Genomic DNA, 115,343 nt, shown 5'->3' on the forward strand with positions numbered 1-115,343 from the left:
AGCCCATAACGAGCAATCGTTATGGGCTTTTGCCTTGAGCGTCGAGGCGGCGTAGGGCACGCCGCGCGACCGGCCAAGCTTAATTGCGGTTGCCGCCGAAAATGCCGAGCAGCGCAAGCAGGTTGACGAACACGTTATACAGATCCAGGTAGATCGCTAGCGTCGCGGTGATGTAGTTCGTCTCACCGCCGTTCACGACGCGCTGCACGTCGAACATGATGTAGGCGGAAAAGATCACGATTGCCATGACCGAGACCGTCAGCATCAGTGCCGGCAGTTGCAGGAACACGTTCGCGACCGAAGCCAGCAGGATCACGATCACGCCCATGAAGAGCCACTTGCCGAGGCCCGAGAAGTCGCGTTTGCTGACCGTGGCAATGGTCGCCATGGCCGCGAAGATCACACCAGTGCCACCAAACGCGAGCATGATCAGCGACGGGCCGTTCGAGAAGCCGAGCACGAAAGCGAGGATGCGCGACAGCATCAGCCCCATGAAGAACGTGAAGCCAAGCAGTACGAATACGCCGACGGCACTATCTTTGGTGCGCTGGATCGCGAACATGAAGCCGAACGCGATCGCGAAGAACGCCAGCATGCTCATGGCGGGGCTGGTGGCGGCGAACAGCGAGAATCCGGTGGCAAGGCCGACCCACGCGCCGAGTACGGTCGGAATCATGGACAGCGCGAGCAGCCAGTAGGTATTCCGTAGAACGCGGTTGCGTGTTTCGACCGTGCTGACCGCGCCGTTGCGGCCAAACATATACGGATGTTCGTTCATGGTCTCTCCTTACCTCGGAAGCGTGTTTCGTGATGGTGATACGGAATTTGCGAAGCGCCGGCGGGCGCAACGTTCATCCGTAAGATTAGCGCGGCGGCACGGAGTTTCAATACCCTCCAGTCGCCTCCATGGCCTACGCTACCAGTATTTTGCACCCCTTGCCTTAATCCTTTCAATGCTGTAAGGGTTCAATCGCAATGATACACGAGAACATGCTACAATAGCGGATTCATTTAAATCTGCAACCTCTTAATTTTTTGGAGTTTTTATGGCGATCGAGCGCACCCTGTCGATTATCAAGCCGGACGCAGTGGCCAAGAACGTGATCGGCCAGATCTACACCCGTTTCGAAAACGCTGGTCTGAAGATCGTGGCATCGCGCATGGTTCATCTGTCGCGTGCTGACGCCGAGAAGTTCTACGCTGTGCACGCAGCACGTCCGTTCTTCAAGGACCTCGTCGAATTCATGATCTCGGGTCCGGTGGTTGTGCAGGCGCTGGAAGGCGAAAACGCGATCTTGAAGCACCGTGACCTGATGGGTGCGACGGACCCGAAGAAGGCGGAAAAGGGCACGATCCGTGCTGACTTCGCCGACAGCATCGACGCCAACGCCGTGCACGGTTCGGACGGTCCGGAAACGGCTGCGGTTGAAATCGCATTCTTCTTCCCCCAAGTCAACGTCTACTCGCGTTGAGCGCCTCGCGCTGAGGTCGGGCAGTGACCTCAGCCGCGTATCGCGAGCCGTCTCTCGCGTGGCGCGTTTCGTGCGGTCGAATCGTTTTATCGCATGAATCGCGCGCGGTGCACGGCAAAAGTAGTAAGGTAAAAGCAGCAGGAATGGGCGCGAGCGGCATGGCGTTCATGCAGCTTGTTGCATGAACGTAGTCTCGCACTGAAATGGCAGGATTCGATATGACGAGCAGTCCCTCCGTCAACCTTCTCGACCTCGACGCCCAAGGGCTCGTCGCCTATTGCGATAGCCTGGGCGAGAAACCGTTTCGCGCCAAGCAATTGCAGCGCTGGATTCACCAATACAACGCTGCCGACTTCGACGGCATGACCGATCTCGCGAAGTCTTTGCGCGAAAAGCTCAAAGGGCGCGCCACGATCACAATGCCGGGCGTTGTCAGCGATCATATTTCGTCGGACGGCACGCGCAAGTGGCTGATCGACGTCGGTAATGGCAACGCCGTTGAAACCGTGTACATCCCTGAAGAAACGCGCGGCACGCTATGTGTGTCGTCGCAGGCGGGGTGCGCGGTCAACTGCCGATTCTGCTCGACCGGCAAGCAGGGGTTCTCCCGCAATCTCACCACCGGCGAAATCATCGGCCAGTTGCGCATGGCCGAGTTTGCGCTGCGCGCGTCGCGTGGCGATGCCGGCGGCCGCGCGATGGGCGGCGACGGCAAGGGCGAGCGCGTCGTTACGAACGTCGTGATGATGGGGATGGGCGAGCCGCTGCTCAATTACGACGCGGTCGTGCCGGCCATGCGTCTGATGCTCGACGACAATGCGTACGGTCTGTCGCGCCGGCGAGTCACGTTGTCCACTTCGGGCGTCGTGCCGATGATGGACCGGCTCGGCGCGGACTTGCCCGTGGCGCTCGCGGTGTCGCTGCATGCGTCGAACGACGCGCTGCGCGACGTGCTGGTGCCGCTCAACAAAAAGTATCCGCTGCGCGAGCTGATGGCGGCGTGCGAGCGCTACCTGAAAGTGGCGCCGCGCGATTTCATTACGTTCGAATATTGCATGCTCGATGGCGTGAACGACAGCGAGGCGCACGCACGCGAGCTGCTCGCCGTTACGCGCAACGTGCCGTGCAAGTTCAATCTGATTCCGTTCAATCCGTTCCCCGAATCGGGCCTCGTCCGCTCGAAGACGGAACAGATCAAGCGGTTTGCACAGGTGTTGATGGACGCTGGCGTCGTCACCACCGTGCGCAAAACCCGCGGCGACGATATCGATGCTGCCTGCGGTCAGCTGGCCGGCGCGGTGAAAGACCGCACGCGACTTGCTGAGCGCACCGGGAAGGCGGCGAAGGTGATCGAGGTTCGCGCCGTGTAATCGCCAGGTGCAGCAGGGCGTCGGCGTTCGGCGGAAAGCAGTGCGAGCGCAAAAATGCTCCGATACCACCTGGCGGTTGAAAAGAAAGTTTGCAGAATCGATCGGGAGCGGCACACAAAGCCGCGCATTTTGTTATAAACGGTCTGCGATTTGGACGTGAGGCTCGAGCCCGTCCGGTCGCACGATTAAAAGAATCGACGCGAAAGGATTTGGGATGAGTGAGCCGCAGCACCCGCAGCCGCACGAGACAGACACGAACGATGGCCATCCGGCACCCGTTGCAAGGGCGGTGGTACAGCCGGTCGTGCAGCCGGCCCTCGATTCGTTGGCAGCGGTTGGCGCGCGCTTGAGCCAGTTGCGCGAGTCGAAGGGCTGGGCGATCGAGGACGTGTCGGCGCGGCTGAAGGTATCGGTCGTCAAGCTGAGCGCGCTCGAGGCGGGCGACATCAGCCATCTGCCGGACACGACGTTCGCACTCGGCGTCGTGCGCAGCTACGCGAAAATGCTCGGCGCCGATCCGGCGCCTTTTACGGCGGCGCTGCGTCGCGAGAGAGGAGTGCCGGCGCCGAATCTGTCGATGCCCGCGTCATCCGGTAAGGACCTGCCGCGCGGCAAGGTTTCGCTGTCGCTCGGTGACAGCGGACACAAGAGTCGTTCGTGGCTATGGGGTATTGCGGCGATCGTCGTCGCGGTCATCGCGCTCGGCATGTGGCGCACCAACGGCGGCGATTCATCCGCGTGGCTCGCGCGCCTGAAGGCCAGCGCGAATAGTTCGACGAGCAGCGACACGGCGGCGTCGGGAGCGGTCGCGCAGGGTCCGGCGACGGCGGAGGGCGCATCGGCGCCGGATGCGGCGGTCACGGCGGACAACGCCGGGAGCGCGGATAATGCGGCGTCTGCGTCTGCGTCGGCAACGCCGATGCCCGCACCGCTTGCCACCGGCACCGCGCCGGGCTCGGCCCCGACCGCGAATACCGCGGCAACGGCGGCGAAAGCCGGCTCGCAGGCTCAGGCACAGGCCGCCATGGAGAGCGCAAGTGCACCGGTGGTCGTGGCGAACGCGTCGGCACCGGCGGTTACGCCAGCGCCCGGTAAGTCGGTCGTCGCGCTGCGCGTGACGCAGGACAGCTGGTTCAGCGTGCGTGACAAGAACGGCAAGGAACTGTTCTCCGGCCTCGTGCATGCTGGCGATCCGAAGGAAGTGACGGGCGCCGGTCCGTTCAAGGTGACGGTCGGCAACAAGGCGGGTCTCGAGTCGGTGACGCTCGACGGCCAGCCGGTCGATCCGTCGAAATATGCGGCAGCCAAGGGCAATGTGGCGCGCTTTGCGCTGCCTTGACAGATACGGTACGCGCCGCGGCCAACCGGCCCGCGGCGCTTTTTCAATTGAGGCGCTGCGTTTTTGCATAGCGCGTGCGGCGTAAATGGGTTTTTCGATGCAAACCGAAGCTCAATCCCAATCCTGTAGCAAGATCGTTTCAGAAGAGCCGGTGTTCGGCGGCCCCGCGATGCGGCGCAAATCGCATGCGGTCAACGTCCGTTGGGGCGGCCAGCTCGTGACCATCGGCGGCGATGCGCCGGTGCGCGTGCAGTCGATGACCAACACCGACACTGCCGACGCGATCGGCACTGCTATCCAGATCAAGGAACTGGCGCAAGCCGGTTCCGAACTGGTGCGTATCACCGTGAATACGCCGGAAGCGGCGGCTGCCGTGCCGGCGATCCGCGAGCAACTCGACCGCATGGGCGTGATGGTGCCGCTCGTCGGCGATTTCCATTACAACGGCCATCTGCTGCTGCGCGACTATCCGGGCTGTGCGGAATCGTTGTCGAAGTACCGGATCAATCCTGGCAACGTCGGGCACGGCGCGAAGCGCGACACACAGTTCGCGCAGATGATCGAGGCAGCGGTCAAATACGACAAGCCGGTGCGCATCGGCGTGAACTGGGGCAGTCTCGACCAGGACCTGCTCGCCAAAATGATGGATGAAAACGGCTCGCGCGCTACTCCGTGGGAAGCGCAAAGCGTGATGTACGAAGCGCTGATCCAGTCGGCGATCGGCTCGGCGGAACGCGCGGTCGAACTTGGCCTCGGGCGCGACCAGATCATTCTGTCGTGCAAGGTCAGCGGCGTGCAGGATCTGATCGCGGTGTACCGCGAACTCGCGCGCCGTTGCGATTTCGCGCTGCATCTCGGCCTGACTGAAGCAGGCATGGGCTCGAAGGGCATCGTCGCGTCGACCGCGGCGCTGTCGGTTCTGCTGCAGCAGGGCATCGGCGACACGATCCGTATCTCCCTGACGCCGGAACCGGGCGCGTCGCGCACCGGCGAAGTGATCGTCGGCCAGGAAATCCTGCAAACCATGGGCCTGCGCTCGTTCACGCCGATGGTGATCGCGTGCCCGGGCTGCGGCCGCACCACGAGCACGCTGTTCCAGGAGCTCGCGTCGCAGATCCAGACCTATCTGCGTCAGCAGATGCCGGTGTGGCGTGACCAGTACCCCGGTGTCGAGCAGATGCACGTCGCGGTGATGGGCTGCATCGTCAATGGTCCGGGCGAGTCGAAGCAGGCGAATATCGGCATCAGCCTCCCGGGCTCGGGCGAGAACCCGGCCGCGCCGGTGTTCATCGACGGCGAGAAGGTGAAGACGCTGCGCGGCGAGAACATCGCGCAAGAATTCCAGCAAATCGTGAGCGACTACGTCGAGCGCCGTTATGGCCGCGCCGAAGCGCTCAACTAAATACCGGCAATCGAAACACAGATGACTGAACAGAAGAAAAAGCTCGAGAAGCTTTCCGGCGTGAAGGGCATGAACGACATCCTTCCGCAGGAAGCCGGGCTCTGGGAATTTTTCGAAACCACCGTCAGGTCGATGCTGCGTTCATACGGATACCAGAATATCCGCACGCCGATCGTCGAGCATACGCAGCTGTTCACGCGCGGTATCGGCGAAGTGACCGACATCGTCGAAAAAGAGATGTACAGCTTCACCGATGCATTGAACGGCGAAAACCTGACGATGCGCCCGGAAAACACGGCGGCGGTGGTGCGCGCGTCGATCGAGCACAACATGCTGTACGACGGCCCGAAGCGCCTGTGGTACATCGGGCCGATGTTCCGTCACGAGCGTCCGCAGCGCGGCCGTTATCGCCAGTTCCACCAGGTCGGTGTCGAGGCGCTCGGTTTCGCGGGGCCGGATGCGGATGCGGAAATCATCATGATGTGCCAGCGTCTGTGGGACGACCTCGGCCTGACCGGCATCAAGCTCGAAATCAATTCGTTGGGCCTCGCTGAAGAGCGAGCCGCGCATCGCGTCGAGTTGATCGCGTACCTCGAAAAGCACATGGACGTGCTCGACGAAGACGCGAGGCGCCGTCTCTATACGAACCCGCTGCGCGTGCTCGATACGAAGAATCCCGCGCTGCAGGAAGTCGCGCAAAACGCGCCCAAGCTGATCGACTTTCTCGGCGAAGAATCGCGCGCGCACTTCGAAGGTCTGCAACGTCTTCTGAAGGCAAACAACCTTCCGTTTACGATCAATCCGCGTCTCGTGCGCGGTCTCGATTACTACAATCTGACCGTGTTCGAGTGGGTGACCGACAAGCTCGGCGCGCAAGGCACGGTCGCGGCGGGCGGCCGCTACGATCCCCTGATCGAGCAGCTCGGTGGCAAGCCCACCGCTGCGTGCGGCTGGGCGATGGGCATCGAGCGGATTCTCGAGTTGCTGAAGGAAGAGCAGCTCGTGCCGGAAGACGAAGGTTGCGACGTGTACGTGGTCCATCAGGGCGACGCCGCGCGGGAGCAGGCGTTCATCATCGCCGAGCGTCTGCGCGATACCGGTCTCGACGTGATCCTGCATTGCAGCGCGGACGGTCAGTCGGCAAGCTTCAAGTCGCAGATGAAGCGTGCCGATGCGAGCGGCGCCGCGTTTGCGGTCGTGCTCGGCGAGGACGAAATCGCCAATGGCACGGTCGGCGTGAAACCGCTGCGCGATACCCAAGCTTATGGCGGTAAGAACGAGCAACAGAACGTGCCCGCCGAAGACTTGACCGAATATCTAATCAATGCGATGGTTGCATCCGCCGAAGACGGCGACGACTGATCGCGATGTCGTCGAGCCGGCTGGCTCGACACGCACACATAGCAAGAATGAGGAAATCGCCGGGCAATGAGTTACCACGACGAACAAGAATCGATCGAAAGTCTGAAGGCATGGTGGAAGCAGTGGGGCAATGCGACCACGTGGATCGTGCTGGTGGTGTTGCTGGCAGGCGCGAGCTGGAATGGCTGGAATTTCTGGCAGCGTCGCCAGGCCGCGGAAGCGGCGGTGCTGTATGACCAGGTTCAACAAGCCACGGCATCGGGCGACAAGGCGCAGATCGCGCGCGTCGCCGCCGACATGGAAGACAAATTCGGCCACACCGCTTACGCTCAGATGACCGCGCTCGGCGCCGCCAAGGCGCTTTACACCGCTGGCGACGAAGCCGGCGCTAAGGCGCAGCTGCAATGGGCGATCGATCAAGCTAAGGACGACGAGTTCAAGCAGATCGCGAAGCTGCGCATGGCATCGCTGCTGCTCGACGACAAGGCTTACGACCAGGGCCTCGCGCTCCTGGCCGAGCCGCAATCCGATGCTTTCAAGGGCGTCGTGGCTGACCGCCGCGGCGACCTCCTCGCCGCCCAAGGCAAGCGCGACGACGCGCGCGCGGCCTACAAGCTCGCGCTCGACTCGCTGTCGAAGAGCGACAGTTCGGCGCGCCAGCTGATCCAGTTCAAGCTGGATGCGCTTGGCGGCTGAGCGTCCCGCGCGGCGCGCCGCGAGCCACGACCGCAAGACGGTCTCCTTTAATCCATTTCCTGAATGCTTCGTCCACCGATGAATCTGCTGAAACGTTACGCCGTGCCCGTTATCTGTGCGATGACCGTTCTCACGCTGGCGGCTTGCTCATCCACGAAAGACGAGCGCCGTGTGCCGACGCCGCTCACCGAGTTCAAACCCGTGCTCGACGTGCAGCAGTCCTGGTCGGCGAGCGTCGGCAAGGCGGGCCGCTACATGTTCTCGCCGGTTGCAGTCGGCAATGCCGTGTACGCTGCCGGCACGAACGGCACGGTTGCCAAGATTGACGCGCAAACCGGCAAGGACGTGTGGCGCGTCAAGCTGCACGACGATCTGTCGGCGGGCGTCGGCAGCGATGGCACGCTCACCGCGGTCGGCGGCCTGAAGGGCGACGTATACGTGCTCGGCGCGGACGGCAAGGAACTGTGGACTGCTAAGGCGCCGGGCGAGATCATTTCCCCGCCGCTCGTTGGCAATGGTCTCGTGGTCGTGCGCACGATCGACGGCCAGATCGTCGCGTTCAACGCGCAAACCGGCGAGCAGAAGTGGAACTTCCGCAACCGCGCGGTGCCGTTGAACCTGCGCGTGTCGTCGGGCATGACGTTCGCGGGCGACGCGGCCGTGCTGGCCGGCTTCCCGGGCGGTTCGTTCGCCGCTATCAATCTGCAGACTGGCGACGCCTACTGGCAGACGCCGGTGTCGTATCCGAAAGGCGTGACCGAGGTCGAGCGTATCAACGACGTGACCGGGCCGCCCACGCTGGTGGGCTCGGAGACCTGCGCGGTGACGTTTCAAGGCCAGATTGGCTGTTTCGACGCGAACTCGGGCCGCGCGCTGTGGGGCAAGCCGTTCTCGAGCACGAGCGGCCTCGCGCAGGATGAGCGCAGCGTGGTCGCCGCCGACGACTGGTCGGTCGTGTCCGCGTTCGACGTGAACAACGGTTCGGTGCTGTGGAAGAACGAGGCGCTGAAGAACCGCGAACTGAGCGTGCCGATGCTGCTCGGCCGCGCGGCCGTGTTCGGCGACTACCAGGGCTTCGTGCATTTCCTGTCGACTGCCGACGGCACGCTCGTCGCGCGGGTCAAGACCGACGGCAGCGCGATTACCGCAGCGCCGGTGCTGGCCGGCGACACGCTGGTGATCCAGACGCGCGATGGCGGCCTGTTCGGCTATCGTCCGCGCTGATCGCTATAGGTGATGTCAGGCGCGCAGGCCGGCTTTGCCGGCCGCGCGCTTTTTAATTGAAGTCTGCGTGGGTCTTGGCGCACGGCTCCTGCGTCGGGTTGCCACGCCGTCCGTGGCGTGATCGGGCAGGCTCAATAGAAAAAATCGCCGGACGGGCTGGTCCGGCAAGTCGGATCGAAGCTGCGCCCGCCGGTATCAGAGGCGGTGCGTGCGCTTGGTCGGCGGTCTTGCGAACCGCAGGAACGCTTGCGCACGCGAGCGTCAGCCGCCGACCAGCACGGTCTGAAGCAGGCGACCCCCGGTGGCGTCTGTGCAGCTACTCCCGTCCGCCTGGATGCGCGTATCGATCGTGCATCCGGAGCAGGCTGAATTCGTGATAATTTCGTCAAAGCGCCGCCGCGTGGCGGCTGCCTGGCGTCGCTAAGCGCGCGATCGATCGCGATCCCGCGTTTCACCGTGAACAACATCAGATGAAACCCGTTATTGCCCTCGTTGGGCGCCCCAATGTGGGGAAATCCACGCTCTTCAACCGCCTTACGCGTTCGCGTGACGCGCTGGTTGCAGACCTGCCCGGTCTCACGCGCGATCGCCACTACGGTGAAGGACGCACCGGCGAGCGGCCATATCTGGTCGTCGATACCGGCGGCTTCGAGCCCGTCGCGAAAGACGGCATCCTGCACGAGATGGCGCGCCAGACCCGCCAGGCGGTCGAGGAGTCGGACGTCGTCGTGTTCATCGTCGATGGCCGCAACGGGCTTGCGCCGCAGGACAAGTCGATCGCCGACTATCTGCGCAAGGTCGGCCGGCCGATCTTCCTCGTCGTCAACAAGGCCGAGGGGATGAAGTACACCAACGTCGCAGCCGACTTTTACGAACTCGGCCTCGGCGACCCGCGCGCGATCTCCGCCGCGCACGGCGACGGCGTCACCGACATGATCAACGAGGCGCTCGAAGTCGCGTATGCCGGTCAGCCGGAAGAGAGCGAGGAAGACAAGGAAGCGCGCGGCGTGAAGATCGCGATCGTCGGGCGGCCGAACGTCGGCAAGTCGACGCTGATCAATGCGCTGGTCGGCGAAGAGCGCGTGATCGCGTTCGACATGCCCGGCACTACGCGCGACTCGATCTACGTCGATTTCGAGCGTAACGGCAAGCCGTATACGCTGATCGACACGGCCGGCCTGCGCCGCCGCGGCAAGGTGTTCGAGGCGATCGAAAAGTTCTCGGTCGTGAAGACGCTGCAGTCGATTTCCGATGCGAATGTCGTGATTCTGCTGCTCGACGCGCGTCAGGACATCTCGGATCAGGATGCGCACATCGCCGGCTTCGTCGTCGAGCAGGGGCGCGCGCTGGTGGTTGGCGTGAACAAATGGGACGGTCTCGATCCGCATGTGCGCGAGCGCACCAAAGCCGACCTCGAACGCAAACTAAAATTTCTGGACTTCGCCAAATTCCATTTCATTTCCGCCGCGGAAAAAACCGGAATTGGGCCGCTGATGCGTTCGGTCGACGACGCGTACACGGCCGCGATGTCGAAGCTGCCGACGCCGAAGCTGACGCGCGCGCTGATCGAGGCGGTCGAATTCCAGCAGCCGCGGCGCCGCGGTCCGGTGCGTCCGAAGCTGCGTTACGCACACCAGGGCGGGCAGAATCCGCCGATTATCGTGATTCACGGCAATGCGCTCGACGCGATCACCGACACGTATAAGCGGTACCTCGAAAATCGCTTCCGGGAAACTTTCAAGCTGACGGGGACTCCATTGCGAATAGAGTTCAGATCGTCGACGAACCCTTACGCGGACAAAGGCTGAAGCAGGCTGAAGCTGGTCTTAAACCTGGGCTGAAACCCGCATGTATGCTGGGTTTGGCCGCGGGTCCCGGGCCCGCGCGTCGAAATGAAAATCAGCTATAGTGTAGCGGTTGGCGGCGGATCTCTTTTTCTTCGCCGTCAATTCAGTCAACCTGCAAAAAAATACGGAGTTTGCTATGAGCAACAAAGGGCAATTGTTACAAGACCCGTTTTTGAACGCACTGCGTAAAGAGCATGTGCCGGTGTCGATCTACCTGGTCAACGGCATCAAGCTTCAAGGGAACATCGAATCGTTCGACCAGTACGTCGTGTTGCTCCGGAATACGGTCACCCAGATGGTCTACAAGCACGCGATTTCCACGGTCGTGCCGGCCCGTCCGGTGAATTTCCACCCGGATTCCGAACAGTCCTAACCCTCGCCGCGGCCGGCACAGCGTCGCCCGTTGGCGATCACTCCCGGCCGCGTCATTTTGATACCCTCCAATTTGATCAATGCAGCGCTCGTTGGCATCGACTTCGGCAAGATCGATTTCGAAGCCAGTCTCGAAGAACTCAGCCTGCTCGCGCAAAGCGCGGGCGCGAATCCCGTAGTCACCCTCACCGGACGCCGTTCCAGTCCCGACGCGAAGATGTTCGTCGGCAGCGGCAAGGCCGAAGAATTGCGCCTTGCCTGTGAAGCGAACGACATCGAACTCGTGATCTTCAACCATGCTCTGGCGCCTGCGCAGCAGCGCAATCTGGAGCGGGCGCTTAATCGGCGCGTGGTCGATCGCACCAGTTTGATCCTCGACATTTTTGCGCAGCGCGCACGCAGCCACGAAGGCAAGCTGCAGGTCGAGCTCGCCCAGCTGCAATATCTGTCGACCCGGCTGATTCGCGCGTGGACTCACCTCGAACGTCAGAAGGGCGGTATCGGTTTGCGCGGTCCGGGCGAAACGCAGCTCGAAACCGACCGCCGGCTGATCGGCGAGCGCATCAAGGCGCTGAAGATCCGCCTCGACAAGCTGCGCCGCCAGCACGGCACCCAGCGTCGCGCGCGTAATCGCAACCAGACGATGTCGGTGTCGCTCGTCGGCTATACGAACGCGGGGAAATCGACACTCTTCAACGCGCTGACCAAGGCGCAGGCGTACGCCGCCGACCAGTTGTTCGCGACGCTCGATACCACCTCGCGGCGCGTGTACTTGGGCGACGAAGCGGGGCAGGTAGTGGTGTCCGATACCGTCGGTTTCATCCGCGAACTGCCGCATCAGCTCGTCGCGGCGTTTCGCGCAACGCTCGAGGAAACGATTCACGCGGATCTGCTGCTGCATGTCGTCGACGCATCGAGCGCGGTGCGGCTCGATCAGATCGATCAGGTGAACGAGGTGTTGCACGCAATCGGCGCGGACACGATCCGTCAGGTGCTCGTGTTCAACAAAATAGATGCGGTGCCAGAACTGGCAGCCCGTGGGGACGCGGTCGAGCGGGACGAGTATGGTAATATTTCGCGCGTCTTTTTGAGCGCGCGCACCGGGCAGGGGCTGGATGCGTTGCGCGCTGCCATCGCTGAAATCGCTACAGCCGAACCGCTTGCCGACATGCCGCTCGATGCGTCGCAAGACGACCGCTCGGCGCAACTGCGCGAAGACCACAAGATTCCAGAACTCGGGCACTGACCCGTTCCAATTGCACTGACCCGCTGTCTACTCTGGTGAACGAACACAGGTGAACGATTACAACGAGCGGAGTATCTGGCTGCGTATGCGCGCCTTGCTTTCACTGAACGATCCGCGTTGGGGCCGGGGCGACGGCAACGGCGACCGGCAACGGCCGAACGATCCGAAGCGGCCGGGGCGCGACGGTGAAGGTCCGCCCGATCTCGACGAAATGTGGCGCGATTTCAATCGCCGTCTGTCCCGGATTTTCGGGCGCAAGGGCGGCGGCGGTGTCGGCGGGGGCGGCCGTCCGGACAATGGCCGCGGCGCGCGCATCGGCGTCGGCATCGTAATCGGCGTGCTGATCGCAATCTATCTCGGCAGCGGTGTGTTCGTCGTACAGGATGGCCAGGCGGCCGTCGTGCTGCAGTTCGGCAAGTATCGCTATACCGCGGCGCAGGGTGTGCATTGGCGTCTGCCGTATCCGTTCGAGTCCCACGAGTTCGTCAACGTCGGCCAGATCCGCCAGGTCGAGATCGGCCGTAGCAATGTGGTGCGTCTCGCGAACGTGAAGGACGCATCGATGCTCACGCACGACGGCGACATCGTCGACGTGCGCTTCGCCGTGCAGTACCAGGTGCGCAAAGCCAACGACTTTCTGTTTCGCAGCGTCGATCCCGATCAGAGCGTGATGCATGCCGCACAGGCGGCGGTGCGCGGCATCGTCGGAGCGCACAGCACCAGCGATATTCTCGATCAGGATCACGAAACACTGCGCCAGCAGCTGATCGCGTCGATCCAGCAATCGCTCGATCAGTATCAGTCCGGTCTCGGGGTCACGGGTGTGACGATTCAGAGCGTGCAAGTGCCCGAGCAGGTGCAACCCGCGTTCGCCGATGCTGCGAAGGTGCACGACGAAAATGAACGCGCGAAACGCGATGCGCAGGCTTATGCCGCCGAACTCGTGCCGCGCGCGCAGGCCGACGTCGATCGTCAGGTGCAGGAAGCCAAAACCTACAGCCAGAACACGGTCGCGCAGGCGCAGGCCGAGGCCGAGCGCTTCAAGCAGGTCTACGCGCAATACGCGAAGGCGCCGGCCCTCGTGCGCTTCCGCCTGTACATGGAAACCATGCAACAGATTTACGCGAACGCGACCAAGGTGTTCGTAGACGCGAAGAACGGCAACAACGTGCTGTATCTGCCGCTCGACAGGCTCGTCGAACAGAACCGCGAACGTCAGGCCGCGGCGGCGGGCGCCGCTGCTTCCGGTCCGGCTGTCGCGGGCGCGCCGCAAGCGGCGAGCGCGGCTGCGCCGTCGGCTGCGTCGGCCGCTGAGACCGGTGCCGCGGCGGGTTCCGCCCCCGAGGGTGCATCTGGCCCCGCCGCTTCCGCGCCTGCGGCGGCGAGCCGGCCGAGCGCCGCGTCGCTGCGTTCGCGCGAAGCGTTCCGCAATCGCATGCGCGAAGAAGACGTTCAATAAGGAGCGCACGAGAATATGAACCGAATCATTGCGCTCGTCGTCGCCGTCGTCATCGTGCTGTTCGCGGCATCGTCGATGGTGTTCGTCGTCGATCAACGGCATATGGCCGTGCTGTCCGCGCGCGGCGACGCGGCGCCCACGCTGCTCGGCCCGGGGCTGCACGTGAAGCTGCCGCCGCCGTTGCAAACGGTGACGTTCGTCGACAATCGCATTCAGTCGCTCGACGCACCCGACGAAGATCATTACGTCACGTCCGACAAAACCGATCTGCTGGTCAACCCGGTCGTCAAGTTCCGTGTGACCGATCCGCTGAAGCTGATCGCCGAAACGAAGGGTGATCCGCAGAGCCTGCCCGACCGGCTCGCCTTGCTGTCGCGCGGCGCGCTCGGCGACGCGTTCGGCAAGTTCACACTGTCCGACGCGCTCGCGAAACAGCAGGCGGTTGCCGAAGAGGCGCGTGGTGCGATGGACAAGAGCGCGGCATCGCTCGGCGTGTCGGTCGTGGATGTGCAACTCACGCGCGTCGATTTCCCGGCGGCAGTGGCCGACTCGGTGTTCAAGCGCATGATCGCCGCGCGCCAGCAGGTCGCAGCGGACGAGCGCGCGAAGGGCGCCGCCGAAGCGAATCAGATCCGCGCGGACGCGCTCGCGAAGCAGCAGGCGGTGCTCGCCGACGGCCTCGCGCAGGCGCAGGGCATTCGTGGCGAAGGCGATGCGAAGGCCGCGGAGATCGCCGCCGAAGCGTTCGGCAAGGACCCGCAGTTCTATCAGTTTTATCTAAGCATGCAGGCGTACCGGAAGACCTTCAAACCGGGCGATCTGATCGTGGTCGACTCCAGTAGCGAGTTCTTCCGCTTCATGCGTAGCCCGACCGGCGGCGTCGCCCCGGACGCTTCCGCGCCTGCTGCGCACAAACGCTGATTACCGAAGGCCGCGGCATCCGCATCGCGGCCGCTTCACTCGCATGGACATAGCTGGCTCGTTATTGCTCGCGATCGCGCTGATGCTGATTATCGAGGGGATGTTTCCGTTCGTTTTTCCGAGCGCCTGGCGCGACACGTTCCGTAAAATAGCGGAACGACCGCCGCATCACATTCGCGTCGGTGGGCTCATCGTGATGTTGCTCGGGCTGGTTTTACTGTTCATCGCGACCTGAAGCCGGCTTGCTTGTCTGACGAACGCCGCGTGCTGTGGCGTGTTTCACCCGGTCGAGCGAAACACCGACTATCCGGTCAGGCCGCCGCGCGGCGCGCGCGAGCGCCGCTTAACGCCGCTTAACGCCGCCCGCGCGTCGGTGTCAGCCGCCAGAATCAAGCCGCTATACGCCATTCACATTCATCATCGGCGCTTCAAGACGCCGTGTTCAACGCCGTAGGACTGTATCGATGTCGACCTGGTTGCTTCCTGAGAATATCGCCGACGTGCTGCCGTCGGAGGCCCGCAAGATCGAAGAATTGCGGCGTCACTTGCTGGACCGTTTCCGCTCGTACGGCTACGAGATGGTGATGCCGCCGCTGCTCGAATACCTCGAGTCGTTGCTGACGGGCGGCGGGCACGATCTGAATCTGCGCACCTTCAAGCTCGTCGATCAGTTGTCGGGCCGCACGCTCGGTCTGCGCGCCGACATCACGCCGCAGGTCGCGCGCATCGACGCGCATCTGCTGAACCGCCAGGGTGTCACGCGTCTTTGCTACGCGGGCAACGTCGCGCATACGCGGCCGCGCGGCCTGCATGCGACGCGTGAGCAGATCCAGATCGGTGCGGAAATCTACGGCCACGCGGGCCTCGAAGCGGACCTCGAAATCCAGCAGCTGATGCTCGACGCACTGCGTCTGGCCGGCCTCGCGAAGGTGCGTCTGGACCTGTGTCACGCGGGCGTGCTGGCGGCGCTGATCGAAGCCGAGCCGGCCGCCGAGGAACTCGGCCAGGCGCTCTACGACGCACTGGCCGGCAAGGACGTGCCGCGCCTCGTCGAGATGACCGCGCAATTCTCGCCGGTGATTCGCGACGCGCTACGCGCTCTGCCCACTTTGTACGGCGACGCATCGGTGCTCGAAGAGGCCCGCGCGCGTCTGCCGAATTCGCCGGCGATCGCCCGCGCGCTCGACGACCTCGCGTTCCTCGCGAGCCAGGTCGACGGCGCCGAAGTGATGATCGACCTCGCCGATCTGCGCGGCTACGCTTACCACAGTGGCGTGATGTTCTCCGCATACGTGGACGGTGTGCCGAACGCGGTGGCGCGCGGCGGCCGTTACGACCACGTCGGCCAGGCCTATGGCCGAGCCCGCGCGGCAACCGGCTTTTCGCTGGATCTGCGTGAAGTCGCGCGGATCTCGCCGATCGAAGCGCGCAGCAGCGCGATCCTCGCGCCGTGGCGGCACGACGAAGCGTTGCGCGTGGCGGTCGCGGCATTGCGCGATGGCGGTGAAGTGGTGATCCAGGCGCTGCCCGGCCACAAGCACGATCTCGATGAATTCGCGTTCGACCGCGTGCTGGTCGAGCGCAATGGCGCATGGGTGGTCGAACCGCGCGCTTGAGCCGCGCGTTCCGGTCAACTCCGCCGGGAACACGTTTGCGGCGCTCGCTACAGGGCGGTGCGAGCATCGCCCGAACCGGGCGCGGTCGAGCGACTTTTCGCGGCCGCGCATCCCTCGCAATACTCAACATAACGTGCATACCGTTGAGCGGAAACGGAAAAATTCCGGAAGCTTCCGCGAACCTAGGTAAAATACGTTTTTAACCAGCTTACGAAACAACATGTCTGCCAGCGCAGTGAATGTGAACCCCGGGCGTAACGTCGTCGTCGTGGGTACCCAATGGGGTGATGAGGGCAAGGGCAAGATCGTCGACTGGCTGACGGACCACGCTCAGGGCGTCGTTCGCTTCCAGGGCGGTCACAATGCCGGTCACACGCTTATCATCGGCGGCAAGAAAACCATCTTGCGTCTGATTCCGTCGGGCATCATGCATCCCGGCGTCGCGTGCTATATCGGCAATGGCGTCGTGTTGTCGCCGGAAGCGCTGTTCAAGGAAATCGGCGAACTCGAAGCCGCCGGCATCGACGTCCAGAAGCGCCTGTTCATTTCCGAAGCTACCACGCTGATCCTGCCGTATCACATCGCGATCGACCAGGGCCGCGAAGCGCGCCGCGGCGCGAGCAAGATCGGCACGACCGGCCGCGGCATCGGCCCGGCTTATGAAGACAAGGTCGCGCGCCGCGGCCTGCGCGTGCAGGACCTGTTCGACGCGCCGGCCTTCGCCGAGCGGCTGCGCGAAAATCTCGACTATCACAACTTCGTGCTCACGCAGTACCTCGGTGCCGCCGCGGTCGACTTCCAGCAAACGCTCGACACGATGCTGAGCTACGCCGACCGTCTGAAGCCGATGGTCACCGACGTGTCGCGCCGCCTGTACGACGTCAACGCGAACGGCGGCAATCTACTGTTCGAAGGCGCGCAGGGCACGCTGCTCGACATCGACCACGGCACCTATCCGTTCGTCACGTCGAGCAACTGCGTCGCGGGTGCCGCGACGGCGGGCGCGGGCGTCGGTCCGCAGAAGCTCAACTACATCCTCGGTATCACCAAGGCGTACTGCACGCGTGTCGGTTCGGGCCCGTTCCCGAGCGAACTGTACGATGCGGACAATACCTCGCGCCAGGACCCGATCGGTCTCGAACTCGCCACCGTCGGCAAGGAATTCGGCTCGGTCACCGGCCGTCCGCGCCGCACCGGCTGGCTCGACGTCTCCGCGCTGCGCCGCTCGATCCAGATCAACGGCGTGACGGGTCTGTGCATGACCAAGCTCGACGTGCTCGACGGTCTCGACGAAGTGAAGCTGTGCGTCGGCTACACGGTCGACGGCCAGAACGTCGATCTGCTGCCGCGCGGCGCGACCGAAGTCGCACGCTGCGTACCGGTCTACGAAACTTTCGCGGGCTGGAAGGAAAGCACGGTCGGCATCAAGGAGTGGGACAAGCTGCCCGCCAACGCGCGTGCGTACCTGACGCGCGTGCAGGAAGTCGCGGGCATCCCGATCGACATGGTGTCCACCGGTCCGGATCGCGACGAAACGATTCTGCTGCGTCATCCGTTCAAGGTTTAAGTGATGCAAGGTGTACCGATGATCGCGATGAAAGATCCGCGTAACGACGACAAGAACCTGTGGGTCGGCTGGGACGAATATCACCGGCTGATCGAGGTGCTCGCACTTGCCGTGCACGAATCGGGCTGGAAGTTCGACAAGATCCTGTGCCTCGCGCGCGGCGGTCTGCGCGTCGGCGACCAGCTGTCGCGCATCTACGATCTGCCGCTGGCCATTCTCGCAACGAGCTCGTATCGCGAGGCGGCCGGCACGCAGCAGGGCGAACTCGACATCGCGCAATACATCACGATGACGCGCGGCGAACTGCACGGCAACGTGCTGCTCGTCGACGACCTCGTCGATTCGGGCGTCACGCTCGCGCGCGTGCAGCAGCATCTGAAGGAACGCTATCCGGCTATCACCGCGGTACGCTCGGCGGTGCTGTGGTACAAGGGCTGCTCGAAGGTGAAGCCCGATTATCACGTGCAGTACCTGCCGACCAACCCGTGGATTCATCAGCCGTTCGAGGAGTGGGACACCGTGCGTCCGCATAACCTCGGCGCCTGGATCAAGCGCGGCATTGCCCAGGCCGAGGAGGCGTCGGGCAATTAACGCGAGGCCGCGCGCGTCATCGCGGTGTCACAAACGGAGCCCAGTCAGGCTCCGTTTTTTTATGCGTCATGCGCCGCGGCGGAACGCTCGCCCTGCGGCAGACGGGTCCATATCGCAGTGCTACACTGCGCGGACATCCACGTGGCGTATCCACAACAAGCCGGGCGGTACCGGATGAGCAGTTTAAAATAGCGGTCGTTTTTTCCGCCCGGGAACGGATTTCCTCGCGTCCATGACAGATAACAACCACGAACACAAACAGCCGCTTCCTTCCCTTGCGATTGCCGCGATCGGAGTGGTGTTCGGCGACATCGGTACGAGTCCGTTGTACTCGCTGAAGGAAGCCTTCAGCCCGTCGCACGGTATCCCGTTGACCGATCAGTCGATCCTGGGCGTGATCTCGCTGCTGTTCTGGGCAATCATGATCGTGGTCGGCGTGAAGTACGTGCTGTTCGTGATGCGCGCCGACAACAACGGCGAGGGCGGCGTCCTCGCGCTGATGGCGCTGGCGTTGCGCTCGGTCGATCAGAAATCGAAAATGGCCGGCCTTCTGATGATGCTCGGCATCTTCGGCGCCTGCATGTTTTACGGCGACGCGGTGATCACGCCTGCGATCTCGGTGATTTCGGCGGTCGAAGGTCTGGAAATCGCCGCGCCGCATCTGTCGCATCTGGTGATTCCGCTGACCATCGTGATCCTGATCGTGCTGTTCTGGATCCAGCGGCACGGCACGGCCACGGTCGGCCGTCTGTTCGGCCCGATCATGATGCTGTGGTTCCTCGTGCTTGCCTTGCTCGGCCTGTGGCACATCATGCAGTCGCCGAACGTGATCCGCGCACTCAATCCGTACTACGCGTACACCTTCATGGCCGCGCACGTGCTGCAGGCCTACGTGGTGCTCGGCTCGGTCGTGCTGGTGCTGACCGGGGCCGAAGCGCTGTATGCGGACATGGGCCACTTCGGCGCGAAGCCGATCCGCATGGCGTGGTACGTGCTCGTGATGCCGTCGCTGGTGCTGAACTACTTCGGCCAGGGCGCGCTGCTGATGCACGACTCGAAGGCGATCGAAAATCCGTTCTTCCTGCTCGCGCCGGACTGGGCGCTGTTGCCGCTCGTCGTGCTGTCGACGGTCGCGACGGTGATCGCGTCACAGGCGGTGATTTCGGGCGCGTACTCGCTGACGAGCCAGGCGATCCAGCTCGGCTACGTGCCGCGCATGAAGGTCCTGCACACGTCCGAACTCGCGATCGGGCAGATCTATGTGCCGGTCGTGAACTGGATGCTGCTGTTCATCATCCTGTGCATCGTGATCGCGTTCAAGAGCTCCGACAATCTGGCGGCCGCGTACGGTATCGCGGTGACGGCAACGATGGTGATCACGACGATCCTCGCCTGCGTCGTGATGGTGAAGGTGTGGAACTGGAACAAGCTGCTCGTCGGGCTCATCATCGGCGTGTTTTTGGTAGTCGACCTGGGCTTTTTCGGCGCGAACCTGCTGAAGGTCGAAGAGGGCGGCTGGTTGCCGCTGTGCATCGGCGGCATGCTGTTCTTCCTGTTGATGACGTGGTTCAAGGGCAGGATGATCGTGAAGGAGCGCACGGCCGCCGACGGTATTCCGCTGATGCCGTTCCTGCAAGGACTGCTCGCGCATCCGCCGCATCGCGTGTCGGGCACTGCGATCTATCTGACCGGCAGCGATTCGCTGGTGCCAGTGAGCCTGCTGCACAACCTGAAGCACAACAAGGTGCTGCACGAGCGCACGATCTTCCTGACCTTCGTCACGCGCGACATTCCGTACGTGAAAGACTCCGATCGCGTGACCGTGAAGGACATGAACGGTGGCCTGTGGCTGGTGAAGGCAGCCTACGGCTTCAACGAAACGCCCGACGTGAAGGCGGTGCTGCTCGACGTCGGTCGCACGCACGACATGACCTTCGAATTGATGGACACGTCGTTCTTCCTCGCGCGCGAAACGGTGGTGCCGACGCAACTGCCGGGGATGTCGGTGTGGCGTGAGCGTGTGTTCGCGTGGATGCATCAGAACGCCGCGAAGCCGACCGACTTCTTCAGCATCCCGGCTAACCGGGTCGTGGAGTTGGGGACCAAGATCGAGATTTGACGGCCCGCGTGTGACGTGCGGGAGCGCAAACAAAAAGCCCACGCAATGCGTGGGCTTTCTGTTTATGCGCGCGTGCGTGTAAGCGGTTGTGCGCGCGACGCAGTCATGCAATGGACCGGAGCACGTCCAACGACGTACACCGGTCCAATACGCTCACTTCTGCTTGAGCTTGGCAAACGCGGCCGCCATCGCGCCGCCCGGCTCCGGTTCGCGCGAGCGCTGCGGCGCGCCCCGTCCCGCTCCGCCGCGGTTGAAGCCGCCCGAGCCGGCGCGATCCTGCTGCGCACCCCCGCCGCTGCGCGCGGTCGCCGCGCCGGGTTCGTCATCGAGACGCATCGTCAGCGCGATACGCTGGCGTTTCACGTCGACCTCCAGCACCTTGACCTTGACGATCTGTCCGGCTTTCACGACTTCATGCGGGTCCTTCACGAACTTCGTCGACATCGCCGACACGTGCACGAGACCGTCCTGATGCACGCCGACGTCGATGAATGCGCCGAACGCCGCGACGTTCGTCACGACGCCTTCGAGCACCATGCCCGGGACCAGATCGCTGACCTTCTCGACGCCTTCGCGGAACGTCGCCGTCTTGAATTCGGGACGCGGATCGCGGCCCGGCTTTTCGAGTTCGACCAGGATGTCGCGCACGGTTGGCAGACCGAAGCGTTCATCGACGAATTCAGTGGGTGACAGTCCGCGCAACGCGTCGCGATTGCCGAGCACTTCGCCGACCTGCTTGCTGATCTTCGCGAGAATGCGCTGGACGACCGGATACGCCTCCGGGTGCACCGACGAGCGGTCGAGCGGATTCTCGCCGTTGTTGATGCGCAGGAAGCCGGCAGCCTGCTCGAAGGTCTTGTCGCCGAGACGCGGCACCTTACGCAGATGCTCGCGCGACGGGAACGGCCCGTTCGCATCGCGATAGTCGACGATGTTGCGCGCGAGCGTCGCGTTCAAGCCCGAGACCCGCGCGAGCAGCGCGACCGACGCGGTATTCGCATCGACGCCGACCGCGTTCACGCAGTCTTCGACGACCGCGTCGAGCGAGCGCGCGAGTTCGCGCTGGTTCACGTCGTGCTGATACTGGCCGACGCCGATCGCCTTCGGTTCGATCTTCACGAGCTCGGCGAGCGGGTCCTGCAGACGCCGCGCGATCGACACAGCGCCGCGCAGCGACACGTCCATGTCGGGGAATTCCTTCGCGGCGAGTTCGGACGCCGAGTACACCGATGCGCCCGCTTCCGACACGACGATCTTCTGCAGCTTCAGCTCCGGGTGACGCGCGATCAGCTCGCTCGCGAGCTTGTCGGTCTCACGCGACGCGGTGCCGTTGCCGATGCTGATCAGCTCCGCCTGCGTTTGCGCGGCAAGGCGCGCGAGCTTCGCGAGCGAGCCGTCCCAGTCGCGGCGCGGCTCGTGCGGGTAGATCGTGTCGGTCGCGAGCACCTTGCCGGTGCGGTCGACCACCGCCACTTTCACGCCGGTGCGCAGGCCCGGATCGAGACCGATCACGGCCTTCGGACCAGCGGGCGCCGCGAGCAGCAGGTCTTTCAGGTTGCGTGCGAACACGCGGATCGCTTCGTGTTCGGCTTCGTCGCGCAGATTGGTCAGCAGCTCGTTTTCGAGGTGCGGCTGCACCTTCACGCGCCAGCACCAGCGGCAGACGTCGGAGAGCCACTTGTCGGCGGGGCGGTTCTGGTTGGCGATGCCGAAGTGCCGCGCGATCAGCGCTTCGCCCGGATGCGGCACCTGCGCGTCGAGCTCTTCGCCGAGACCGAGCTTGATCATCAGCACGCCGGCATTGCGGCCGCGGAAGAGGGCAAGCGCGCGATGCGACGGCACAGTGCGGATCGTTTCCGCGTAGTCGTAATAGTCGCGGAATTTCTCTTCTTCGGCAGTTTCCTTGCCTTCGACGACCTTCGACGACACCACGCCCTGGTTGAACAGATAGTCGCGCAGCTTGCCGAGCAGCTCGGCCGTTTCGCCGAACTGTTCGGAGAGGATGTCGCGCGCGCCGTCGAGCGCGGCCTTCACGTCGGCGACGCCTTTGTCCGCGTCCACGTAGGCGGCGGCTTCGGTTTGCGGATCGAGCAGCGGATTGCCGAGCAGCGCGTCGGCGAGTGGCTGCAAACCGGCTTCGCGTGCTATCTGCGCGCGCGTGCGGCGCTTCGGCTTGTACGGCAGATAGAGGTCTTCCAGCACCTGTTTGCTATCGGCGCCTTCGATCGCGCTGCGCAACTCGTCGGTGAGCTTGCCCTGTTCGTCGATGCTCGCGATGATCGCCGCGCGCCGGTCTTCCAGCTCGCGCAGATAGAGCAGGCGTTCCTCGAGATTGCGCAGTTGCGTATCGTCGAGATTGCCGGTCACTTCCTTGCGGTAACGGGCGATGAACGGAACGGTCGCGCCTTCGTCGAGTAGTTCCACCGCGGCCGCGACCTGGCGCGGCTGGACGGACAGTTCGGTGGCGATGCGCTGGACGATCTTGAGTGCTACGGTTTCCGTCATAAGGTCTTGGTGTTCCTGCGGACTCAGTGATGGGCCGCGCGCGGGCGGCAATTCGGGACAGGCCGGGCGGGCGCCGCGACCAGGTTGCTAGAGCGGGGCATTTTGCCATAAATGCCAAAGGGCTCAACCGCGGGGTGTTAGAATTTCGGGCATGTTCCGTTGACCCTCTACGACGTTGCCAATCTCCTTGTCCCTCAACCGCCTGGTCTCTTCGCTGGCGTCAGGTTCGCTGCCGGGTTCGTCTCGGGGTTCGTCTCAATTGCCGCTGGTTTCGTTGCGCTGGTTCGGTCCGTCGGTCGTGACGGCGGCGTCGTCGTGCGTGATCGCCGCAGCGCTTGCCGTGCCGGTGCCCGCCGCGGCACAGAGCGCGACGCCCGCGCAAGATACGGCGCTGGTCGCGGCCTCGGGCCTGCAAGCCGCCGCAACGGGCGGCAGCCCTCAAAGCGCGAGTGATGCAGCCGCGCTGGACAAGTCGTTCGACGAGCGGCAACAGGTGCTCAATCAGCGCACCGACGACAACAACTATCAATTCGCTGTCGCGCAACACAACTGCTACAGCCGCTTCTTCGTCAATCACTGTTTGAATCGTGCGCGCGACGCGATGCGCAGCGTGCAGGCGGACATCCGCAAGGAGCAGCTCGCGCTCGACGCCGAGCAGCGTGCGCAGCGCGCCCGCGAGCGCGACGAGCGCACCGCGCTACGGCGCGCGCAAAACGAGGCGGAAGCGCCGCAACGCGCCGCCGAAGACGCGCGCAACGAGCAGGCGTATCAGGAAAAGCAGCGTCAGCACGCGCTCGATCAGGCGCAGCGCAACGCCGAGGCGCCGCAGCGCGAAGCCAATGCACAGGCCTACGAGGAGAAGCAGCGTCAGCACGCGCTCGAGCAGGCGCAGCGCAACGCCGCGGCACCGCAGCACCAGGCCAATGCGCAGGCCTACGAGGAGAAGCAGCGCCAGCATGCGCTCGACCAGGCGCAGCGTGGTGTCACGCCGGCGCAGTCGGCGGCCAATCAGAAGGCCTACGACCAGAAGCAGAGCGACTACCAGCGCAAGCTCGAGGAGGCGCGTAGGCAGGGCGCGCAACAGGCTGCGGAGCGCCAGCAAAAACAGGAGAATTTCGAGCGGAAGCAGGCCGAGGCCGCGCAGCACAAGCTCGATGTCGAAGCGCGTCAAAAGCAGGCCGCCGAAAAGGCCGAGCAGAAGCGTCAGGACCAGTTGAAGCAGCAACAGCTCGAAGACCAGCAAAAGCAGCAGCAACAGCAACAGTAAGCGTGCTGTAGTGGCAGTGTCGTAGAGTGAGCCGTGGCGGTCGTGGCCACGGCCGCCGTAGTCGCCGTAATGCGTTTTGAGCCGGACAGCAACCTCAGGCATCGGACCGCGCGCACGCGGTCGGTGCCGCCGACCCGAGGAGGCGAGCATGCGCGATCGTCATCACGTCATCGACGCAAACACACTTCGCGACCGCATTCTGCAACTGGAATCGGAGCATAGTGGACTCGACCGGTTGATCGACCGGATGTCGGATGAACCCGGCATCGACGACTTCAAGTTGCAGCGCCTGAAAAAGCGCAAACTCAAAGTCAAGGACACCATCATCTTGCTGCAATTGCAGCTCGAACCGGACGCGCGCGCCTGAGTTCGCGGCCTGGCAGGCGCCGGGCGCGCAGCGCGCGAGCCCGACTTAGCAGGAACGCTTGCCTTGAATTCATCGCATGACACTTCATCCCGGGCCGCGCCGGACAACGCATCTGCTTCGGGCACGCCCGCGCCGCGTGCGGCAGCGCCGGTGCCGGGCGTGTCGCTGAGTCGGCGCCGCGCGAGCGAGCTCGACGACATCTTCGCCGACAACGGTCTGCTCGCGCGGCAGATCGACGGTTATCGGCCGCGTGCGTCGCAGATCGAGATGGCGCGCGCGGTTGCCGCGGCGATGGAGGCGTCGGGCCGTGCAATGCCCGAGCCCGTGATGTTCGAGGCGCAGAAGCGCCCGGCGCGACGCCTGCAGCAGACTGGCGCTGACGCCGCCACTGAGGCGACCGACAGCAACGCCGAAGCCGAAGGCGTCGAAGCAGGTGAGAACACGCTGATCGTCGAAGCGGGGACCGGCACCGGCAAGACCTATGCGTACCTCGTGCCGGCCATGCTGTGGGGCGGCAAGGTGATCGTCTCGACCGGCACCAAGCATCTGCAGGACCAGCTGTTCCAGCGCGACATTCCGACCGTGCGCGACGCGCTCGCGGTGCCGGTGTCGGTCGCGATGCTGAAGGGCCGCGCGAACTATCTGTGCCATTACTACCTGCAACGCACTGCGGACAACGGCCGTTTGCCGTCGCGCCAGGAGACCTCGTATCTGCAGGACATCGTGCGCTTCGCGAAGATCACGCGCACCGGCGACAAGGCTGAACTCGCGAGTGTGCCGGAGACCGCGCAGGTGTGGTCGATGGTCACCTCGACGCGCGACAACTGTCTCGGCCAGGAGTGTCCACACTACAAGGACTGCTTCGTGATGCAGGCGCGCCGCGAAGCGCAGCAGGCCGATATCGTGGTAGTCAACCACCATCTGTTTTTCGCCGACATCATGCTGCGCGATACCGGCATGGCGGAGTTGCTGCCGACTGCGAACACCGTCATCTTCGACGAAGCGCATCAGCTGCCCGAAACCGCCACGCTGTTTTTCGGCGAGACGCTATCGACCGCGCAGTTTCTCGAGCTCGCGCGCGATTCGGTGGCCGAGGGTCTCGGTCACGCACGCGATGCGGTCGATTGGGTCAAGCTCGGCGCGACGCTCGAGCGCGCCGCGCGCGACGTGCGGCTTGCGTTCAAGGAAGATACGGTGCGTCTGTCGATCGGCCAGTTGCCCGACGATCATCCGCTATTCCCCGCGCTCGACACGCTCGAAGCCGAGCTCGACGCTTTAGCTTCGGCGTTGGCGGGGCAGGCCGAGCGAGCCGAATCGCTGGGCGCGTGTCTGCGTCGCGCGCGCGAGCTCCAGGACGTGCTGAGCGGCTGGACCACGCCGCCAACGAGCGCGGAACGCGACGCGGGTGCGACACGCGAAGGCGACGCAGGTGCCGAGCGCACCAATCCGAACGAAAAGGTCCGCTGGATCGAGGTGTTCTCGCACACGGTGCAGTTGCACGAAACGCCGTTGTCGGTCGCGCCGATCTTCGCGAAGCAGCGCGCCGGCGTGCCGCGCGCGTGGATCTTCACATCGGCGACGCTGTCGGTGCGGGGCGACTTTACGCACTACGCGGCGCAGATGGGCTTGAACTCGAAGCGCTCGATGACCTTGCCGAGCCCGTTCGACTATCCGTCGCAAGGGCTTCTATACGTGCCGCGCAATCTGCCGCAGCCGTCATCGCCGATGTTCACCGACGCTGTGTTCGATGCGGCATTGCCCGCGATCGAAGCATCGGGTGGCGGCGTCTTCATGCTGTGCACGACGCTACGCGCGGTGGACCGTATCTCGGCGAAGCTGCGCGACGCGATCGAGTCGCGCGGCTGGGACTATCCGCTGCTGGTGCAGGGCGATGCGAGCCGCACCGAACTGCTCGATCGCTTTCGCACGTACGGCAATGCGATTCTGGTCGGCAGTCAGAGCTTCTGGGAAGGTGTGGACGTGCGCGGCGACGCGCTGTCGCTGGTGGTGATCGACAAGCTGCCGTTTGCGCCGCCAGACGATCCCGTGCTGGCCGCGCGGCTCGACGCACTGACGAAGAAGGGCTTGAGCCCGTTCGCCGTGCATCAGTTGCCGCAAGCCGTGATCACATTGAAGCAGGGCGCGGGCCGGCTGATTCGCGCGGAGACCGATCGTGGCGTGCTGATGATCTGCGATACGCGGCTCGTCGATAAGCCTTATGGCCGCCGTATCTGGCAGAGTCTGCCGCCGTTCAAACGCACCCGCGAGATAGAGGTGGTCCGCGAGTTCTTCGAGGAACCGGTCGAACGCGGTTGAATGTCTTGATCGGTTGCTGCGTTCAGGTGACGCAGCAACCCAACGACGTGTGCTGCATGCGCGGTGCATCGCAAACAAAAAAGCCACGAATTTGCATTCGTGGCTTTTTAATGCTGCTTGCCAGGGGCTGCTGGTTTGAGCAGCCTCCCTCATCGACGTTGGCTGCGACGAGAGCCGTCGCAACGTCGAGCGAGCGCAGCTTACTGGCTTGCGCCTGCAGCCGGCGATGCTGCTTGAGCCGGCGATGCTGCTTCAGCCGGGGATGCTGCTTCTGCGGGCGATGCTGCTTCTGCCGGGGATGCAGCGACTGCCGGCGATGCTGCTTCAGCCGGGGACGCGGCAGCAGGTGCGGACGCAGCATCTGACGGAGCAGCGGCTTGTTCGCTCTTATTGCATGCAGCGAGTGCCACAGCTGCCAACAGGGATGCTACGAGGAGGGATTTCTTCATGATCACGTCCTTTTATGGTTTAAAGGTAAGCAACAGCGCAAAATAAAACCGGTAATGTGCTCCAACACCGACCTGGGCCGCTGGTGGAGATGCTCTTTCGAGAGCTGGAATCTTCCCTACGGCTTGGGCGGAAATTATATGCACTTTCGTACTGACAGTCGATAAATCCGGGGTCAATACGTTGTCTTTCTCATACAAAATTTCACTGTACGGTATAGCACGTGGGCAGAGTTACGCAAGCTCGCCCACCTGTATCCAGCCCGCACGATACCACTCGTGTAGCAGTGATGTCACAGATGAATCGTGCGATAGTGTTACAAAGCGTTTCGCACTCATCGACCTCCGATTCGCGAGATCAAACAGCCATTTTTTCGCGCCGTCCCACGTCATTTCTTCTCCATTTACGAAGAAAAAACGACGTTCATACAACAGGTTAGTCTTGCGATCGAGCCGTAGACCGGATTTCGATGCGACGCCGATGAAACGGGCTTCGTTGAGTGGCCGTTGCGGCGGATCGAAGACGACACTCGGCTTCGGTTCGCTGAGGTATGTGCCGAGGAACGACGCAATGTCCTGCTCGTTCCATCGCACTTTAGCAAGCATCGCGCCCACCCGGTCGACGAGCGCCGCGGGCAGTTCGGCCGGCCGCTCGACGGCGGCCTGCCGCGGATCGCGGTAAAGGGCGCCGGCCTTGCCTGTCCCGTCTCCGCGCTCGGCCAGGTGGTACAGAAACTGCGCGGTCAGTTCGCTCTCGGACGGTGCGCGAAAACCGATCGAACAGGTCATGCATTCGCCCTCGGCGATGCCGTCGTGCGCGATGTGCGGCGGCAGATACAACATGTCGCCGGGCTCGAGCACCCACTCCTGATCGTGCTCGAAGTGCTGTAAAACTTTCAACGGCAAGCCGGGCTGCAGCGTCAGGTCTTTTTGCGCGCTGATCCGCCAGCGGCGCTTGCCTTTTACTTGCAAAAGAAACACATCGTAGGAATCGAAGTGCGGGCCGACGCCGCCGCCATCGGTCGCATACGAAATCATCAGGTCGTCGAGACGCGCGTCCGGCACGAAGCGGAAACGGTCGAGCAACGCACGGGCGCGATCGTCATGCAGGTCCACGCCCTGCACGAGCAGGGTCCACGCGCGCTGTTTGACGGACGGCAGTTCGTCGGGCGCAAACGGGCCGTGCTCGAGTTGCCATTTGTTGCGGAAGTGCGTGATCAGGCGTGCTTCGACGTCGTCCTGATCGGCCAGCTCGAACAACTCGTCGCGCGACAGCGGCGCTTCGATGTCCGGAATCGCCTGGCGGATCAGCAGCGGCTTTTTCTGCCAGTAGCGGCGCATGAATTGCGACGGGCTAAGCTGGCCGAGCAGTGCGGTCGGAATGTCGGGCGAGGGCGGAAGAATGGGCTGCGTGGCCGGCTTTGCAGCAGACGGCGAATTGCTTGCCGAACGTGCATCGGCCGGGAGGTGAGTGGGCCGCCTGGGCATCGTATAATGTGAGTTGTATTCTGGAGAATCGAATGAAAATCGCAAAGAACACCGTCGTGTCGGTCGCGTACAAGCTGTCGGATGCGCAAGGCAATCTGATCGAGGAAAGCGAAGAGCCGATGGTCTATCTTCACGGCGGCTATGATGGCACGTTCCCCAAGATCGAGGAAGAGCTCGACGGCCACGAGGCTGGCTTCGAAACCCAGATCCAGCTCGAGCCGCAAGACGCGTTCGGCGAATACGATCCCGAGCTTGTGAAGATCGAGCCGCGCGATCGCTTCCCGGAACCGCTCGAAGTCGGCATGCAGTTCGAAGGCACCCCGGAGGATGGCGACGAGGAAATCGACGCGCTGGTCTACGTGGTGACCGACGTCGCCGAAGACAAGGTCGTGCTCGACGGCAACCATCCGCTCGCCGGTATGGCGCTGCGTTTCGCGTTGACCGTCAAAGACGTGCGTCCGGCAACTGAAGACGAAATCCAGCACGAGCACGCGCATGGCGCGGACGGCCTCGAAGTCCTCGACGACGACGAAGACGAGGACGAAGACGACAACTCAAAACCGACCCTGCACTGAGCTTGCGGGTGTGCGCGGTGTCGTCGCGGGGGCAGGCGGCACCGGTGCGGGCAATGCTGGCGAAGCTGGCAGTATCGACCCCGGCGGCATTGAGATCGCGGGCCCGTAGTCGCCGCCGCCCTGGTCGGACGGGATGCGCGGCTGCTGGTCCTGCGACTCTCCAGGCGTCTGCAATACGGGCGGCAATTCCGACCCCGGCCCGAACCCTTCCACATTCGGCATCTCCGGCGCAGCCGGCATCGACGCGCCGGATTCGTCACGCGGCGATACGGGTGGCAAGACAGGCGGCGTGGTGGGCAGCGGCATCTGCTTCGGCACGTCGCGCACGCTGACTCTGAACGGCGGCTTCCTGCCGAAATCCGCTTCTACTTGAATCCATTGGTTGAGACGATCACGCGGCGCGAGCGCAATGCGCGTGAAGTTCGTCACGACCATCCCCTTGTCGTTGCGTAGCGGCTGATCGATGACGAAACCTCCGGCCTGCCGTTCATCGTCTGCATGAACGACGACCACGGGTCCGGAGAAAATCTGCGCGAGCTTGACCAGACTGCGCTTGAATTCGAGAAAGCCGTCGCGGCGCGGACTGTGCGCAAAGTGCAGCCAGGCGAACCGTTCGGGTCGCTCATAGCGCTCCGGGGCGAAGTCACCCTGAATGAACACGACGATCGCGCGCGCGTCCCGGCGCTTCGCGTATTCGGCGGCGTGCTCGAGCCAGAATGCATTGGCGATCACGCGATCTTCGAACTCACCGTTTCTGCCGGCCGCGCTCAGGTAGTGATTGTTCGGACCCGGCGCGTTCAAACCGATGAAGACGATGTCGCCGCCTTTTGTATTCGCTTTTTCGTTGACCACCCAGCGCACGTTTTCGCGAAATGGACGGAAGCGCGACACCTCGCTCTCGCGCGTCAAGGCGACCGGGTTCTGTCCCATCGAGGTCGGCTCGGCGAACAGCGTCTGGCGCAACTGGTCGAGCCGTTCGACCGGATCGAAGCCGCCGGCTTCCGCCGTGCCGCAATCGACCCAGTCATGCTGGCCGGGGATAAAAAAGAGGGCAGTGCGCGAGCTATCGAGCAACGTCTGACGGCGCTCGAGCAACGCGTCGCGACAAACTTCCTTCGGCCCTTTCAGATTGCCGTCGTAGACGATGAAGCGCACATCGCGCTCGCGGCCAATCGCATCGAGCAACCGTTGCGTGGCGGCTTCGTCCGCGGGGCTGTGCATCGTGTCGGAGACCACTGCGAACCCGAAGCGCGAGGCTTCTGCGTGCGCCGGCGCGCTCCATGCGCACACGGCCGCGAGCACGACGATGCCGCCTGCCGGTGCGAGCACGTGGCGCAGCGCTGCGCGAAGCCCGCACGGATGCGGCGGGCGTCTCCGCGTGTCAGTGGTTCGCATCCGGAGCGACGGCCAGTTCATGCAGTTCGTACAGCAGATCGAGCGCTTCGCGCGGCCGCAGATCGTTCGGATCGATGCCGCGCAGGCGCTCGACGAGTGTCTGCATTGCGGGCGACGCAGGCGTTGCGTCGCTCGCCGCCTCGAGGTCGTCGTCCGCATCTTCGGCGAGCATGGCAGGCTGCGTCGCAAACAGATCGAGTTGCGGCGCGGGCTGCGCGGCCGATTGCTGTTCCAGATGCGCGAGATGTTTGCGCGCCGCGCGGATCACCGCGTTGGGGACACCGGCGAGTTGCGCGACCTGCAGACCGTAGCTCTGATTGGCCGGTCCTTCGTTGACAGCATGCAGGAACACGATGCCATGCCCATGCTCGACCGCCGACAGATGCACGTTTGCTGCGTGCGGAAATTCCGCGGGCAGTTGCGTCAGCTCGAAATAGTGCGTCGCAAACAGCGTGTAGCAGCCATTGTGGGATAGCAGGTGACGCGCGATCGCCCACGCGAGCGCGAGACCGTCAAAGGTCGATGTGCCGCGGCCGATCTCGTCCATCAGCACGAGGCTTTGCGGCGTCGCGTCGTTGAGGATCGCGGCGGCTTCGGTCATCTCGACCATGAAGGTCGAGCGGCCGCCGGCGAGGTCGTCGGCGGCGCCGATGCGCGTGAAGATACGGTCGATCGGTCCGAAGGCCGCGCGCCGCGCCGGCACGTAGCTGCCAACGTATGCGAGCAGCGCGATCAACGCGGTCTGGCGCATGAAAGTCGACTTACCGCCCATGTTCGGACCGGTGATCAACAGCAGCTTGCGCTCGGTCGCGAGTGAGCAATCGTTGGCGATGAACTGCTCGACCTGCGCCTCCACCACCGGATGACGACCCTGCTCGATGTCGATGCCGGCGTTCGCCGAGAACGTCGGCGCAACCCAGTCGAGCGCGCGAGCGCGTTCGCCGAACGCGGCCAGCAGATCGAGTTCGGCAAGCGCGAGTGCGACGCGCTGACAGTCGGGAATGAACGGCAGCAACGCTTGCAGCAATGCGTCGTACAGTGCGCGTTCGCGCGCGAGCGCGCGTTCCTGAGCGGACAGCGCTTTGTCCTCGAAGGTCTTCAGCTCGGGCGTGATGTAGCGCTCGGCGTTCTTCAGCGTCTGCCGGCGGCGATAGTCGTCGGGCACCTTGTCGGTCTGGCCGCGCGTGACTTCGATATAGAAGCCGTGCACCTTGTTGTACTCGACGCGCAGATTGTTGATGCCGGTGCGCGCGCGTTCGCGTGTTTCGAGATCGATCAGGAACTGTCCGCAGTTCTCCGAAATATCGCGCAGTTCGTCGAGTTCCGCGTCATAGCCGCGTGCGATGACGCCGCCGTCGCGTACCATCGCGGCCGGCTCCTGCGCGACCGCGAGCTTGAGCAAATCGACGCACGCATGCGGCGGCTCGAGCGCCGCGTCGATGCGCGCAAGCGAATCCGCGTTCGCTGCCACTACCGCGAGCTGCGCGCGCAAAGCAGGCAGCGCGATGAAGGTATCGCGCAGGCTCGACAGATCGCGCGGCCGCGCCGACAGCAGCGCGAGACGCCCGGTGATCCGTTCGATGTCTGAAATCTGCCGCAATGCGCTGCGCAATGTATCGAGATCGGTGCCCGGCGGCGCGTCGAGCAACGCGCCGATCGCCTGCTGCCGCGCCTGTGCCACCGCCGAATCGCGCGGCGGATGATGCAGCCAGTGACGCAGCAGGCGGCTGCCCATCGTCGTGCAGCAGGTGTCGAGCAGCGAGCACAGCGTCGGCGATTCGGTGCCGCGCAGCGTCTCCGTGAGTTCGAGATTGCGGCGCGTGGCCGGATCGAGGCCGATGTATTCGGATTCGGATTCGACCTTCAGGCTGCGCACGTGACGCAGTTGCTGGCCTTGCGTAGACGCCGCATACAGCAGCAATGCGCCCGCCGCGCCGCATGCGCAGCCGAGCGAATGCGCGCCGAAGCCGTCGAGGCTCGCGACTTCGAGCTGATCGCACAGGCGCTTCGTACCCGACGTGACATCGAAGTGCCAGGCCGGCACGCGCTTGAGCGCGCTGGCGTTGACAGGCGGTGTCCAGCTGGTGGAGTCGGCGGCGGCATCGGCGACCAGAATTTCCGCGGGACGAATACGCTCCAGCGCGGCGGCGACCTGATCGGGCGCGACTTCGGCGAGGCGCAGCGCGCCGCTCGCGAGATTGAGCCACGCAAGACCGACGCTCGTCGCGACGCCGCGGCGATTGTGCGCGACGCACAGCGCGAGCAGATAGACATCGCTCTTGTCGGACAGCAGCGCGGCGTCGGTCAGCGTGCCAGGGGTGACCACCCGCATCACCTTGCGCTCGACCGGGCCTTTCGAGGTGGCCGGGTCGCCGATCTGTTCGCAGATCGCGACCGATTCGCCGAGCTTCACGAGCTTGGCCAGATACTGCTCGACCGAGTGATGCGGTACGCCGGCCATCTTGATCGGATTGCCGGCCGATGCGCCGCGCTGCGTGAGCGTCAGGTCGAGCAGGCGCGCGGCTTTTTCCGCGTCGTCGAAAAAGAGTTCGTAGAAGTCGCCCATCCGGTAGAACACCAGCGTGCCCGGATGCTCCGCCTTGATACGCAGGTACTGCTGCATCATCGGCGTGTGTTGTGCGACGTCGTTGGCCGCTGCGGTTTGAATGCCCATCCTTCGTGTCTTCTTGCGGTAGATGCTCAGGGCGTGAGTTTAACCCGCCGGCGGGGCGAGCGGACCCTGGCCGAACGGACGATGCCCAACCCGGGAGCATGATGGCAGCATGAGCGATCCGATATAAGCGTGCGATTTACGCGATCGCGGCGGGCTGCGCCGTCGAGCCGCGCCACGCGCGGTCATTGCCGGAGCACCCCGATGCATTCATTCCTCGATCATCGCCCGCATGTCCACTCTGCGTTCGTTCTCGGCGCTGCGGCGTTTCGCGAGCCACATCAGCACTGTGATGAAGCTGCCGAACACGACGATGATCCACTGCGCGGGCATCTTTGCCGTGAGCAGCAGCGCGTACACGCCGAGCATCAGCAGCACCGCGAGGTTCTGGTTGAAATTCTGCACGGCGATCGAGTGACCGGCCGACAGCAGCGTCGCGCCGCGATGCTGCAGGACCGCGTTCATCGGCACGATGAAAAAGCCCGACAGTCCGCCGAGCACGATCATCAGCGGGTAGGCCAGCAGAATGTAGTAGGGCGCGACGTGCGTGCCGAAGCGCAGCCCCGCGCCCGGCGGGAACAGGTCCTTGTTGTAGAAGGCCATCAAGATCGCCACCGCACCTGTGAGCACGCCGACCGGCAAAACCTTCAGCGAGTGTCGCAACGGAATCAGCGCGGCCGCACTCGCCGCGCCGATCGCGATGCCGACGCCGGTCACGCCCTGCATCACCGCGGCTTTCGACAACGACAGCCCGAGGTTCACGTTCGCCCATTTGAGCACCAGCAGCTGCATCGTCACCGCGGCGCCCCACATCAGCGTGGTCACCCACAGCGCGATCTGCGCGAGCTTGTCGGCCCACAGCACGCGGAAGCAGTGATGGAAATCGCCGAGCAGCTTGCTCGGCTCGGTCAACCGGTTCGGATAGCGCGCGCCGGTATCCGGAATGAAGATGTTGATCGCGGCGGCGATCGCGTAGGTGAGCATCACCGCGGCCATCGCGAGATCGGCGGCGGGGTGCATCAGCGGCAAATGCACGCGCGTGACGAAATGCTCGACGACGGTGCTGATCAGCGCACCGCCGAGCATCGTGCCGACGATCGTCGACAGCACCGTCGCCGATTCGAGCCACGCGTTCGCGCGCACCAGCTTTTCGGCGGGCAGCAGCTCGATGAGGATGCCGTACTTGGCGGGCGAATACGCGGCCGCGCCGAAGCCGACCACGCCGTAGGCGATCATCGGATGAACGCCGATGATCATCATCAGGCAGCCGCTCGCCTTCAGCGCGTTGGAGATGAACATCACGTGGCGCTTTTGCATCGAATCGGCGAACGCGCCGACAAAGGGCGCGAGCAGCACGTACGAGATCGTGAAGAAGACCTGCAGCAGCGGCGTAACCCACGCGGCCGAGCGCATTACGGAAAGCAGCGCGATGGCTGCGATCAACAGCGCATTGTCGGCGAGCGACGAAATGAACTGTGCCGCGATGATCGTATGGAAGCCTTTTTTCATGGGGACGGTTAGAGTCTGCGCCCGGGGTGAACGTCGGACAGGGTCAAAGCGGGATGGAGCACAGAACGGTCCCGGCCGAGTCCCGTCCCGAGTCACCGCGGCTTTTCGGCACGCCGCCCCGTAAGCCGCAGCGCCGCCAACAAAAAAGCGGCCGAAGCCGCTTTTCTGCACAACTCTTATACGTGGCCGCGGTTCCGCCGCGGCGGTGCACCTTACGCCGACTGCTGACGTGTGCGGCTATAGCGCGACAGGATCGGAATCATCTGCGCGTAGACCTTCGGGTTGCCCGCGACGACTTCGCCGACGTGCAGGAAATCCGAATCACCAGTGTAGTTGCCGACCAGACCGCCGGCTTCGGTGATCAGCAGGCTGGCCGCCGCGACGTCCCATGCGTTCAGGCCCTGCTCGAAAAAGCCGTCCATGCGGCCGGCCGCGACGTTGGCCAGATCGAGCGCGGCGGCGCCCGGACGGCGCAAGCCCGCGCAGGCTTCGGTCATCTCGGCGAACTGACGGCCGTACGATTCGATGCTGTCCTGCGCGCGAAACGGGAAGCCGGTGCCGATCAGGCAGTCGGCGAGGCGGTCACGCCTGGCGACGCGGATGCGGCGATCGTTGAGGAACGCGCCACGGCCGCGCGATGCGGTAAACAGATCGTTGCGGTTCGGGTCGTAGACGACGGCCTGCGTGACGATGCCCTTGTGCGCGAGCGCGATCGACACGCAGTAGTAGGGGAAGCCGTGGATAAAGTTGGTGGTGCCGTCGAGCGGATCGATGATCCACTGGTATTCGGAATTGTCGTTCGACTTGCCCGATTCTTCGGCGAGGATGGCGTGATCGGGATAAGCGGTCTTCAGCGTTTCGATGATCGCTGCTTCGGACGCTTTGTCGACCTCCGTGACGAAATCGTTGTGCTGCTTTTTGCTGACCTGAATCAGGTCGAGATCGAGCGATGCGCGGTTGATGATCTGAGCTGCGCGGCGCGCGGCCTTCACAGCGATATTGAGCATGGGATGCATAAACTGATCCTTGTGCCGGGGCAGCACGGCTGCCGGCCGGTAAATAAGCGCGAAACCTGCGCTAACGGGCGCCGCAACGACGCAAAAAACAGTACGGAACGGCCGCCCGGCTATCCAACCGGAGCGCATTCCGTCGACGGAGACGAATTGAATAAGAACGGTGCGGCCGGTTCGACGAAGGCTTTAGCAAACGTCGGCGCCGGACGCGAAAAGCGGTATTTTACCTGAGTCCGGCCGCCCTCGCGCAGGTGCTCGCTAACGTAGAGCCGATGTGCCGCACGGACGCCCGTTGGCGCTACCATACGCGTCTTGAGTTCTAGCCAGCCGAGTTTCATCGTGGATCACACCCACCATTCCTCCGACCCCGCCGTGGCCGATTTGCGCGGCGGCTTCACGTCGACGCGTTTCGTGCTGGTCGAGCCCAGCCATCCGGGCAATGTCGGCGCCGCGGCGCGCGCGCTGAAAACCATGGGCTTTTCGCGGCTCGTGCTCGTATCGCCGCGCGTGCCGAACGTGCAGAACGATCCCGAAGCGATCGCGATGGCGAGCGGCGCCGACGACGTGCTCGCCTCCGTGCACGTGGTGCCGTCGCTGGCCGATGCGCTGACCGGCGTGCACTGGTCGATCGCGCTGACCGCGCGGCTGCGCGAATACGGTCCGCCGCAATGGACACCGCGTGCGGCTGCCGCCGCCGCGCACGCCGAGGCGATGCACGGCGAGATCGCGCTGGTGTTCGGCAATGAGCGCACGGGCTTGTCGAACGAGGACGTCGAGCGATGCAGCGCGCTCGCGCATATTCCGGCCAATCCGGCCTACAGCTCGCTCAATCTCGCGCAGGCGGTGCAGGTGCTCGCCTACGAGCTGCGCACCGCGTATCTCGGCGCCGATGAAGCGACCGACGATGCGCCCGCCGCAGGGGCACGCATGGCGCCGGCCGAATCCGCCGGTACGCGCGCGCAGATGGCAGCCAGCGACGAGATCGAGAGCATGTTCGCGCATCTGGAAAGCGCACTGGTCGCGCTCGAGTTTCTCGATCCGGCCAATCCGAAGAAGCTGATGTCACGGCTGCGGCGGCTCTTCGCGCGCTCGGGCCTTGAGCGCGAAGAGGTCAACATCGTGCGCGGCATCGCCAAGCACATCCTGCTCAAGACCGGGCGGACCGGCTGACGGCCCGTTGACGATCCCGTCGCGGCGCACCTGTTGCGCCGCGTTCATCTGACGACAACCTTGCCGGTAACGAGGACTTCCGGCAGGTTTCGCGCAATCGCCCTACAATCCACGAAACGTTAGAAACAAAGCTGCCGCCGTGCTAAGCGGCAGCCATGCCGTCACGTGTGGCGCGAAATGCAGAGGCCTGCGCAAGCGCAAAGCGCGCGGACCCGCTCACACAGACGGTTTTTCCCCCAAAACAACACAGTCCCTGCCATGTTCACGAGACTTCGCGAAGATATCGCCACGATCCGCGAGCGCGATCCCGCCGCCCGCAGCGCATGGGAAGTGCTCACGTGTTATCCGGGACTGCACGCGCTCATGCTGCATCGGATCGCGCACGCGTGTTGGCGCGCGAAGCGCCGTTGGCTCGCGCGTTTCGTGTCGCAGATGGCGCGCTTCATGACCGGTATCGAGATCCATCCGGGCGCGACCGTCGGGCGGCGCGTGTTCATCGATCACGGCATGGGCGTCGTAATCGGCGAGACCGCGCAGATCGGCGACGACTGCACGATCTACCAGGGTGTGACACTCGGTGGTACGTCGCTCACTCGCGGCGCGAAGCGGCATCCGACGCTCGAGCGTGGCGTAATCGTCGGTGCGGGCGCGAAAGTGCTCGGCAGTTTCACGATCGGCGCGGACGCGAAGATCGGATCGAACGCCGTGGTGACAAAGCCGGTGCCCGCGCGTGGCACGGCGGTCGGCAATCCGGCGCGCATCATCGTGCCGGCGTCGGTCGCCGCGGACGCGAACGGCGCCAACGGTGCGAACGCGAATGCAAACAACGCCGCGCGCGACGCGAAGCGTGGCGGCGAAATCAGCGCGTTCTGCGCATACGGCATTACGCCCAACGCGGACGATCCTGTTTCGCTCGCGATTCACGGTCTGATCGATCATGCGGCTACCCAGGCGCGGCGTATCGATGAAATCGTCGATGCGCTCGAGCGGCTCGGCACCAGCCTCGAAGGGCTGCAAGGCGCGGATGCGGCGTTGCTCGACTTGCGGCGTCTATCGGCGGCGATCGCGGGGAAGGTGGAAGGGGCGGCGGCGGAGCGCTAGATATCGGCGCTTCGACAGCGCGAAGCGCACGCCGTACTTACCGGTTCAATCCAGCGGCAACGCCCGAATCCCGTCGGCATCGATCTTCAGATAGCCGCCACGGCGCTCGCCGTGATCGAGATCCCAGTCCGGCAGAACCCAACGCGTGCCGCCCGGCTCGCGATGCCGCGCGGGCAGATGGGTATGCCCGTGAATGATCGTCGCGGTCTTCGATTTCCTGAACAGCGCGGCGACGCCGCGCGGGGTCACGTCATACTTGATCGACATCGGCCGCGTGCGGCCGTGCTCGCTCTTCGAGCGCATGTTCTCGGCGAGCTTGCGACGCCAGCGAAACGGCCACGCGAGAAACAGTGTCTGCGCGAGTCGATTGCGCGCGAAACACCTGAACAACTGATAGCCGCGATCCGCGGTGCACAGCCCATCGCCATGGGCGAGCGCAATGCGCGTGCCGAACGCGGTGATCACGAATGGATCGGGCAGCCAGATCGCGCCGGCAGCTTTCATGAAGCGCTTGCCCAGCAGAAAGTCGCGATTACCGTGCATGATGTAGAGCGCGATACCGCGCTCGGACAGCGTGTGCAGCAGCGCCGCAATACGGGCGACGAACGGCTCGCCCAGCATGTCGTCTCCGACCCAGTATTCGAACAGGTCGCCGAGGATGAAGACCGAGTCGGCCGCTTCAGCGTTCACGCGGATGAAGTGCTCGAACGCGGCGACTGTGCGCGGAATCGCCCCGCTCAGATGCAGATCGGAGAGGAAGAAAAAAGGGCGCGCGGCGTGCGGGCGTGGGCCCTCGCCTGGCACGCCCGCGGCGACGCTTCGCAGCGGCGTCTCTTGCAGCATTGAAGGTGCCTGATGTCAGTTCAAACGAGTCGACGCCCGCATGGGGCGCGACTCACTCACGGCTTAGCCGACGACGACAGCCTTTTCGATCACGACGTCATCGACCGGCACGTCCTGATGGAAGCCCTTCGAGCCGGTCTTGACCTTCTTGATCTTCTCGACCACGTCCATGCCTTCGACGACCTTGCCGAACACCGCGTAGCCCCAGCCTTGCGGCGTCGGCGACGAGTGGTTCAGGAAGTCGTTGTCGTTCACGTTGATGAAGAATTGCGCGGTCGCCGAATGCGGGTCGTTGGTACGTGCCATCGCGATCGAGCCGTTCTCGTTCTTCAGACCGTTGTTCGCCTCGTTGTTGATCGGCTCGGCCGTCGGCTTCTGCTTCATGCCGGGTTCGAAGCCGCCGCCCTGGATCATGAAGCCGTCGATCACGCGGTGAAACACCGTGTTGTCGTAGTGGCCGGCCTTCACGTAGTTCAGGAAGTTCTCGACCGACTTCGGCGCCTTTTCGGCGTTCAGCTCGAGTTTGATGACGCCGTGGTTCGTATGCAGTTCAACCATGATGGAATCCTTTGATGAACAGGTGGATAAAAGGCGCGTCGCGTCGTCATGCGTTGACGACAGGCCGCGCCGGGGCGTTGGTTGGGGCCGGGCTTCGGCCGCGCGGATTCGCTTGCTCGTGCGCCCGCTGGTTCGTTGTTATTTGCTCACCACCGTCGCCGACTGGATCACGACCGGTTTCTGCGGTACATCGCTCATCGGGCCGCGCGTGGTGGTGGGCGTGGCTTCGATGCGCTTCACGACGTCCATGCCGCTCGTGACCTTGCCGAACACCGCGTAGCCGTTGCCGTCCGGATTCGGGTAGTCGAGATTGGCATTGTCCACCGTGTTGATGAAGAACTGCGCGGTGGCGGAGTTCGGGTCGCTGGTGCGTGCCATCGCGATCGTGCCGGCGGTGTTCTTCAGACCGTTGCGGCTTTCGAGCGGGATCGGCGCGCGCGTCGGCTTCTCGGCGAAGCTCTGCGTATAGCCGCCGCCCTGGATCATGAAGCCCGGAATCACGCGATGAAAGATCGTGCCGCTATATTGGCCGGCTTTCACGTAGTCGAGAAAGTTCGCGACCGTCTTTGGCGCCTTTTCGGGATACAGCTCGACGCGGATGTCACCCTCCGACGTCTTCAACAGCACGGAAGGATGAGCGGCCTGCGAACCGGACTGCGCAAAGGCGGGTGCGTTTGCGATCAGGGCGGCGCTGCCGAGCGCCAACATCAACCATTTCATGAAAATCCTCGGGGTTGGAGAAAACGTGCGGCAGGCAAAGAGCCCGGCGCTCAGCGCGACGGCGCCATGTACGGCGGCATGGCGAGCGAGCCGTTCGGGCCGCCGAACTGGAAGCTCGGGCTGTCGGTAATGTTCGACGTGGGGTGCGCGGCGGGCCCGGTCGTCTGCTCGGCAGCGGGCTGCGACGCCGCGGCAGCGGGCACAGCGGGCGACACGACCTTCTGGATGTCCGCGAGACGCTGCGCGGTCCTCGGGCTAGCCTTGCCGAGGCTTTCCGCGCGACGGTACGCGGCATCGGCAAGGCGCAGATAGAGGTCGCCGAGGTTCTCGAACGCGAGACCGTAGTTCGGATTGACCTGGGTGGCCATCTCGAGCGCGGCGCGCGCTTCGGTCAGGCGGCCTTGTCTCGCGAACAGCGTGGCGAGATTGTTGTACGGTTCGGGCAACTCGGGATACAACTGCGTGAGTTCGGTGAACGCGGTGATCGCTTCGTCGTCGCGATGCAGATGCACGAGCACGTTTGCGCGTTTGAATTTTGCTTGTGCGTCGCGCGGGTTCGCGGCGACGCGCACATCGAGTTGGGTCAGCGCGGCTTGCCAGTTTTTCTGCGCGATCGACGCGTCGATTTCGGGCGTGTTGTCACGCACGGCGGGGCCTTGCGGCATCACCGCCGCCTTCTGCGCATAAGCGCTCGCAAGCGGCACCGCGGCAAGCGCGGCAACGACGGTGATTCGCCACGCGAGGGCGCGCGCCGCTTCGAAAGTAACGCCGCCAACAACGCCGCCGACAACGTCGCCAAACGCAATCGCGGCGAGGGTCGCAGCGCTGCGCGCGCGGCCGCTGGAGTGTTTCATAGGCTCAGGTCTGGATGTTATACTCCGAGCCATTCTAACAAAAGGTCTGCGCGTTCCGTCGAACCGCCGACTGTCTTTTCGCCACTCGTGGCCGTCTCCGCCCGGTTCGCAGTATCGTCTGCAGCCTGATCGCCGCACGAGGTGCGCCGGTTTAAGCTGTATGCGACGCACCCGTTGTCCTGTTGGTTTCGCGGGTCGCGACGCGCATGAAGCACAATGCGGACTTCTTTCGGCCCACGCACCGCTCTCTATGGAATCTCTGCGCATCTACAACACGCTCGCGCGTGACAAACAGACTTTCGTGCCGCTGCGCGAAGGTGTCGTGCGGATGTACGTCTGCGGGATGACCGTGTACGACTATTGTCACGTCGGTCATGCGCGGGTGATGGTCGTGTTCGACATCGTGCAGCGCTGGTTGCGCGCGCTCGGGTACAACGTGACCTACGTGCGCAACATTACCGATATCGACGACAAGATCATCAAGCGTGCAGTCGAGAACGGTGAAACTATCAAATCGCTGACTGATCGCTTCATCGCCGCGCTGCATGAAGACGCGGACGCGCTCGGCATCGAGCGTCCGGACATCGAGCCGCGCGCGACCGACTTCATTCCGCAGATGCTCGGCATGATCGAGGCACTCGAGAAAAACGGCTACGCGTACCAGGCGAGCGACGGCGACGTCAACTACGCGGTACGCAAATTCGCAGGCTACGGCAAGCTGTCGGGCAAGTCGCTCGAAGACCTGCGCGCGGGCGAACGTGTCGCGGCCAACGACGCGAAACAGGACCCGCTCGACTTCGTGCTGTGGAAGCAGGCGAAGCCCGATGAACCGGCCGACACCGGCTGGGATTCGAAGTACGGGCGCGGTCGTCCCGGCTGGCACATCGAGTGCTCGGCGATGGGCTGCACGCTGCTCGGCGAACAGTTCGACATTCACGGTGGTGGTCAGGATCTGCAGTTTCCGCACCACGAAAACGAGATTGCGCAAAGCGAGGCCGCGACCGGACAAACATTCGTCAATTATTGGATGCACAACGGCTACGTACAGATCGACAATGAGAAGATGTCGAAGTCGTTGAACAATTTTTTTACGATTCGCGAAGTGCTCGCGCAGTACGATGCAGAGGTGGTGCGTTTCTTCATCGCTCGCGCACATTACCGCTCGCCGCTGAACTACAGCGACGTGCATATCGACGACGCGCGCAATGCGCTCGCGCGTTTATACACGGCGTTGAAAGACGTGACACCCGATAATGCCGCGCTCGACTGGAACGAAGCGTACGCGCAGCGTTTCCAGGCAGCGATGAACGACGACTTCAACACGCCGGTGGCGGTATCGGTAATGTTCGAACTGGCCACTGAAGTGAATCGCACGCGCGACCCAGCGCTGGCCCGTCAATTGCGCGCGCTTGGCGCGGTGCTCGGGCTGCTTGGACGCGAACCGCGTGCATACCTGCAGCAGGCAGCGGGTGCTGCAGCCGAAGGCGCGCTCGAGCCCGCCGCGATCGAAGCGAAGATCGCCGCGCGCATCGCCGCCAAGCAGGCAAAGGACTATGCGGCAGCAGACCGGATCCGGGCTGAATTGCTCGAGGCCGGCGTTGCCCTTGAAGACAAACCCGGCGGGTTGACCGAGTGGCGGCGCGTGTGAGCGCACCTCGTACTTCCCTCTGAACGACTCGCCAGGCAGGAGGCAGGATGGCAACGGCCACGAAGACGCCGGCTAAACGCGCGGCGTCTCAAACCAGTGCGGCTGCCGCAGCATCGGCAGCCGCAGCCAAGTCGACGCGTGCGTCGACTCGCGCGGGAGATGGCGCGATAGACAGAGCGTCATCGAAAGCGGGCGGGGCGGCGAAAGCCGGCTCGGCCGCGGCAAAGAAGAGCGCGGTCAAACGCTCGGTTAATGGTGCGGGCGGCGCGGGCACTGAAGCCGCGCACGCGCCGGCCGCGAAGCGCGCGAAAACGGCCTCGCCGACGAAGGGCAATGGCGCAGTGCCGGCCGAACTGGCCGGAGACGTGCAGGAACTCGCACGCGATACCAACGCAGGCGAAGTCGTGCGCAAGACGCGTGTGTCGGCCACCTCGGCGAGCACGGTCAGCGCCGGCGGCGAAGCGGCCGGTGTCGCATCGCTCGCGAACGAAGTCGCGGTGCCGGTGCAGATCGGCGGCCTCGCGCCTGAAGTCACGCGTCCCGCGTATTGGGATAAGGCGTGTGCGGACCTCGTCAAGCGCGATCGCATTCTGAAAAAGCTGATTCCGAAGTTCGGCCCCGTGCATCTGCTGAGTCGTGGCGATCCGTTCGTCACGCTTGCGCGCTCGGTGGTCGGTCAGCAGATTTCGGTCGCGTCGGCGCAGGCGGTGTGGGCGAAGGTCGAAGCCGCGTGTCCGAAGCTCGTGCCGCAGCAGTTCATCAGGCTTGGTCTCGAGAAGCTGACCGCGTGCGGTCTGTCGAAACGCAAGGCCGAGTACGTGCTCGATCTCGCGCGGCATTTCGTGTCGGGCGCATTGCATGTTGGCAAATGGACGTCGATGGACGACGAGGCGGTGATCGCCGAACTCACGCAGATTCGCGGCATCGGCCGCTGGACCGCGGAGATGTTCCTGATCTTCAACCTGTCGCGTCCCGACGTCCTGCCGCTCGACGACCTCGGCCTGATCCGCGCGATCAGCGTCAACTATTTCAGCGGCGAACCCGTCACGCGCAGCGAAGCGCGCGAGGTTGCCGCGAACTGGGAGCCGTGGCGCACCGTGGCGACCTGGTACATGTGGCGTAGTCTCGATCCGTTGCCGGTCGACTACTGAAGAAGAACAGGAAGCGAAGCCGTTTCAAAGGCTATCGTGTATATCATGTCGATAGTTGAGAAATGGTTTTGACATCGGCTCGCGCGGTTAGAATACGCGCTGCCCGGTAAGTCCAAGGATTACAACCAATGAAGACCACGTTTCTGGATTTCGAACAGCCGATCGCTGAACTCGAAGCGAAGATCGAAGAATTGCGCTTCGTGCAGGACGACTCGGCCGTCGATATTTCGGAAGAGATCGAGCGGCTGTCCAAGAAGAGCCAGCAGCTCACCAAAGATCTGTATGCGAACCTCACACCTTGGCAGGTTTCGCAAATCGCCCGTCATCCGCAGCGTCCGTACACGTTCGACTACGTGAGCGAGCTGTTCACCGACTTCCATGAACTGCATGGCGACCGCAGCTTCGCGGACGATCTGTCGATCGTCGGCGGTCTCGCGCGGTTCAACGGTCAGGCGTGCATGGTGATCGGTCATCAGAAGGGCCGCGACACCAAGGAGCGCGCGCTGCGCAACTTCGGCATGCCGCGTCCGGAAGGCTATCGTAAGGCCGAGCGTCTGATGCGTCTCGCCGAGAAGTTTGGCCTGCCGATCTTCACGTTCATCGACACGCCGGGCGCGTACCCCGGCATCGGCGCGGAAGAGCGCGGCCAGTCCGAAGCGATCGGCCGCAATCTATACGTGATGGCCGAGCTGAAGACGCCGGTGATTGCGACGATCATCGGCGAGGGCGGCTCGGGCGGCGCGCTCGCGATCGCAGTGGCCGACAGCGTGCTGATGCTGCAGTTCTCGACCTACTCGGTGATTTCGCCGGAGGGTTGCGCGTCGATTCTGTGGAAAAGTGCCGCAAAGGCGCCGGAAGCAGCGGAAGCGCTCGGCTTGACCGCGCATCGCCTGAAGGCGCTCGGTCTGATCGACAAGATCGTCAACGAGCCGCTCGGCGGCGCGCATCGCGATCCGAAGGGCATGGCCGCGATGCTGCGCCGTGCGCTCGCCGATTCGCTGCGACAGTTCCAGGGTATGAGCACCAACGACCTGCGCGAACGCCGTTTCGAACGGCTGATGGCGTACGGCAAATTCAAGGAAACGACGCCGGGCGCATAAGCCCGCGCGTTGACCTGTCTCTATCGTCCACCGGCGCTTTCCGCGCTAACGACGTGACCACCACCGCCGACTCATCCGCCGAGCGCCTCGTGATCGAGGCGCTCGGCGCGGCGCTGTCCGGGCTCGATCCGAACGCGCGGATTGCGCTCGCATTCAGCGGCGGGGTTGATTCCAGCGTGCTGCTCGATGGGGCGGTGCGCGTCGCGGGTGCGTCGCGTTGTGTCGCGCTGCATGTGCACCATGGTTTGAGTCCAAATGCCGATGCGTGGCTCGCGCATTGCGAGGCATTCGCGCGCGAACGTGGCGTGGAATTCGACGCGCGACGCGTGGACGTTTCGCGCGGGCCGGGCGTGAGCATCGAGGCCGCGGCACGCGACGCGCGTTATCGCGCGCTCGACGCGATGTGCGCAGCGCACGACATCAGCACGCTATGGCTCGCGCAGCATGCGGACGATCAGGCCGAGACCGTGCTGCTGCAACTGCTGCGCGGCGCGGGTCTCGCGGGGCTCGCGGCGATGGCGCCCGGCTCGCTGCCGACGGGTGCGTCGACGACACGTATGCGGCCGCTTTTGCATTTGCTGCGCGCGCAACTCGAACGCTATGCGAGCGCGCGAAAGCTGCGCTGGATCGACGACGAATCGAATGCGGACATGCGGTACGCGCGCAATGCATTGCGTCATCAGGTGATGCCGGTCCTCGCGGTGCACTTTCCGGGCTTTCGCGATGCGCTCGCGCGCACGGCCGCGCATGCGGCATCCGCGCAGCGCTTGCTCGATACGCTCGCGCGCGCGGACATGGAGAGCGCGTTGCGCGATGACGGACGCGCGCTCGCGCACGACGCGCTGCTCGCCCTCGACGACGATCGCGCGCTGAATCTGCTGCGCTACTGGATGCGTACGCTCGGCTTCATCGCCGCATCGAGCGCACGTGTCGCGGATGCGCTGCGGCAGTTGCGCGAAGTCGGTGCGGGGCAGGACGGACATCGTCTGCGTATCGATCATGCGGGGCATGCGTTGCGCAGCTATCGCGGCCTCGTCTACTGGGAGGCCGGCGACAGCAGCGAGCCCGCCGACGAAACCGCGCTCGTGGAGCGCGAGATCAGCGAACTCGCGTGGCAGGGGCAAGAGGTCTGGCATCTGCCGCAATGGCGCGGCACGTTCGTGTTCGCGCTGGTGGATGCAGCCGCTGGCTCCGACGTCGCAGACGCATCGCCCGAAGCGCCACATGACGAAGCATCGGATACCGTTCCCGTCGGCGTCCTGCAACGCGCTTCGCTAAGCGTGCGGGCGCGCCGCGGCGGCGAACGCATGCGCGTCGGTGCGTCGAATGCGCCGAGCCGCACGCTGAAGAACCTGTTTCAGGAGCGCGGCATTCCCGCATGGAAGCGCGACGTGCCATTGCTTTACGTCGGCGATGAACTGCTGTTCGTGCCGCTGATCGGCGTGAATCGTGGGACGGTGCGCGACGCATCCGAGCACGAACCGCGCGTGAAAATCGCATGGCGCGAAGATCTGCTGATCGCCTGAGTGCCGGTCGGGCAGTCGCGCATGCCGCGCGTGCGCATGTCGAAATAGTGAAATAGGGCGCAAATCAACGATAAAACAGGCCATTGCGGGGCTGATTTGACGCATTTGAACGCTCTCTGCGTCTTGTCTTTTTGCGCCTAATCATGTACTTTAGCTTGTTTGCCCGACCCGATTTCGCCGTCGCTTTTGTCGCTATCGGTCGTTAGTGCCGGCAGGCGTGCGTGATCCGTCGTCGCCGTTCAAATCCGATCAGCCATTTGCGATTTCATCCCGGGCAAATCCGCGCGTGCTGCACGCGTGCTGCATCTACGCCGCCACACACTTTGCCGCCGTTCACGAGACGTTGCGCCCCTGTGCTTTCTGTGCGGTCGTCTCCAGCGCGCCAGCGCGGTTTATCTTCCAGTTCAGAACGACAATGGCACTCATCGTACACAAATACGGCGGCACCTCGATGGGCTCGGTCGAGCGCATCAAGAACGTCGCCAAGCGCGTCGCGAAATGGCACAAGGCCGGCCACCAGATGGTCGTCGTGCCCTCGGCAATGTCCGGCGAAACCAATCGCCTGCTTGGCCTCGCGAAAGAAATCACGACTCAACCGAGCCCGCGTGAACTCGACATGATCGCCGCCACCGGCGAGCAGGTGAGCTCGGGTCTGCTCGCGATCGCGCTGCAGGAAGCCGGCGTCGAAGCGGTCAGCTACGCAGGCTGGCAGGTGCCGGTCAAAACCGATAGCGCGTTCACGAAAGCGCGCATCAGCGACATCGACGGCGAGCGCGTCAAGCAAGACCTCGCGGCCGGTAGGGTGGTCGTGATCACCGGCTTCCAGGGCATCGACCCCGACGGCCACATCACGACGCTCGGTCGCGGCGGCTCGGACACCTCGGCGGTCGCGGTCGCGGCTGCGCTGAAGGCCGACGAGTGTCTGATCTACACGGACGTCGACGGTGTGTACACGACGGACCCGCGCGTCGTTGAAGAAGCGCGCCGGCTCGACCGCGTGACGTTCGAAGAAATGCTGGAAATGGCCAGCCTGGGTTCGAAGGTGCTGCAGATCCGCTCGGTGGAATTCGCCGGCAAATATCAGGTGAAGACGCGCGTGCTGTCGAGCCTGACCGATCCGCTGATGCCGCTCGACGACGAAATGAAGTCGGGCACCCTGATTACTTTTGAAGAAGACGAGACCATGGAAAAAGCAGTCATCTCGGGCATCGCGTTCCAGCGCGACGAAGCTCGTATCGCCGTGATGGGCGTGCCCGACAAGCCGGGCATCGCGTATCAGATTCTCGGCCCGGTGGCGGACGCGAATATCGACGTCGACATGATCATTCAGAACCAGAGCGTCGAGGGCAAGACGGCGTTCACGTTCACGGTTGGCCGCGGCGACTATGCGCGCGCAATGGAAATCCTCACCGGCACGGTGAAGGCCCACGTGCAGGCCGAGCAGGTGCTGGGCGACCCGAAGGTGTCGAAGGTGTCGGTGGTCGGCGTTGGGATGCGCTCGCACGTCGGCATCGCGAGCAAGATGTTCCGCACGCTGTCGGAAGAGGGCATCAACATTCAGATGATCTCGACCTCCGAAATCAAGATTTCGGTGTTGATCGACGAAAAGTACATGGAGCTCGCAGTGCGCGCGCTGCATAAGGCCTTCGAACTCGATCAGGCATAAATGGCGGAAAAAACGGGGCGCTCTAGAGCGCCCCGTTTGTTTTGTGGCGTTCATGTGAACGATTTGCGTCGCGGGACGCGTCGTTGGCACAAAAATGTTCGCGAGACATTGACCTTATCGGCCCGGCCCGCTATTATCTTGGCTTCGTCGCACTGACTCCCTGTGCGACAGAAAGTTTGGGAGACGTGGCCGAGAGGTCGAAGGCACTCCCCTGCTAAGGGAGCATCTGGGCCAAAACCTGGATCGAGGGTTCGAATCCCTCCGTCTCCGCCAGCAATGGTGGCGAAACCCCGCAGAGTCTAGGCTCTGCGGGGTTTTTGTTTTTCGGCGACCGTTGTTTCGTTTTCTCTTACTGCCCAAGCTTTGCGCGGTGACGAGGTGAGTTGTTGCTTGCATTGAATCGGCGGCGCCACGCAATGACGTCGACGGGATTGTCCTGTTATGCAGGCATCCTGATTACTGCTGTCTCTCTGAACGCGCGCCGCTTAGAACGCCTGCCGCAACCCCACCATACCGACGAACAGAGACTGGCACGACGACGGCGTCGTGTTCTGCGAGTCGCCGACCACCGCGAGCGCGTCGGCGGCGGTCACACCGCTGCCCGACGCGATCAGCGATTTGCCGCTTCCATGTTGATAGGCCTCGAGCGCGTACAGCTCGGTGCGCGCCGACAGGTTATAGGTCTGTTCGAGTGAGATTTGATGATAGTGCGCCGGGTCGGTGATGCGATTTGTCTCGCTTGCCTGCGTGAAGCTATAGCCGCCGTCGACGGTCACGCTCGGCGTGGGCCGGTACGTCGCGAACGCGCCGTAAAGTGTTGAATACCGCCTTGTCGAAGAACAGCGGGCCGTGGCCCGGTGCGTCCTGCACATTCGAGTAGTTGAGGCCCAACATCAGATCGTGCCACGTGTAGCGGCAGTGCACCGCTGAACAGGCTGCCGTTCGCAACGCTGCCGTGAACGCCGCTGAGACCGTACTGCGCAGTTGCCCTCAGACCCGCGATCGTCGGTGATAGATAGGTAACCGAATTATTGAGCGCAGTGCCGTGTCGGGGGCGTCGAGACCGCCTGGGTGCGCGCCGGTCGCGCCGGTCAGCACGCCGGTCGGTCCGAGTGCGCCGACCACCTGGAAGTAGGGCGTGTACTGGCGGCCGATCGTCACGGTGCCTTAGCGGTCGTTCGCGAGGCCGACATCGGCCTGGCGGTTGGACAGGTAGCCCGCGGTGCTTTGCGCGCCGCTCAGCGAATTGAAGCCGCTCTGGAGCCGGAAGATCGCCTTCGTGCCGCTGCATGAATGTTCTTTCGAAAATGAAATGTTCGTTTGCGGCAGACCCGCCAGACCAGCGGCCCCCGGCCCCGCCGACGGCGCTTTTTCGCCGCCGCATAGCGCATGTAACCAGACATTACGCCGCGCCGTTGAGGCGATTTTCAGCATCAGTTATTACAAAGTTGAAATACGCGCGTTGCTGCCTTGCGTTATATTTCCGCCAACAAAACATGTTCGTACAAAGGTGATCAATGAAGTCCGCTCGTCTTGTTCCACTTATGCTCGGGGTGTTGACGTTGGCTGCATCGGGTGCCGCGATGGCCGCGGGGCTCAACGTCGGGGTCAATATCGGCATTCCCGCGCCGGTCTACGTCGCACCGGCGCCGGTCTACGCACCGCCGCCTCCGCCGCCGCCTCCCGTGGTCTACCAGCCGGCTCCGGTGTACTACGGCGGTCCGCAGATCGTGATCGGCTGGCATGGCGACCGTTACTGGGACGGCCATCGCTACTGGGCGCGCGACGACTGGTATCGCCACCATCCGCCGGGCCACGGCGACTATCGTCACGGTCACCACGACCAGCATCGCGGCTGGCACTGAGCCGGCACCGCGGCGCGCTAACTGGCCGCTGCGACACCGAAACCGCCCTTCGAGGGCGGTTTTCGTTTTTTGGGCTGAAGCATCGACAGTCGATGCATTTCGTCGCAGTCGCCCGCCAGATCGCGCAAGCTAATTGGGTAGAATCCCCCACATCGCCACTGCCCACTTACCAGCACGACTCCATGACAACTGGCTCGCAACGGGTTCAAACGCCTGAGGGACTTCGATACAGCGTGATCCACGGACCGTTGCGCGCCGCGTTCGCCGTCGCGCTGCTGTGCGCGAGTCTGCTCGCCGCGCCGCATGCGCATGCCGCTCATGCGATCGCGCAATACGGCGAGCCTAAATATCCGGCCGGCTTCCAACACTTCGACTACGTCAATCCCAATGCGCCGAAAGGCGGCACGCTCGTGCTCGCCAACCCGAGCCGTCTGACGAGCTTCGACAAGTTCAATCCGTTCACGCTGCGCGGCAATGCGGCGCCCGGCCTCGAATTGATGTTCGAGAGCCTGACGATCGGCAGCAGCGACGAAGTCGCGTCGGCCTACGGGCTGCTCGCCGACAACATCGTGGTCGCGCCCGACGGACTGTCGGTCACCTTCCACATCAATCCGCGCGCGCGCTTTTCGAACGGCGACCCCGTGACCGCCGACGACGTCAAGTTCTCGCTCGACACGCTGAAGAGCCCGCAGGCCGCGCCGCAGTTCGCATCGCTTTTCAGCGAGATCAAGGGCGCGGTCGTGGTCGATCCGGCCACGGTGCGCTTCGAGTTTCGCGAGCGTAACCGCGAGTTGCCGCTGCTCGCCGGCAGCATGCCGGTGTTCTCGCGCAAGTGGGGGCTGAAGCCCGACGGCAGCCGCATTCCGTTCGATCAGCTCGCGTTCGAAAAGCCGATCGGCAGCGGGCCGTATCTGATCGACAGTTTCGACAACGGCCGCACGATCACGTTTAAGCGCGACCCGAACTACTGGGGCGCCGCTCTGCCGGTGCGCGTCGGCATGAACAATTTCGATCGCATCGTCTACAAGCTGTATGCGGATAGCACCGCGCGGCTGGAGGCGTTCAAGGCCGGCGAGTACGATGCACTGGTCGAATACATCGCGCGCAACTGGGTGCGGCGCGACGTCGGCAAAAGGTTCGACAGTGGCGAGTTGATCAAGCGCGAGTTTCCGCAGCACAACGGCACCGGGATGCAAGGCTTTTTCCTGAACACGCGCCGGCCGCTGTTCCAGGACGTGCGGGTGCGCAAGGCGCTCGATCTCGCGCTCGATTTTCAATGGCTGAACCGCCAGTTGTTTTTCAGCCAGTACACGCGCATCGATAGCTATTTCGCCAACACCGAATGGCAGGCGAAGGGGCCGCCGTCGCCCGGCGAGCTGGCGCTGCTCGAGCCGTTTCGCTCGCAGCTCGACCCGGCGGTATTCGGGCCGCTGTCGAAGCAGCCCGATACCGATCCGCCCGGCTCGCTGCGCGCGAATCTGCTGGCGGCGCGCGATCTGCTTCAGCAGGCCGGCTGGACCTATCGCGACGGCGCGCTGCGCAACGCCAACGGCGAGCCGTTCCAGTTCGAGATACTCGACGACGCGGGTTCGGCCTCGTCGATGGAGCCGATCATCGCGACATTCACGCGCAATCTGCAGAAGCTCGGCATTACCGTGAACTTCCGCACCACCGACTTCGCGGTGTATCAGAAGCGGCTCGACGCATTCGATTTCGACGTGACGACGATTCGGATGCCGGACGTGCAGGTGCCAGGCTCCGAGCAGATCACCCGCTTCGGCAGCAAGGCCGCCGATACCCCCGGCTCGGACAACGCGATCGGCCTGAAGTCACCGGCCGTCGACGCGGTGTTGAACGCGCTCGTGCACGCGCAAACGCGCGAGCAACTGACCGACGCCGCGCACGCGCTCGACCGTCTGCTGATGCATGGCTACTATGTGGTGCCGCACTGGTACAGCGGCACGCATCGCGTCGCGTACAAGCGCGGGCTCGCGTGGCCGAAGACTTTGCCGCTGTACTATGGCGCGGAGAGCTGGATCACGACGATGTGGTGGTACGAAGATCCGCAGGCGCACGCGCACACGGCCAGCGCCGACTGATCCGCAGAGCCATCGCCCCCACCAACGCGTTCGCACTGGAACACCGCCTATGTGGAGCTACATCCTCAAACGCCTGCTGCTGATGATCCCGACGCTGCTCGGCGTGCTGACGCTGACCTTCGTCGTGATCCAGTTCGTGCCGGGCGGTCCCGTCGAGCAGATGCAGCACGAGCTGCGCAAGGGCGCGGAGGGCGCCTCGCCGTTCGGGCTGCGCTCGCATAGCGGCGTCGACGCGCAGCAGATCGCGCAACTGAAGCAGCTTTACGGTTTCGACAAGCCGCCGCTCGAACGCTACGGGCTGATGCTCAAGCGCTTCGCGACCTTCGATCTCGGGCAGAGCTATTTCCGGCATCAGAGCGTGTGGTCGCTGATCGTGTCGAAGCTGCCGGTGTCGATCAGCATCGGCCTATGGACCTTCTTTCTCACTTATCTGATATCGGTGCCGCTCGGCATCGCGAAGGCGGTGCGCAACGGCTCGCACTTCGATATCGCGACGAGCCTCGTCGTGCTGGTCGGCTACGCGATTCCGGGCTTCGTGCTGGGCGTGCTGCTGCTCGTGCTGTTCGGCGGCGGCACGTTCCTGCAGCTGTTTCCGCTGCGCAACCTCACGTCCGACAACTGGGACCAGCTGAGCCTCGTCGGCAAGGTGCTCGACTATCTGTGGCATATCACGTTGCCGATCACGGCGTCGGTAGTGGGCAGCTTCGCGGTCGTCACGATGCTGACGAAAAACGCGTTCCTCGACGAGATCCGCAAGCAGTACGTGCTGACCGCGCGCGCCAAAGGTTTGTCCGAGCGGCGCGTGTTGTGGAAGCACGTGTTTCGCAATGCGCTGCTGCCGCTGATCGTCAATTTCCCGGGTGCGTTCATCGGCGCATTTTTCACCGGCAGCCTGCTGATCGAAACGCTGTTTTCGCTCGACGGGCTCGGCTTGCTGTCGTACGAATCGGTGATGCGGCGCGACTATCCGGTCGTGCTCGGCACGCTGTATCTATTCACGCTGATCGGCCTCGTCACGCGGCTGATCTCCGACCTTTGTTACGTGTGGGTCGATCCCCGCATCCAATTCGAACAACTGGAGCGCTGATGAATCGAGCCCGCCTTTCCGCCGATGCTGCGGCGCGCGCCGAACCCGCGCGGGCGCTGATGTCGCCGTCACCGGCGCGTCGCGTGTGGCACCGGTTTCGCCAGCAGCGTCTCGGCTACTGGAGCCTGATCATCTTCGTGGTCGCGTTCGCGGCGAGCCTAGTGGGGCCGCTGTGGTCGAACGACAAGCCGGTCGTCGTGCGCTACGACGGCCATCTGTATTTCCCGCTCGTGAAGACCTACGCCGAGACCACCTTCGGTGGCGACTTCCCGACGCCGACCGATTATCTCGATCCGTACATCCGTCACCGCTTCGATGCGCCGGGCAACTTCGCGTTGTATCCGCCGAATCATTACTACTACGACACGCTCAACTACTTCTCGAAGGCGCCCAACCCGGCGCCGCCGTCGCGCGAAAACTGGCTCGGCACCGACGACCGCGGCCGCGATCTGTTCGCGCGTCTACTGTATGGCTTCGGCGTGTCGGTCGTGTTCGGCCTCGTGCTGACCGTGATCAGCACGATAGTCGGCATCGTCGCGGGGGCGGTGCAAGGTTACTTCGGGGGGCGAACGGATATCGTCGGGCAGCGGTTGATCGAAGTCTGGAACGCGATGCCGCAGCTCTATTTGCTGATCATCTTTTCATCGATCTTCGAGCGCAGCTTCGCGCTGCTGATCGTGCTGCTGTCGCTGTTCAACTGGATCGGCCTGTCCGATTACGTGCGCGCCGAATTCCTGCGCAATCGCCAGCAGGACTATGTGCGCGCCGCTCGCGCGATGGGCCTGTCGCATTGGCAGATCATGTGGCGTCACGTGTTGCCGAACAGTCTGACGCCGGTCATCACGTTCCTGCCGTTCAGCATGAGCAGCGCGATTCTCGCGTTGACGAGTCTCGACTTCCTCGGCCTCGGCGTGCCGCCGCCGACGCCGAGCCTCGGCGAGCTCCTTGCTCAGGGCAAGGCGAATCTCGACGCGTGGTGGATCTCGGTGTCGACCTTCGGCGTGCTGGTGACGATGCTGCTGCTGCTGACCTTCATGGGCGACGCGCTGCGCAACGCGCTCGACACCCGTATCTCCGATGCGATACACGCCGGAGGTGGCCAATGAGCGCGCTGCCGCGAATCGATCGGGAAGCGCCGGATACGCCGCTGCTCGAACTCGACCATCTGCGCGTTGCGTTCGGCGACACGGTGGCCGTCGACGACGTCACGCTCGCGATCGCGCGCGGCGAGCGCGTCGCGCTCGTCGGCGAGTCGGGCTCGGGCAAAAGCGTGACCGCGCTGTCGGTGCTGCGCCTGCTGAACGACGCGCAGGTGAGCGGCGCAATCCGCTTCGGTGGCGAAGACCTGCTCGCAAAGAGCGAGCGCTCGATGCGCAGGCTGCGCGGCTCGGACATCGCGATGATCTTCCAGGAGCCGATGACCGCGCTCAACCCGCTGTATACGATCGGCGACCAGATTGCCGAGACGATCGTCGTGCATGACGGCGTCAGCGTGGCCGAGGCGTGCCGGCGGGCGGTCGCGTTGCTTGCGCGCACCGGCATCACTGAACCGGAGAAGCGCGTCAACAGCTATCCGCATCAGCTGTCGGGCGGCCAGCGGCAGCGCGCGATGATCGCGATGGCGCTCGCCTGCCGGCCGCGCCTGTTGCTCGCCGACGAGCCGACCACCGCGCTCGATGTGACGATTCGCGCGCAGATCGTCGAACTGCTGCTGGAGTTGCAGCGCGACGAAGCGCAAAAGCGCGGCATGGCCGTGCTGCTGATCACGCACGACCTGAACCTGGTGCGTCACTTTGCGCAGCGCGTCGCGGTGATGGAGCGGGGCGTGCTGGTCGAAACCGGCACGGTCGAGCAGGTGTTCGAGGCACCGCGCCATCCGTATACCCAGCGGCTGCTCGCGAGTCGGCCGCAGCGCGAGGTCGCGCCGGTGCTGCCGATCTCGCCGGTGCTGCTCGAAGCGCGCGACGTGTCGGTCGACTTCAAAACGAAGCTGCCGGGCCTGCGCGGCTGGTTCGGCGCGGGGCGGTTTCGCGCGGTCGACGCGGCGAACGTGTCGGTACGCCAGGGCGAGACGCTTGGAATCGTCGGCGAATCGGGGTCGGGCAAGTCGACGCTCGCGATGGCGCTGCTCGGTCTGCAGCGCACCGCGCACGGCGAGATCCAGTTTCAGGGCAGGGCGCTCGCGAGCTATCGCGGCGCCGAAAAGACCGCGCTGCGCTCGAATATGCAGGTTGTTTTTCAAGATCCTTTTAGTTCGCTTTCACCGCGGCAGACGATCGAGCGGATCGTCGGCGAGGGGCTCGCGCTGCATCGGCCGCAGATGACCCCGCAGGCGCGGCGCGACAAGGTGGTCGGGGTGCTGCGTGAAGTCGGCATCGACCGTACCGCGCTGTATCGCTATCCGCATGAGTTTTCGGGCGGGCAGCGGCAGCGCATCGCAATCGCGCGCGCGCTGGTACTCGAGCCGCGCGTACTGATCCTCGACGAACCGACCAGCGCGCTCGACGTGTCTATTCAACAGCAGGTGCTCAAGCTGCTCACCGGTTTGCAGCACAAGTACAACCTCGGCTTCGTGTTCATCAGCCACGACCTGGAGGTAATCGGGGCGATGGCGCACCGCGTCGTCGTGATGCAAAACGGATCAATCGTCGAGACCGGCGATGTCGAGAAAATTTTTGCGGCACCCGCGCATCCTTACACTCGAAAGCTGCTGAAAGCGGCACTTGATCGTTGATTTTTCACCCTTTCACCAATTGAGTGCGTATCTCGATTGATATTTTCTATTCCTTTTGACACGCAAATACTTACTGGCTAGTATCGACCAAACTTTTTCGTAGACGACTGATTTTTTTGCAAAAACTACCGACCAATGCAGCACAGAAACTTCACCCAGGCTTGCACGCGCGTCGTCGCCGGGATGTTCATTGGCGTCTTGATGGCAGCAGCTCCCGGCGCATTCGCCGATGAAGTAAGCGGTTTTAATCAGAATGCCTCCTATCCGACCACCAACGGCTCGGATCCTCTCTCCCTCCTCGCTCCTCAACCCAAGGCTGCTAGCACCGAAAGCAGCGGCGCCAAATCATTCCTTTCCGGCATGGCCGGCAAAGCGGGCGACGTGGTGGTCGGCGCGCTGAACATGATCGGCGTTCGCTACCGTTGGGGCGGCAACACGCCGGATTCTGGGCTGGATTGCAGCGGTTTCGTGCGCTACGTGTTCCAGGACACGCTCGGCCTCGCGTTGCCGCGCCGCGCCGAGGAAATGAGCCGGATGGGCGAGAAGGTGCGCGTCAGCGACCTGAAGCCGGGCGATCTGGTGTTCTTCAATACGATGCGCCGCACGTTCTCGCACGTCGGCATCTATATCGGCGACAACAAGTTCGTGCACTCGCCGTCCACCGGCAGCACGATCCGCGTCGACGACATGGATGACGGCTACTGGGAAAAGCGCTTCACGGGTGCGCGTCGGATCGAGACCTCGTATCAGGCCGACGATCTGCGCAAGCGCGTGACCGCGACGATCGGCGGGAATAACTGATTCCGCGCTGAGCCCAGCGATAAAAAAGCCTGCTTCGTTCGAAGCAGGCTTTTTGCGTTTGATACGTGCTGTTGCCCCTGGTGGGGCACAGCGACTGTGCGCCACCAGGCGTTCAGGCTCCCATGCGCCGCGCGGCGAGCTTGCGCTGCAATTCCGGCATCATCTTCGCGACCGCTTCCTCGCCGGCGAGGATCGCCGCATTGCGCTGCGAGAAATCGCTGCCGCTCATCGCCGCGAGATTCGGCCGGATCACCACATCGGCGTACTTGTCGAGCTCATAGGCCTTGATCGTCTGGCCCATGATCGTGAAGGTCTGCATCAGCACGTCGAACGAACTCGTGGTGAGGCCAGTCTCCGGTCGCTGCGAAATATCGACGGCGATGACGAAATCCGCGCCCATCTTGCGCGCGAACGACGCCGGTACCGGGCTCACGAGACCCCCATCCACATACTCGTGGCCGCCGATCTTCACCGGCTCGAAAATCGACGGCACGCTGCACGACGCGCGCACGGCGGTGCCGGTGTTGCCGCGCTGGAACAGGATCGGCTGGCCGGTTTGCAGATCTGTCGCGACTACGCCGAGGGGCCTCGCCATCTTCTCGATCGGGCGGTTGTTCAGCGTCGTGTTCAGGTAGTTCTGAAGCGCGACGCCCTGCAGGAAGCCGCGGGTACGAAACGGCATCGCCCAGTCGCTTATCGACGCTTCGTCCATCGACAGCGCGAGCTTGTTGAGCGCGAAGCCGTTCATGCCCGACGCGTACAGCGCGCCGACCACCGAGCCAGCGCTCGTACCGGCGATCAGGTCGATCTGGATATTGCGGGCCTCGAGCGCCTTGATCACGCCGATGTGCGCAAAGCCGCGCGCAGCGCCGCCGCCGAGAGCGAGCGCGACGCGAACTGGTTTCTGTTGCGCTTTTTCAGGCGGCGCAACGGGGGGCGTCGCGGTGATCGGCGCGCCATTGAGTTTGCCGTTGGTCGTGGTGCAGGCGGCAAGCACCGCAGAGGCTGCCGCTAGCGAAAAGCTGCGGCGGCTCAAACTGGGGGATGAGGGTTTCAACGAGTTCTCCAGCAACGGCGAGGGCGACGCAGGCGGCGTCGCGCGTACCGCGATCAGGCTGAGGTCAGGCCAGGCGGGTCGCCGGCGGCGATTCCGCGCGCTGGAGAGCGTCCCGTTCCTATCGGATCGATGTGCGGGGGCAAGCCCTTATATCAGCGCGCACACATCTTAATGCAAACGATCGGCGCGCGCGGTCCGCTGTAATGAAACGTTGCAGAGGAAGTATTCGGAACTGGGGCCGCGTCTTTGCAAGATCGGTGGGGCGAGCGCTGGGAAGGTGCCTGCGCAGGTGTCCGGACGCCGTTCGCTCATGCGCCTGAGGCCTTTCGGACGAGGGCGGCAACCCGCGTGCGGAAGGTATAATTCGCCTCTTGCACCTATTTCACTCGTGGCCGTGCGTGACATCGCGCGCAGCATGGGCACGCTTCGCTGCCGCGTTTCGCAGTCATGTTCGCTCGAGCGCCGGCGCCTGTTTTCCGAGTAACCGCTAATGACCACCTCCGTTCGTACCCGTTTCGCACCGAGTCCCACTGGCTTCATCCACCTGGGCAACATCCGCTCCGCGCTGTATCCGTGGGCGTTCGCGCGCAAGATGAAAGGGACCTTCGTGCTGCGGGTCGAGGACACCGACGTCGAGCGCTCCACGACCGAATCCGTCGACGCGATTCTCGAGGGCATGGCATGGCTCGGTCTCGATTTCGACGAAGGCCCGTTTTACCAGATGCAGCGCATGGACCGTTACCGCGAAGTGCTGAAGCAGATGCAGGACGCGGGGCTCGTCTACCCGTGCTACATGTCGACCGAAGAACTCGACGCGCTGCGCGAGCGTCAGCGCGAAGCGGGCGAAAAGCCGCGCTACGACGGCACGTGGCGCCCGGAGCCGGGCAAGGTCCTGCCGCAGCCGCCCGCGGGCGTGACGCCGGTGCTGCGCTTTCGTAATCCGCTGACCGGCGTGGTCGCGTGGGACGACGCGGTGAAAGGGCGCATCGAAATCTCGAACGAAGAACTCGACGATCTCGTGATCGCCCGTCCGGACGGCACGCCGACGTATAACTTCTGCGTCGTCGTCGACGATCTCGACATGCGCATCACTCACGTGATCCGCGGCGACGATCACGTCAACAACACGCCGCGGCAGATCAACATTCTGCGCGCGCTCGGCGGCGAGCCGCCGGTGTATGCACACCTGCCGACCGTGCTGAACGAGCAGGGCGAGAAGATGAGCAAGCGCCACGGCGCGATGAGCGTAATGGGTTACCGCGATGCAGGGTATCTGCCGGAAGCGGTCGTCAACTATCTGGCGCGCCTCGGCTGGTCGCATGGCGACGCGGAGATTTTCACGCGCGAGCAGTTCGTCGAGTGGTTCGATCTCGAGCACCTCGGCAAGTCGCCGGCGCAGTACGACCATGACAAGCTGAACTGGCTCAACGCGCACTACATCAAGGAAGCCGACAACGCACGACTCGCCGAACTGGCGAAACCGTTCTTCGCCGAGCTCGGCATCGAGGAAGCCTCGCTCGCGCAAGGTCCGGATTTGACGGGCGTGGTGGGGCTGATGAAGGATCGTGCGTCGACCGTGAAGGAGATCGCGCAGAATGCCGCGATGTTCTATCGCACGCCGGCGCCCGATGCCGAGTCGCTCACCCAGCACGTGACCGACGCGGTTCGCCCGGCGCTCGCTGATCTGGCCGCTGCACTGAAGACGGTCGAATGGACCAAGGAGGCGATCGCCGCCGCATTGAAGGCTACGCTCGGCGCGCACAAGCTGAAGATGCCGCAGCTCGCGATGCCGGTGCGTTTGGTGGTGGCGGGTACGACGCATACGCCGTCGATCGATAGCGTGCTGATGCTGTTCGGTCGCGACGTCGTCGTTGGCCGTATCGAAAAAGCGCTTGGCTGATCGACTGCGGGCGTGCGTGACAGGTGTCTCGCACGCCTTCGGAAAAAATCGCATGTAATTGCTCAAAGGGTATTTACAAACCGCAGGTCGCCCTCTAGAATCTCGTTTCTCTGATGTGCGCGGGGGTATAGCTCAGCTGGGAGAGCGCTTGCATGGCATGCAAGAGGTCAGCGGTTCGATCCCGCTTACCTCCACCAACACAGCAGAGAGAAGTTAAAGTGGTGACGAAGTCTGAAACTTGTAGAAAAAAAGACTTCACAAATCGCTGAAACGTAGTTAAAATAGCGGTCTTCGCAGTTGACGATAAACAGCTTTACGGATTAACTGAAAAGTTAGAGCGGGTTGAATAAGTCGAAAGCGAGTTAAGACGGATCTGAAAAGATTTTGTCCCCTTCGTCTAGAGGCCTAGGACATCACCCTTTCACGGTGAGTACAGGGGTTCGAATCCCCTAGGGGACGCCAAACATCAGCGTCGCTTTAGTATTCGAGTAGTAGTAAAGCAGCGCAGCTTGCAGAGAATTAACCGACGCTCGCAAGCAAGGTGTAAAGACTGGAGTGGTAGTTCAGTCGGTTAGAATACCGGCCTGTCACGCCGGGGGTCGCGGGTTCGAGTCCCGTCCACTCCGCCAGACAAAGCCCGTTCATACATACCTGAACGGGCTTTTTCATTAAAGGTGTAAGCAGTACGTTGTCCCCTTCGTCTAGAGGCCTAGGACATCACCCTTTCACGGTGAGTACAGGGGTTCGAATCCCCTAGGGGACGCCAGAACATCGGCGTCGTTCGGTTGGAAGTTTGAACGGTGCAGCAGACTGAGGGCATGGCTCGCAGGCTGCGATGCAAAATCTGGAGCGGTAGTTCAGTTGGTTAGAATACCGGCCTGTCACGCCGGGGGTCGCGGGTTCGAGTCCCGTCCGCTCCGCCAGATTTTGAGAAAGCCCACTTCGCAAGAAGTGGGCTTTTTTATTTCTACTGTCCGCTGCCAGACGCCTCCCGGAAGGCTCGGGACAAACAGCCATTGCCAGCGCGCGCGGCCTGTTTTACCGTTGATCCGACTCATCCTCGCGGTCCCGCCATGTTCGATCCCACCGAAGCCCCGTCACCGTTTCATCTGCGCACGGCAAGCATGGAAGATTTCGAGTTTGCCGAGGCGCTGACCCGCAACAACATGGGCGGCTATTATCGCCGGCATCATCTGGTGTGGCGCAGCGATCTGTTTCTCGGCAGTTGGCGGGAATCGGAGAATTTCATTCTCGAAGTGGATGGCGTGCCGATGGGCGTGCTGCGTATCACCGAGGAAGGTGATTCGCTGCATATCCGCGACGTGCAGATTGCCGAAGGATATCGGAGGCTCGGCGCCGGTACGTTTCTTCTCGACATCTCGCATCAATGGGCGCGCGAGCGCGGGTTGCGCGAGTTGCAGTTGCGCGTCTTCGTCGATAATCCGGCGGCGCGGCTCTATCAGCGCAAGGGCTATAAGCTCGCCGGGCCGCGGCTCGCGCAGCTAGGTGCAATCCGTCATCTGGCGCGGCGGGTTTGAGGCCTGGTCTGCGTGGATCGCCGACACCCATCGCCAGGCATCGTCATTCACCGCTCGGCAACATCAGCCGAACCGGCTTGATCCTGTGCCGTTTCATCATCCGCTTGCGCGTCATCATGCTCGCCGTTGCTCGCGCGATGCTCGGCGCCTCGCTCGATAAACGCGCGTGGACTCGCGCCGAACGCGCGCCGGAACATCGCGGAGAAGGCGCTCTGGCTCTGATAGCCCAATTCCTGCGCGACATGCGACAGCGGCCGCCCCTGGCTCAACAATGGAATGGCGCGCGCGAGAATCGCCTGCTGACGCCACTGCGAAAAACTCACCCCCAGTTCCTGACGAAACAGCCGCGCGATCGTGCGCGTGCTCGCGCCGACCGTCGATGCCCACTGTTCGAGCGACTCGCCATGCATCGGGTCGGCGATCACAGCCTCGCACAGCGCGCGCAGGCGCTTTTCGCTGGGCATCGGCACGGACAGCGGCAATGGTTCGGAGCGCGTCAGTTCATCGAGAGCGAGCGCGCCGAGCAGTTGCTCGCGCGCGGCGGACAGGCCGGGCGTATCGAGCGCGGCAATCACCTCGCGCAACAGGTTCGATACTTCGACGACGCGCGGCGTATCGAGCCCGGCCGGCACCGTACTCTCAGTGATGTACAGCGTGCGCAGGAACGCATCCTCGACGGCGACCACTTCGTGGGTGACATGCGGCGGCAACCAGATCGCGCGCGATGGCGGCACCATCCACGTGGTACCCGTTGTCGCGACGCGCAGCACGCCGCGCGACGCATACGCGACCTGCGCCCATGCATGCGTATGACGCGCGATATGCCAGCCCGCCGGCATGGGCCGCGAACGCACGCGGATCGGATGCGTGTCGTTCGGCGCGAACTCGGGCGGTATGTCGGCGAAACGCACGCGGCTCAACGGGTTGGACTCGGCGGACGAGGGCATGGCAAGGTCGGTTCGGATAATGGAGCCGGCAAGGGCGAAGCTCAGTCGAGGCCATTCACCGGCGCGGGCTCCAAGCATTGTAGATCGTGGCTGGTTGCTGATGCCGTCGAGCCACCGTTGCATAATGTCCCGATGGCCGCCGAGCCACCAACATCACCTCTGACCACGGAGACTCAACGACGATGCAGACCGTCTTTGTCTACGGCACACTGCGTGCCGGTGAAACCAACGACATCAGCGAAGCCGCCGCGCGCAACGACCTCCCCGCGCCGAGCCTGCTCGGCAGCACCACGGTGCGCGGCCATCTGTTCGATTTTGGCGACTATCCGGGTCTCGTCGTCGACGAAGGGGGCGTCGACGTGGTCGGCGACGTCTATGAAATCGACGATGCGCTCGTCGCGGTGCTCGACGAAATCGAAGCCGTATATCCGGGCGTCGACGACCGTTTTCTGGCCCGCGAGGTGATGGTCAAGGTAGACGGCAACGTCGTGAACTGCCGCTTCTATCCGGTCGCGCCGAACGCGGTAAAAGGGCTGCCCGAAATCCGTTCGGGAGATTGGGTCAAACATCGGCGCACGCGCTGAGCCGGTGCACGCCAGCGGCCAACAAAACGGCGCGCCATGTATGTCCGCGGCGCGCCGTCATTCAAGCAGAAGGGATCAACGGGCGCGAGCCGGTCCAACGCGCCCGAGCCCGCATCATCGACACCATCAAATCTCTTCGTAAAGCGGCAGCGTCAGAAAATCGGTGAACTGCTCCGCGGTCGACATCTGTTCGAAGATCTGCGCGGCGCGCTCATACGGCTTCGTATCTCCACCCACCGTCTGTTTGACCTTGTCGAGTTCCTGTCCCGCGAGCTCGCGCACCAGTTCGACCGTCACCTTGCGGCCGTCATCGAGTTTGCCCTTCGGCGAGCGGATCCACTGCCACACCTGCGAGCGCGAAATCTCCGCGGTGGCGGCATCTTCCATCAGATTGTGAATCGGCACACAGCCATTGCCCGCGAGCCACGAACCGAGATAGTGGATGCCGACATTGATGTTGTTGCGCAAGCCCGCTTCGGTGATCGGCGTCTCCGGGCGGAAGTCGAGCAGATCGGTCGCGGTCACGAGCACGTCGACGCGCTGCTTGTCGATCTGATTCGGCCGGTCGCCGAGCACCTTGACGAACTCTTCCATCGCGACCGGCACGAGACCCGGATGCGCGACCCAGCCGCCGTCGTAGCCATCGCCCGCGTCGCGCGCCTTGTCCGAGCGCACGCCGGCCATGGCCTTTTCGTTGGCGGCCGCATCGTTCTTGATCGGAATCAGCGCGCTCATGCCGCCGATCGCCGGCGCGTTGCGGCGGTGGCAGGTCTTCAGCAACAGCAGCGCATACGCGCGCATGAACGGCGAGGTCATCGTGATCTGCGAGCGATCGGCGAGGCAGAAGTCGCGGTCGCTCTTGAACTTCTTGATCGCGGAGAAGATGTAGTCCCAGCGGCCCGCGTTCAGGCCCGAGCTATGTTCGCGCAGCTCGTACAGGATTTCATCCATTTCGAACGCGGCGACGATCGTCTCGATCAGCACCGTTGCGCGAATCGTGCCACGCGGCACGCCGAGCGCTTCCTGCGCGGCGACGAAGATGTCGTTCCACAGCCGCGCCTCGAGATGGCTCTCCATCTTCGGCAGATAGAAGTACGGACCCGAGCTGCGCGCGATCAGCTCCTTCGCGTTGTGCACCATGTACAGCGCAAAATCGAAGATGCCACCCGACACGCGCTTGCCATCGACCTTCACGTGCTTCTCGTCGAGATGCCAGCCGCGCGGACGCACGATCAACATCGCGGTCTTGTCGTTGAGCCGGTACGACTTGCCGTTCTGTTCGAGCGAAATCGTGCGGCGCACCGCGTCCTTCAGATTGATGTGACCGGTGATCTGATTGTCCCAGCTCGGCGCATTCGAATCCTCGAAGTCGGTCATGTAGGAGTCCGCGCCCGAATTGAGCGCGTTGATGATCATCTTGCGCTCGACGGGCCCGGTGATTTCGACGCGCCGGCACTGCAGATCCTGCGGCAGCGGCGCGATCTTCCAGTCGCCTTCGCGCACGCTCTTCGTGGCGGCGAGGAAGTCGGGGCGCTCGCCCGCGTCGAGCCGCTTCGCACGTTCGACGCGCGCCTGCAGCAACTGCTGACGGCGCGGCTCGAACGTGCGGTGCAAGGCCGCGACGAGTTCCAGCGCTTCGCGGGTGAGGATCGCTTCAAAGCCGGGCTTGATGTCGCCGGTGATTTCCATGCCTTGCGGCATCGACAGCGGATTAGCCATGTTTTCTCCTTGGTCGGTCAGATTGCAGAAAGTGCGAAGGTTGAAAAGGGGAGTGGGTTCCCGAAAGCGAGGGGCGCCGTCATACGCGCGGGCTGGCGCGCTTGCGGCCGCCACTGCCATGAGTTCCGGGACGGCTGCCAGTCGAGCGCGACGCCGTCGGGAGCGTTTGCAGAAAGCCCAGCAGATCGTTCATCCCGCCGCCGGTGCCATGCGGCGTCACGCCGAGCTCTTCGACGGGCAGGTTCTGCCGGTTCAGCCAGAACGTCGTGAAGCCGAACCACGTCGCGCCTGCGACGTCCCAGCCGTTCGACGACACGAACACGATCTCGCGCGCCGCCACGCCAAACGCATCGGGGCCGAGCGCATACGCGGCGGGAGAGGGTTTGTACGCGCGCACCGCATCGACCGACAGCACGTGATCGAAGAGAGCGCTCATGCCGGCGCTCTTGACCGCGATGTCGAGCATTTGCGGATTGCCGTTGGACAGGATCGCGAGCCCGGGTCCGAGCCCGACATGTGGCGCGGCGGCGGGCTCGCGCAACGCGCGCAGCACCGGCACGGCGTCGGGAAACGCGGACAGACACGCGTATTCGTCCATCAGACGCTTTTCGGCCGAGCGGCCGAGCGTGAGCTGCAGTCTTTTCGCGGCGAAGCGCAGTGCGTCGAGCGTGATGTCCCAGAACGGGCGGTAGTGTTCGCCGGGGGCGTCGCTGCGCGCGGCGAGCGTGCGCAGTTGCGTGTATTCGATCTGCTTCTGGCGCCACAGCTGCGACAGCGCGTCGCCGTGTCCGGGGAAGAGTTGCTCCGCGGCGGCGATCACCGAATGCACGTCGAACAACGTGCCGTAGGCGTCGAAAATCACTGCTCGCGGTGAAGCTGTCGTTGTGGCCGACATTGCCATGCGCTCCTGTCAGAGGTCGGGATCGATTGTATTGGTGACGTTAGGTACTAAAAAATAGCCTAAAGATCACTTGATCTTTTACTTTCATATACCTAATCTCACACACAACCCTCACTTTTGCGCTGACTTAATTGCTTTCGCGGCGCGCATCGTTCATGGACCGTTTCAAGCAGATCGAGACCTTCGCCACCGTCGCGGCCAAAGGCAGCCTGTCCGCGGCGGCGCTCGCCGAGGGCGTCGCGCCCGCGATCATCGGCCGGCGCATCGACGCGCTCGAGGAGCGCCTCGGCGTCAAGCTCCTGGTGCGCACGACGCGCAAGATCACGCTCACCTTCGAAGGCTCGGCCTTTCTTGAAGACTGCCAGCGCATCCTTCACGACATGCAGAACGCCGAGGCGAGCGTGTCGGCGGGCGGTGTGAAGGCGAGCGGCCATTTGCGGCTGTCGGCGCCGGCCGGCTTCGGACGCCGGCACGTGGCGCCGCTGGTGCCCGCATTCACGGTCGCGCATCCGGACGTGTCGATCACGCTCGATCTGTCCGATCGTCTCGTCGATCTCGTCAACGAAGGCTTCGATTGCGCGGTGCGGCTCGGCGAGTTGCCCGATTCGTCGCTGGTGTCGCTGAAGCTGGCCGAAAACCGCCGCGTGTGCGTCGCGTCGCCCGCGTATCTGAACCGGCGCGGCGCGCCGCACAGCCTCGCCGAGCTCGCGCGCCACAACTGCCTCGCGCTCGGCGCGAGCGCGAACCAGCAGCGCGGCTGGATGTTCCAGCACGACGGCAAGGTCGTGTCGATCAAGGTGTCCGGCACGATGGAATGCTCGGACGGCGCGGTGCTGCACGAATGGTGTCTCGCCGGACACGGGCTCGCGTGGCGCTCGTTGTGGGAGGTCGGCGCGGACCTCGCGGCGGGGCGCCTCGTCACGGTGCTCGACGAATTCGCCGCGCCGCCGATCGGCATCCACGCGGTGTTCCCGCAGCGCCGTCATCTGCCGCTGCGAGTGCGGCTGTTTCTGGACTTTCTCAAGCATACGTACGGCGAACCCGGTTACTGGGACTGACCCGCCAATCCCCAGACGGTCGCAATTACTCGCATTCATACGCATTACAATCGTTTCGGGCAGCCTGCACCCTGGGCTTTGTTGGACGCTGACCCCGTGCTGCGCGCAGCCGGCGACGGAGGGCATCATGTTCAGGCACATCCTGGTTCCGACCGATGGTTCAGATCTTTCACGCAAAGCGATAGCGGGCGCGATCGATCTCGCGCAGGCCGTGGGCGCCCGCGTGACCGCGTACGCATGTCTGCCGCAGTATCCGTATTCGCCGTTCTCCGATGTCGCGATCGAACCACCAGGCGAGTTCCTGCAACGCAGCGAGCGCGAAGCGCGCGTGCATCTGCGCGAAGTCGAGCATGCGGCGCACCGCGTCGGCGTCCACGTCGAGAGCCGCACGAGCGTGCATCCGGCGCCGTATCTCGGCATCATCGAAGCGGCCGAGCAGGGCGGCTGTGATGTGATCTTCATGGCGTCGCATGGGCGGCGTGGGCTCGGAAGCCTGTTGATCGGCAGTGAAACGCAGCGGGTGCTCACGCATACGAAAATTCCTGTGATCGTCTATCGCTGAATCGCTTTGCACCGCCGGCAGCGTGCCGGCATGCGCGGCCTTCGAAAAAAAACGCGCCGGCGGCGAAGCCGGCGCGTTCAGGTTCGCCGCACGCCTGCCGCGTGCTGGCTTCTCTCAGACCCCGGCCGCTGGCATGCGCACTAATGTTCCTGCCAATCTGGTACGGCGCGGTCCTCCCAGTGTCGGCGGCACTCTGACGTTGCCCCTCGACATTTGCCAATCGTTGCTGCGTTCAGGCCACGGGATTGCGTGACCCGACCGGCTCATCTCAGGCGACCTTCTTGTCGAAGAACTGCTCGTTTTCCGTCGAACCATGCAACGCGGTCGTCGATGCTTCGCGCTCGACCGTCTGCGTGACCGCGTCGAAGTAGCCGGTGCCGACTTCGCGCTGGTGCTTGACCGCGGTGAAGCCCTTTTCGGCCGCCGCGAACTCCGCCTGCTGCATTTCGACGAACGCGGTCATCTGGTTGCGCGCATAGCCGTACGCGAGGTTGAACATCGAGTAGTTCAGCGCGTGGAAGCCGGCCAGCGTGATGAACTGGAACTTGTAGCCCATTGCGCCGAGCTCGCGCTGAAACTTCGCGATCGTTGCGTCGTCGAGGTTCTTCTTCCAGTTGAACGACGGCGAGCAGTTGTACGACAGCAGTTGGTCCGGGTACTCCTTGTGGATCGCGTCGGCGAATTTCTTCGCGAACTCGAGGTCCGGCTTGCCGGTTTCGCACCAGATCATGTCGGCGTACGGCGCATACGCGAGGCCGCGCGAGATTGCCTGCTCGAGGCCCGGCTTCGTACGATAGAAGCCTTCGACGGTGCGCTCGCCGGTCAGGAACGGGCGGTCGTTGTCGTCGACGTCCGAGGTCACGAGGTCGGCGGCTTCCGCGTCGGTGCGGGCGAGCAGCACGGTCGGCACGCCCGAGACGTCGGCGGCCAGACGTGCGGCGGTCAGCTTCGCGACGGCTTCGCGGGTCGGCACGAGCACCTTGCCGCCCATGTGGCCGCACTTCTTGACCGAGGCGAGCTGGTCTTCGAAGTGCACGCCCGATGCGCCCGCTTCGATCATCGCTTTCATCAATTCGAACGCGTTCAGCACGCCGCCGAAACCGGCTTCCGCGTCGGCCACGATCGGCGCGAAGTAATCGACGTAGCCTTCATCGCCCGGGTTCTTGCCTTCCGACCACTGGATCTGGTCGGCACGCGTCAGCGTGTTGTTGATGCGCTTGACGACGAGCGGCACCGAGTTGGCCGGATACAGCGATTGGTCCGGGTACATTTCACCAGCGACGTTGGCATCGCCCGCGACCTGCCAGCCCGACAGATAGATTGCCTTCAGACCGGCCTTCACCTGCTGCATCGCCTGGTTGCCCGTCAACGCGCCGAGCGAGTTCACGAACGGCTCGCTGTTCACTGCGGCCCACAGCTTTTCGGCGCCGCGCTTCGCGAGCGTGTGCTCGGGTTGCACCGAGCCGCGCAGACGCACCACGTCTTCGGCCGAGTAGGTGCGCTTGACACCCTTCCAACGCGGGTCCGTTTCCCATTGCTGCTTGAGTTGCTGCACTTGCTGTTCGCGGGTCATTGTCATGATGTGCTCCTTCGATGCCAGTTATGGAGGATGGGTGACTCTGTCTTCTCGAAGCGCCGGGCCCTGAGAGGGCGTTGTGGTTCGTGAAGTCTTATATAAGAGTCTAGGCAAATCGATGGACGCGCAATAGACACCGCAAAGCGTTTTTCCAATATTTATTTTTACGTTAAATCAATGGCTTGAATGTCGCATTTCGCGATGAGAAACGATATTTTCCCTGTTGCAACAGTCGTTCTTGTGCCTTGCAGCATGATTTTTTACGACGCAAAAAATTTTTCCACATCGCGAAATTGGGGGCGGGCAGCGGACAGGTGAAAAAAAAACCGGCGCCTGAGCGCCGGTTTTCTGCTGTTCTCACGGACGGCGCGAAGCCGTCCGGTCAGTCTTGTGCGTAGCTATCAGCTGCCGCGACGTGCCGAACGGGGACCGTCGTTGCGGCGCGCGCCGTAGCCGTCACGCGAACCGTAACTGTCACGCGAACCACCGCCGAAGCCTTCGCGCGAGCCATAGCCGTCACGCGAACCGCCGTGGCTTTCGCGCGAGCCGTAGCCGTCACGCGAACCGCCGGCCGACTTGTTGCCCCAGCCCCCGCCGTTGCCATTGCCATTGCCGTTCCCGTTGCGCGAGCCGCCGTAGCCGCCCGGCTTGCCCGAGCCGCTGCCGAAGCGACGGCCGTTACCGCCCGGACGGCCGCGGCCACCGAAGCCAGGACGGCCGTTGCCCGAAGGCGGCGCCTTGCGCGGCTCGAAGCCTTCGACGACGTTGACCGGCAGCGGCGTGCGCACGAAGCGCTCGATGCGCTTCAACGCGCCCTGTTCGGCGTGATGCACGAGGCTCACCGCGATACCCGAGCGACCCGCGCGGCCGGTACGGCCGATACGGTGCACGTAGTCTTCGGCGAACTTCGGCAGGTCGTAGTTGAACACGTGCGTGATGCCCGGGATGTCGATACCGCGAGCGGCGACGTCGGTCGCAACCAGCACGCGCACGCGGCGCTCGCGCAGCGCGCGGATCGTGCGGTTACGCGCCCCTTGCGGCAGGTCGCCGTGCAGCGCAGCCGATTCGAAACCGGCGTCGGCCAGACGGCCCGCCAGTTGGTCTGCGTCCATCTTGGTTGCCGTGAAGACGATCGCCTGGTCGAGGCCGGAGTCGCGCAGCAGATGGTCCAGCAGACGGTCCTTGTGATCGCGGTCGTCGACGTAATGGACGGTTTGCGCGATGTTGGTGCGCTGCTCCATGCGCTGGACGATTTCGATACGCTCCGGGTCCTTCAACAGACGGCCGGTCAGCGAGCCGATCTTGCCGTCGAGCGTGGCCGAGAACAGCATGGTCTGACGGGTAGCCGGCGTTTCGGCGACGATCGTGTCGATGTCGTCGATGAAGCCCATGTCGAGCATGCGGTCGGCTTCGTCGAGCACGAGGATCTGCAGTTGCGACAGATCGATGCGGCCGCGCTCGAGGTGGTCGATCAGACGGCCCGGCGTCGCAACGAGGATTTCAGGGTTCTTCGCGAGCAGCATCAGTTGTTGGCCATAAGCGACGCCGCCCAGAATGCTGACGGTGCGCAGGCGCTTCAGGTGCTTGCCGTACGTGGCGGCGGCGGTCGTGACCTGCATCGCGAGTTCGCGGGTCGGGGTCAGCACCAGCATGGTCGGACGCGCGACCGGCTGCGGACGGCGGCCGCGGCCACCGTCGGCCGGACGCGGTTCGCGCGGCTGGCTCGCCTGGGCCTTTTGCAGCTGCGCGAAACGCTCGATGGCGGGCAGCATGAAGGCGGCGGTCTTGCCCGAACCGGTCGGGCTCGAAACCAGCAGATCGCGGCCGGCGATACCAGCCGGCACCGCGCGTTGCTGCACCGGCGTCGGGTGCTCGTAGCCAGCGGCGGTCAGCGCGGAGACGACTTCCGCGGACAGGCCGAGCGACGCGAAGCTCGGCTTGGCGTCAGCTTGCGCGGCGGCTGCGGGAGCGGCGGACGCGAGACCAAGTGCTTCGTCGGCAATGGCGTTCAACGGGCTGCTGGGGGTGTTGCTCAAAGTCATGTGAATCCTTGAAAACGATCCTGGGTGGTTCATCGGATGAAAACGTCAACGCCAATCGGCATACCCAAGTCGTCGGATTCAGCGGGCAAAAAAGCAGCGAGCAAATCGAAAAACGGGGGCAACTCGCGACAATGAAGGCGAGTTTTTCGTTAGAAGCTGTATCGGATGCGACGTGCCAACATGGCGAGCCGCCAGCCTGGGACTTGAGCCCGTAGGGGGCTAGGCAGAAGGGGACAGGTTCTAAACTGGATTGGAGCAAACGCTATGGGACGCTGCGCCGCGAGGACCGCTGGAAAAACGGCCAAAGCAGTGAAGCGCAGGCGGCATTATAGCGAACTTTGCTGCACTGCGCCACCATTCAGCGCAAATCCGACAGAAAAAAGTGCCGGAATGCAGTAGGGACGTGAGGGCGATGGCCCGGAGCCTCGCGTCCGGAACCCCGCGAGGCCGTGGCGGGGTTCCCATACGGCCATTCCACAGATGATTGGCGCGCCGGAAACTCAGGCCGCCGCGCCGCTCTTCAGCGATTCGACGAGCTCGACATATTGCTGCTTCGCAGCGTCCTGCGCGGTGCCCTTGAGCGCCGCCCAAGCTTCGTACTTGTATTTGCCGACGATGTCGGTGAAGCCCGGCTTGTCGCCGTGCACGTCGCCCTCGCTTGCCTGCTTGAAGAGTGCATAGAGACGCAGCAGCGTGAGATTGCCCGGGCGCTCGGGCAGCTGCTTGACGTCCTGCTGGGCTTGTTCGAACTGGGAGTTGATATCGGTCATGGTGGGTTGGCCTGCGTCGCGGGATAGATGAGATCGGCCGAAAATCATAACAATTGCCTGACGCAACGGGGCCGAGGGCTTATTCCAAACTGGGCGGCCGCGAAGCGGGGCAGCAAGGCCGCGCAAACCACCATTCACGCGCACCGTGCCGATTACAATACGGTCCATGACTCAAACAGTGCTCCTTGCCCTCGATACCTCGACTGAATTCTGTTCGGCGGCGCTCGTGTCCGCGTCCGTCGATGCCGCCGGTCAGCCCAGCGCCGAACCGCGCGTCTGGGTTCGTCACGAACAAACCGGCGCGGTGTCCAGTACCCGCCTGCTGCCGGCGATCCGCGAACTGTTCGACGAAGCCGGCCTCACGTTGGCGGACTGCGACGCGATCGCGTTCGGCTCGGGCCCGGGTTCGTTCACCGGACTGCGTACGGCGACCGGCGTCGCCCAAGGCCTCGCGTTCGGCCTGGACCTGCCGGTCGTGCCGATTGGCACGCTGCTCGCGTGCGCGGAGAGCGCCCGCCTGCATGATCCGTCGACGACGCGCGTGCTCGCCGCGCTCGACGCGCGCATGGACGAAATCTACTGGGCCGACTACGCGTGGGACGACGCGCAACACGAATGGCGCACCGTGCAGACGGCGTCGCTCGATGCGCCTGAGCGGATCGTGCTGCCCGACGGGCCGTTCACGCTTGCCGGCAATGCGGCCGCCGCGTTCGGCGAGCGATTGCCGGCGGTCGCGGCCGCGCGAAGCGTCGATGGTGAAGCGTTGCCGCATGCGTTGCCGCTGGCGTACGCGGCGCTGCGCGCGTTCCATGCGGGCCGCACGGTACCCGCCGATCAGGCTGCGCCCGAGTACGTGCGCGACAAGGTCGCGCAGACGACCGCCGAGCGCATGGCCGACAAGGCGGCGAAATCAGCCAAAGCGGCTCACAACGCCGGGCAGTCCGCGCAGAGCGCGCCCGACGGCGCGTCCGGCCAGCCGTCCCACGACGAGGCGCGCCCATGAGCGGTGTGCTGCTCACGGACCGCTACATGTCGCCGATGACCGAAAGCGACCTGGACGAAGTCGCCGCGATCGAGAAGCTTGCGTATGAGTTTCCGTGGAGTCGCGGCAACTTCGGCGACTCGCTGCGCAACGGCTATTTCGGCGTCTGTCTGCGCCACGTGACGGGCACTTTGATCGGCTATTGCGTGCTGATGCCGGTCGTCGATGAAATGCATCTGCTGAATCTGTGCGTGGCACCCCAAGCGCAAGGCGCGGGCGCGGGCCTCGCGCTGCTGCGCGAGGCGGTGCGCATCACGCACGCGGAGAAGCTCGAGGGACTGCTGCTCGAAGTGCGGCCGTCGAATCATCGGGCGATCCGTTTGTACGAGCGCTTTGGCTTCGCATCGATCGGCCGGCGCAAAAATTATTATCCGGCGCGGCATCGCGCCCGGGAGGACGCGATCGTGATGCGTCTGTCGTTTGCCACGGAGGGCGAAGATGGCGCTGCATGAATCGGTGCTCGAAGAATTTGGACTCGCGCCGTTGTGGGTGCGTCGCGGACTCGCCGGGCGCGAGCCGGAGGCCGGGCAGGGTGATGCGTCGCAGTCGATACCGGCAGACGCGGACGACGAGCGACGCGCGGAGCCGGCGCCGCAGACCTCGCGCGAACCGCTGCGCGCATCCGCCGACGCGCAGCCGCAGCAAGCGCCGAGTGAACCCGCACCGCGCTTCGACGAAACCGCCGCACGCCGCGAGACATCACAACCGCAACCGGACTTTTCAGCGCCGCCGACTTTCGACGCCCCACCCGACGACGACTTCGCGTGGTTCGACGATCCCACCGCATCGGCCCCCGCACCCGCCGAAGCACGCCGCGACGCGCCCGCGCTGCCGGCTATCCACACGCTCGACTGGGACGCGCTCGCCGAGCGCGTCGCCGGATGCGAGGCCTGCCGGCTGTGCGAGAAGCGCACGAACACGGTGTTCGGCGTCGGAGATCGTGAGGCCGACTGGATGCTGATCGGCGAAGCGCCCGGCGAGAACGAGGACCGTCAAGGCGAACCGTTCGTCGGCCAGGCCGGCAAGCTGCTCGACAACATGCTGCATTCGCTCGCGCTCGCGCGCGGCACCAACGTGTATATCGCGAACGTGATCAAGTGCCGGCCGCCCGGCAACCGCAATCCGCAGCCGGACGAGGTCGCCCGTTGCGAACCTTATCTGCAGCGTCAGGTGTCGCTCGTGAAGCCGAAGCTGATCGTCGCGCTCGGCCGTTTCGCCGCGCAGAGTCTGCTGAAGACCGACGCGAGCATTTCGTCGCTGCGCGGCCGCGTGCATACGTACGAGGGCGTGCCGGTGATCGTCACCTATCATCCGGCCTATCTGCTGCGTAGCCTGCCCGACAAGGCCAAGGCATGGACGGACCTGTGCCTTGCGCGCGCCACGTGGCTGGCGAACGGCGGCGCGCCGTCGAACGAATCAAAGTGACGATCCCCGAGGGCCCGGCGGCGCGCATGCCCGCCGCGTCTATCAGCCACGCGGCGCTTCTCGATAGGTTGCTTGGATTGCGCGACGGTGCTTCAGTCGATGCACTGCGCGAACCCGCCGTCCGCGATCTCGCGTGGCTGCTGCTGAGTCCCGATCTGTTGCGCCCTCAGCCTCCCGCGGGCGCGCTCGCGGCTCCCTTCGATACACCGCAGGAATTGCAGGCCACGCTCGACTGGCTGCGCGCGCTCGACACCACGCCAGAATCTCTGCATCAGGATCTCGCGGCAACGCGCATCACGCGTCTTGGCCGCTACGCCGAACGCCTGCTGGGTTTTTTCCTTCGTCATGGGCCGGCGACGCAATTGATCGCAGCGGGTGTGCCGCTACGGCACGCCGGCCGCACGCTTGGTGAATGCGATTTCCTCGTGCGCACGCGCGAGGGCGCGCGACTGCATTGGGAACTCGCGGTGAAGTGCTATCTGCATGCGGGCGATCCCAGTGGGGCAGAGGCGGCGCGTCTCGCCGATTACGTCGGCCCCAATCTGAAGGACCGCTTCGATCTGAAGCTCGCGCATCTGCTCGATCATCAGTTGCCGCTCAGCGCACGCGAGGAATTTGCATCGACGGGCTATGCAGGCACGTGGACGCCGCAGATGTTCGTCAAAGGCTGGCTGTTCTACCGGCATGGCGCCACGCCCACCGATCCTGCCGAACTCGATCCCGCGCATGGCCGCGGCTGGTGGATTACGCATCGCGACTGGCCGGCTTTCGAGTGCGCGCACACGCATAGGTGGCGGGTGTTGCCGCGGCTCGAATGGCTTGCGCCGCAGTATCGAATGCAAGCCGGCGCGCACGATTCGTGCTATGTCGACGCAAACACGCTCGCCGCTCAAATCTCACCGCAACACGGCCCGACGATGGTCGCCGGATTCATCGAAGACGATACGGGACATCTGCTCGAACGCTCGCGCGGCTTTATCGTGCCGGACGACTGGCCCGAGCACGCGCGGCGTTACGCGAAGCAATAGCGTCGCTTACCACCACCGATGAAAGTGATGCACCGGCCCCACGCCGTGGCCGACGTCGAGCCGCTCGCTCGCCTGCAACGCGCCGGTCAGATAAACCTTCGCATCGGCCACGGCGCTAGCGAGATCGTCGCGCTGCGGAATCAACGCCGCGATCGCCGACGACAACGTGCAGCCCGTTCCATGCGTGTTCTTCACCGGCACGCGCGGACCGCCGAGGCGCAGCGTGCCGCTTTCCTGCACGAGCCAGTCGGGGCTATCGGTCGCGCTCAGATGGCCGCCCTTCATCAGCACCGCGCGCGCGCCGAGCGCGCGCAACGCTTCGCCTTGCTCGACCATGCCGGCTTCGTCGGTGGCGGGCTGCGTGCCGAGCAGCGCGGCCGCTTCCGGCAGATTCGGCGTCAGCAGATCGGCGAGCGGCAGCAGTTCGTCGCGTACCACCGCGACTGCATCGGGCAGCAATAGCGCATGATTGCTCTTCGAGATCATCACCGTGTCGAGCACGACGTGTTTGGGCCGGTGACGGCGCAGCGCGTCGGCAACCGCGCGCGCGATCGGCGCATTCGCGAGCATGCCGATCTTCACCGCGTCGATGCGGATGTCGTCGAACCCCGCGTCGAGCTGCGCGGTGATGAAGCCAGGGTCCGGCGCGTGGATCGCGGTCACGCCGCGCGTGTTCTGCGCGGTCAGCGCGGTGATCACGCTCGCGCCATAGGCGCCGAGCGCGGAGAAGGCCTTCAGATCGGCCTGGATGCCAGCGCCGCCGCCGGAATCGGAGCCGGCGATCGTCAGCACATTGGGAATCGATTGAGTCATGGTCGAGCGAGGAAGAAGAAGGGCCCGCTCGTGCGTGTCGCGGCCGGCCCGGCGCGGTTGATCAGTGCTTGGCTTCGCCGATCAGCGCGACCGAATCGAACGCGCGCTGGTTCGCCTGATGGCGCCGCATCACGAGCCACATCATCACGCACACGAAGGTGCCGAACAGCACGATCACGACGGTAACCGGCACGTCGAGCCAAACGAGCACCGCGTACAGGCACAGCATCACGAGCACGGACAGATTCTCGTTGAAGTTCTGCACGGCGATCGAATGGCCCGCCGACAGCAGCACGTGCCCACGATGCTGCAGCAGCGCATTCATCGGCACGACGAAAAAGCCCGACAGGCCGCCCACGAACATCAGGAAGATATACGCGAAGATCAGATAGCCCGACACGTGCATGCGGCCAAAATAAATGCCCCAGTGCGGGGGAAACAGATCGCGCGTGTAGAACGCCATCAGCATCACGGAGATACCCATCATGATGCCGACCGGCAAGACCGACAGCGACTTCTTCAACGGCACGCGCGAAGCCGCAAAAATCGCGCCGCCCGCGACGCCGACCGCGACCACCGCCTGCAGGATTGCTGCCTCGGACAGCGACATGCCCAGCGACACCTCGGCCCATTTAAGCACGATGAATTGCAGCGTCGCACCCGCGCCCCAGAACAGCGTCGTCACAGCGAGAGAAATCTGTCCGAGCTTGTCACGCCACAGCACGAGAAAGCAGTCGGCGAAATCGGTGATCAGGCGGATCGGCCCGTGTTCCTGGCGCGGATAGCGCGCGCCGGTGTCGGGAATGCGCAGATTAAAGAGCGCGGCGACCACGTAAATGCCCATGATCACGAGCATCGCGGCTTCCGCGGGCGTGTTCACGGTGGGGACGTGCCATTTGAGAATCGGCGCGGCGATGTGCGGGCTGATCAGCGCGCCGCCGAGCACCGTACCGAGAATGATCGAGCCGACCGTGGTGCCTTCGATCCAGCCGTTCGCGGCGACGAGCCGGTCAGGCGGCAACAGTTCGGTGAGAATGCCGTATTTGGCGGGCGAGTAGGCCGCCGCGCCGAAGCCGACGATGCCGTACGCAATCAGCGGATGCGCGCCGACCAGCATCGTGATGCAGCCGACCACCTTGATCGTATTGGTGATGAACATCACGCGTCCCTTCGGACGGGAGTCGGCGAATGCGCCGACGAAAGCGGCAAGAATGACGTACGACAGCACAAAAAACAGCTTGAGCAGCGGCGTCATCCAGTTCGGAGCGTGAAGATCTTTCAGCAGTGCGATAGCAGCGATCAGAAGCGCATTGTCGGCCAGCGACGAAAAAAACTGCGCGGCCATGATGGTGTAAAAGCCTTTTTTCATCTGATGCGATGCTGTCCTCGCTGCGGTCTGTCCGCCCCGGCCGTTTGTTATGCGTCCGGGCTTATGCCGATCGAAATGGGTTGTGCGCACGGCTTTATATCATGAAAATAGATGGATTCAGACTAGCAGAATCCTTGATCGCACCGCCCAGCGGGCCGCAGAGCGCTGAAAACGCCTTGTAAGCCGCTGATTCGCAAGTGTCTTTTCGAAAAAATCCCATGCCGCGCCCCCTTTCCGCCACGATTCATACCGCTGCTCTCGCCAATAACCTCGCTGTCGCGCGGCGCTATGCGCCGAAATCAAAAGTCTGGGCCGTCGTCAAGGCTAATGCCTACGGGCATGGCCTCGCGCGCGTGTTTCCCGGATTGCGCGCGACGGACGGCTTTGGGTTGCTGGACCTCGAAGAAGCGGTGAAGTTGCGTGAATTGGGCTGGGCAGGCCCAATTCTTCTGCTGGAAGGCTTTTTTCGGCCGACCGACATCGACGTAATCGACCGCTACAGCCTGACCACGGCGCTGCATTCGGACGAGCAACTGCGCATGCTCGAAATGGCGCGCCTGTCGAAACCGGTCAATATCCAGTTGAAGATGAACACCGGTATGAACCGGCTCGGCTACACGGTGGAAAAATTTCGTGCCGCATGGGAGCGCGCGCGCGCCTGCCAGGGCGTCGGCCAGATCACGTTGATGACGCATTTTTCCGATGCCGATGCCGAGCGCGGCATCGCGCATCAGATGGAGGCGTTCGAGCGCGGCGCGCAGGGCATCGCCGGTGCGCGCAGCCTGTCGAATTCGGCCGCGACACTGTGGCATCCCGAAGCGCATTTCGACTGGGTGCGTCCGGGCATCATCCTGTACGGCGCGTCGCCGTCCGGCGTGACGGCCGCGATCGACGGCACCGGACTGCAGCCCGCGATGACGCTCGCGTCGGAACTGATCGCCGTGCAGACGCTCGGCGAAGGCAGTTCGGTCGGCTATGGGTCCACGTTCACCGCGCGCGCGCCGATGCGCATCGGCGTGGTCGCGTGCGGTTACGCGGACGGCTATCCGCGCGTCGCGCCCGAAGGCACGCCGGTGATCGTCGATGGGGTGCGCACGCGAATCGTTGGACGCGTGTCGATGGACATGCTGACCGTCGACCTGACCCCGGTGCCGACCGCCAACGTCGGCTCGCGCGTGGAACTGTGGGGTACCGCGCTGCCCATCGACGACGTCGCGCAAGCCTGCGGCACGATCGGCTACGAGCTGATGTGCGCGGTCGCGCCGCGTGTGCCGGTTCGGGCGGAGTAACGCGTGGCGAAAGCGAAGACGTTGTATATCTGCGGGGAATGCGGCGGACAGTCGCCCAAGTGGTCCGGTCAATGCCCGTCTTGCCAGGCGTGGAACACGCTCGTCGAATCGGTCGCAGAGGCGCCGTCCGCTCACCGTTTCCAGTCGCTCGCGAAGAGCACGCCAGTGCGGCGCCTCGCCGACATCGACGCGTCGGACGTGCCGCGCTTTTCCACCGGCGTCAGCGAATTCGACCGCGTGCTCGGCGGCGGTCTCGTGCCGGGCGGCGTGGTCCTGATCGGCGGCGATCCGGGCATCGGTAAATCTACATTGCTGCTGCAATCGCTCGCCGAGATCGCCGCGGACAAGCGCGCGCTCTATATCAGCGGCGAAGAGTCGGGCGCGCAGATCGCGTTGCGCGCGCAACGGCTCGCACTGCTCGAACCCGGCTCGAAGGCGAGCGAACTGCAATTGCTCGCGGAAATCCAGCTCGAAAAAATTCAGGCGACGATCACCGAGCAACGGCCCGAAGTCGCCGTGATCGATTCGATCCAGACCGTCTATTCGGATGCTTTGACATCGGCGCCGGGCTCGGTCGCGCAAGTGCGCGAGTGCGCCGCGCAACTGACGCGCATCGCCAAGCAGTCGGGCACCACGATCATCATGGTCGGACACGTGACGAAAGAGGGCGCGCTCGCGGGGCCGCGCGTGCTCGAACATATCGTCGATACGGTGCTGTACTTCGAGGGCGATACGCACTCGTCGTACCGTCTCGTGCGGGCGATCAAGAACCGTTTCGGCGCGGTCAACGAGCTCGGCGTGTTCGCTATGACCGAGCGTGGTTTGCGCGGCGTCGCGAATCCGTCGGCATTGTTTTTGTCGCAGCACGAGCAGTCGGTGCCGGGTTCGTGCGTGCTCGTCACGCAGGAGGGCACGCGGCCGTTGCTCGTCGAAGTGCAGGCGCTCGTCGATTCGGCCAACGCGCCGAATCCGCGCCGCCTCGCGGTCGGCCTCGAACAGAACCGGCTCGCGATGCTGCTCGCGGTGCTGCATCGGCATGCGGGCATCGCCTGTTTCGATCAGGACGTGTTCCTGAACGCGGTGGGTGGCGTGAAGATCTCCGAGCCCGCCGCCGACCTCTCGGTACTGCTCGCGATTCATTCGTCGATGCGCAACAAGCCGCTGCCGAAGGGGCTCGTCGTATTCGGCGAAGTGGGCCTCGCCGGAGAAATCCGGCCGTCGCCGCGCGGTCAGGAACGCCTGAAGGAAGCGGCCAAGCTCGGCTTCTCGGTGGCGGTGATTCCGAAGGCCAATGCGCCGAAACAGCCGATCGAAGGCTTACAGGTCGTTGCGGTCGAACGGATCGAACAGGCCATCGACCGCGTCCGCACGCTCGAATAGACGGGGCCGGGACGGCTCGCCGGTACATTGCGCGCTCGCGGTCCCGTAATGCCCTGTAAATATCGCCATATTGGCTGTAACCTGGCCGCCATACCTTTTTCCTAAGCTGTAACGATATGCATCCCTTCTGATGCTCGAAAAAGGATCGCGCTTTGAAACAGTCACATGAAACCGCTGCCGACCCGCACATCCAGGTGCGCGGCTGCCGGGTCTCCGCACCGATTCATCGGCCATGGGGCGGCGCTTGCCGGATCGTCGAGTGGATCGACACCGCGGGGCAGATCTCGCGGCGCGTGGTGGCCGAAGACGTGACCGCCGCCGAAGTGCGCGCCACGATCAGCCGCCATGTGGAAGGTCGCAAGCACTTGCTGTACGACGACGAGAAGTCGCCGCGTCAAACGCTGCCGAGGCAGACGGCGACGCGGCGTTGACGGCGGCGGGTTAGGCCCCGTCGTCGTCTGAGTCGGCGGCGCTCGCGGCCGCCGCCGCATACGCGTGCGGATTGAACAGCGGATGCTGCGCCGCTTCAGCGGGCGTCAGCACCGGCGACACGCAGCAATCGAGCGATTCCAACGATTCCACCCAGTCGCCGAGCGTGCGCGTCGCGATCACATCAGCGAGTTCCCGGATGAGTGCCAACGCATCGGGACCGCCGATCGCCTGCCCCAGGCTCCAGTGACGCGTCGCCCATTCGGGCCGATCGAGCGCCATGCACAGCGTTTCCCAGAACTTCAGTTCGAGCGCGCCGACCGCGAGCCAGCGCTGATCGCTCGTGCGGTACAGGTTGTAGCAGGGCACGCCGCCATTCAACAGACCACTCCCCGCTGCGGGCGCCGCCCCTTCGTTGCCCAGCGACACCTGCGCGACGAAGTTGTGCGCATAGCTCGTGTGCGTCATCGATACATCGACGAAGCGGCCCGCGCCACCACGCGCGACATGCCAGAGCGCGGCGAGAATCTGCGTGACCGCGCTCAAGGCGCCACCGAGCAGATCGGCGATCTGGAAGTTCGGCAGGATCGGCGCACCGTCGCGGCTCGCCAGTTGATCGAGCACGCCCGCATAGCCGATGTAGTTCAGATCGTGGCCCGCATGGTCCGCGAACGGACCGCTTGCGCCATATCCGCTGATCGCGCAATAGACGAGCCGCGGATTGGCCGCGCCGAGCGTCGCGTAGCCGAGGCCGAGCCGCTCCATCACGCCGGGCCGGAAGCTCTCGATCAACACGTCGGCTTCGGCCGCGAGCGCGCGCAGCACGTTGCGTCCAGCTTCGGATTTGAGGTCGAGGCGCGTCTCGCGCTTGCCGCGATTGACCATCCGGTAGAACGCACCGGGCCTACCCGCGACACGATCGCTCGACGACTGCATCATCGCGCGCGTCGGGTCGCCCGCGCCGGGCGCTTCGATCTTCAGCACATCGGCGCCGAGCTCGGCGAGGCGCAGCGCGGCCGCCGGCCCCGGCAAGAGGCGCGTGAGGTCGAGCACGCGGAGTCCTTGCAACGGTGGCGGCACCTCGGTTGCCGTTGCAGCCGCGGGTCCAGACATCGATGACGCGGACGACGAGTTCGCAAATGACAAAGCCAAGCTCCCGTGGATGCCGGCGCGGCCCGGCCGTTGCGTGCCGCTAGCCGATCTGTTCGAGTTCCTCGTGCGTCTCGAGCCATTCGGCTTCGAGCGTATCGAGGCGCGCGTTCACGTCTGCCTGACGGCGGATCGCCTCCGTCAGTTTGCTCTTCTGCTCCGGCTCGTAGCTCGCGGGATCGGCGACGAATGTATCGAGCGTCGTCTTCTCCGCGTTGAGCGCGTCCATTTCCTTTTCGATCTTCGCGATGCGGCTTTGCAGCGGCTTCTTCAGATGCGCGAGCTTCTGTCGCGTTTCCGCTTCGAGGCGGCGCTGCTCCTTGCGATTGACGTTGCTGTCGCCATTTGCCGCGCCGCTGGACGCTGCGTCCGACGCACCGGAAGCATTCGCCTTCAACGCCGCGCGCTGCTCGGCCGCATGCTGCAGCAGCCAGTCGCGATAGTCGTCGAGATCGCCGTCGAATTCCTGCAGACGATGCTTCGCGACCAGCATGAACTGATCGGTCGTCGCGCGCAGCAGATGGCGGTCGTGCGACACCAGAATCAGCGTGCCTTCGAATTGCGCGAGCGCCATCGTCAGCGCGTGGCGCGTTTCGAGGTCGAGGTGGTTGGTCGGCTCGTCGAGCAGCAGAAGGTTCGGCTTCTGCCAGATGATCAGCGCGAGCGCGAGGCGTGCTTTCTCGCCGCCCGAGAACGGCGCGATCTTCGCGGTCGCCATGTCGCCGGAAAAGTTGAAGCTGCCGAGGAAGTCGCGCAGTTCCTGCTCGCGCGTATCGGGCGCGAGACGCGCGAGGTGCTGCAACGGCGTGTCGTCCGGACGCAGCGTTTCGAGCTGATGCTGCGCGAAGTAGCCGATGCGCAAACCCTTGCCTTCGCGTACGTGGCCCGAGAGCGGTTCGAGCGTGCCCGCGAGCGTCTTGATCAGCGTGGACTTGCCCTGGCCGTTCGCGCCGAGCAGACCGATGCGCTGACCATTCTGGATCGACAGCATCACGCGCTCGACGATCGGAATCTCGCTGCCGTCTTCGGCGTGGTAGCCGCAGCGCACATCTTCCATCACCATCATCGGATTCGGCGCGGAGTCGGGCGTACGGAACTCGAACGTGAACGGCGACGCGATGTGCGCGGGCGCGATCAGCTCCATCTTCTCGAGCGCCTTCACCCGGCTTTGCGCCTGACGCGCCTTGGTGGCCTGCGCCTTGAAGCGGTTGATGTAGCTTTGCAGATGCGCGACCGTGCGCTGCTGCTTTTCGTACGCGCTCTGCTGCAGGGCGATCTGCTGCGCGCGCAGCACTTCGAATTGCGAGTAATTGCCGCCGTAGCGCTTGATCTGCTGGTTCTCGAGATGCAGCGTGACGTTGCAGACGGAATCGAGAAACTCGCGGTCGTGCGAGATCACGATCAGCGTGCCCGCATAGCGATTGAGCCAGTCTTCGAGCCAGACGATCGCGTCGAGGTCGAGGTGGTTGGTCGGTTCGTCGAGCAGCAGCAGGTCGGAGCGGCACATCAGCGCCTGCGCGAGATTCAGCCGCATGCGCCAGCCGCCCGAAAAGCTGCTGACCGGCTCGCGGGTCTGGTCGAGCGTGAAACCGAGGCCGAGCAGCAGCGCTTCGGCGCGTGCCGGCGCGGTGTAGCCGTCGGCGTCGGCGAAGGCGGCGTGCGCTTCGGCTTCGGCCGCGCCGTCGTGCGCCGCGGAGGCGGCCGCGATGCGCGCTTCGATGTCGCGCAGCGCGGCGTCGCCGTCGAGCGTGTAGGCGAGGGCGGTTTTGTCGACGGCAGGCGTTTCCTGCGCGACGTGGGCGATCCGCCAGGTCGGCGGGATCGAGAAATCGCCACCGTCCGCATGCAGCTCGCCGCGCAGCACGGCGAACAGCGTCGACTTGCCCGCGCCGTTCGCCCCGACGAGGCCGGCTTTTTCACCGGGGTTCAACGTGAACGTGGTGTTGTCGAAAAGCGGCTTGGTGCCGCGCGCGAGGCTGAACTGATTGAAGCGGATCACGACGTGGCCGGCTGAAGAAAACCGCTATTTTAGACTGCCCGGCGGGTTGCCGGGCGCGCGGCGCCGATTGCCTGGCTGTCGCATTGAGCGCAGCCGCCATCGGCCATTCGGCCGACTGTACCGGCAGCGCTTTTGGCATAGACTGACGGCTTTCACGGGAGGGCACATGACATCGATCTATTCGTTTTCGGCACGCACGCTCGGCGGCGAGGAAGCGAGTCTCGCGAAGTACCAAGGCAAGGTGATGCTGATCGTCAATACCGCGAGCGAATGCGGGTTCACGCCGCAGTACGCGGGCTTGCAGAAGCTGTACGACACGTACGCGGCGCGCGGGCTCGCGGTGCTCGGTTTTCCGTGCAACCAGTTCGGCAAGCAGGAGCCGGGCGACGCCGCGCAGATCGGCAGCTTCTGCGAGAAGAATTACGGCGTGACGTTCCCGATGTTCGACAAGATCGACGTGAACGGCCCGAACGCGCACCCGCTATTCCGTTACCTGACGATCGAAGCGCCGGGGCTGCTCGGTCTCGAGGCGATCAAGTGGAATTTCACGAAGTTTCTGATCGGCCGCGACGGCAACGTGGTCAAGCGCTATGCGCCGCTGACCAAGCCCGAGGCGATCACCGAGGATATCGAAGCGCTGCTGTAAGCACGAGCGCCTCTACAGGATCGGCGAAAAGAGCCGTGCGACGTGCATCAGCATGCGTCGCAGCGCGTTCGCCTTGCGGTACTCGTCGCGGTCGATTTCGCGCGACTCGGCGAAGTCGTCGAGCAGCATCGTTTCGACTTCGAGCGCGAAACCGCGGTCGACGGTCAGCACCATGATCTCGAAGTTCAGACGGAACGAGCGGTTGTCGAGATTGGCGCTGCCGATCGCGGCCGCGCTGCTGTCGATCAGCACGACCTTCTGGTGCAGGAAACCCGGCTGATAGCGGAAGATGCGAATGCCCGCGCGCAGCGAGTCGTATGCATACAGCTTCGAAGCCTCGAACACCACCCGGTGATCGCGCCGGCTCGGAATCAGGATGCGTACGTCGACGCCGCGCAGCGCCGCGAGCCGCAACGCGGCGAACACGGCTTCGTCGGGTACCAGGTAGGGCGTCGTGATCCAGATGCGTTCGCGCGCCGCGTTGATCGCTTCGACGAAAAACAGCGAGCAGGTCTCCTGTTTGTCGGCCGGGCCGCTCGGCAGCACGATGCAGTGCATGTTGTTCCCGGCGTGTTCGACGGCGCCGTGGGCGTCGCGCTGCTCGACGGATGGACCGGCAGTTTCGGTGGACGGCACGTCTAACTCGGGCAACTGCTGCGTGGCCCAGTACCAGTCCTCGATGAAGACGAACTGGATGCTGGCGACCGCCGGGCCGCGCACCTCGATATGCGTATCGCGCCACGGCGACAGCGGCGGCTTCGCGCCCAGATATTCGACGCCGACGTTATGACCGCCAATAAACGCGCGCTCGCCGTCGACCGCCACGATCTTGCGGTGATTGCGGAAATTCAGTTGCAGACGGTTGACGAAGCGGCGGTTCGTCGCGAACGGCTGCATCTCGATGCCGGCCGCGCGCAGTGTCGCGACGTAGCGGTGCGGCAGATCGAAGCTGCCGATGCTGTCGTACAGGAAGTACACGCGCACGCCCTGTTGCGCTTTCGCGATCAGCGCGTCTTTCAGCATGTCGCCGAGCGCGTCGTCGCGCACGATGAAGAACTGCACGATCACATAGTGGCGCGCGTTCTGGATCGCGTCGAAGATCGCCTCGAAAGTCGCGGTGCCGTTGATCAGCGTGCGCACGGTGTTGCCGGGCAGGAACGGCATGCCGCCGAGGCGCGTCAGCGACTGCACGAGCCGCGAGCCGAGCTGCTGCGTCGGCACCCCGGCCGACGACGCATGCGTGTCCCACACCTGCGGATGCGCGCGTGTGCGCAGCAGCTCGTTTTCGACGCGGCGCGCGTCCGCGTAGCCGGCGAACTTGCTGCGGCCAAGGAACAGGTACGGCACGAGCGTCAGATAAGGCATCGCGACCAGCGATACGGCCCACGCGATCGCCCCTTGCGAGGTGCGGGTATGGAGAATCGCGTGACCGGCCGCGATGATGCCGAGAATGTGGGCAAGGAGAACCAGCGGGCCGACGTGAAGCAGGTCGAATGTCATAAGCTCGCGAACAGTTGGCGAAGCGCCGGGGTTCAGGAAACGGAGGCGGGCACAGGCTCGCTTCGTGGTCTGCGGCGAACGCGTCGGGCAACGAATTCAGACTGCGGCTGCGGCGCCTGGGAAAGCGCCAAAAACGGCCTAAAAACACGCGCTAAAAAATAGCGCAAAAACTCGTACGAATAAACCGTGTGTGCTGCGGCGCGCGGCGCGCGTCACTTGCGAAATCCGACGCAAGCCGGCGCCGCGCACGCCGCGCGATCAAACGGACAGCATGCCGAACTCAGACCGGCAGGTCGCTGGCCTGGATCAGGAACACGTTGTCGTCGCCGGCGCTGGTCGACAGCCACACGAGGTCGAGACCGCCGAACGCCGCCTCGACGTGCTCGCGTTCGTTGCCGATCTCGATGACGAGCACGCCGTCTTCGGTCAGCCAGTTGCGCGCGCCGGCAATGATCCGGCGCACGATGTCCATGCCGTCCGCGCCACCCGCGAGCGCCATCTCCGGCTCGTGCTTGTATTCGGCCGGCAACTCCTGCATCGACTTCGCGTTCACGTACGGCGGGTTGCTGATGATCACGTCGTAGCGGCGCTCGGCGAGCGGCGCGTACAGATCGCCTTCGAACAGCGCGATGCGGTCGTCGAGGTGGTAGTCCAGCACGTTGCGCGTCGCGACTTCGAGCGCGGGCGCGGACAGATCGACCGCGTCGACGTCGGCGTTCGGGAACGCGTGGGCGGCGAGGATCGCGAGGCAGCCGGAGCCGGTGCACAGCTCGAGCACCGCGCCGACCTGCTCGGGGTCCTCGACGTACGGCTGCAGGCCGTCCTGCAGCAGCTCGCCGATGAACGAGCGCGGCACGATCACGCGCTCGTCGACGTAAAAGCGATAGCCATGCATCCACGCTTCCTGCGTGATGTACGCGGCCGGCACGCGTTCGGCGGCGCGTCGCTCGATCACTTTCAGCACCGCCTCGATTTCGGCCGTGGTCAGGCGCGCGTCGAGAAACGGCTCGAGCAGGTCGAGCGGCAGGTGCAGCGTGTGCAGGATCAGATAGGCGGCTTCGTCGTAGGCATTGGCCGAGCCGTGGCCGAACGACAGCTTGGCCTCGCTAAAACGCGACACTGCATAACGCAGCAGGTCGCGGACGGTGCAAAAAGGAAGCGTCATCGCAAGGTTCCTGGTTATGCGATCAGTTGTTCGAGCACGCGGCGATACACGTTCTTCAGCGGCTCGATATGGGCGACTTCGATATGTTCGTCGATCTTGTGGATGCTTGCGTTCAGCGGACCGAACTCGATCACCTGCTTGCAGATGCGCGCGATGAAGCGGCCGTCCGACGTGCCGCCGGTGGTCGACAACTCGGTGTCGACGCCGGTCTCGTCCTTGATCGCTTGCGCGAGCGCGCTCGACAGCTCGCCGCGCGGGGTGATAAACGGCAGGCCGCTCACGGTCCAATGCAGTTCGTATTCGAGGCCGTGTTTGTCGAGAATCGCGTGCACGCGCTTTTGCAGGCCTTCGACGGTGCTCGCGGTCGAGAAGCGGAAGTTGAACATCACGTCCGCATGGCCGGGGATCACGTTGGTCGCGCCGGCGCCGCTGTGGATGTTCGACACCTGCCAGGTGGTCGGCGGGAAATATTCGTTGCCATCGTCCCAGCGCTCGGCGACGAGCTCGGCGAGCGCGGGCGCGAGCAGGTGCACCGGATTCTTCGCCAGATGCGGATAAGCGATATGGCCTTGCACGCCCTTGACGATCAGCTTGCCCGACATCGAGCCGCGCCGGCCATTCTTGACCATGTCGCCGAACCGCTCGCTCGACGTCGGCTCGCCGACGATGCAGTAGTCCATGCGCTCACCGCGCTCCTGCAATGCTTCGACGACCTTGACGGTGCCGTCGGTGGCGGGGCCTTCCTCGTCGCTCGTGATCAGGAACGCGATCGAGCCGCGGTGCTGAGGGTTGGCCGCGACGAACTCCTCGCTCGCGACGACGAAGCCGGCGATCGACGCCTTCATGTCCGCCGCGCCGCGGCCGTACAGCTTGCCGTCGCGCTGGGTCGGCTCGAACGGCGCCGAGCGCCATTGTTCGAGCGGGCCGGTCGGCACCACGTCGGTGTGACCGGCGAACGCGAGCAGCTTGCCCGCGGTGCCGTCGACGCCGCGTTTTACGGCCCACAGGTTGGTCACGCCGTTGGATTCGATCGTCTCGTGCTCGAAGCCGAGCGCGGCCAGGCGCTCGATCAGCAGACGCTGGCAATGCTGGTCGTCGGGCGTCACGGACGCGCGCGCGATCAGTTGTTCGGTAAGGGCGAGGGTGCCGGACATGGATTCAGTACAAGCCACTTTGAAATGAAAAAATGCCGGCTCGCGGTGAGCCACCGCAGCCGGCAACAGCCTTTGAACGACGCGGCGCGAGGCCGCGCGTCATGCTACCTCGTGCCTGGCAGTCGCTCAGGCAAACAGCGCCGCGTACTCGTCAGCGGAAAAACCGAGCGACTTCACGCGCCCGTTCACGACCAGCACCGGCCGCTTGATCACCGACGGCTTGTGGATCATCAGCGCGATCGCGCCTGGCTGCGTTTCCGCGGCCGCCTTCATGTCGTCGGACAGCGCGCGCCACGTCGTGCCGCGGCGGTTCAGCAGCGCGTCGAGTTTGACGTCCTTCAACCAGTCCTGCACCAGCGGCTCGGTTACGCCGGCCTTCTTGAAGTCGTGAAACTCGAACTCGACGCCATGCTCTTCGAGCCACACACGGGCCTTCTTCACGGTGTCGCAGTTCGGAATGCCGTAGACGACGGTTTTGGTGCCGCGCGCCATCAGTCGCCTCGCAGCAACTCGTTCAGGCCGACCTTCGCGCGCGTCTTGGCGTCGACCTTCTTGACGATGACCGCGCAGTACAGGCTGTGCGTGCCGTCCTTCGACGGCAGGTTGCCCGCCACCACGACCGAGCCCGCCGGAATGCGGCCGTACGTGACTTCGCCGGTTTCGCGGTCGTAAATCTTGGTGCTCTGGCCGAGGTACACGCCCATCGAGATCACCGAGTTTTCCTCGACGATCACGCCTTCGACGACTTCCGAGCGCGCGCCGATGAAGCAGTTGTCTTCGATGATGACCGGGTTCGCCTGCAGCGGCTCGAGCACGCCGCCGATGCCGACACCGCCCGACAGGTGCACGTTCTTGCCGATCTGCGCGCACGAACCGACGGTGGCCCACGTGTCGACCATCGTGCCTTCGTCGACGTACGCGCCGATGTTGGTGTACGACGGCATCAGCACGACGTTCTTCGCGATGAACGAGCCGCGGCGCGCGATCGCGGGCGGCACCACGCGGAAGCCGCCGGCGGCGAAGTCTTCAGCGGTGTAGTTCGCGAACTTCGACGGCACCTTGTCGTAGAACTGGCTGTAGCCGCCGGCCGGCATCGGCGCGTTGTCTTCCAGCCGGAACGACAGCAGCACGGCCTTCTTCAGCCACTGGTTGACGACCCAGTCGCCGTCCTTCTTTTCGGCGACGCGCAGCGCGCCCTTATCGAGTTGCTCGATCGCGTGGGCGACGGCTTCGCGCACTTCGGCCGGCGCGGCTTTCGGCGACAGCTCGGCGCGGTTGTCCCAGGCGGTATCGATGATGCTCTGAAGTTGTTGCGACATATGCGTGATTTTATGAAGGGTTGATGTCTGGAGATGGGGTGCGGTGCGGCTCGGGTGCGGCTCAAGCCGCAGCGAGAGATCGGCAGAATTCGACGATCCGCTGCGCGCCTGCCGTGCATTCGTCGACATCGGCGACGAGCGCGAGGCGCACGAAATTGCGGCCGGGGTTCACGCCGTGCGCGGTGCGCGCGAGGAACGAGCCCGGCAGAACCGTCACATTATAGTCGGCGTAGAGGCGCTGGGCGAACTCGGTGTCGGTGAGTCCGGTGCGCTCGACATTGGCCCACAGGTAGAACGCGGCGTCGGGCAGGCGCACGTCGAGCACGTCGGCGAGCATCGGCGTGACGGTCGTGAACTTCTGCAGGTACTTCGCGCGGTTCTCGCGCACGTGCGTCTCGTCGCTCCATGCGACCACGCTCGCGCTCTGGTACACGGTGGAGAGCGCCGCGCCGTGGTACGTGCGGTACAGCAGGAACGACTTCAGAATCGACGCGTCGCCGGCGACGAAGCCCGAGCGCATGCCCGGTACGTTCGAGCGCTTCGACAGGCTGGACAGCATCACGAGGCGCTCGAAGCCGCGGCCGAGCCGGTGGGCCGCTTCGAGACCGCCGAGCGGCGGCTTCGACTCGTCGAAATAGATTTCCGAGTAGCACTCGTCCGACGCGATCACGAAGCCGTAGCGGTCCGATAGGGCGAACAGTTCGCGCCAGTCGTCGAGCGTGAGCACGGCGCCGGTCGGGTTGCCCGGCGAGCAGACGTACAGCAGTTGCGTGCGGGCCCAGACCTCCGCGGGCACCGCCGAGTAGTCGCACGCGAAGTTGCGCGCCGGGTCGCTGTTGACGAAGTACGGCTGGGCGCCGCCGAGCAGCGCCGCGCCTTCGTAGATTTGGTAGAACGGGTTCGGACAGAGTACGATCGCAGGCTCTCCGTCGGCATCGCGGCGCGGGTTCAGCACCGTCTGCGCAAGCGCGAACAGCGCTTCGCGCGAACCGGACACCGGCAGCACCTCGGTCAGCGGGTCGAGCGGCGGCAGGTTGTAGCGTTGCGTGACCCACTTCGCGATCGACTCACGCAGCGGCGTCGAGCCGAGCGTGGCCGGATAGGCGGCAAGGCCGCCGAGCGAAGCGATGACGGCGTCGCGGATCAGCGGCGGTGTCGGATGTTTCGGCTCGCCGATGCCGAAGCTGATATGCGCGAGGCCGGCCGGCGGCGTGACGTCCTTGAAAAGCAGGCGCAGCTTTTCGAACGGATAGGGCTGAAGGGAGTCGAGTAGCGGATTCACGGACGAGTGGGCCTGATCGGAATGGACGCGGATGAAAGTCGGGACAACCGGGCAAGCGCGCCGGCGGGCGTCGGCGCATCAAACATGAATCGGCATCCCTGCGCGCGATGCACTGGCCAGCGACGAGCCGGCCACCAGCGGCGGCGAACGGACGATTATAGCGTGGCGCGCCCGCGGGCCAAGCGGGAGCTTGCCGCGCGGCGCGGCAGCAATCCGTGAGGCGGCGCACCGGCGCGCCGCGGCGGGAACGGCGCGAATCCGCTACGGTTCGCGTAAAAGAATACGCAGGAGCAGCAAATGTACGCAGCAGAGCAGCAGACGGCCGGCCGGGCCCTCATCCGACCCACCCGCGACGCTCGTCGGAGTCCGGCCCCATGACCAACTGGCTTCGCAACGGCTGGCCGACGCTCGCGATCATGCTGGGCGCGTCGGTCTGGGGGATGGTCTGGTACCCGCTGCGCATGCTCGCCGCGCTCGGCGTGACCGGCACCGCAGCGAGCGCGCTGACGAGCGGCACCGGCTGCCTGTTCGTGCTGCTCGTGCGGCATCGCGCGCTGAAGACCGTGCGATGGCACTGGCTGCTGCCGGCGCTCGCGCTCGCCGCTGGCGTCACAAATCTGGGCTTCGTGTGGGGCGCGATTCACGGTCAGGTGATGCGCGTGCTGCTGTTGTTCTATCTGACGCCCGCGTGGACCGCGCTGTTCGCGCATTTCATCCTGCATGAGAGGCTCACGTGGTCGGGCGCGGCGCTGGCCGCGCTGTCGCTCGCGGGCGCGATGACGATGCTGTGGTCGCCGCGGCTCGGCGTTCCGGTGCCTGGCAATCCCGCCGAATGGGCTGGGCTCGCCGGCGGCATGGGCTTCGCGATGAGCAATGTGCTGATCCTGAAGACGAGCCGCGTCCTGCCGGACATGAAGCCCGAAATGCGCACCGCGGTGATCTTCGGCGGCGCGGCGTTGTTCGGCGCGCTCGCCTCGCTCATCGAGCCGATGCCCGCGCCGCCCACCGGCGCGCATCTGGGTACCGCGGCGCTGCTCGTGCTCGGCCTCGGTCTGCTGCTCGCGTCGAACAATATGCTGGTGCAGTACGGGCTCTCGCGTGTGCCGGCCAATCGCGCTTCGATCATCATGCTGTTCGAACTCGTCGTGACGGCGCTGTCGGCGTGGCTGTTCGCCGGCGAAGTACCGGGGCCGCGCGAATGGGCCGGCGGCGCGTGCATCGTGCTCGCATCGGCGTTGTCGAGCTGGGTGCATCGGACGAAGACGGTGCCGCCCGATCCGGCCATCGGCGACACGGACGGGCCGGGCGGCGACGATGGGCGCGGTGACCAACGCGCTGACCAACACGGCCGTGACGGCGACAGCGACGACCACCGAAAGGGCGGTAAGAATCGTCCACGCGCGATGGTATGATTCCCCCTCATTAGCCGGCGCATGCGCACCTGTGCCTCCGATGTGCATGAGCGCATGCAGCCGGCAACCAAATTGCGAAGGCTCGCGAGGTTGCGTGGGGCCGTCCCGCCACGGCGGTGAACGACTGGCGCAACCTCGCGAGCCACCTATCACACTCTCTTTTCAAACAGCGAAATCGCCGTGCGGCTCACCTCGATCAAACTCGCTGGCTTCAAATCCTTCGTCGATCCCACGCATTTCCAGGTCCCAGGCCAACTGGTTGGCGTGGTCGGTCCGAACGGGTGCGGCAAATCCAACATCATCGACGCCGTGCGCTGGGTGCTCGGCGAATCGCGCGCCTCCGAATTGCGCGGCGAGTCGATGCAGGACGTGATCTTCAACGGCTCGACCGCACGCAAACCCGGCAGCCGCGCGAGCGTCGAACTCGTGTTCGACAACGCGGACGGCCGCGCCGCCGGCCAGTGGGGCCAGTATGCGGAGATCGCCGTGAAGCGCGTGCTGACGCGCGACGGCACCTCGAGCTACTACATCAACAATCTGCCGGCACGCCGCCGTGACATTCAGGACATCTTCCTCGGCACCGGCCTCGGGCCGCGCGCGTACGCGATCATCGGGCAGGGCATGATCGCGCGGCTGATTGAGGCGAAGCCCGAAGAGCTGCGCGTGTTCCTCGAAGAAGCCGCCGGCGTGTCGAAGTACAAGGAGCGCCGCCGCGAGACCGAGAACCGTCTGCACGACACGCGCGAGAACCTGACGCGCGTCGAGGACATCATCCGCGAGCTCGGCACGAATCTCGAGAAGCTGGAAGGGCAGGCGGTCGTCGCGACGCGATATCGCGAGTTGCAAAGCGACGGCGAGGAAAAGCAGCGTCTGCTGTGGCTGTTGCGCAAGAACGAAGCGGCTGGCGAGCAGCAGCGCCAGCAGCGCGCGATCGAACAGGCGCAGATCGACCTCGAGGCGCAAACCGCGAAGCTGCGCGAAGTCGAGGCGGAACTCGAAACGCTGCGCGTCGCGCACTATTCGGCGAGCGACGCGATGCAGGGCGCGCAGGGCGCGCTGTACGAGGCGAACGCGGAAGTGAGCCGGCTGGAAGCCGAGATCCGCTTCATCGTCGAATCGCGCAACCGCGTGCAGGCGCAGATCGCTGCGCTCACGGCGCAGCGCGAGCAATGGCAATCGCAAGCCGACAAGGCGCAGGACGATATCGCCGACGCCGAAGAGCAATTGGCCGTCGCCGAAGAAAAAGCCCTGCTGGCCGAAGAGGACGCCGCCGCTAAGCACGACGCGCTGCCCGCGCTCGAAGCGCGCTGGCGCGACGCGCAGGCGGAGCTGAACACCGAGCGCGCCGGCATCGCACAGACCGAGCAGGCGCTGAAGCTCGAAGCCGCGCATCAGCGCAATGCCGATCAGCAATTGCAGCAACTGCAGCAGCGCCAGGAGCGGCTGAAATCGGAAGAAGGCGGGCTCGACGCGCCCGACGAGGCGCAGCTCGAAGAGTTACGCATGCAGCTCGCCGAGCACGAGGAAATCCTGCACGACGCGCAGGGACGCCTCGCCGATGCGCAGGAAACACTGCCGCGGCTCGACGGCGAACGGCGCGCCGCGCAGGAGCGTGTGCAGGCCGAAAGCGCGCAGATCCATCAGCTCGACGCGCGCCTCGCCGCGCTCAAGCAGCTGCAGGAAAACGTGCAGACCGAAGGCAAGATCCAGCCGTGGCTCGACAAGCACGAATTGGGCAGCCTGCCGCGTCTGTGGAAGAAGCTGCATGTCGAGGCCGGTTGGGAAACCGCGCTCGAAGCGGTGTTGCGCGAGCGCCTCGCGGCGCTCGAAGTGTCGAATCTCGACTGGGTTAAGGCGTTCGCAACCGACGCGCCACCCGCCAAGCTCGCGTTCTACGCACCGCCCGCGGCCGGCCAGCCGGCCCCGGCGGCCGGCGCGCTGCGCTCGCTGCTGTCGCTCGTGCGCATCGAGGACGCGGGTATCCGCGCGGTGCTGACCGACTGGCTCGGCCGCGCGTACGTCGCCGACGATTTGCAGCAGGCGCTTTCGATGCGCGCGCAGCTGCCCGACGGCGGCGCATTCGTCGTGAAGGCGGGGCACGTGGTCACGCGCGTCGGCGTGCAGTTGTACGCGGCCGATTCCGAACAGGCCGGCATGCTCGCGCGTCAGCAGGAAATCGAGAACCTCGGCCGCCAGGTGCGTGCGCAGGCCTTGCTCGCCGACGAGGCGAAGGCCGCCGCGATCCGCGCCGAAGCCGCGCACACGCAAGCCGCGCAAGCGCTCGCCGAAATGCGTCAGCAGGCCGAGCGCGCGACGCAGCGGGTCCACGCGTTGCAGATGGACGTGCTGAAGCTCACTCAGGCGCACGAGCGCTACACACAGCGCAGCACGCAGATTCGCGAGGAACTCGAAGAGATCGCCGCGCAGGTCGACGAGCAGCGTGCGCTCCGCGCGGAATCGGAAGCGAACTTCGAGCGTCACGACGGCGAGCTCGCCGAACTGCAGGCGCGCTTCGAAGACCATCAGCTCGCCTTCGAAGCGCTCGACGAAGAACTGACGACCGCCCGCGGCGAGGCACGCGATCTCGACCGCGCCGCCACCGACGCGCGCTTCGCCGCGCGCAACATGGCGAACCGCATCGACGAACTGAAGCGCAGCATCCAGGTCGCGCATGAGCAGAGCGAGCGCGTCGCGGGCTCGCTCGAAGATGCTCGCGCCGAGCTCGAAACGATCAACGAGCAGACCGCGCACACCGGTCTGCAGGACGCGCTCGATATCCGCGCCGTCAAGGAAGAGGCGCTGCGCGCCGCGCGCGTCGAGCTCGACGACCTGACCGCGAAGCTGCGCTCGGCCGATGAAACGCGCCTCACCGCCGAGCGCGCGCTGCAGCCGCTGCGCGACCGCATCAACGAATTGCAGTTGAAGGAGCAGGCCGCGCGCATCAACGGCGAGCAGTTCGTCGAGCAGCTGAGCGCGGCCGGGGTCGATGAAGCCGAATTGCAGGCCAAGCTGACGCCGGACCTGAAGCCGTCGTACCTGCAGGGCGAAGTCACCCGCATCAACAACGCGATCATCGCGCTCGGGCCGGTCAACATGGCCGCGCTCGACGAGCTGAAGGCCGCGACCGAGCGCAAGAGCTTCCTCGATTCGCAGTCGGCCGACCTGACGAGCGCGATCGAAACGCTCGAAGACGCGATCCGCAAGATCGACGCCGAGACGCGCACGCTGCTGCAAAGCACGTTCGATGAAGTGAACCGTCATTTCGGCGAACTGTTCCCGCGTCTCTTCGGTGGCGGCCAGGCGAAGCTGATCATGACCGGCGACGAAATCCTCGACGCCGGCGTGCAGGTGATGGCGCAGCCGCCGGGCAAGAAGAATTCGACGATTCATCTGCTGTCGGGCGGCGAAAAAGCGCTGACCGCGACCGCGCTCGTGTTCGCGATGTTCCAGCTGAATCCGGCGCCATTCTGTCTGCTCGACGAAGTGGACGCGCCGCTCGACGACGCCAACACCGAGCGCTTTGCGAATCTGGTCCGGGCGATGTCGGACAAAACCCAGTTCCTGTTCATCTCGCACAACAAGATCGCGATGGAGATGGCGCAACAGCTGATCGGCGTGACGATGCAGGAGCAGGGCGTCTCGCGGATCGTTGCGGTCGACATGGAAACGGCGGCGGGTTTCGCCCAGAATATCGTTTGAGTTAACGCCTTCGCGGGCATCCGCATCCAGCGCAGCGGCCTCGATGAGAGCCGCGCGGTACGTGGAGCGGACGACAGGCCCGCGTGGATAGAAGAATTGCTGATGGAGCATGCATGGACGAGTTGACACTCGGGTTGATCGGCGCAGGTGCCGTGGTGGTGGGGGGCGTGGTCGTGTACAACGCGTGGCAGGGCGCGAAGGTGCGTCGCAAGATGCCGCGGCCGATGCCGGCCGACACCGCCGAGAGCTTTGCGCGCGACGAGCATGAGGAGCAGAGTCCGTTCATCGAGCCGGCCCGGCCGACCACGCGGCGTGAGCCCAGCGTGAGCGCCGAAGCGACCGCGCATTCGAGCGCCGCGCGCGTGGAGCCGACGTTCGGCGCGGGCGCGGCGCCGCTCGATACACCGGCCGATATCCAGGCCGAGATGACGTCGCCGAACGGTTATCCGTCGGCGGATGCCGATACCGCCGGCGAAGGCGAGCATGCGGCGGCGCCGGACGCGGACGTGGAGCGACCCGTCGCCGAAGCGGCCGCGCCCCAGCCGGCGTCCACCGAGCACGAGCGGGTCGAGCCAATCCTGCCGGCTGCCACGACGATTTCGTCGGCGCCACCGGCCATCGTCGACCGGCGCATCGACTGTATCGTGCCGATCCGGCTGAATGGCCCCGTGGCCGGCGACAAGGTGTTGCCGCTCGCGCAGCGCTTGCGTCGCGCGGGCAGCAAGCCGGTGCATATCGAAGGCAAGCCTGAAGGCGGCGGCGCGTGGGAGCTGCTGCAGAACGGCACGCGCTACGAAGAACTGCGCGCGGCCGCGCAGCTCGCGAACCGCAGCGGCGCGCTCAACGAGCTCGAATTTTCCGAGTTCGTGACCGGCGTGCAGCAGTTCGCCGACGCGCTCGACACCGCGCCGGAATTCCCCGACATGCTCGAAACCGTCGCGATGGCGCGCGAGCTCGACGGCTTTGCCGCCCAGTGCGACGCACAGCTGTCGATCAACGTGCTGTCGGACGGCGCGCCGTGGTCGGCCAACTACGTGCAGGCGGTCGCGTCGCAGGACGGTTTGCTGCTGTCGCGTGACGGCACGCGCTTCGTCAAGCTCGACTCGCGGCAAAACCCGGTATTCATGCTGCAATTCGGCGACACCAATTTCCTGCGCGACGACCTCACGTACAAAGGCGGCGAGATGATCACGCTGGTGCTCGACGTGCCGGTCGCCGACGAAGACATCCTGCCGTTCCGTCTGATGTGCGATTACGCGAAGTCGCTGTCTGAGCGCATCGGCGGCCGCGTGGTCGACGACGGTCGCCGGCCGTTGCCCGAAAGCGCGCTGCTCGCGATCGAAAAGCAATTGATGACGCTGTACGCGAAGCTGGAGCAAGCGGGCATTCCGGCCGGTTCGCCCGCCACGCGGCGCCTGTTCAGCCAGTAAGCCGTTTCAGCGTTCCACCCGTTTTGACGACGGCCGCACGATGTGCGGCCGTCGTCGTTTCCGGCTTGCGTTGCAGCATGGCTCGCCCGGTATTCACCGATGTAAAGGGGCACGCTTCCTGCGATAATCCGATGTCCGACATTCATCTCGAGAAGCCTCCGACAGCATGGCCCGATCCTCCGTCCCTTCTTCCGCAACCAGCGCTCCGGCCGAACGGGCCGTGTGGTTGCGCGCGGAACTCGAACGCGCGAACTACGCGTACTACGTGCTCGATCAGCCGGATCTGCCGGATGCCGAGTACGACAAGCTGTTCAAGGAACTGGAGCGCATCGAGGCCGAGCATCCGGATCTGATCGTGCCCGATTCGCCGACGCAGCGCGTCGGCGGCGAGGCCGCGAGCGGTTTCGAACCGGTCGTGCACGATCAGCCAATGCTGTCGCTGAACAACGGTTTCGCCGACGAAGACATCGTCGCGTTCGACAAGCGCATCGGCGACGCGCTCGGCAACAACGCTAGCGAGCCGCCGGTCCCCGTCGACTACGCGGCCGAGCTGAAATTCGACGGTCTTGCGATCTCGCTGCGCTACGTCGACGGCGTGTTCGTGCAGGCGTCCACACGCGGGGACGGCACGACTGGCGAGAACGTCACCGAAAACGTCCGTACGATCCGCTCGATTCCGCTCAAGCTGAAGGGAAAGCGCGTGCCGCACGTGCTCGACGTGCGCGGCGAAGTGCTGATGTTCAAGCGCGATTTCGAGCGCCTGAACGAACGCCAGCGCGCCGCCGGGCAACGCGAATTCGCGAACCCGCGCAACGCGGCGGCGGGCAGCTTGCGCCAGCTCGATTCGAAGATCACCGCGCAGCGGCCGCTGTCGTTTTTCGCATATGGGATCGGCGTACTCGACGGCATCGAGATGCCAGCCACGCATAGCGAACTGCTCGACTGGTACAAGGAAATGGGCTTGCCGGTCAATGGCGAGCGGGCGGTCGTGCGTGGCGCCGAAGGCCTGCTCGGCTTCTTCCACGCGGTCGGCGAAAAGCGCGACAGGCTGCCGTACGACATCGACGGCGTGGTCTACAAGGTGAACCGGCGCGACGAGCAGGACAGGCTCGGCTTCGTGTCGCGCGCGCCGCGCTTCGCGCTCGCGCACAAATTCCCGGCGCAGGAAGCGCTGACGAAGCTCGTCGCGATCGACGTGCAAGTCGGCCGCACCGGCGCGATTACGCCGGTCGCGCGGTTGGAGCCGGTGTTCGTCGGCGGCGCGACGGTCACGAACGCGACCCTGCATAACGAAGACGAAGTGCGCCGCAAGGACATCCGTATCGGCGACACCGTAATCGTGCGGCGTGCCGGCGACGTGATTCCGGAGGTGGTCAGCGCGCTGCTCGACCGTCGTCCGGCCGATGCGCGCGAGTTCGTGATGCCGACGCAGTGCCCGGTGTGCGGCTCGGCGATCGAGCGGCTACCCGACGAGGCGATTGCGCGCTGCACGGGCGGGCTCTTCTGTCCGGCGCAGCGCAAGCAGGCGCTGTGGCACTTCGCGCAGCGCCGCGCGCTCGATATCGACGGCCTCGGCGAGAAGATCATCGATCAGCTGGTCGAGCAGAACCTGGTCCGCACGCCGGCCGATCTGTTCAATCTCGGCTTTGCGACGCTCGCGGAGCTCGACCGCTTCGCCGATAAATCGGCGCAGAACCTGCTCGACTCGCTCGAAAAGGCCAAGCACACGACGCTCGCGCGCTTTATCTACGCGCTGGGGATTCGCCATGTCGGCGAATCGACCGCGAAGGATCTTGCGAAGCACTTCGGCTCGCTCGATCCGATCATGGATGCGTCGCTGGAAGCGCTGCTCGAAGTCAACGACGTGGGGCCGGTCGTCGCCGAATCGATCCATCAGTTCTTCGCCGAGGATCACAACCGCACGGTGATCGAGCAACTGCGCGCGCCGGGCAGAGTCACGTGGCCCGAGGGTCCGCCCGCGCCGAAGGCGCCCCAGGGCGTGCTGGCCGGCCAGACGGTCGTGCTGACCGGGACGCTGCCGAACCTGTCGCGCGAGGACGCGAAGGAAATGCTCGAGGCGGCCGGCGCGAAGGTCGCGGGGTCGGTATCGAAGAAAACCAGTTACGTGGTGGCGGGCGCCGACGCGGGCAGCAAACTCGCGAAGGCCGAGGAACTCGGCATCCCCGTACTCGACGAAGATGGTATGCGCAAGCTCCTGGAGGGGCACTGATGATTCACGACATTCTGAAGATGGGCGATCCGCGCTTGCTGCGAATCGCCGAGCCGGTCGATCACTTCGACACGCCCGAGCTGCACCGGCTCGTGGAAGACATGTTCGAGACCATGCACGCGGCAAATGGCGCGGGTCTTGCCGCACCGCAGATCGGCGTCAATCTGCAGGTGGTGATCTTCGGCTTCGGCTCGAACGAGCGCTATCCGGACGCGCCGCCGGTGCCGGAGACGGTGCTGATCAATCCGACCATTACGCCGGTGTCGCAGGACATGGAAGAGAGCTGGGAGGGCTGCCTGTCGGTGCCGGGACTGCGTGGCGTGGTGAGCCGGTTTTCGATGATCCGTTATCACGGCTTCGATCAGTTCGGCAATCCGATCGATCGGGTCGCCGAGGGCTTTCACGCACGGGTCGTGCAGCACGAATGCGATCATCTGATCGGCAAGCTGTATCCGATGCGGATTACCGATTTCTCGAGGTTCGGCTTTACCGAAATCCTGTTTCCCGATCTCGATCCGAATAGCGACGACTGACACGGCTGCCGCCAACAAAAAACCCACGCCTGAGTGCGTGGGTTTTTTGTTGTGCCGATGCGCCCGCTCCGAGCAACGACGCGCATTGGACGGACCTCAGAACGACTCGTCTTCCGACAGATAGCGCCATTGTCCCGGCGGCAGCGCGCCGAGCATGACGTTGCCCATGCGCACGCGCTTCAGGCCCACCACTTCGAGACCGACCAGTTCGCACATGCGGCGAATTTGACGCTTCTTGCCTTCGCGCAGCACGAAACGCAACTGCTCGCCGTTTTGCCAGCTGACCTGCGCGGGCTTCAGCGCGACGTCGTCGAGCGACAGGCCGTGGCGCAGCAGAGCAAGTTTTTCGGCCGGGAAATGGCTTTCGACGTCGACCGTGTGATCGCCGTAGGCGACGCGCACCAGATACTCCTTGTCCACGTCCGAATGACCGCCGATCAGTTGCTTCGCGATGCGGCCGTCCTGCGTCAGCACCAGCAGGCCGGTCGAATCGATGTCGAGACGTCCGGCCGGCGCGAGCTGGCGCAGATGCGACACCGAGAAGCGGATGCCCGAATGGTCGCCTTCCCAGCGATTCTCCGGCGTGACGAGCGTGATGGCCGGCTGATAGCCGTCCTCCGCCTGTCCCGACACGAGGCCGACCGGCTTGTGGACGATCACGGTCACCTGGCTCGACTGAAAGGCTTCGGCGGCCGGGTCAATGTCGATGCGCTGATCCGGGAACACCTTGGTGCCGAGCGTATCGACGCGCTCGCCGTCGACCATGACCCAGCCTTTCTCGATCCACTCGTCGGCCTCGCGGCGCGAGCACAGGCCGAGCTTGGACATCAGCTTCGACAGACGCAGCATGCCCGGCGCGTCTTCTCGATCGCGGCGGGGCGGGTGCGGGGTGTCGATGGTGGTGTCGACGGGTTGGGCTGTTGCCGATGCCGAGGTTCGCGGCTTGGCGGCGCGGGCGGGCCGGTCGTCGCCGAAGCGGCGGTTTGCGGCTGGCAGCGTGTCGTCGAAGCTGCGCGCAGGACGCTCGCGACGCTCGGTACGTTCACCGCCGCGTGCGGCACGGTCGCCAGACTCGCGTCGCGTGGGCGTCCAGTCGCCGCGTGCACCGCGCTCGCCGCGGTCCTCACGCGGGGCGCGCGCCGGACGCTCGGTGCGCTCGCCGTAGCCGCCCTTTACGGGTTTCGCGAAGTTGCGCTCGCGTTCGAAGCGGCGCGGGGCGCTGTCGCTGCGCTCGCCTCGATCGCTACCGCGACGCTGTTGCGGTTCACCGCGGTCGCTGCCGAAGCGCGGACGGTCGGCTGCATCGCGCTGCCGGCGCACCGGGCGGTCGCCACGCTGGCTGCCTTCAAACGGCCTGCCCGCACCTGCGCGCGGACCGCTGAACGAACGGCGTTCGCCGTCGTCGCGGCGCGGTGCGCGCTCGCCGCGCTCCGCATTGCCCTCGAAACGACGCGGCGCGCGTTCTGCACGCTCGCCGAATTCGCGACGGGGCGCGCGTTCGCCGCGCTCAGCGCCGCCTTCGAAGCGACGCGGTGCTCGTTCGCCACGCTCGCCGAATTCGCGCCGGGGGGCACGTTCGCCACCCTGAGCGCTGCCTTCGAAGCGACGCGGCGCGCGTTCAGTCCGCTCGCCGAATTCGCGCCGTGGGGCACGTTCGCCACGCTCAGCGCTGCCTTCGAACCGACGCGGCGCGCGTTCGGTCCGCTCGCCGAATTCGCGCCGTGGGGCACGTTCGCCGCGCTCAGCGCTACCTTCGAAACGACGCGGCGCGCGTTCGCTCCGCTCGCCGAAATCGCGCCGGGGCGCGCGCTCGCCACGCTCAGCCGCACCTTCGAACCGGCGCGGTGCGCCCGCGGCAGCCGTGCCGCGTTCGCGCGCGCCCGACCCTTCGGCACGCGGCGCGCGCGGCGCACCGGCGCCCGCCGGCTTCGCGCCGACCGGCCGCTTCGCGCCACCTTCGGCCTCGAAGGGCTTCGGCCCCGCTGGACGGGTCGGCTTACGCGCCGACGCGCTGCCGGGACGGACAGGGGCGCGTTCGGACGACGCCGGCCGCGGATGCTTCGCTGTTAATTTGATTCGCATGAAATCTCACACTGCGATCGCGCGCAGTAGTTCTGTCTCGACCTGAATTTGCAGGCGATTGTCCGACAGGCTGTGTCCTTCGAGCAGGAACACGTCCTCGACGCGTTCGCCGAGCGTATTGATCCGCGCCGAGGCGACGCCGACCCGGTGCTCGGCCAGCACGCGCGCGATCGAATAAAGAAGGCCCGGCCGGTCGTTCGCCGACACGGACAGGATGTAGTATTGGCCCCGCTCATCGGCCCGCAGGTCGACGCGCGGCGTAATCGGGAAGGTGCGCGACAGCCGCGACAGCCGGCCCTTCGACGGTCCCGGCAGCAAGGTGCCGTGGCCCGCGAGACGCGCGGTCAGCTCCTGCTCGACCAGATTGGCGATGTCGCGATAGTGCACGTCCTCTTCGGTGTGCGTGACGAGGAAGTTGTCGAGCGCGTACCCGTGGCGCGTCGTGCTGACGCGCGCATCCAGCACCGACAGGCCGTTGCGGTCGAAATACGCGCAGATGCCCGCGAACAGATCGGGCTGGTCCTTCACGTAGACGAGCACCTGCAGCGCGTCGCCGATCGGCGACGGCCGCGCACGCACGAGCGGCGTCGGCGTTTCGACGTGGCGGTACAGCACGCGCGTTTGCCACGCGATGTCCGCCGCGTCGTGGCGCAGGAAGTAGCCGACGTCGAGCTTGTCCCACAGCGCCCGTTGCGCGCCTTCCGGCACGGTTTCGAGACGCAGCAGCGCGAGCGCTTCTTCCTTGCGCGACTTCAGCTCCGAATGTTCGTCCGGTTGAGCGCCGCCCAGCACGGCGAGGGTGGTGCGGTAGAGGTCTTCGAGCAGCTTGCCTTTCCACGTGTTCCAGACCTTCGGGCTGGTACCGCGGATGTCGGCGACGGTCAGCAGATAGAGCGCGGTCAGACGCCGCTCGGTGCCGACCAGCTCGGCGAAGCGCTTGATCACTTCGGGGTCGCTGGTGTCCTGCTTCTGCGCGACCTGGCTCATCGTCAGATGCTGCTGCACGAGCCACACGACCAGTTCGCCATCCTCGCCTTCGATGCCGTGCTGCCGGCAGAAGCGCCGCGCGTCGGCCATGCCCAGCGTGGAGTGATCGCCCCCGCGGCCTTTCGCGATGTCATGAAACAGCGCGGCCACGTACAGGACCCACGGCCGGTCGAAGTTGGCGATCAACTGGCTGCAGAACGGGTATTCGTGCGCATGCTCGGCGATCGCGAAGCGGCGCAGATTGCGCAGCACCATCAGGATGTGCTGATCGACGGTGTACACGTGATACAGGTCGTGCTGCATCTGCCCGACGATGCGCCGGAAATTCAGCAGATAACGCCCGAGCACGCTGGTCTGGTTCATCAGGCGGAACGCATGCGTGATGCCGGCCGGCTGCTTCAGGATTTCCATGAAGAGCCGGCGGTTTTCCGGATCGCGCCGCCAATACTGGTCCATCACATCACGGGCGTTGTAGATTGCGCGCAGCGTGCGCGCCGACAGACCCTTCACGCCGGGGGTGCGCTCGTAAAGCAGAAACGCTTCGAGGATCGCGTTCGGCTCGCGCTGGAACACGTCGTCGGACGTAATTTCGAGCATGCCCTGCTTTTCGACGAAGCGATCCGACAGCACGCGCGTGATGCCGCTCGTGGTCGGAAACAGCTGCGCCTCGATGTTCTGGATCAGGATCGTCGCGAGCTGCGTGACCGCTTTCGCGGCCCAGTAGTAACGGCGCATGAGTTGCTCGCTCGCGCGCTTGGTCGCGGTCGGCTTGAAGCCGAAGCTCTCGGCGACCGGCGTCTGCAGATCGAACACCAGGATGTCCTGACGGCGCCCGGCGATCACATGCAGCCGCGCGCGCAGCGCCTTCAGGAAGCCCTCGTTGCGGCGCAGTTCGCGCGCCTCGCGCTCGGTGATGAGCCCGCGCGCTTCGAGCTCGCGCCAACTGCTGCCGAACCCGGCCGCCTGCGTGATCCACAGGATCAGCTGCAGATCGCGCAGCCCGCCCGGGCTTTCCTTGATGTTCGGCTCGAGCGCGTACGGCGTGTCCTGAAACTTCGCGTGACGCTGACGCATTTCGAGGACCTTCGCCTGGAAGAACGCCTTCGGGTCGAGCACCGCACGGTAGCGTTGGGCGAAATCGTCGAACAGCGCGGTGCTGCCGGTGATGCGTCGCGCTTCCAGCAGCGAGGTACGCACCGTGACGTCGTTGGCCGCTTCCTCGAGGCATTGCGACACGCTGCGCACGCTGCTGCCGAGTTCCAGCCCGAGATCCCACGCGAGGCTGATGAAGCGCTCGATGCGCGCCTCCAGATGCTCGAGCCGCGTGTCGGGCAGCAGCACCAGGATGTCGATGTCGGAGTGCGGCGCGAGTTCGCCGCGCCCATAGCCGCCGACCGCGACCAGTGCGAGATCGTCGGGCAGCTCGCAGGTGTCCCAGGCGGCGCGCAGCGAATGGTCCGTGGCGCGCGCGAGCGCGGCCATCAACGCGTCGACGTTGGTGGCCGTTCGAAAGCGTTCCAGCAACTGGGCTTTGGCCACTTTGTAGTCCGCCTTGAGCGACGAGGCATGGGAGGGGGCGACGGCTGGAACGCTACTCATTGGCAGACGGGAGGTGAGGTCGGAATCGGTCAGGCGGTAGCCGCGACCACAGGCGGACGCGCGGGCGTACCGGCCGACACGGTCAGCACGTCGTAGCCGGTCTCCGTGACGAGCACGGTGTGCTCCCACTGGGCGGACAGGCTGCGGTCCTTGGTCTTGACGGTCCACTGGTCGGGCATCGTGCGGATGTCGCGGCGGCCGGCGTTGATCATCGGCTCGATCGTGAAGATCATGCCGGCCTGCAGTTCGAGCCCGGTGCCGGGGCGGCCATAGTGCAGGATTTGCGGGTCTTCGTGGAACACGGTGCCGATGCCGTGGCCGCAATATTCGCGCACCACGCTGTAGCCGAGGCCTTCGGCGTGCTTCTGGATCGCATAGCCGATGTCGCCGAGATGGGCGCCGGGGCGCACCTGGTCGATGCCGAGCCACATGCACTCGAAGGTAGCCTGCACGAGGCGCTTCGCCATGATCGACCCTTCGCCGACGATGAACATGCGGCTGGTGTCGCCGAAGTAGCCGTCCTTGATGACGGTGATGTCGATGTTCAGCGCGTCGCCGTTTTTCAGGGCCTTGTCGCCCGGAATGCCGTGGCAGATCACGTCGTTGACGGAAATGCAGGTGGCCTTCGGGTACGGCGGGTAGCCGGGCGGCTGGTAATTCAGCGGCGCGGGGACCGTGCCCTGGTCCTTCAGCATGTATTCGTGGCACAGGCGGTCGAGCTCGCCCGTCGTGACGCCGGCCTTGACGAACGGCGTGATGTAGTCGAGCACTTCGCTCGCGAGCCGACAGGCGACGCGCATCTTCGCGATGTCGTCTTCGTTTTTGATGGTGATAGCCATGGTTTCCTCGGAAGCCTTGCTGGATAAGGCTCGCTGGGTGTGACGGTGGCCTGGCGGAGGGCGTCTTCCGGACACGGCATGCCGGTCGATCGTCGACGATCCCCCGCGCGTGGCGGAATCGAGCCATTTTACAGCAGTGGGGGCGGGCTCGTTGCGCTGGATCGGGCGGTAATGGGCTAAAAGCGATCCAAATCGGCCGATTGGTGGGCCATTGGACGGGAAGCGGGGATTCGGGGCCTGGCTGTGCGCTGCGGTGCGGATGGCTATCGGCCGGTGGTTGGGTCGGTTGAGTCAGTCGATAGTCGCGTGCTATACTCTTTGGCTAAGTCGGTCCTAGTCCGTTTTTATTCGAACCAGGCAGAACCGGCTTCTCGCGGCAATTCGGTTGCTGGCGTCGTGAGTCAAAGAAAGCAGTATCAGGCAACCAATTCGCAAGCCGGCGCACCCAGGGTGCCGCCGCGTTCCAGCCAAAATAGAGGCGGGCGCGGCCGTACGGCAGCCGGCTTAAGACCCAACCCTAGTGGAGAATTTCATGGCAGTTACGATGCGTCAAATGCTGGAAGCAGGTGTCCACTTCGGTCACCAGACCCGTTTCTGGAACCCGAAGATGGCTCCCTTCATTTTCGGTCATCGCAACAAGATTCACATCATCAACCTCGAAAAGACGCTGCCGATGTACAACGACGCGCTGAAGTACGCGCGTCAGCTGGCATCGAACCGCGGCACGATCCTGTTCGTCGGTACGAAGCGTCAATCGCGCGACACGATCGCCCAGGAAGCGCAGCGCGCTGGCATGCCGTTCGTGAACGCACGCTGGCTCGGCGGTATGCTGACCAACTTCAAGACGCTGAAGGTATCGATCAAGCGCCTGAAGGACATGGAAGCAGCGCTGGAAGCCGGTGAAACCGAGCGCATGAGCAAGAAGGAAGCGCTGCTGTTCGAGCGCGAAATGGCCAAGCTGCAGAAGTCGATCGGCGGCGTGAAGGACATGGGCGGCATTCCGGACGCGATCTTCGTGGTTGACGTCGGCTACCACAAGATTGCCGTGACCGAAGCGAACAAGCTCGGCATTCCGGTCATCGCCGTGGTCGATACGAACCACTCGCCGGAAGGTGTGGACTACGTGATCCCGGGTAACGACGACGCCAGCAAGGCCGTCGCCCTGTACGCGGCAGGTGTGGCCGACGCGATCCTCGAAGGCCGTGCCAATGCGGTCAACGAAGTGGTCCAGGCAGCACGTGGCGGCGACGGCGACGAGTTCGTCGAGGTCAACCCGGAAGCGTAAGGCTGCCCAGTGTCCGACATAAAAGGGGGCTTTCTACAGGCCCCCTTTTTTTAAGCCGCGACGCTTGTAACAGATGTTGTAACGGACATCTGGCAGAGTGTCCGAGGTGGCGTGGCACGCGTCGCTCGCAAAAATACGCGAAAACGCTGAAACGAATTCCTGCCGCCGGCATCGAAGTGCGGGCGGCGTGTGACAGACAGAACTCAAGGAGCAAATGATGGCGGCAATTACCGCAAGCATGGTTGCAGAACTGCGCGCGAAGACCGACGCGCCAATGATGGAATGCAAGAAGGCGCTGACGGAAGCCGACGGCGATCTGGCGCGCGCTGAAGAGTTGCTGCGTGTGAAGCTCGGCAACAAGGCGAGCAAGGCGGCATCGCGTGTGACGGCTGAAGGCGTGGTCGCATCGTTCATCGGCGGCAACGCTGGTTCGCTCGTCGAGCTGAACTGCGAAACCGACTTCGTCTCGAAGAACGACGACTTCCTCGCGTTCTCGAAGAAGGTCGCCGAGCTCGTCGCAACGCAAAACCCGGCTGACGTCGCCGCGCTGTCGGCGCTGCCGCTCGACGGCTCGACCGTCGACGCAGTCCGTCTCGCGCTGGTCGGCAAGATCGGCGAAAACATGTCGATCCGCCGTTTCGTGCGCTTTGACACCGCGAACAAGCTCGCGGCGTATCTGCACGGCACGCGCATCGGCGTGCTGGTCGAGTACACCGGCGCGGACGAGCAGGTCGGCAAGGACGTGGCGATGCACATCGCCGCGATGAAGCCGGTTTCGCTGTCGTCGGACGACGTCCCGGCGGACCTGATCGCGAAGGAACGCAGCATCGCTGAACAGAAGGCGGCCGAATCGGGCAAGCCGGCTGAAATCGTCGCCAAGATGGTCGACGGCAGCGTGCAGAAGTACCTGAAGGAAGTGTCGCTGCTGAACCAGACGTTCGTGAAGAACGACAAGCAGACGATCGAGCAGATGCTGAAGGCGGCCAACTCGAGCGTGCAGAAGTTCGCACTGTTCGTGGTCGGTGAAGGCATCGAGAAGAAGCAGGACGACTTCGCTGCGGAAGTGGCCGCTCAGGTCGCTGCTGCAAAGCAACAATAAGCGTTACCTAAGCTTCACAGCTGTACCGTTTGGACCCGCGGCGAGGCAAGACCTCGCCGCGGTCGGCAGCACCGCAAGGCCGCGCACGGGTTGACCCTCGCCGCGTGGCCGCCGCTGGCGAACCCTTGGGTTCGCCAATTTGGCGGCGCTTGCCCGAATCAGCATTTCACCCCTACATTAGTCCCTTGTTGTTGCCCTGTTCTGCGCGATCTGGATACCTCTATGCCCACTGCCTATAAACGCGTCCTGCTCAAACTCTCCGGTGAAGCTTTGATGGGCGACGATGCCTTCGGCATCAATCGCGCGACCATCGAACGAATGGTGGCGGACGTGGCCGAAGTGGTCCGTCTCGGAACGCAGCTGGCCGTGGTGATCGGCGGCGGCAATATTTTTCGTGGCGTCGCGGGCGGCGCGGCGGGTATGGACCGCGCGACGGCCGACTACATGGGTATGCTCGCCACGATGATGAACGCGCTGGCGCTGCAGGACGCGATGCGCCATGCTGGCATCGAGGCGCGCGTGCAATCCGCGCTGCGCATGGACCAGGTCGTCGAGCCGTACATCCGCCCCCGCGCGATCCGCCAGCTCGAGGAAGGCAAGGTCGTGATTTTCGCGGCCGGCACCGGCAACCCGTTCTTCACGACAGACACGGCCGCTGCATTGCGCGGCTCGGAAATCGGCGCGGAAGTGGTGCTGAAGGCAACCAAGGTGGACGGCGTCTATTCGGCCGACCCGAAGAAGGATTCGAGCGCGACCCGTTACACCACGATCAGCTTCGACGAGGCAATCGGCCGCAATCTGCAGGTGATGGACGCGACGGCTTTTGCGCTGTGCCGCGACCAGAAGCTGCCGATCCGCGTGTTTTCGATCGTCAAACCCGGTGCGCTCAAGCGCATCGTGCTAGGTGAGGACGAGGGCACCCTCGTCCACGTGTAAACTTCGTTTACATTACATGGGCTTTGACGCGAGCCCGGGCCGCCGCATCACGCGTGCCGGGCGGCTCGCACCGTTTTGAAGGTTCGGAGGTTTAAAAATGTCTGTGGCTGATATCAGGAAGGGCGCTGAACAGAAGATGCAGCGCTCCATCGACGCGTTCAAGAACGACCTGTCGAAGATCCGCACTGGCCGTGCGCACACGGGCCTGCTCGATCATATCCAGTGCGACTACTACGGCTCGCCGGTGCCGATTTCGCAGGTCGCGAACCTGACGCTGATCGACGCTCGCACGATCGGTGTGCAGCCGTGGGAAAAGAAGATGGTCCAGGTCGTCGAAAAGGCGATCCGCGAGTCGGACCTCGGTCTGAACCCGGCCACGCACGGCGACGTGATCCGCGTTCCGATGCCCGCGCTGACCGAAGAGCGTCGCCGCGAACTGACCAAGGTGGTGCGCAGCGAAGCTGAAACGGCCAAGGTGGCCGTGCGCAACCTGCGTCGCGACGCCAACGAGCAACTGAAGAAGCTCGTCAAGGACAAGGAAATTTCTGAAGACGACGAGCGTCGTGCCGGCGACGACGTCCAGAAGCTGACGGACAAGTTCGTCGCTGAAATCGACAAGCTCGTCACGACGAAAGAAGCTGAGATCATGACGGTCTGACGCCGTTCGGCTCAGCCTTTCTGATTTCCACTTCTTTACTGGCATTACTGTCCCGACGGCCATGACCTATACCAGCTCAACCGTGCGCGTGCCTGAAGTCGCCGCGGTGCCGCGACACATCGCGATCATCATGGATGGCAACGGCCGTTGGGCCACCCAGCGGCGTCTGCCGCGCGTGGCGGGCCATACGCGCGGCGTCGACGCGGTGCGGGCGGCCGTCGAGGCGTGCGCGCGGCGGGGCGTCGAATATCTGACGCTGTTCGCGTTCAGCTCGGAAAACTGGCGCCGTCCGAACGAGGAGGTGTCGTTCCTGATGCGCCTGTTCGTCACCGCGCTCGAGCGCGAGATTGGCAAGTTGCACGCGAACGGCATCCGTTTGCGCGTGGTCGGCGACCTCGCGCGTTTCGACGACAAGATCCGTGATCTGATCAAGCGTGCGGAAACCAAGACCGCGCGCAATACCCGCCTTACGCTGACCATCGCCGCGAACTACGGCGGCCGCTGGGACATCATGCAAGCCACCCGCAAGCTCGTCGAGCAGGCGGCGGCGACCGGCAAACCGGTCGAGGTCAACGAGGACGCGTTCGCCGAGCATCTGTCGATGGCTTATGCGCCCGAGCCCGACCTGTTCATCCGCACCGGCGGCGAGCGCCGCGTCAGCAACTTCCTGCTGTGGCAGCTCGCCTACACCGAGTTCTATTTCACCGACACGTTCTGGCCGGATTTCGACGCCGACGCGCTCGGTCACGCCATCGCTTCGTACGCCGAGCGCGAACGCCGCTTCGGCCGCACCAGTGCTCAGCTCGAGCCGCAATCGCAGAACGTCGATTCGCTTCCATGCTAAAAACCCGTGTCATCACGGCGATCGTGCTGCTGGCAGTGTTCCTGCCTGTCACGCTGTTCGCGCCGGTCGGCGCGTTCGGCGCGCTGATCGCGTTCGTCGTCGTGTTCGCCGCGTGGGAGTGGGCACGCCTGCTGAAGCTCGGCGGCGCGGGTCCGGTGCTGTACGCGCTCGTCGCGGCACTCGGGCTTGTCACCAGCACGCGGCTGGGCATCGGCACCGAGCATGCACGGCCATTCTTTCAGGCGGCGGCGATTTTCTGGGTGATTGGCGGCCCATTCGTGCTGCTGCGCAAGCCCGTGCTCGCGCAGGGCGCCTGGCGCGCCTTTCTGTTTCTTGCCGGTATCGTCGGTTTCATCGCGTGCTGGCATGCTCTCGTCGCAGCACGCATGCTGGGTGTGCCGTTCGTGCTGTCGCTGCTGCTGTTGGTATGGCTCGCCGATATCGGCGCATACTTCTCGGGGAAGGCGTTTGGCAAGCACAAGCTGGCACCCGCCATCAGTCCGGGTAAAACCTGGGAGGGCGCAATCGGCGGCTGGTTGCTGGTCATGATCGTCGCGGCGGCGGCGATCTTTTTGCACGCGTTCGAGCCGACCCTGTATTCTGCGCTGCTGGCGCAACTGGGCGCGCTACGCACGGTGCTCGCGCTGACCCTGCTGGTGGTTTTCAGCGTGGTCGGCGATCTGTTCGAATCGATAATGAAACGCCAGGCCGGCGTCAAAGACTCGAGCGGCCTGTTGCCGGGGCACGGCGGCGTGCTCGATCGCATCGACGCGTTGTTGCCGGTGCTGCCGCTCGCGATGCTGCTGCTCGGCTAGAGAAAGAGATATGCAAAAACGTCTGACATTGCTCGGTTCCACGGGCTCGATTGGAGACAGTACGCTCGACGTGGTCGCGCGCCATCCCGAGCGTTTTTCCATTTACGCGCTGAGCGCGCATCGCAACGGCGACAAGCTCGTCGAGCAATGCCTGCGCTTCGCGCCCGAAGTGGCGGTGGTCGGCGACGCCGACACGGCCGCGAAGGTCGCCGCGAAGCTGCGCGATGCGGGCAGCAAGACAGAGGTCACATACGGACCGCAGGCGCTCGTCGACGTCGCGAAGAGCGAGGGCTGCGACACCGTGGTCGCAGCGATCGTCGGCGCAGCGGGTCTCGCGCCGAGCCTTGCCGCGGCCCGCTCCGGCAAACGCATCCTGCTCGCGAACAAGGAAGCGCTGGTGATGTCCGGCGCGATCTTCATGGACGCGGTGCACGACAACGGCGCGGTCCTGCTGCCGGTCGACAGCGAACACAACGCGATTTTCCAGTGCCTGCCGCGCGAGGCATCGCTGCACGGCGGCGTTTCGAAGATCATCCTGACCGCGTCCGGCGGCCCGTTCCGCACGCGCGAACCGGCCACGCTCGTCGACGTGACGCCTGACGAAGCCTGCAAGCATCCGAACTGGGTGATGGGCCGCAAGATCTCGGTCGACTCGGCGACGATGATGAACAAGGGCCTCGAAGTGATCGAGGCACATTGGCTGTTCAATCTGCCCGGCGAGCGCATCGATGTGCTGATCCATCCGCAGAGCGTGATCCATTCGCTGGTGTCGTACGCGGACGGCTCGGTGCTCGCGCAGCTCGGCAACCCCGACATGCGCACGCCGATCGCGCACGCGCTCGCGTTCCCGGATCGTGTCGATTCGGGCGTCGCGCAGCTCGATCTCGCGGAGATCGCGTCGTTGTCGTTCGAGAAACCCGACTACGCGCGCTTCCCGTGCCTCGCGCTCGCGATGAAGGCGCTGGCTGAAGGCGGTGTCGCGAGCGCGGCGTTGAACGCCGCCAACGAGATCGCGGTGGAGGCGTTCCTCGCGCGCCGCATCGGCTTCATGGCGATTGCGCAGGTGGTCGACTCGGTGCTGAACGCATTGCCGAACCGCAGCGCGCACGCGCTCGACGACGTCATCGAAGCGGACGCCGCCGCGCGCCGTGCTGCTACCGAATTCATCGCGCGTCTGCCCGACGGCGTTCGTCGCACGGAACGCGCCGTCCAGTGAGGCGTTTATGAATCTGCTGATCGAACTGCTCGCTTTCGCGGTTGCGATTGGCGTACTCGTGGTGGTCCACGAGTACGGGCACTACAGCGTCGCGCGTCTGTGCGGCGTGAAGGTGCTGCGTTTTTCGATTGGCTTCGGCAAGCCGCTGGTTCAGTGGGTCAGTCAGAAGACGGGCACCGAGTGGACGATTGCCGCGCTGCCGCTAGGCGGCTACGTGAAGATGCTCGACGAGCGCGAGGCCGGCCCCGGCTCGGTTCCCGACGCGGATCTGCCGCATGCGTTCAACCGCCAGTCGGTGTGGCGGCGCTTCGCGATCGTCGCGGCCGGTCCGGTCGCGAATTTCCTGCTTGCGATCTTGCTGTTCGCGCTCGTGTTCGCGACAGGCGTGACCGAACCGGCGGCCGTGATCGCGACGCCCGCGCCGAACACACCCGCCGCGCTGGCGGGCTTCGAGGGCGGCGAGACGATCGTCGGTGTGCGCACCGGCCATAGCGACGAGACCGAGCCGGTGCGCTCGTGGTCGGATCTGCGCTGGAAGTTGCTCGGTGCCGCGTTCGATCAGCAGCGCATCGTGCTCAGTGCAAAAGACGCGCACGGCACCTCCGATTTTCCGATGGACCTGCGCGGCATCGGCGAGAAAGACGTCGACGACGATCTGATGTCGCGCCTCGGCTTCGAGCCAGGTGGCGGCAAGCTGACGGTGGCCGGCGTGCAGGCGGGCAGCGCCGCGCAGAAGGCGGGGCTCGTCGCGGGCGACCGGCTACGCGCGATCAACGGTACGCCGACCGATAGTGCCGCGGCCTTCATCGCCTTTGTAAAATCGCACGCCGGCGTGCCGGTCACGCTGCGGGTGGAGCGCGGCGGCCGCGGCGGACATGCGGCCGGCACGCTCGAAGAGATCACGATCGTGCCGCAACTGCAGCGCGATGCGGCGAGCGGGCAGCAGATCGGCCGCATCGGCGCGGAGCTGGCGACCCAGGTGCCGTCGATCGACGTGCGCTACGGCCCGCTCGAGAGCCTACGCCTCGGCGCGCGCCGCACGTGGGACCTCGCGGTGTACTCGGTGCGGATGTTTGGCCGGATGATCGTCGGCGAGGCATCGCTGAAGAACCTGTCCGGTCCGGTGACGATTGCCGACTACGCGGGAAAGAGCGCACGTCTGGGTCCTTCCGCGTTTTTGTCGTTCCTGGCCCTTGTCAGCATTAGCCTCGGCGTGCTGAACCTGCTACCAATTCCGGTATTGGACGGGGGTCATCTGTTATATTATTTGGTTGAAGCTGTGACCGGTAAAGTTGTCTCTGATCGCTGGCAACTCGTTTTTCAGAGGGCGGGTCTTGCCTGCATCGTCGCGTTGTCGGCGATTGCGCTGTTCAACGATCTGGCTCGTTTAATCCATTTTTAAAGTGTCCGGCGGCGTTCTCGAGGGCGGCCGCCAGGCCTGATGCAGCTATACACACTGGGGAAGCACGTTGTTCAAACCTCATCGCTTTGGTCCAAAGACGGTTATAGCCGCGGCGTTCGCCGCGCATGGGCTGGTTGCTCATGCAACGACGCCCTTCGTGGTGCAAGACATTCGCATTGAGGGATTGCAACGCGTCGAACCGGGTACGGTGTTCGCGTACCTGCCCATCAAACAAGGCGATACCTTTTCCGACGACAAGGCCTCTGAAGCGATTCGCGCGCTTTACGCGACGGGCTTCTTCAACGACGTCAAGATTGCAACCGAAGGCAACGTGGTGGTGGTGCAGGTGCAGGAGCGCCCGGCCATCGGCACGATCGACTTTGCCGGCATCCACGAATTCGAAAAGGACAACCTGATCAAGGCGCTGCGCGCGGTCGGGCTGTCGCAAGGCCGGTACTTCGACAAGGCGCTGGTTGACAAGGCCGAGCAGGAACTGAAGCGCCAGTACCTGACGCGCGGTTTTTACGCGGCCGAAGTCACCACGACGATCACGCCGATCGACCGCAACCGCGTCGGCATCCTGTTCTCGGTGGCCGAAGGTCCGAGCGCGAAGATCCGCCAGATCAACTTCATCGGCAATAAGACATTCAGCACCGGCACGCTGCGCGACGAAATGCAGTTGTCCACGCCGAACTGGTTCTCGTGGTACACCAAGAACGACCTGTACGCGAAAGACAAACTCACCGGCGACCTCGAGAACCTTCGCTCGTTCTACCTGAATCGCGGCTTCCTCGAGTTCAGCATCGAATCGACCCAGGTGTCGATCTCGCCGGACAAGAAGGACATGTACCTGACCATCACGCTGCATGAAGGCCAGCCGTACACGATTTCGAACATCCGCCTCGCCGGCAATCTGCTCGACCGCGAAGCGGAGCTGAAGAAGCTCATCAAGATCAGGCCGGGCGACCGCTTCTCGGCCGAAAAGCTGCAGGCCACCACGAAGGCGATCGTCGACAAGCTCGGCGAATACGGTTACGCGTTCGCGACCGTCAATGCCCAGCCGCAGATCGACCAGAACAACCACACCGTCGACCTGACGCTGCAGGTCGACCCGAGCCGTCGCGTGTACGTGCGCCGCATCAACGTAGTCGGCAACACGCGCACGCGCGACGAAGTGGTGCGCCGCGAAATGCGCCAGCTCGAAAGCTCGTGGTTCGATTCGAACCGCCTCTCGCTGTCGAAGGACCGTATCAACCGTCTCGGCTACTTCACCGACGTCGACGTGACCACGGTGCCGGTCGAAGGCACGCCCGACCAGGTCGACATCGACGTGAAGGTCGCCGAAAAGCCGACCGGCGCAATTACGCTCGGTGCAGGTTTCTCGTCGACGGACAAGGTGGTGCTGTCCGCTGGTATCTCGCAGGACAACGTGTTCGGCTCCGGCACGAGCCTCGCGGTGAACATCAATACTGCGAAGACGTACCGTACGCTGACGGTCACGCAGGTCGACCCGTATTTCACGGTGGACGGCATCAAGCGGATCACCGACGTCTACT

At 64.5% G+C, this 115,343-nt stretch carries 96 protein-coding genes, 6 tRNA genes and 1 pseudogene (1 of these 103 cut by a window edge); 70 read left to right on the top strand and 33 right to left on the bottom strand.

Features of this window, described 5'->3' with window-relative positions; all coding sequences use genetic code 11:
• Positions 1–79: 79 nt before the first annotated feature.
• A complete protein-coding gene (locus ACLFKU_RS01080; RefSeq protein ID WP_018417558.1) occupies positions 80–778 on the bottom strand; it encodes a Bax inhibitor-1/YccA family protein in 699 nt (232 codons plus the stop codon).
• Positions 779–1,046: 268 nt separating this feature from the next.
• Between ACLFKU_RS01080 and ndk the strand changes: the two genes are divergently transcribed.
• The 17 genes from ndk (at position 1,047) to ACLFKU_RS01165 (ending at position 20,603) form a co-directional block, all read left to right on the top strand.
• A complete protein-coding gene (ndk, locus tag ACLFKU_RS01085) occupies positions 1,047–1,472 on the top strand; it encodes a nucleoside-diphosphate kinase (RefSeq protein WP_008923116.1) in 426 nt (141 codons plus the stop codon).
• 218 nt (positions 1,473–1,690) lie between these two features.
• Positions 1,691–2,842: a 23S rRNA (adenine(2503)-C(2))-methyltransferase RlmN gene (gene rlmN, locus ACLFKU_RS01090; RefSeq protein ID WP_368586068.1), complete on the top strand. Its 1,152-nt coding sequence runs from the start codon at positions 1,691–1,693 to the stop codon at positions 2,840–2,842.
• Positions 2,843–3,056: 214 nt separating this feature from the next.
• Complete coding sequence (locus ACLFKU_RS01095) at positions 3,057–4,181, top strand: helix-turn-helix domain-containing protein (RefSeq protein ID WP_410847905.1); 1,125 nt, start codon at positions 3,057–3,059, stop codon at positions 4,179–4,181.
• An 85-nt stretch (positions 4,182–4,266) separates the two neighbouring features.
• Complete coding sequence (gene ispG, locus ACLFKU_RS01100; RefSeq protein ID WP_368586070.1) at positions 4,267–5,583, top strand: flavodoxin-dependent (E)-4-hydroxy-3-methylbut-2-enyl-diphosphate synthase; 1,317 nt, start codon at positions 4,267–4,269, stop codon at positions 5,581–5,583.
• A gap of 21 nt (positions 5,584–5,604) precedes the next feature.
• Complete coding sequence (gene hisS, locus ACLFKU_RS01105) at positions 5,605–6,945, top strand: histidine--tRNA ligase (protein WP_410847906.1); 1,341 nt, start codon at positions 5,605–5,607, stop codon at positions 6,943–6,945.
• A gap of 66 nt (positions 6,946–7,011) precedes the next feature.
• Positions 7,012–7,641: a YfgM family protein gene (locus ACLFKU_RS01110; RefSeq protein ID WP_410847907.1), complete on the top strand. Its 630-nt coding sequence runs from the start codon at positions 7,012–7,014 to the stop codon at positions 7,639–7,641.
• A 78-nt stretch (positions 7,642–7,719) separates the two neighbouring features.
• Positions 7,720–8,865 (top strand): outer membrane protein assembly factor BamB, encoded by a 1,146-nt coding sequence (gene bamB, locus ACLFKU_RS01115; protein WP_368586073.1) that lies wholly within the window; start codon positions 7,720–7,722, stop codon positions 8,863–8,865.
• A gap of 470 nt (positions 8,866–9,335) precedes the next feature.
• Complete coding sequence (gene der, locus ACLFKU_RS01120; RefSeq protein WP_013089777.1) at positions 9,336–10,673, top strand: ribosome biogenesis GTPase Der; 1,338 nt, start codon at positions 9,336–9,338, stop codon at positions 10,671–10,673.
• 175 nt (positions 10,674–10,848) lie between these two features.
• Positions 10,849–11,085, top strand: coding sequence for an RNA chaperone Hfq (gene hfq, locus ACLFKU_RS01125; protein ID WP_006051315.1), 237 nt, complete (start codon positions 10,849–10,851; stop codon positions 11,083–11,085).
• Between the two features lie 57 nt (positions 11,086–11,142).
• On the top strand, positions 11,143–12,330 hold the full coding sequence (hflX, locus tag ACLFKU_RS01130) for a GTPase HflX (RefSeq protein ID WP_026228684.1): 1,188 nt from the start codon (positions 11,143–11,145) through the stop codon (positions 12,328–12,330).
• Between the two features lie 49 nt (positions 12,331–12,379).
• A complete protein-coding gene (gene hflK / locus ACLFKU_RS01135) occupies positions 12,380–13,789 on the top strand; it encodes an FtsH protease activity modulator HflK (RefSeq protein ID WP_410847908.1) in 1,410 nt (469 codons plus the stop codon).
• Between the two features lie 15 nt (positions 13,790–13,804).
• Entirely contained in the window at positions 13,805–14,710 is a 906-nt protein-coding gene (gene hflC, locus ACLFKU_RS01140; protein ID WP_368586076.1) for a protease modulator HflC, read from the top strand.
• 43 nt (positions 14,711–14,753) lie between these two features.
• A complete protein-coding gene (locus ACLFKU_RS01145) occupies positions 14,754–14,945 on the top strand; it encodes a DUF2065 domain-containing protein (RefSeq protein ID WP_169496144.1) in 192 nt (63 codons plus the stop codon).
• Positions 14,946–15,174: 229 nt separating this feature from the next.
• Positions 15,175–16,326, top strand: coding sequence for an ATP phosphoribosyltransferase regulatory subunit (locus ACLFKU_RS01150; RefSeq protein ID WP_176136218.1), 1,152 nt, complete (start codon positions 15,175–15,177; stop codon positions 16,324–16,326).
• Between the two features lie 220 nt (positions 16,327–16,546).
• Positions 16,547–17,893, top strand: a complete 1,347-nt coding sequence (locus ACLFKU_RS01155) for an adenylosuccinate synthase (RefSeq protein ID WP_368586077.1) — start codon at positions 16,547–16,549, stop codon at positions 17,891–17,893.
• 18 nt (positions 17,894–17,911) lie between these two features.
• Complete coding sequence (locus ACLFKU_RS01160) at positions 17,912–18,484, top strand: phosphoribosyltransferase (RefSeq protein WP_013089770.1); 573 nt, start codon at positions 17,912–17,914, stop codon at positions 18,482–18,484.
• 232 nt (positions 18,485–18,716) lie between these two features.
• On the top strand, positions 18,717–20,603 hold the full coding sequence (locus tag ACLFKU_RS01165) for a potassium transporter Kup (protein WP_410847909.1): 1,887 nt from the start codon (positions 18,717–18,719) through the stop codon (positions 20,601–20,603).
• Between the two features lie 153 nt (positions 20,604–20,756).
• Here ACLFKU_RS01165 and ACLFKU_RS01170 read toward each other — a convergent pair whose 3' ends face one another.
• Entirely contained in the window at positions 20,757–23,108 is a 2,352-nt protein-coding gene (locus tag ACLFKU_RS01170; protein ID WP_410847910.1) for a Tex family protein, read from the bottom strand.
• Positions 23,109–23,427: 319 nt separating this feature from the next.
• Here ACLFKU_RS01170 and ACLFKU_RS01175 point away from each other — a divergent pair, with 319 nt between their 5' ends.
• The 3 genes from ACLFKU_RS01175 to ACLFKU_RS01185 all read left to right on the top strand — a co-directional run bounded on the left by ACLFKU_RS01175 (position 23,428) and on the right by ACLFKU_RS01185 (position 27,058).
• Positions 23,428–24,375, top strand: coding sequence for a hypothetical protein (locus ACLFKU_RS01175; RefSeq protein ID WP_410848072.1), 948 nt, complete (start codon positions 23,428–23,430; stop codon positions 24,373–24,375).
• Between the two features lie 148 nt (positions 24,376–24,523).
• The gene (locus ACLFKU_RS01180) at positions 24,524–24,742 is read left to right on the top strand and encodes a DUF465 domain-containing protein (protein WP_410847911.1); all 219 of its coding nucleotides are present in this window, start codon (positions 24,524–24,526) and stop codon (positions 24,740–24,742) included.
• Between the two features lie 63 nt (positions 24,743–24,805).
• Positions 24,806–27,058, top strand: coding sequence for an ATP-dependent DNA helicase (locus tag ACLFKU_RS01185; protein ID WP_410847912.1), 2,253 nt, complete (start codon positions 24,806–24,808; stop codon positions 27,056–27,058).
• Positions 27,059–27,258: 200 nt separating this feature from the next.
• Here the strand turns inward: ACLFKU_RS01185 and ACLFKU_RS01190 are convergent, their stop codons facing one another.
• Positions 27,259–27,507, bottom strand: a complete 249-nt coding sequence (locus ACLFKU_RS01190) for a hypothetical protein (RefSeq protein WP_410847913.1) — start codon at positions 27,505–27,507, stop codon at positions 27,259–27,261.
• A gap of 231 nt (positions 27,508–27,738) precedes the next feature.
• Entirely contained in the window at positions 27,739–28,992 is a 1,254-nt protein-coding gene (locus ACLFKU_RS01195; RefSeq protein ID WP_410847914.1) for a JmjC domain-containing protein, read from the bottom strand.
• 32 nt (positions 28,993–29,024) lie between these two features.
• Here ACLFKU_RS01195 and ACLFKU_RS01200 point away from each other — a divergent pair, with 32 nt between their 5' ends.
• Entirely contained in the window at positions 29,025–29,567 is a 543-nt protein-coding gene (locus ACLFKU_RS01200; RefSeq protein ID WP_013089763.1) for a peptidylprolyl isomerase, read from the top strand.
• Here ACLFKU_RS01200 and ACLFKU_RS01205 read toward each other — a convergent pair.
• The 4 genes from ACLFKU_RS01205 to ACLFKU_RS01220 all read right to left on the bottom strand — a co-directional run bounded on the left by ACLFKU_RS01205 (position 29,547) and on the right by ACLFKU_RS01220 (position 36,158).
• Complete coding sequence (locus ACLFKU_RS01205; protein ID WP_368586083.1) at positions 29,547–30,962, bottom strand: hypothetical protein; 1,416 nt, start codon at positions 30,960–30,962, stop codon at positions 29,547–29,549. The two genes, ACLFKU_RS01200 and ACLFKU_RS01205, sit on opposite strands and share 21 nt — an antisense overlap.
• The gene (mutS, locus tag ACLFKU_RS01210) at positions 30,949–33,636 is read right to left on the bottom strand and encodes a DNA mismatch repair protein MutS (protein ID WP_410847915.1); all 2,688 of its coding nucleotides are present in this window, start codon (positions 33,634–33,636) and stop codon (positions 30,949–30,951) included. The genes ACLFKU_RS01205 and mutS overlap by 14 nt, the downstream gene beginning before the upstream one ends.
• Before the next feature lie 207 nt (positions 33,637–33,843).
• Positions 33,844–35,142 carry a lysophospholipid transporter LplT gene (lplT, locus tag ACLFKU_RS01215; protein ID WP_410847916.1) on the bottom strand — a complete coding sequence of 433 codons (1,299 nt, stop codon included), beginning with the start codon at positions 35,140–35,142 and terminating at the stop codon, positions 33,844–33,846.
• Positions 35,143–35,354: 212 nt separating this feature from the next.
• Entirely contained in the window at positions 35,355–36,158 is an 804-nt protein-coding gene (locus ACLFKU_RS01220) for an inositol monophosphatase family protein (protein ID WP_410847917.1), read from the bottom strand.
• Between ACLFKU_RS01220 and ACLFKU_RS01225 the strand changes: the two genes are divergently transcribed.
• The 3 genes from ACLFKU_RS01225 (at position 36,153) to cysE (ending at position 38,426) form a co-directional block, all read left to right on the top strand.
• Entirely contained in the window at positions 36,153–36,386 is a 234-nt protein-coding gene (locus ACLFKU_RS01225) for a hypothetical protein (protein ID WP_368586087.1), read from the top strand. The genes ACLFKU_RS01220 and ACLFKU_RS01225 overlap by 6 nt on opposite strands.
• A gap of 108 nt (positions 36,387–36,494) precedes the next feature.
• Positions 36,495–37,325, top strand: a complete 831-nt coding sequence (locus ACLFKU_RS01230; RefSeq protein WP_368586088.1) for an RNA methyltransferase — start codon at positions 36,495–36,497, stop codon at positions 37,323–37,325.
• Between the two features lie 258 nt (positions 37,326–37,583).
• Positions 37,584–38,426 carry a serine O-acetyltransferase gene (gene cysE, locus ACLFKU_RS01235; RefSeq protein WP_410847918.1) on the top strand — a complete coding sequence of 281 codons (843 nt, stop codon included), beginning with the start codon at positions 37,584–37,586 and terminating at the stop codon, positions 38,424–38,426.
• 45 nt (positions 38,427–38,471) lie between these two features.
• Here cysE and ACLFKU_RS01240 read toward each other — a convergent pair whose 3' ends face one another.
• From ACLFKU_RS01240 to ACLFKU_RS01255, 4 genes are all read right to left on the bottom strand, one after another.
• Positions 38,472–39,269, bottom strand: coding sequence for a UDP-2,3-diacylglucosamine diphosphatase (locus ACLFKU_RS01240; protein WP_410847919.1), 798 nt, complete (start codon positions 39,267–39,269; stop codon positions 38,472–38,474).
• 63 nt (positions 39,270–39,332) lie between these two features.
• Positions 39,333–39,827: a peptidylprolyl isomerase gene (locus ACLFKU_RS01245; RefSeq protein ID WP_368586091.1), complete on the bottom strand. Its 495-nt coding sequence runs from the start codon at positions 39,825–39,827 to the stop codon at positions 39,333–39,335.
• 138 nt (positions 39,828–39,965) lie between these two features.
• Positions 39,966–40,547: a peptidylprolyl isomerase gene (locus ACLFKU_RS01250; protein WP_018435468.1), complete on the bottom strand. Its 582-nt coding sequence runs from the start codon at positions 40,545–40,547 to the stop codon at positions 39,966–39,968.
• A 50-nt stretch (positions 40,548–40,597) separates the two neighbouring features.
• The gene (locus ACLFKU_RS01255) at positions 40,598–41,401 is read right to left on the bottom strand and encodes a tetratricopeptide repeat protein (RefSeq protein WP_410847920.1); all 804 of its coding nucleotides are present in this window, start codon (positions 41,399–41,401) and stop codon (positions 40,598–40,600) included.
• A gap of 250 nt (positions 41,402–41,651) precedes the next feature.
• On the opposite strand from ACLFKU_RS01255, the gene cysS reads away from it, so the two are divergent.
• The 6 genes from cysS (at position 41,652) to ACLFKU_RS01285 (ending at position 48,765) form a co-directional block, all read left to right on the top strand.
• On the top strand, positions 41,652–43,049 hold the full coding sequence (cysS, locus tag ACLFKU_RS01260) for a cysteine--tRNA ligase (protein ID WP_410847921.1): 1,398 nt from the start codon (positions 41,652–41,654) through the stop codon (positions 43,047–43,049).
• A 47-nt stretch (positions 43,050–43,096) separates the two neighbouring features.
• The gene (locus ACLFKU_RS01265; protein ID WP_410847922.1) at positions 43,097–44,200 is read left to right on the top strand and encodes a DNA-3-methyladenine glycosylase family protein; all 1,104 of its coding nucleotides are present in this window, start codon (positions 43,097–43,099) and stop codon (positions 44,198–44,200) included.
• A gap of 128 nt (positions 44,201–44,328) precedes the next feature.
• Positions 44,329–45,300, top strand: coding sequence for an acetyl-CoA carboxylase carboxyltransferase subunit alpha (locus ACLFKU_RS01270; protein WP_368586095.1), 972 nt, complete (start codon positions 44,329–44,331; stop codon positions 45,298–45,300).
• Positions 45,301–45,353: 53 nt separating this feature from the next.
• The gene (gene tilS, locus ACLFKU_RS01275) at positions 45,354–46,826 is read left to right on the top strand and encodes a tRNA lysidine(34) synthetase TilS (RefSeq protein WP_410847923.1); all 1,473 of its coding nucleotides are present in this window, start codon (positions 45,354–45,356) and stop codon (positions 46,824–46,826) included.
• Positions 46,827–47,241: 415 nt separating this feature from the next.
• Positions 47,242–48,492 carry an aspartate kinase gene (locus ACLFKU_RS01280; protein ID WP_018435472.1) on the top strand — a complete coding sequence of 417 codons (1,251 nt, stop codon included), beginning with the start codon at positions 47,242–47,244 and terminating at the stop codon, positions 48,490–48,492.
• A 179-nt stretch (positions 48,493–48,671) separates the two neighbouring features.
• Positions 48,672–48,765: transfer RNA gene (locus ACLFKU_RS01285), tRNA-Ser, on the top strand.
• Between the two features lie 212 nt (positions 48,766–48,977).
• Here ACLFKU_RS01285 and ACLFKU_RS01290 read toward each other — a convergent pair.
• Positions 48,978–49,926 (bottom strand): annotated as a pseudogene (locus tag ACLFKU_RS01290) (porin).
• 83 nt (positions 49,927–50,009) lie between these two features.
• Here ACLFKU_RS01290 and ACLFKU_RS01295 point away from each other — a divergent pair.
• From ACLFKU_RS01295 to ACLFKU_RS01320, 6 genes are all read left to right on the top strand, one after another.
• Complete coding sequence (locus ACLFKU_RS01295; RefSeq protein WP_410847924.1) at positions 50,010–50,357, top strand: hypothetical protein; 348 nt, start codon at positions 50,010–50,012, stop codon at positions 50,355–50,357.
• Between the two features lie 182 nt (positions 50,358–50,539).
• Positions 50,540–52,456 (top strand): extracellular solute-binding protein, encoded by a 1,917-nt coding sequence (locus ACLFKU_RS01300; protein WP_410847925.1) that lies wholly within the window; start codon positions 50,540–50,542, stop codon positions 52,454–52,456.
• Between the two features lie 49 nt (positions 52,457–52,505).
• Entirely contained in the window at positions 52,506–53,543 is a 1,038-nt protein-coding gene (locus ACLFKU_RS01305) for a microcin C ABC transporter permease YejB (protein ID WP_368586880.1), read from the top strand.
• Positions 53,543–54,649: an ABC transporter permease gene (locus ACLFKU_RS01310; RefSeq protein ID WP_410847926.1), complete on the top strand. Its 1,107-nt coding sequence runs from the start codon at positions 53,543–53,545 to the stop codon at positions 54,647–54,649. Before ACLFKU_RS01305 ends, ACLFKU_RS01310 begins: the two co-directional genes overlap by 1 nt.
• Positions 54,646–56,277, top strand: coding sequence for an ABC transporter ATP-binding protein (locus tag ACLFKU_RS01315; RefSeq protein ID WP_410847927.1), 1,632 nt, complete (start codon positions 54,646–54,648; stop codon positions 56,275–56,277). The genes ACLFKU_RS01310 and ACLFKU_RS01315 overlap by 4 nt, the downstream gene beginning before the upstream one ends.
• Before the next feature lie 135 nt (positions 56,278–56,412).
• Complete coding sequence (locus ACLFKU_RS01320) at positions 56,413–57,078, top strand: C40 family peptidase (RefSeq protein WP_410847928.1); 666 nt, start codon at positions 56,413–56,415, stop codon at positions 57,076–57,078.
• 112 nt (positions 57,079–57,190) lie between these two features.
• On the opposite strand, the gene ACLFKU_RS01325 is transcribed toward ACLFKU_RS01320, so the two are convergent.
• Positions 57,191–58,135, bottom strand: a complete 945-nt coding sequence (locus tag ACLFKU_RS01325; RefSeq protein WP_410847929.1) for a patatin-like phospholipase family protein — start codon at positions 58,133–58,135, stop codon at positions 57,191–57,193.
• A gap of 490 nt (positions 58,136–58,625) precedes the next feature.
• On the opposite strand from ACLFKU_RS01325, the gene gltX reads away from it, so the two are divergent.
• From gltX to ACLFKU_RS01360, 7 genes are all read left to right on the top strand, one after another.
• Positions 58,626–60,035, top strand: coding sequence for a glutamate--tRNA ligase (gene gltX / locus ACLFKU_RS01330; RefSeq protein ID WP_410847930.1), 1,410 nt, complete (start codon positions 58,626–58,628; stop codon positions 60,033–60,035).
• A gap of 121 nt (positions 60,036–60,156) precedes the next feature.
• Positions 60,157–60,232, top strand: a tRNA-Ala gene (locus ACLFKU_RS01335).
• Between the two features lie 189 nt (positions 60,233–60,421).
• Positions 60,422–60,497, top strand: a tRNA-Glu gene (locus ACLFKU_RS01340).
• 90 nt (positions 60,498–60,587) lie between these two features.
• Positions 60,588–60,664 (top strand) — tRNA-Asp (locus ACLFKU_RS01345).
• A 61-nt stretch (positions 60,665–60,725) separates the two neighbouring features.
• Positions 60,726–60,801 (top strand) — tRNA-Glu (locus ACLFKU_RS01350).
• A gap of 80 nt (positions 60,802–60,881) precedes the next feature.
• A tRNA-Asp gene (locus ACLFKU_RS01355) sits at positions 60,882–60,958 on the top strand.
• Between the two features lie 150 nt (positions 60,959–61,108).
• Positions 61,109–61,573, top strand: coding sequence for a GNAT family N-acetyltransferase (locus ACLFKU_RS01360; protein ID WP_368586886.1), 465 nt, complete (start codon positions 61,109–61,111; stop codon positions 61,571–61,573).
• A 47-nt stretch (positions 61,574–61,620) separates the two neighbouring features.
• On the opposite strand, the gene ACLFKU_RS01365 is transcribed toward ACLFKU_RS01360, so the two are convergent.
• Complete coding sequence (locus ACLFKU_RS01365; RefSeq protein WP_368586887.1) at positions 61,621–62,520, bottom strand: helix-turn-helix domain-containing protein; 900 nt, start codon at positions 62,518–62,520, stop codon at positions 61,621–61,623.
• Positions 62,521–62,702: 182 nt separating this feature from the next.
• Between ACLFKU_RS01365 and ACLFKU_RS01370 the strand changes: the two genes are divergently transcribed.
• Positions 62,703–63,104, top strand: coding sequence for a gamma-glutamylcyclotransferase (locus ACLFKU_RS01370; RefSeq protein ID WP_368586888.1), 402 nt, complete (start codon positions 62,703–62,705; stop codon positions 63,102–63,104).
• Positions 63,105–63,230: 126 nt separating this feature from the next.
• Here the strand turns inward: ACLFKU_RS01370 and aceB are convergent, their stop codons facing one another.
• Entirely contained in the window at positions 63,231–64,823 is a 1,593-nt protein-coding gene (gene aceB, locus ACLFKU_RS01375) for a malate synthase A (RefSeq protein ID WP_410847931.1), read from the bottom strand.
• 79 nt (positions 64,824–64,902) lie between these two features.
• On the bottom strand, positions 64,903–65,718 hold the full coding sequence (locus ACLFKU_RS01380) for a haloacid dehalogenase type II (protein ID WP_410847932.1): 816 nt from the start codon (positions 65,716–65,718) through the stop codon (positions 64,903–64,905).
• Positions 65,719–65,879: 161 nt separating this feature from the next.
• Between ACLFKU_RS01380 and ACLFKU_RS01385 the strand changes: the two genes are divergently transcribed.
• On the top strand, positions 65,880–66,782 hold the full coding sequence (locus tag ACLFKU_RS01385) for a LysR family transcriptional regulator (protein ID WP_410847933.1): 903 nt from the start codon (positions 65,880–65,882) through the stop codon (positions 66,780–66,782).
• Positions 66,783–66,909: 127 nt separating this feature from the next.
• A complete protein-coding gene (locus ACLFKU_RS01390) occupies positions 66,910–67,344 on the top strand; it encodes a universal stress protein (RefSeq protein WP_368586890.1) in 435 nt (144 codons plus the stop codon).
• 268 nt (positions 67,345–67,612) lie between these two features.
• Here ACLFKU_RS01390 and aceA read toward each other — a convergent pair whose 3' ends face one another.
• Together aceA and ACLFKU_RS01400 are read right to left on the bottom strand one after the other, a co-directional pair.
• Entirely contained in the window at positions 67,613–68,917 is a 1,305-nt protein-coding gene (gene aceA / locus ACLFKU_RS01395) for an isocitrate lyase (protein WP_368586915.1), read from the bottom strand.
• Positions 68,918–69,321: 404 nt separating this feature from the next.
• Positions 69,322–70,962 (bottom strand): DEAD/DEAH box helicase, encoded by a 1,641-nt coding sequence (locus ACLFKU_RS01400; protein ID WP_410847934.1) that lies wholly within the window; start codon positions 70,960–70,962, stop codon positions 69,322–69,324.
• Between the two features lie 8 nt (positions 70,963–70,970).
• Between ACLFKU_RS01400 and ACLFKU_RS01405 the strand changes: the two genes are divergently transcribed.
• On the top strand, positions 70,971–71,177 hold the full coding sequence (locus ACLFKU_RS01405) for a hypothetical protein (RefSeq protein WP_410847935.1): 207 nt from the start codon (positions 70,971–70,973) through the stop codon (positions 71,175–71,177).
• Between the two features lie 285 nt (positions 71,178–71,462).
• Here ACLFKU_RS01405 and ACLFKU_RS01410 read toward each other — a convergent pair whose 3' ends face one another.
• Positions 71,463–71,732, bottom strand: coding sequence for an acyl-CoA-binding protein (locus ACLFKU_RS01410; protein ID WP_152851132.1), 270 nt, complete (start codon positions 71,730–71,732; stop codon positions 71,463–71,465).
• 166 nt (positions 71,733–71,898) lie between these two features.
• On the opposite strand from ACLFKU_RS01410, the gene tsaB reads away from it, so the two are divergent.
• From tsaB to ACLFKU_RS01430, 4 genes are read left to right on the top strand one after another with little or no spacing between them, the layout of a single operon-like run.
• Positions 71,899–72,735: a tRNA (adenosine(37)-N6)-threonylcarbamoyltransferase complex dimerization subunit type 1 TsaB gene (gene tsaB, locus ACLFKU_RS01415; RefSeq protein ID WP_410847936.1), complete on the top strand. Its 837-nt coding sequence runs from the start codon at positions 71,899–71,901 to the stop codon at positions 72,733–72,735.
• A complete protein-coding gene (rimI, locus tag ACLFKU_RS01420) occupies positions 72,732–73,226 on the top strand; it encodes a ribosomal protein S18-alanine N-acetyltransferase (RefSeq protein WP_368586894.1) in 495 nt (164 codons plus the stop codon). Before tsaB ends, rimI begins: the two co-directional genes overlap by 4 nt.
• Entirely contained in the window at positions 73,213–74,199 is a 987-nt protein-coding gene (locus ACLFKU_RS01425; protein ID WP_368586895.1) for a uracil-DNA glycosylase family protein, read from the top strand. The genes rimI and ACLFKU_RS01425 overlap by 14 nt, the downstream gene beginning before the upstream one ends.
• The gene (locus tag ACLFKU_RS01430; protein WP_410847937.1) at positions 74,196–75,227 is read left to right on the top strand and encodes a DUF1853 family protein; all 1,032 of its coding nucleotides are present in this window, start codon (positions 74,196–74,198) and stop codon (positions 75,225–75,227) included. Before ACLFKU_RS01425 ends, ACLFKU_RS01430 begins: the two co-directional genes overlap by 4 nt.
• Positions 75,228–75,233: 6 nt before the next feature.
• Here ACLFKU_RS01430 and thiD read toward each other — a convergent pair whose 3' ends face one another.
• The gene (gene thiD / locus ACLFKU_RS01435) at positions 75,234–76,040 is read right to left on the bottom strand and encodes a bifunctional hydroxymethylpyrimidine kinase/phosphomethylpyrimidine kinase (RefSeq protein WP_410847938.1); all 807 of its coding nucleotides are present in this window, start codon (positions 76,038–76,040) and stop codon (positions 75,234–75,236) included.
• A gap of 61 nt (positions 76,041–76,101) precedes the next feature.
• Positions 76,102–77,409: a lysophospholipid transporter LplT gene (gene lplT, locus ACLFKU_RS01440; protein ID WP_410847939.1), complete on the bottom strand. Its 1,308-nt coding sequence runs from the start codon at positions 77,407–77,409 to the stop codon at positions 76,102–76,104.
• A 218-nt stretch (positions 77,410–77,627) separates the two neighbouring features.
• On the opposite strand from lplT (ACLFKU_RS01440), the gene alr reads away from it, so the two are divergent.
• From alr to ACLFKU_RS01455, 3 genes are all read left to right on the top strand, one after another.
• Complete coding sequence (gene alr / locus ACLFKU_RS01445) at positions 77,628–78,698, top strand: alanine racemase (RefSeq protein ID WP_410847940.1); 1,071 nt, start codon at positions 77,628–77,630, stop codon at positions 78,696–78,698.
• Positions 78,699–78,701: 3 nt separating this feature from the next.
• Positions 78,702–80,078: a DNA repair protein RadA gene (radA, locus tag ACLFKU_RS01450; RefSeq protein WP_410847941.1), complete on the top strand. Its 1,377-nt coding sequence runs from the start codon at positions 78,702–78,704 to the stop codon at positions 80,076–80,078.
• A gap of 152 nt (positions 80,079–80,230) precedes the next feature.
• Positions 80,231–80,509, top strand: coding sequence for a DUF2866 domain-containing protein (locus ACLFKU_RS01455; RefSeq protein ID WP_368586900.1), 279 nt, complete (start codon positions 80,231–80,233; stop codon positions 80,507–80,509).
• A gap of 10 nt (positions 80,510–80,519) precedes the next feature.
• On the opposite strand, the gene ACLFKU_RS01460 is transcribed toward ACLFKU_RS01455, so the two are convergent.
• Positions 80,520–81,620 carry a CaiB/BaiF CoA transferase family protein gene (locus ACLFKU_RS01460; RefSeq protein ID WP_410847942.1) on the bottom strand — a complete coding sequence of 367 codons (1,101 nt, stop codon included), beginning with the start codon at positions 81,618–81,620 and terminating at the stop codon, positions 80,520–80,522.
• A gap of 79 nt (positions 81,621–81,699) precedes the next feature.
• The gene (locus ACLFKU_RS01465; protein ID WP_410847943.1) at positions 81,700–83,655 is read right to left on the bottom strand and encodes an ATP-binding cassette domain-containing protein; all 1,956 of its coding nucleotides are present in this window, start codon (positions 83,653–83,655) and stop codon (positions 81,700–81,702) included.
• Between the two features lie 166 nt (positions 83,656–83,821).
• On the opposite strand from ACLFKU_RS01465, the gene ACLFKU_RS01470 reads away from it, so the two are divergent.
• Positions 83,822–84,301 (top strand): glutathione peroxidase, encoded by a 480-nt coding sequence (locus ACLFKU_RS01470; RefSeq protein ID WP_368586903.1) that lies wholly within the window; start codon positions 83,822–83,824, stop codon positions 84,299–84,301.
• Between the two features lie 12 nt (positions 84,302–84,313).
• On the opposite strand, the gene cls is transcribed toward ACLFKU_RS01470, so the two are convergent.
• The 6 genes from cls to dapC all read right to left on the bottom strand — a co-directional run bounded on the left by cls (position 84,314) and on the right by dapC (position 90,721).
• Positions 84,314–85,801 (bottom strand): cardiolipin synthase, encoded by a 1,488-nt coding sequence (gene cls / locus ACLFKU_RS01475; RefSeq protein WP_410847944.1) that lies wholly within the window; start codon positions 85,799–85,801, stop codon positions 84,314–84,316.
• 280 nt (positions 85,802–86,081) lie between these two features.
• Positions 86,082–86,966: a 50S ribosomal protein L3 N(5)-glutamine methyltransferase gene (gene prmB / locus ACLFKU_RS01480; protein ID WP_368586905.1), complete on the bottom strand. Its 885-nt coding sequence runs from the start codon at positions 86,964–86,966 to the stop codon at positions 86,082–86,084.
• Positions 86,967–86,980: 14 nt separating this feature from the next.
• Complete coding sequence (gene dapE, locus ACLFKU_RS01485) at positions 86,981–88,120, bottom strand: succinyl-diaminopimelate desuccinylase (protein WP_410847945.1); 1,140 nt, start codon at positions 88,118–88,120, stop codon at positions 86,981–86,983.
• A gap of 126 nt (positions 88,121–88,246) precedes the next feature.
• Entirely contained in the window at positions 88,247–88,612 is a 366-nt protein-coding gene (locus ACLFKU_RS01490; protein ID WP_018435509.1) for an ArsC family reductase, read from the bottom strand.
• Positions 88,612–89,439, bottom strand: a complete 828-nt coding sequence (dapD, locus tag ACLFKU_RS01495; protein ID WP_008923562.1) for a 2,3,4,5-tetrahydropyridine-2,6-dicarboxylate N-succinyltransferase — start codon at positions 89,437–89,439, stop codon at positions 88,612–88,614. The genes ACLFKU_RS01490 and dapD overlap by 1 nt, the downstream gene beginning before the upstream one ends.
• A 61-nt stretch (positions 89,440–89,500) precedes the next feature.
• Positions 89,501–90,721 (bottom strand): succinyldiaminopimelate transaminase, encoded by a 1,221-nt coding sequence (gene dapC / locus ACLFKU_RS01500; protein ID WP_410847946.1) that lies wholly within the window; start codon positions 90,719–90,721, stop codon positions 89,501–89,503.
• Positions 90,722–91,095: 374 nt separating this feature from the next.
• Here dapC and ACLFKU_RS01505 point away from each other — a divergent pair, with 374 nt between their 5' ends.
• The 5 genes from ACLFKU_RS01505 to def all read left to right on the top strand — a co-directional run bounded on the left by ACLFKU_RS01505 (position 91,096) and on the right by def (position 100,025).
• Entirely contained in the window at positions 91,096–92,133 is a 1,038-nt protein-coding gene (locus tag ACLFKU_RS01505; RefSeq protein WP_410847947.1) for a DMT family transporter, read from the top strand.
• Between the two features lie 180 nt (positions 92,134–92,313).
• Positions 92,314–95,832 carry a chromosome segregation protein SMC gene (gene smc, locus ACLFKU_RS01510; RefSeq protein ID WP_410847948.1) on the top strand — a complete coding sequence of 1,173 codons (3,519 nt, stop codon included), beginning with the start codon at positions 92,314–92,316 and terminating at the stop codon, positions 95,830–95,832.
• A 113-nt stretch (positions 95,833–95,945) separates the two neighbouring features.
• Positions 95,946–97,262 (top strand): cell division protein ZipA C-terminal FtsZ-binding domain-containing protein, encoded by a 1,317-nt coding sequence (locus ACLFKU_RS01515; RefSeq protein WP_410847949.1) that lies wholly within the window; start codon positions 95,946–95,948, stop codon positions 97,260–97,262.
• A 166-nt stretch (positions 97,263–97,428) separates the two neighbouring features.
• Complete coding sequence (gene ligA / locus ACLFKU_RS01520) at positions 97,429–99,492, top strand: NAD-dependent DNA ligase LigA (protein ID WP_368586912.1); 2,064 nt, start codon at positions 97,429–97,431, stop codon at positions 99,490–99,492.
• Positions 99,492–100,025 carry a peptide deformylase gene (gene def, locus ACLFKU_RS01525; protein ID WP_368586913.1) on the top strand — a complete coding sequence of 178 codons (534 nt, stop codon included), beginning with the start codon at positions 99,492–99,494 and terminating at the stop codon, positions 100,023–100,025. The genes ligA and def overlap by 1 nt, the downstream gene beginning before the upstream one ends.
• 96 nt (positions 100,026–100,121) lie before the next feature.
• Here the strand turns inward: def and ACLFKU_RS01530 are convergent, their stop codons facing one another.
• The gene (locus tag ACLFKU_RS01530; protein ID WP_410847950.1) at positions 100,122–101,345 is read right to left on the bottom strand and encodes a pseudouridine synthase; all 1,224 of its coding nucleotides are present in this window, start codon (positions 101,343–101,345) and stop codon (positions 100,122–100,124) included.
• On the opposite strand from ACLFKU_RS01530, the gene ACLFKU_RS01535 reads away from it, so the two are divergent.
• Entirely contained in the window at positions 101,283–102,095 is an 813-nt protein-coding gene (locus ACLFKU_RS01535) for a hypothetical protein (RefSeq protein ID WP_410847951.1), read from the top strand. The genes ACLFKU_RS01530 and ACLFKU_RS01535 overlap by 63 nt on opposite strands.
• An 18-nt stretch (positions 102,096–102,113) precedes the next feature.
• Here ACLFKU_RS01535 and ACLFKU_RS01540 read toward each other — a convergent pair whose 3' ends face one another.
• Together ACLFKU_RS01540 and map are read right to left on the bottom strand one after the other, a co-directional pair.
• Positions 102,114–104,693: a [protein-PII] uridylyltransferase gene (locus ACLFKU_RS01540; protein WP_410847952.1), complete on the bottom strand. Its 2,580-nt coding sequence runs from the start codon at positions 104,691–104,693 to the stop codon at positions 102,114–102,116.
• A gap of 29 nt (positions 104,694–104,722) precedes the next feature.
• A complete protein-coding gene (gene map, locus ACLFKU_RS01545) occupies positions 104,723–105,532 on the bottom strand; it encodes a type I methionyl aminopeptidase (RefSeq protein ID WP_152850980.1) in 810 nt (269 codons plus the stop codon).
• A 532-nt stretch (positions 105,533–106,064) separates the two neighbouring features.
• Between map and rpsB the strand changes: the two genes are divergently transcribed.
• The 9 genes from rpsB to bamA all read left to right on the top strand — a co-directional run.
• The gene (gene rpsB / locus ACLFKU_RS01550) at positions 106,065–106,817 is read left to right on the top strand and encodes a 30S ribosomal protein S2 (protein ID WP_013089705.1); all 753 of its coding nucleotides are present in this window, start codon (positions 106,065–106,067) and stop codon (positions 106,815–106,817) included.
• A 217-nt stretch (positions 106,818–107,034) separates the two neighbouring features.
• Positions 107,035–107,916, top strand: coding sequence for a translation elongation factor Ts (gene tsf / locus ACLFKU_RS01555; protein WP_368587335.1), 882 nt, complete (start codon positions 107,035–107,037; stop codon positions 107,914–107,916).
• 222 nt (positions 107,917–108,138) lie between these two features.
• On the top strand, positions 108,139–108,852 hold the full coding sequence (pyrH, locus tag ACLFKU_RS01560; RefSeq protein WP_013089703.1) for a UMP kinase: 714 nt from the start codon (positions 108,139–108,141) through the stop codon (positions 108,850–108,852).
• A gap of 97 nt (positions 108,853–108,949) precedes the next feature.
• Positions 108,950–109,510 (top strand): ribosome recycling factor, encoded by a 561-nt coding sequence (gene frr, locus ACLFKU_RS01565; protein WP_013089702.1) that lies wholly within the window; start codon positions 108,950–108,952, stop codon positions 109,508–109,510.
• A 61-nt stretch (positions 109,511–109,571) separates the two neighbouring features.
• Positions 109,572–110,354: a polyprenyl diphosphate synthase gene (gene uppS, locus ACLFKU_RS01570; protein ID WP_368587334.1), complete on the top strand. Its 783-nt coding sequence runs from the start codon at positions 109,572–109,574 to the stop codon at positions 110,352–110,354.
• On the top strand, positions 110,348–111,169 hold the full coding sequence (locus ACLFKU_RS01575; RefSeq protein ID WP_368587333.1) for a phosphatidate cytidylyltransferase: 822 nt from the start codon (positions 110,348–110,350) through the stop codon (positions 111,167–111,169). The genes uppS and ACLFKU_RS01575 overlap by 7 nt, the downstream gene beginning before the upstream one ends.
• A 10-nt stretch (positions 111,170–111,179) precedes the next feature.
• Positions 111,180–112,385: a 1-deoxy-D-xylulose-5-phosphate reductoisomerase gene (locus tag ACLFKU_RS01580; RefSeq protein WP_176108290.1), complete on the top strand. Its 1,206-nt coding sequence runs from the start codon at positions 111,180–111,182 to the stop codon at positions 112,383–112,385.
• 7 nt (positions 112,386–112,392) lie between these two features.
• Complete coding sequence (rseP, locus tag ACLFKU_RS01585; protein ID WP_410847953.1) at positions 112,393–113,787, top strand: RIP metalloprotease RseP; 1,395 nt, start codon at positions 112,393–112,395, stop codon at positions 113,785–113,787.
• A 67-nt stretch (positions 113,788–113,854) separates the two neighbouring features.
• Positions 113,855–115,343, top strand: the 5' portion of a protein-coding gene (gene bamA, locus ACLFKU_RS01590; RefSeq protein WP_368587330.1) for an outer membrane protein assembly factor BamA. The gene runs 824 nt beyond the window's last position; the window shows 1,489 of its 2,313 coding nt (coding positions 1–1,489); it begins with the start codon at positions 113,855–113,857; its stop codon lies off the right edge, out of view.

This window comes from Paraburkholderia sp. EG304, assembly GCF_046543485.1.
GTDB classification, from domain to species: domain Bacteria; phylum Pseudomonadota; class Gammaproteobacteria; order Burkholderiales; family Burkholderiaceae; genus Paraburkholderia; species Paraburkholderia youngii.

Coding starts and splice junctions, on each gene's coding strand:
- ACLFKU_RS01080 (WP_018417558.1), bottom strand. CDS start 778: ATGAACGAACATCCGTATATGTTTGGCCGCAACGGCGCGGTCAGCACG.
- ndk (WP_008923116.1), top strand. CDS start 1,047: ATGGCGATCGAGCGCACCCTGTCGATTATCAAGCCGGACGCAGTGGCC.
- rlmN (WP_368586068.1), top strand. CDS start 1,691: ATGACGAGCAGTCCCTCCGTCAACCTTCTCGACCTCGACGCCCAAGGG.
- ACLFKU_RS01095 (WP_410847905.1), top strand. CDS start 3,057: ATGAGTGAGCCGCAGCACCCGCAGCCGCACGAGACAGACACGAACGAT.
- ispG (WP_368586070.1), top strand. CDS start 4,267: ATGGGTTTTTCGATGCAAACCGAAGCTCAATCCCAATCCTGTAGCAAG.
- hisS (WP_410847906.1), top strand. CDS start 5,605: ATGACTGAACAGAAGAAAAAGCTCGAGAAGCTTTCCGGCGTGAAGGGC.
- ACLFKU_RS01110 (WP_410847907.1), top strand. CDS start 7,012: ATGAGTTACCACGACGAACAAGAATCGATCGAAAGTCTGAAGGCATGG.
- bamB (WP_368586073.1), top strand. CDS start 7,720: ATGAATCTGCTGAAACGTTACGCCGTGCCCGTTATCTGTGCGATGACC.
- der (WP_013089777.1), top strand. CDS start 9,336: ATGAAACCCGTTATTGCCCTCGTTGGGCGCCCCAATGTGGGGAAATCC.
- hfq (WP_006051315.1), top strand. CDS start 10,849: ATGAGCAACAAAGGGCAATTGTTACAAGACCCGTTTTTGAACGCACTG.
- hflC (WP_368586076.1), top strand. CDS start 13,805: ATGAACCGAATCATTGCGCTCGTCGTCGCCGTCGTCATCGTGCTGTTC.
- ACLFKU_RS01145 (WP_169496144.1), top strand. CDS start 14,754: ATGGACATAGCTGGCTCGTTATTGCTCGCGATCGCGCTGATGCTGATT.
- ACLFKU_RS01150 (WP_176136218.1), top strand. CDS start 15,175: ATGTCGACCTGGTTGCTTCCTGAGAATATCGCCGACGTGCTGCCGTCG.
- ACLFKU_RS01155 (WP_368586077.1), top strand. CDS start 16,547: ATGTCTGCCAGCGCAGTGAATGTGAACCCCGGGCGTAACGTCGTCGTC.
- ACLFKU_RS01160 (WP_013089770.1), top strand. CDS start 17,912: ATGATCGCGATGAAAGATCCGCGTAACGACGACAAGAACCTGTGGGTC.
- ACLFKU_RS01165 (WP_410847909.1), top strand. CDS start 18,717: ATGACAGATAACAACCACGAACACAAACAGCCGCTTCCTTCCCTTGCG.
- ACLFKU_RS01170 (WP_410847910.1), bottom strand. CDS start 23,108: ATGACGGAAACCGTAGCACTCAAGATCGTCCAGCGCATCGCCACCGAA.
- ACLFKU_RS01180 (WP_410847911.1), top strand. CDS start 24,524: ATGCGCGATCGTCATCACGTCATCGACGCAAACACACTTCGCGACCGC.
- ACLFKU_RS01190 (WP_410847913.1), bottom strand. CDS start 27,507: ATGAAGAAATCCCTCCTCGTAGCATCCCTGTTGGCAGCTGTGGCACTC.
- ACLFKU_RS01195 (WP_410847914.1), bottom strand. CDS start 28,992: ATGCCCAGGCGGCCCACTCACCTCCCGGCCGATGCACGTTCGGCAAGC.
- ACLFKU_RS01200 (WP_013089763.1), top strand. CDS start 29,025: ATGAAAATCGCAAAGAACACCGTCGTGTCGGTCGCGTACAAGCTGTCG.
- ACLFKU_RS01205 (WP_368586083.1), bottom strand. CDS start 30,962: ATGCGAACCACTGACACGCGGAGACGCCCGCCGCATCCGTGCGGGCTT.
- mutS (WP_410847915.1), bottom strand. CDS start 33,636: ATGGGCATTCAAACCGCAGCGGCCAACGACGTCGCACAACACACGCCG.
- lplT (WP_410847916.1), bottom strand. CDS start 35,142: ATGAAAAAAGGCTTCCATACGATCATCGCGGCACAGTTCATTTCGTCG.
- ACLFKU_RS01225 (WP_368586087.1), top strand. CDS start 36,153: ATGCATAAACTGATCCTTGTGCCGGGGCAGCACGGCTGCCGGCCGGTA.
- ACLFKU_RS01220 (WP_410847917.1), bottom strand. CDS start 36,158: ATGCATCCCATGCTCAATATCGCTGTGAAGGCCGCGCGCCGCGCAGCT.
- cysE (WP_410847918.1), top strand. CDS start 37,584: ATGTTCACGAGACTTCGCGAAGATATCGCCACGATCCGCGAGCGCGAT.
- ACLFKU_RS01240 (WP_410847919.1), bottom strand. CDS start 39,269: ATGCTGCAAGAGACGCCGCTGCGAAGCGTCGCCGCGGGCGTGCCAGGC.
- ACLFKU_RS01245 (WP_368586091.1), bottom strand. CDS start 39,827: ATGGTTGAACTGCATACGAACCACGGCGTCATCAAACTCGAGCTGAAC.
- ACLFKU_RS01250 (WP_018435468.1), bottom strand. CDS start 40,547: ATGAAATGGTTGATGTTGGCGCTCGGCAGCGCCGCCCTGATCGCAAAC.
- ACLFKU_RS01255 (WP_410847920.1), bottom strand. CDS start 41,401: ATGAAACACTCCAGCGGCCGCGCGCGCAGCGCTGCGACCCTCGCCGCG.
- cysS (WP_410847921.1), top strand. CDS start 41,652: ATGGAATCTCTGCGCATCTACAACACGCTCGCGCGTGACAAACAGACT.
- ACLFKU_RS01265 (WP_410847922.1), top strand. CDS start 43,097: ATGGCAACGGCCACGAAGACGCCGGCTAAACGCGCGGCGTCTCAAACC.
- ACLFKU_RS01270 (WP_368586095.1), top strand. CDS start 44,329: ATGAAGACCACGTTTCTGGATTTCGAACAGCCGATCGCTGAACTCGAA.
- ACLFKU_RS01280 (WP_018435472.1), top strand. CDS start 47,242: ATGGCACTCATCGTACACAAATACGGCGGCACCTCGATGGGCTCGGTC.
- ACLFKU_RS01295 (WP_410847924.1), top strand. CDS start 50,010: ATGAAGTCCGCTCGTCTTGTTCCACTTATGCTCGGGGTGTTGACGTTG.
- ACLFKU_RS01300 (WP_410847925.1), top strand. CDS start 50,540: ATGACAACTGGCTCGCAACGGGTTCAAACGCCTGAGGGACTTCGATAC.
- ACLFKU_RS01305 (WP_368586880.1), top strand. CDS start 52,506: ATGTGGAGCTACATCCTCAAACGCCTGCTGCTGATGATCCCGACGCTG.
- ACLFKU_RS01310 (WP_410847926.1), top strand. CDS start 53,543: ATGAATCGAGCCCGCCTTTCCGCCGATGCTGCGGCGCGCGCCGAACCC.
- ACLFKU_RS01315 (WP_410847927.1), top strand. CDS start 54,646: ATGAGCGCGCTGCCGCGAATCGATCGGGAAGCGCCGGATACGCCGCTG.
- ACLFKU_RS01320 (WP_410847928.1), top strand. CDS start 56,413: ATGCAGCACAGAAACTTCACCCAGGCTTGCACGCGCGTCGTCGCCGGG.
- gltX (WP_410847930.1), top strand. CDS start 58,626: ATGACCACCTCCGTTCGTACCCGTTTCGCACCGAGTCCCACTGGCTTC.
- ACLFKU_RS01360 (WP_368586886.1), top strand. CDS start 61,109: ATGTTCGATCCCACCGAAGCCCCGTCACCGTTTCATCTGCGCACGGCA.
- ACLFKU_RS01365 (WP_368586887.1), bottom strand. CDS start 62,520: ATGCCCTCGTCCGCCGAGTCCAACCCGTTGAGCCGCGTGCGTTTCGCC.
- ACLFKU_RS01370 (WP_368586888.1), top strand. CDS start 62,703: ATGCAGACCGTCTTTGTCTACGGCACACTGCGTGCCGGTGAAACCAAC.
- aceB (WP_410847931.1), bottom strand. CDS start 64,823: ATGGCTAATCCGCTGTCGATGCCGCAAGGCATGGAAATCACCGGCGAC.
- ACLFKU_RS01380 (WP_410847932.1), bottom strand. CDS start 65,718: ATGTCGGCCACAACGACAGCTTCACCGCGAGCAGTGATTTTCGACGCC.
- ACLFKU_RS01385 (WP_410847933.1), top strand. CDS start 65,880: ATGGACCGTTTCAAGCAGATCGAGACCTTCGCCACCGTCGCGGCCAAA.
- ACLFKU_RS01390 (WP_368586890.1), top strand. CDS start 66,910: ATGTTCAGGCACATCCTGGTTCCGACCGATGGTTCAGATCTTTCACGC.
- aceA (WP_368586915.1), bottom strand. CDS start 68,917: ATGACCCGCGAACAGCAAGTGCAGCAACTCAAGCAGCAATGGGAAACG.
- ACLFKU_RS01400 (WP_410847934.1), bottom strand. CDS start 70,962: ATGACTTTGAGCAACACCCCCAGCAGCCCGTTGAACGCCATTGCCGAC.
- ACLFKU_RS01410 (WP_152851132.1), bottom strand. CDS start 71,732: ATGACCGATATCAACTCCCAGTTCGAACAAGCCCAGCAGGACGTCAAG.
- tsaB (WP_410847936.1), top strand. CDS start 71,899: ATGACTCAAACAGTGCTCCTTGCCCTCGATACCTCGACTGAATTCTGT.
- rimI (WP_368586894.1), top strand. CDS start 72,732: ATGAGCGGTGTGCTGCTCACGGACCGCTACATGTCGCCGATGACCGAA.
- ACLFKU_RS01425 (WP_368586895.1), top strand. CDS start 73,213: ATGGCGCTGCATGAATCGGTGCTCGAAGAATTTGGACTCGCGCCGTTG.
- thiD (WP_410847938.1), bottom strand. CDS start 76,040: ATGACTCAATCGATTCCCAATGTGCTGACGATCGCCGGCTCCGATTCC.
- lplT (WP_410847939.1), bottom strand. CDS start 77,409: ATGAAAAAAGGCTTTTACACCATCATGGCCGCGCAGTTTTTTTCGTCG.
- alr (WP_410847940.1), top strand. CDS start 77,628: ATGCCGCGCCCCCTTTCCGCCACGATTCATACCGCTGCTCTCGCCAAT.
- ACLFKU_RS01460 (WP_410847942.1), bottom strand. CDS start 81,620: ATGTCTGGACCCGCGGCTGCAACGGCAACCGAGGTGCCGCCACCGTTG.
- ACLFKU_RS01470 (WP_368586903.1), top strand. CDS start 83,822: ATGACATCGATCTATTCGTTTTCGGCACGCACGCTCGGCGGCGAGGAA.
- cls (WP_410847944.1), bottom strand. CDS start 85,801: ATGACATTCGACCTGCTTCACGTCGGCCCGCTGGTTCTCCTTGCCCAC.
- prmB (WP_368586905.1), bottom strand. CDS start 86,966: ATGACGCTTCCTTTTTGCACCGTCCGCGACCTGCTGCGTTATGCAGTG.
- dapE (WP_410847945.1), bottom strand. CDS start 88,120: ATGTCCGGCACCCTCGCCCTTACCGAACAACTGATCGCGCGCGCGTCC.
- ACLFKU_RS01490 (WP_018435509.1), bottom strand. CDS start 88,612: ATGGCGCGCGGCACCAAAACCGTCGTCTACGGCATTCCGAACTGCGAC.
- dapD (WP_008923562.1), bottom strand. CDS start 89,439: ATGTCGCAACAACTTCAGAGCATCATCGATACCGCCTGGGACAACCGC.
- ACLFKU_RS01505 (WP_410847947.1), top strand. CDS start 91,096: ATGACCAACTGGCTTCGCAACGGCTGGCCGACGCTCGCGATCATGCTG.
- ACLFKU_RS01515 (WP_410847949.1), top strand. CDS start 95,946: ATGGACGAGTTGACACTCGGGTTGATCGGCGCAGGTGCCGTGGTGGTG.
- ligA (WP_368586912.1), top strand. CDS start 97,429: ATGGCCCGATCCTCCGTCCCTTCTTCCGCAACCAGCGCTCCGGCCGAA.
- def (WP_368586913.1), top strand. CDS start 99,492: ATGATTCACGACATTCTGAAGATGGGCGATCCGCGCTTGCTGCGAATC.
- ACLFKU_RS01540 (WP_410847952.1), bottom strand. CDS start 104,693: ATGAGTAGCGTTCCAGCCGTCGCCCCCTCCCATGCCTCGTCGCTCAAG.
- map (WP_152850980.1), bottom strand. CDS start 105,532: ATGGCTATCACCATCAAAAACGAAGACGACATCGCGAAGATGCGCGTC.
- rpsB (WP_013089705.1), top strand. CDS start 106,065: ATGGCAGTTACGATGCGTCAAATGCTGGAAGCAGGTGTCCACTTCGGT.
- tsf (WP_368587335.1), top strand. CDS start 107,035: ATGGCGGCAATTACCGCAAGCATGGTTGCAGAACTGCGCGCGAAGACC.
- pyrH (WP_013089703.1), top strand. CDS start 108,139: ATGCCCACTGCCTATAAACGCGTCCTGCTCAAACTCTCCGGTGAAGCT.
- frr (WP_013089702.1), top strand. CDS start 108,950: ATGTCTGTGGCTGATATCAGGAAGGGCGCTGAACAGAAGATGCAGCGC.
- uppS (WP_368587334.1), top strand. CDS start 109,572: ATGACCTATACCAGCTCAACCGTGCGCGTGCCTGAAGTCGCCGCGGTG.
- ACLFKU_RS01575 (WP_368587333.1), top strand. CDS start 110,348: ATGCTAAAAACCCGTGTCATCACGGCGATCGTGCTGCTGGCAGTGTTC.
- ACLFKU_RS01580 (WP_176108290.1), top strand. CDS start 111,180: ATGCAAAAACGTCTGACATTGCTCGGTTCCACGGGCTCGATTGGAGAC.
- rseP (WP_410847953.1), top strand. CDS start 112,393: ATGAATCTGCTGATCGAACTGCTCGCTTTCGCGGTTGCGATTGGCGTA.